A 97,123-nucleotide genomic window follows, 5' to 3' on the forward strand; every position below is an offset into this window, starting at 1 on the left:
ATTACTGGGCATGGCCAGATCAAGGCCGAGCGCAGGAGATTCAGCACCTGCGTCGGGAGGTGGCTAAGCTCAAGGCGGAGCGCGATATTGTAAAAAGCCGCCGCCTACTTTGCGAAGACTCGATATGCAGATGAACGACCTCGCATCGCGCGACGAAGTTCAGTTCGGCAAGCGCCAGGATGCGGGCCTTGTCGAGCGAAGGTTGGAACGAGAAGTCGTAGCCGGTGAGTGTTTTGATGGTGTTCAGCCGGCCCATCCGCAAAGCGGTGCGGATGCGTCGTTCCTCGCGGAACGTAAGTTCTTCGAGGAGAAGCTGCTCGATCATTTCGAGCGCGGTAATTTCGCCGCGGTCGAGACGGGATACGCAGGTATCGACCACTTCGATGGCGCGCGGCATTTTGAGGCCAACCATGCTGATTTTGATGCGATCAAGCAGCGATGCAGTCGGATCGGGAAGCAGCGAGTTCATGCGCCAGCGCTGCTGTTCGAGACGTACGGACAGCACCAGCCACTCAACCGCCAGGCCGAACGTTTCGCGCGCAAAGGCGTCCCGCTGAGCACCTCGACGTTTGCCGACCAGGTCGGTGCCGCTGCCTTTGCGCTGATGCCGCTCTATCGCCTCATCGAGACGCACGTCCTGACCGGCGAGCGATTGCATGGCGACGATACTACCGTGCCCGTCATGGCCAGGTGAAGACCGATACGGCTCGATAGTGGGTCTACGTGCGCAATGATCGCCCGTTCGCCGGCGCCGATCCGCCCGCGGCTCTGTTCCACAACTCCCGCGGTTGGCGAGGCGAACATCCACGAGCGCATCTATCGTCTTGGTCGGGGATCCTGCAGGCCGATGCCTATGGCGGTTACGGCAAGCTCTATGCTTCCGGACGCATGCCTGCGCCCGTGCTCGAGGCCGGCTGCTTCGCCCACGCGCGGCGCAAGTTTTTCGAACTGGCCGACGTCGCCAGCGCAGCCCGCAAGAAGAGCCGCGGAGATCCTGCCGGCATGATCTATCCAATCGCGCTCGAGGCAGTGCAGCGGATCGATACCCTGTTCGATGTCGAGCCCGGCATCAACGGTAAGGACGCGGCCGAGCGGCTCGCTGTGCGCAAGGAACTGAGTGTGCCGCTCATGGCCGAGCTTCACGCCTGGCTCACCGCCCAGCTCGTCAGGCTGTCGCGCAACCACGATCTCGCCAAGGCTATCAATTACATGCTCCGCCGCTGGGACGCCTTCACCCGCTTCCTCGACGACGGCAGGGTATGCTTGACGAACAACGCGGCAGAACGCGCTCTGCGCTGCGTGCCACTCGGGCGGAAGGTCTGGCTGTTCTGCGGATTCGATCGCGCAAGCGGCAGGTGTCTGGAAAACTAAGGGCTACTCACTATGCTGTCATCGTTGGATCCGTTGGTGACGGTAATGGCGATCATATCAAAGTAGTTTCTAATCAGCAGCGCTCATTTGATGGCTTGGAGAATGCGACATATAAGATGCGCAGAGCAGTCGATATGATGTAATCTGTTCGGCAACTGCTCTAGGGCGTAAACTCCGGGCGTCGCAGGTCGGAGTTATGGATATCTTTGGGAGTGGCCGGCATCACGCGGTGCTCGTGCTCACGTCGTAATCCTCGCAGTATTCGGCGAAGCGCTCGCGGATTTCTCCGGCGGTGAGGCCGTAATCGGCCAGGTCGTAGGTGTGCCTGCCGAAACGATCCTTGGGCTTGGCGTCCAGGTAGTGGCGCATGTTGGTAAACGCATCGGCGCTCAATTCTTCTCCGAAATGATCGTATAGCCGGCGAATGGTGCCCACTGGGTCGCGAAGCTGTTCGTTATAGAGAACGTCGTGGATCGCATTGCGGCCATGGCGTCGGCGAAACATGTTCTGCCGTGCGATCATGAGTTCGAAGGTTTCCACCATGTCGCGGCCTATGGCTTTTCGGTCCACCGTGTCGCTGAACATGCGGCGCACGTTCCAGATCAAGCTGCATGCCGACCCGACGACTTCGACGGGGTCGCGGTGGGTCATCACCAGGCGGGCATCTGGATAGATTTCGTGCAGCGCGTCCAGATAGAGCGGATGCCAGGGGTTTTTCAACGTCCAGCGCCCCTGTGTCTGGGACTGGAGCAGTTGCAGCAGGCGCTTCTGGTAGCGGAAGGCAGGCCGATAATCCGCCTTGTCCAGGAACCAGCGATGATAGCTTGGTACGTGATACTGGGAATCGAAAACTTGCGAGATGAAGCTGGGCGCCATCGAGAACTGGCACTCGCATGGGCTGTCGCCATCTTCGTGATGGATCGCGGAAATATGCGGCATGGTCTTCAGAGAACGATCGACCTGCGCTTGCGCGGCCTCGTAGCGGGGGCCGGCGTGAAGTTCTTCCGGCTTCGGCGGCGGCACCGAGGCGAAGGCCTCCCAGCGCAGGAAGCAGCGGCGGGCCGGGTCTTCGTTCAGCAGGTTGATCGTCAGCGTCGTGCCTGTGCGGGGCAGGCCGAAGACGAAAGTCGGCTTCTCAACAGGCTGGGTCAGGATTTCGGGATGACGGGCCAGCCAGTTTTCCACCTGCATGCGGTTGGCGAGGTACCCCGTCACCGAGCGCGTGAAGATCGCCAGACCTGTGTCGGTCAGACCCGCCTCGGCCTCCACGGCTTCGGTGAGGATCCGTAACGGCTCGCGGACTTCCGTATCATCCCACGTGGCGTTGCCGGATTGCGCGCGCGCGCCGGCGAGGATGGTTTCGGCCAGTGTCATCGATCTTCTCCCGTTCCCTCGGGCGCTGCCGTGGTCCCATGGCGCGCTGGTTCTTGCCGCAATTCTGTTGCCCGCTGCGCAGCGCTGCAATCGCGCCCGGAATTGCCATCCAGACGCATTTTGGAAATCGGGCCATATAGCGGCGCCGAGAGAACACTCTCAGCGCGTGGCCGTCATCCCCGTGTGGTAATCGGGCTGCGCGGGATCTCCGAAGGCGGCCAGGATGCGCTCGTGCCGCGCGCGCAGCCCTTCGCGATAGTCGGGATGGGTGATGATATAGGGTTCGTCATGCTCCACCGCGCGCACTACGGCGCGGCCGAGCCAGACGGGCTCCATCATGTTCGCCTCGATCACCGCCCGGCGTGCGGGATCGCCGGCGCTTATCTTGCCGAGGTCCGCTTGGGACATGCGGCTGCGGGTGAGCCCGGGGAAGAGCGTCGATACGCCGACGCCCTGCGGCGCCAGTTCGTCCCGCAAGGCATCCGATAGGGCGAGAACCGCGAACTTGCTGGCGGAATAGGCGGCAAAGCTGGCGAACGGCGTCAGTCCGTTCATCGACGAGGTGTTGACGATATGTCCTTCCCGTCGCGCCGCCATGAGAGGGCCGAACGTCTGGATACCGTTATAGACCCCGGTGACGTTGATCGCCATGACCCGCTCGAATTCCTCCGGCGGAATGTCGAAGAGCGGTCTGAACCCGGTGGAAATTCCCGCATTGTTGCACAGCACGTCGACCGCGCCGAACCGTGCTTCCGCCTCGACCCGCGCAGCCTTCCAGCTTTCGGGGGACCGGACGTCGAGCGGGAGCGTCATGACCTCTACCGATCGAGGCAATCTGGAGGCTTCCTCCTGCGCGAAACCCTGGTCGATATCGGCCAGCACGATCCTGGTCCCGCGCTCTGCGAAAGCCTGCGCGATGCCGCCACCGATCCCGCCGCCTCCGCCGGTGATGAATACGGTTTTGCCCTCAAGGTCTTTCATGCTGCTTCTCTCCTGTCGGTTGCGGACCGGGTAATGCGCAGCCGGTCACGCCACGGCGCGCTTACGATTTCGTCCGGACCCTGAATTTCGACGGCCAGGGCGACATGGGCCAACGCGAACATCAGGTCCATCAGCCGACGTTCCTGCGGTGCAAGCTCTGCCAGCGGCTGTCCCTTCAGTGCAGTCAGCGCCGCGTCCAGGAGCGGTGCTGCGGCTGCAAAAAACGCGGCGCGCGCCTCCGCGCTGGAGGCGGAGCGCTGCGCCGCGCGATCGGCGGTGGTGGCCAGCGCCCATGTATCGACGAAGGGCTCCAGTGCGGCGAATCCCTCTGGAAGCAGCCCGCTCATATCCGCTCTCCGATTTCGCTGGCATAGGCGCGGACTCGCCCGTCCACCTCGTTGAACAGATGGCGGCACAGCGCTTCCATGTGCTGGAAGTGGATGTGGCTGAGCGCGCCGCTTTCCAGCCCACGCTGGCCGCGTTCGATCATGTCGATATCTTCGGCATGGATGTCGCGGATCTGGCCGAGCGAATATTCTCGCGCGAAGCTTTCCGCCGCATCGGCATCGTCTCCCGACCAGTAGACCCGCACCACCCCGCGCGAACGGTTGGCGGCGATCGGATAGACGGTGTGCGAAAACGGCTGCGTCGGCGTGCCGATTACGAAGAGATTGGGAAAGAACGCCAGATAATCGCGGCCATGCGGCAGATCGAGAAGGCCCCGGCGTTTCAGCGCGGGAATGCCCTGCATTGCCGCATGGCGCTGGAACGGCTTGAGATCGGGGGCCGGGTTGGACCAGATCTGCTGCGTGCGATGCGGTCCGCAGAAGCCGACGCTGGCGGGGTAGCCGAACCGGTTGTCATCCCCGATCGCGGCCTGGCCCGAACGCGGGTGGATGAAGCGCAAGTGGTAGTTTTCCTGGAAGTTGTCGTAAGTCAGCTTCCAGTTCGCGCCAATCTCGTAAGTGTATTCGCTGAAAGTCGTGGCCCGGGCGACGGGCATGGCCTCAAGCCGCGCGGCATAATCGCCCAGCCATTCGCGCAAGGGCATAGCGTCCAAGGCGAAATTCACGAACAACATGCCGCCGCATTCGTCGATCCGGACCTGCGGCAAGGCGCAGTCGCTCTTGTTCATGTGAAACGCGTCGAAATCGGGCGCGGAAAGCAGCGCGCCGTCGGTGCCGAAAGTCCACATGTGATAGGGGCAACTGAACCGGGTCTGCTGGCCGGCGGCCTCCGCCACCAATTGGGTGCCGCGATGGGTGCAGACATTGTGGAAGGCCCGGATCGCCCCGTCCCGTCCCCGCACGATCAACAGCGATGCCTTGGCGAATTCCAGATCCCGCCGCACGAAACTGCCCGGTTCCGGCACTTCGCAGACATGGCCGACATGGACCCAGTTGCGCAGGAACACGGCCTTGCGTTCCAGCTCGAACCAGGCGGGGTCGTAATAGGGGAGGGCGGAAACGGGGGCCGTTCCCAACCAGGAGACGTCATCTGCCGGGATCGGCTGATAGGCCGGTGCCGCCACCGTCATGGGCATTTCCTCTCGCGTTCTGTTTCCCCGGTTCTAACGCAAGATTGAAATGATTCTCAACAGTGTTGTCGAAAGTTTTACTCGTGCGGCAGACCGTCGCGCCGGAGCATCCGTTGGTGTTCCTTGCGAAAGCGCTCGATTATCGTGTCGTTATCGAGGTCCGGCCGCACGCTGCCCTTGAATACGCGCGGGCCAATGATCGCCCCCACGAGCATCAAGGTGCAGTAGACTTCCACATCCACGTCGCCAGCGTTCGCAAGCGATGCCTCGTTTGCGGAGATGAAATCGTCCCACTTGAGGTAGTTCTGGCGAATGTCGCCGGGAGAGATGAACTTCTCGATCCAGAGCTTGATGAGATCCGGGTTCTCCAGCACGAAACGGCCGACGAAATCGATCCGCTCCGGCTGCGGGCGCGCGGCAGTGAAGCCCTGCACGATCTGCCCGGAAGACCAGGAACTGACGGCTTCCAGCAAGGCCTCGCGATCCGCAAAATGGTAATAGACGGTAGCGCGGTTCAGCCCCACGGCACGCGCCAGCGCCGTGATCGATAGCGCTTCCACGCCTTTGTCCGAGATCAGGCGCACCGATGCCTCGATCAGCGCCTGGTGGGTGGCATCGTAGCTCTTGTTGCGGCGGGTGCGGCCGGCGGGTGTAGTGGCTCGGGACATACCGACTGCATGCACCACCTTGTGCCAGCGGGAAAGGAGCGAAGCAGCTCGCGTCCGATGCTCAAGGCGCACCCAGGTACGACTAGGCCGGCCGCACAGGACATCGTGGTGATGCCGCAAACTGCTCAAAAAAGGGAATGCAGGCTGGCTCAGTTCCCGAGTTCGGCCAGAAAGCGGGTTTCGGGAATGCCCTCCACCAATCCCTGAAGCCCGAACTGGCTTAGCCCGATGGTCATCAGCGCCAGCGTTCCCCGCAGTTCGTCCGCGCTGGTGTTACGGGTGATGAAGACCAACCGGGTGCGACGATCTTCCGATGGCCAGGCGTCGAGAAGGATCGGCGGATGGAATATGTGCTGCACGCCGTGGATCACCACCGGGCGATCTTCCCCGACAAGGTTGACGATGCCTTTCACGCGCAGGATATCCGCGCCCTTGAAGGCGGAGAGGATATCCAGCCAGCGCTCGAAAGCGTTGGGCTTGAGCGGTTCGTCGAAGGTGAGGCAGGTCGCATGGATCGACCGGTCGTGGCGGTTGACGTCGTGCCCGTGATCATGTTCGGCCCGTTCATAAGCCTCGGCCCTGAGCCAGCGCTGAACGTCGTCGCTCTTCGTCTCGGGGTTGTACAGTCCGGCATCGAACAGCAGTCGCGGCTCGACGTTGCCGTTGGTGGCGATGACGATCGGCGCGGCCGGGTTCAGAGCGGCGAGGCGGGCGGCAACGCGGCTGCGCTGCCGGGGAGAGACCAGATCGCTCTTGGTCAGCAGGATGCGATCGGCAACGGCGGCCTGCTTGATCGCTTCCTCCTGCGTGTCGAGCGTGGCTTCGCCTGCTGCCGCATCGACCGTGGCGATCACTCCGTCGAGCCGGTAGAGCGTCAACAGCCGTTCGTCGGTCATCAGCGTGTGCAGGATCGGCGCGGGATCGGCGAGGCCGGTCGTCTCTATGACCACGCGGTCGAACCAGCAGGTACCATCGCGGCTGAACCGCCAGGGGGCATCGCGAAGGGTGGCGACAAGGTCGCCCCGGATCGTGCAGCACAGACAGCCGCCCATCATCTCGACGACGAGATCCTCGGTCGAACGCGCGACGAGATCGTGATCGAGGCCGACCGAGCCGAACTCGTTGATGATGACGAGCGCGCGGTTCATCCGCTCGGACTGGACGAGGTGGTTGAGCACGGTCGTCTTGCCGCTGCCCAAAAAGCCGGTGAGCACCGACACCGGGATCAGCGATTGCGGGCCGGTGAAAAGAGCGCTCAAGACGCTTCTCGCTGATCGGCGGCACGGCTAGGCATGTCGAGCACCAGCAGCAGTCGCGACAGGCCCGAGCCCGCTATCGGTGGCGAACGATGGAGAATGGCAGGCGTGTCTGCCCAGATCCGGCCCTTGAACAATCCGACTTCACCGGCATGGAGGTGGTTGATCGGCGTGTCGGGCCCGCCGTCCGCCTCGATCCACTGCGTGCCGGGTTCGGTAAGCGGCGTGATGAGGCGCGCGGTGACGTTGTCCATGTGGAACTTGCGGCAGGCATCGGTCTCGACCACCTCGAGGCGCAGACGGACCGTCTGCGTGTTCATGATCCGCGCGAACCGGCGCGCCAGTGCGGCGATCTCGGCAGCGAGCACGGCCGCGCGTACGCCTGGGGGATAGCCGGCATTCTCCAGCGCGGCGGCAAGGACGGCGGGGGGCTGCGCTACCGCCAGGCTTTCCTGCAAATCGTCGATCTCCTCGAAATCGAGCGTGTTCAGCCAGTCCAGACCCTGCGGACGAGATCGCTTCCACAAAACAAGATGGACGGCTTCCTCATGAATGCGTTCGAGAACGGCGGGCTCATCGGACGCGATCCATGCCGTGCGGACGGGTTGCGGCACGGTGAGGCTCACTGTGCCGCCTCCAGTGCCGGGGAACCCCAGAGCGGGAAGGGATCGTCCAGATGCTGCCACGCTTCGGGCGTGAAGGTCTCGGCAGGCAACAGGCAGGCATCCAGGCGGGCGCGGATACGGGATTCGTCCATGCCGATACCGATGAACACCAGTTCCTGCCGACGGTCGCCCCAGTCCCCGTCCCAGTGCTGCGCGACGAAGCGTTCGAAGCGATCGTCCTCGGGCCACTGGTTCTTGGGCCACTGATTCTTGGGAATGCTGGCCCACCACCGGCCCATCCGCGCGGTCTCGGTCTGCGCGCCGGCAACGGCCAGTTCGCCGACCCAGTCCGGCCGGGTGGCGAGCCAGAAATGCCCCTTGGCGCGGACCACGGCATCGAGACCGTCGCCGGTCAGGAAGGCATGGAAGCGCCGCGGGTCGAACGGGCGGCGAGCGCGATAGACGAAGCTCTCGATCCCGTATTCTTCCGTTTCAGGGGTATGGTTCGCATAGCCGTATAGCTCTTTTGCCCAAAGAGGGTGCTGCGCGGCCTTTTCCTCGTCGAACGACCCGGTATCCAGGATCGCGTCAAGCGGCACGAGGCTGCGATCGCTGGTCAGAATGCGCGCATCGGCGTTGAGGCTGGCGACAAGCTTCTTCACCACCGCAAGCTGGTCGGCGGAAACGGAAGAGGCCTTGTTGACGATGACGACATCGGCGAATTCGATCTGCTCGACCAGCAGGCCGACCAGGCTGCGCGTATCGTCCTCACCCAGCGCCTCTCCGCGATCGGTCAGGAAGTCCTGGCTGGAATAGTCTTTCAGCAGGTTGATCGCGTCGACGACGGTGACCATCGTGTCGAGCCGGGCGACATCGCCCAGGCTTTGCCCGCCCTCGTCGCGGAACGAGAAAGTGCTGGCGACCGGAAGCGGCTCGGAAATGCCGGTGCTCTCGATGACGAGATAATCGAACCGGCCTGCCTCGGCCAGCGCTCGCACTTCCTTCAGCAGATCGTCGCGAAGCGTGCAGCAGATGCATCCGTTGGTCATTTCGACCAGGGTTTCCTGCGCGCGAGCAAGCGCTGCATCGCCGCCCCGTACGAGGTCGGCATCGATGTTCACTTCCGACATGTCGTTAACGATCACCGCCACCCGGCGCCCCTCGCGGTTGGCGAGGATGTGGTTGAGCAGAGTGGTTTTCCCGGCGCCAAGGAAGCCGGACAGGACAGTGACTGGCAGCTTTTCGGTCTGCCTGACGGGCGTTGCGGGTGAGAGCGTCATGAGAACTTTCCTGTATGATATGAGATAACATATCATCAACCTTGAGGGGTTGGAAAGTCCCTATTCATCGCGAACAAGCTTTGGTGCTAGGCTGGCCTGCTTTGACGTTATCGATGATGTAGGGTGATCCGACGAGGCTCGGCAGGGTGATTTCAAGGCAGCGTCTGCAATACGCCGCCCTGAGCTGCGGAAATGCGCATGGCATCCATGATCTTCATGCACGCCAGGCCGTCGTGAAATGTCGGCGGGGTCACGCAGCCTTGCGCGGGGCGGCCTTCAATTCGATCCTTCATGGTTTCTGCGAGCCGCGTGAACGGCCCCAGCTCGAACTGGGCGAGACGTTTGGCCGTCGCGGGATCGTCGGTATGGGGCGGCTTGGGGAGTTCCAGTTCCGGCGGAACTTCCAGCTGGCGCGTGCCGGTGTCGTCAGCCAGGAAGACTTTGCCGCCATCGATCCACACGGAGCCTTTGGTGCCGGCGCATCGGCATAGACTTGCGGGTGGGCCCCAGGCGCCGGCGGACTGTTGCAGCGAGCCTTCCATGCCGTTCTTCATGACGAAACGCATCGAGTAGGAATCCTCGGCGCCTTCCGGGCGGTCGGACACGGTAAACAGATTGGCGCTCAGGGAATGAAAATCGCCGAACCAATCGCGAATCTGATCGATCAGATGCGATCCGCCCGCGCCCAGCCAGCCCCCTCCGGCGCCCTTTTCGAACCACCAGGACGGCAGTCGAGCGGATGGATCGGCGCAGAAGGGAATGAATTGATCCATCGCCAGGAAGCGTGGCTCGCCGATCAGACCTTCGTGAATGGCCCGGCCGAATAGCGCGCGCTCCGGCAACCAGCGGAATTCGTGCGCCACCATATGCACGATCCGTTCCCGTTCGGCAGCGGCAACGAGTGCCTCGCCTTCCGCGGCGTCGAAGGCGTAAGGCTTCTCGCAAAGGACGTGGCAGCCCCGATCGATTGCCTGGTGAGCGAGCGGCGCGTGGGTATCGGGCGTGGTGGCGATCGTAACCAGTTCGGCGCCAGTTGCGGAAATGGCTTCGCCAAGGTCCGTGAAATGAGCCGGTATGGCGTTGTCCGCGGCCTTGCGCGCGAGTTTTTCCTCGTTGCGCCCGACCAGCGCCACCACTTCGAAGCCTGCGGCACGCAGCGCCGGAACGTGAACGCGGCTGCCGAATCCGGTTCCGACGACGATAGCTGGTATGGTTTTCATAAAGGTCTTTCCGCCGTGCAGACCGCTGCGCGCGGCTGTTCCGAGGCGCGTCGAGTCCGTTCAGGCTCACCGTTTGCGAAAGCCGCCCGCGAATTGGTTCTCCGATCGGATCCGCGGAGGCTATCGCATCAAGGAAGGGGGCGCCCATCGGATCCGCCATTGCAATGCCTTGTGAGACGCGCGGGCCTATGCCCGCGCTTCGGCGTGCTCCTTGAACATGGTCATCACGTCGCCGGAAGTGACCGGGCGGGGTAGGCCGCCTTCGAATGGCCGCGCGCCGCCCGAAGACTTCGGGCTGACGTCCACAGCCTTGGCGGCGGCGCGGGCCCGGCAGGCGCCCACGGTCATGTCCTCCAACCGGTTGTGCTGGAGAAAGTCGTCGAAGCGGAACCAGCGAAGAGCATTGCCGTAAGTGACCTTGTCGATCTGCTCATCGGTCAGGTGCTTGACCGAATCCCAGAGATATTCGGGCACTTCGGGCCAGAGCGTATCCGAGTGGGGATAATCGCATTCGTAGGCGACGTTGTCTTCGCCGATCTCCTCGATATGGCGAAGGCCGAAGCGGTCATCGACGAAGCAGTTGAGGAAATGACGCCTGAACAGGTCGCTTGGCTTCAATTCCTGGAAGCGGGAATGCGTCCAGGCCTTGTGACGCCAGTTCGAGAAGTCGGCGCGTTCCATGAAATAGGGTACCCACCCGATGCTGCCTTCCGAGATGGCGATGCGCATATCGGGATAAGCATGAAGCTCTTCGAGTTGCAGCCAATCGGCAACGCCCTGGGCTACCGAGAGCGGCATCGTCGAGATCCATGCCTCGATCGGGGTTTCCATCGAGGCATGCGGCGCGGGATTGCCGCTGCCGATGTGCAGTGCGACGGTGGTGTCGGTATCGGCAATCGCCTTGAAGAACGGATCCCAGTAATCGTTGTGGATGCTGGGCAGCCCTTGCACCGTCGGGTTTTCGTTCATCTGGACGGCGCGGAATCCTTTCTTCGCAAGCCGATGGATTTCGGAAACGGTGGCATCCATGTCCCAAGTGGGCAAGACGCCGAGAGGTATGAACCGGCCCGGATAGGCCATGCACCATTCTTCGTAGTGCCAATCGTTCGCGGCCTGCATGTGTCGCAGGGCGAGGTTCTTGTCGGGCGCCTGGTGGAAGGTCTGCCCATCGAAGACGATGGAGTTGCCGAAGCACATCGAAGCGGCGATGCCGTTCACGTCCATGTCGTCGATACGGGCATGCACATCGTAGCAGCCGTCGCGAAGCTGATCCAGCGAGGTCGGTTCCATGCCGTATTCCTCGAAGGGCCTGCCGACCACCGCGTTAAGGCCCACGGAGCCTTTCAGGCGGCCCTGATACTCCCAGAAATTCTTGCCGTTCTTGTCGATGCGCAATTTCGGCGCGGAGGCCAGAAGATCGCCCGAAAGCTGATTGTCGAACATCGTGGGCGGCTCACAGATGTGATCGTCCACGCTGATGAGGACCATATCGTTCATATGCATTTTGCAGCATCCTGCTCTGGTTGCTGTCATGGCTTGCGCGGCGCGGCGGAACTCCGTCGGCGACGCTGGCAGCCTGACGCTTGGCATCGATAGTCCACAAGAAAGCGCGCACTGTCGAGCGCCGCTTGCAAGCCGGCGCCCTCATGCCGCGCTATTCGCCCTCGCGATATTATCGCTGAGGTCGGCGGATCGCTTTATCCCATTGGGGATCGCGGTCATTCGGTGTGCCTGACTAGGTAGTGAGTGCTATCATTTGATCGATCGCATCTGTCGTGAAAGGGACCGGCATGAGACCCATAAGCCTCGAATCCGCGAGCACTCTGGGATTACCGCCCCTTGAGTCGGTGCGCCTGGCGGCGCGGCTGGGCTATCAGCATGTCACCACCGTCCTGGAGCCGTTCCGCAAAAGCGTGGAAGGACATCCGCATTTTTCGCTGCGAAGCGATGCCGCGTTGCGCCGCGATCTACTCTCCGTCCTGGACGATACCGGCATAAGCATCGCTTCGGGAGAGGGCATCGCGATCGTTCCGGGGCGCGACGTGCGAGAGGCGCATCTGCGCGATATCGAGATCATGGGCGAACTGGCAATTCCCAGACTTACTGTCGTGAGCTTGGATCCCGACCTACCAAGTACGTTCGACCAACTGGCGCTTCTGGCGGAGCTGGCAGGCTCCTTCGGCATCGAAACCCTGATCGAGTTCGTGCCGATCTTTCCGATCCGCAATATCGATATCGCCTTGCAGGCCATCGAGCATGTGGGCCGCAGCGATTGCCGGATGATGTTCGATACCATGCATTTCTGCCGCGCGGGCGGCCGGCCGGAAGAGATCGTCCATGTCGATCCGAATGCGATCGGCTATATCCAGATTTCCGATGCTCCCTGCGAGGCGGTCATTCCCGACTACATGAACGAGGCGGTGTGCGAGAGGATGGTTCCGGGCGAAGGAGAGCTTCCTCTGGCGGAAATACTGGCGGAACTACCGGGCGATCTGGTCGTCGGGATTGAAGTTCCGCAGCGGTCGGCGGCGCTGGCGGGCGTTTCGCTAGAGACCCGAATGGCGCGCTGCCTTTCGGCGACCCGTCGGCTTTTGGGCCAAGATCTCACCGGGTAATCGACTAAGCGACTCAGAACGCGACGTGGACCTTGGTTTCCTCGTTAGGCGCGCGCAGCATGGCCATGGTTTCCGGCAGGCGGTCCAGCGAAATCGTGCTGGAGATGATCGCCTTCGGATCGACATGGCCCTTGTCCATCTGGTCGGCGATGTAGTGAAATTCCCTCATCGAATAGCCGACGGAGAAGTGCATCGAGGCGCACTTGTAGGAAGCGATCGCCGGTATCACGGCATCCGGCGATGTGCAGAAACCAAGGCTGACGATCCGGCCGAACGGCGCGACATGATGGAGGGCCTTCATCAGCATGCCTTCGGCTCCGACGCATTCCAGCACGATGCCGGGCGCTTCGCCCAGGGCTTCGACGACTTCGCCGATTTCGCCCTCTCCATAAGGGATGAAGCTGTTCGCTCCCATCTGACGTACCAGCGCTTCGCGCCTGGGCGAACGTGACATCACCGTAATTCTTCCGGCACCCAGCCGGCGCGCCCAGTAGATCGCGTAAAGCGCGACGGTGCCGGCGCCCAGCACGAGCACGCTGTCGCCGGGTCGGATCGCGGCGAGTTGCACGCCATAGAGGCTGATGGCCAGGGGTTCGATAAGTGCCCCGTCCGCCATCGAGAGCACCGAGGGCAGCGGCGTCGCCACGCTTTGCGGAATGGCCGCGAACTCAGAGAAACCGAACATGGCGGAGCCGGCCTTGTCCTCGCACAGCACGTTGTTGCCATGCGACCGGCACGTCCGGCATGCCCCGCAAGCGACCGAGGGGATGACGGAAATCCTGTCTCCCACCCGCAAGGTGTCCACGCCGGAGCCCAGTTCCACGATCTCGCCTGCGTACTCGTGACCGAACTGCACGTTCGCCCCGTAATCCCACATGTCGCCCCGCGTCATCGAAAGGTCGGTTCCGCAGATTCCGCAACGGGAGACGCGTATGAGCACCTCGCCGGCGGCAGGGCGCGGTTCGGGAACGGTCTCGATGGTCACGGGTTGCCCGTGACCGGGATAGATCGCTGCTTTCACCGGCTTTTCTCCAGAAGGTCGTAACGGTCGATATAGGCCCGGAACGGTTCGCGCGCCTGGTCTGCCGTCATGCCGAAATCGGCGATGTCGTATCGGTGGGCACCGCGCGAGAGTTCCGGCTTCTCGGCGATGCGTTGCTCGAAGCCCGGTATGAGCGCATCGGGAATGTCCATGTCGATGAAGGCGTAGATGCGTTCGAGGACCGCCATGGGATCGGCATGGAAATCGGCATGGACGACATCGAGAACCTGTCCCGGGTGGCGTGCGCGCACCCGCTCGGCCTTTTCCACCGCCTCCGACCACTTGGCCACTTCGCGGATGAGCATGTTTTCGGATCGTTCCTGAAGCCGGCCTTCCTCGAACAGGGGATGGAGGTTCTTCATCAGCGACACGAGCGAGGGGATCGCCTTGCCGGGATCGCGGTGGGTCTGGATGACCTTGGCGTCGGGGAACACGGCGAAGAGCAGGTCGAGGTTTTCGATGTGCCCCGGGTTCTTGAGAAGCCATCGCTTGTCCGGCTCGTTGCTGCCGATCAGTTGAACGCAGGCGCGGAAGTGATCGTAGGAAGCGGCTTCCGACTGGCTTCGCCACCAGGCGTCGTAAGTCTGGGCGGAAGGCCCCGAGCAGGCGAGGATGTTCGAGGTGAACCCGTGCCAGAGCACCATGCAGCACTCGTGAACTTCCTCAGCCGCGCGAAAATGGGCGGCCTGGTGGCCGGGAACGGCGGCATGCTGCGCCTCGATGCCGGCCATCGTCTTGCGAAACTGCGGGTAGTCGGTCCAGGTATCGATCGGCGGCCGCGGCATCGGCGCATCCAGAAGCCAGGTCTGGAGCCCCTGAAAACGCTGATCCAGCGCCATGAGGCGATGCAGGGCTGTGGTCCCCGTGCGCGGAACGCCGGTGATCACGACGGGGCTGACGACGGGGTGGCGATCGAAGCCGGGGTTTCGCTTCATGGAGAGATAGGCATGCGCTCGTCCGCGCAATACGCCTATGATCTGGCCCCAGGCCGCGCGTCGGCCCTGCTCGTGAAAGCGGGGGTCGTAATCCATTGCATGAAGATAGGCGTCGAGCCCCGGCAGGTAGTCGTCAGGTCCGAAATCGCTGCTTCCGATCTCCGCCGCGACAAGCTCGTGCAAGGCGTCCCCGGCATGACGAAAGGCACTGGGGGGATCGTAGCTTGTATCCATCTTGATGGTATCCTTGCCCGGAAACGCGACGCAGGCGGTGGCCGGACGGGCAACCGATGCATGCAAACACTGGACGATACCTTTAGACAGTCAAGGCTATCTAGAGTCGATCCGCTGCATATCCTCTCGGCGATGCAAGGACGCGATTGAAGAGAGGCCTTGCGGCATCGAATAAAGATAGTGCATGCTGTCAATTCATGTAGCCGCCCTATCGCGGTTTTCGATGGCACCGGACAACCGGCCCCCCGTCCAATAGCATGCATATGGCGCCGCTTTCCATGCGGGCAGAACAAGTGAGAGGTAGCCATGGGTCCGTCGATAGAACCGCTTGCAAGCTATCTCGCGCCTCTGGAGGAGGCGGCGCGGGAACTGGCGAATACGTGGCGGCCGGAGGATCCTGCCTATAGGGCGGAAGTCTATCGGCAGATCCTGATGAACCTGTCCTATGGCTACTTCGTTCATTTCAATGCCGATGCGGAGCACCCGGACTGGAGCCCGCTCTACAATCCCGTATTCATGTGTCAGCCCAATCCGGACGATATCTACATTTTCAGCCCGCTGCGCGACGATCTGACCTACCGGGTCAGCGGCGATCGTGGGACCGTCAGCAAGCTGATCTTCGTCACGCAGCGGGGAATTCCCGGCACGCTGGCATCCGTCGGCGAATATGGTGCCGCAAGCAGTATCGACGATCAGGACTTCACGGTCGGACCGGACAACCAGTTGGAGATAATCTTCAGCGCCGTTCGTCCTGCTGGCTATGAGGGTAACTGGTCGCAGCTCAAGGCCGGCGCGGATTGTCTGCTGGTGCGCTATCGCATGATCGACTGGGAATGCGAGATCGACCCTCAATTGACGATCGAATGTCTGGACGAAGTTCCGCTCAAGCGAAGGCTCGCTCCCGAGGATGTTGTCGAACGGCTCGCACAGCAATCGACCATCCCCCGCAACCAGAACCGTCTGTTCTACAAGATGCAGAACGATATTCTCGACGCGGTGGGACAGAACGCCATTCATCCCGTCCGCCTTCCGGGACTAGACAAGCAGTTGTACTGGCCTGCGGTCTATTCCTTCGATGAGGATGAAGCCCTGATCATCGAAACGGAGATGCCCGCGATAGCGCGCTATTGGAACGTCCAGCTCAACGATCCGCTGTTCAATGCCGTCGAGTATGTCTACCGCCACAGCAGCATCAACGGATCGACCGCAGTCATCGGCAGCGACGGGAAGCTGCGCGTGGTGATCGCGCTGAACGATCCGGGCCTGCACAATTGGCTCGATCCGGCCGGCCTCACGGAAGGAACGCTTTACGGGCGCTGGTACGATTGCTCCAGCCTGCCGATCCCCACCATTACGAAGGTGAAGCTGGCGGACCTCGAAGCGCATCTTCCCGCCGATACCGCAAAGGTTTCGCCGCAGGAGCGTGAACTGGCCTTGCGCAAACGCGTGGCGGCCGCCCAGCGCCGACGTCGCTGGTAGATCCGATCCGCCTGAGAACCTGAACATCGATTGGAGACGAACTGTGGCGACGAAGACCGATTCGATCCTGGACCGTCTTGAGGCCCTCGATCTCGCCGTGGACAATCTGGCCAGGAGTTGGCGGCCGGAGGATCCCGCCTATCGCGCCGATGTCTATCGCCAGACGATGACGAGCCTCTCTTACGCCTATTTCATGTATTTTCACGCCGACGCCGAGCATCCGGACTGGGCGCCCCTGTGGAATCCGGTTTTCACCCTCCAGCCCAATCCCGATGATATCTACGTGCAGTCGCCCATCCGCGGCGATCTCAGCTATCGTGTTTTCGGCAATCGGGGGACGTGCAGGATCCTGTCTTTCACGACGCAGAAGGCGCTTTCGGGCACGGTGGACGAAATGCCGCGGCCGAACGGGCACAACGAGGTGGACTGCGACGATCTCGGCATCGGCCTGGGGGAGGATTTCGAGATCCTTTTCAGCGCGGTGCGGCCGGAGGGACATGTCGGGCATTGGGCGCCGATCGATCCCGAGGCGCGCGGAATGTACTTGCGCTACCGGATGTACGACTGGGAAAACGAAACCGATCCGCAACTTTCGATCGAATGCCTCGATCGCGTTCCACTCAAGCCCAGGCTTTCTCCGGAAGATATTCTCGCCAGGATTGCCGAGATGGCGCGCTTTCCCGCGCGCAAGACCGACCTCTATTATCCGATGCAGAACGGTGTGAAGGACCGCGTTGGCTTCAATGTGTTCGAGCCGGTGCGCATGCCCGGTGCGCTGGTGAAGCAGGTCTACTGGCCCGCATGTTTCCAGTTCGGGGAAGACGAGGCCCTGATCATCGAAACCGAGATCCCGGAAAAGGCGCCGTACTGGAACATCCAGTTGAACGATCCTCTCTTCAACGCGCTGGAGTATGTCTACCGCCTGTCGAGTACCAATGGCGCCATGGCCCGGCTTTCCTCCGATGGGCGGTTTCGCGCGGTCATTTCGCTAGACGATCCCGGTGTTCCGAACTGGCTCGATCCCGCCGGCTATAGGGAAGGGGGAATCTACGGTCGCTGGTATGACTGCAGTTCCGAGCCCGTGCCGACCATCACGCGTGTCAAGCTGGCGGAACTGCGCGATCATCTGCCACCTGATACGCCTCAGGTCACGCCTGCCGAGCGGCGGGAGGAAATCGCCCGGCGGGTGCGGGCCTGCCAGCGACGCCGCCGCTGGTGAGCGTGGATCTGTGGCTTCGGTGAGTGGTAAATCGTTGCCGGAGTCGGTAGGACGGCCGGACGGACTTGAGCAGGTTATGCTGGCTTGCAAGGTCGGACCGCGTTCGGAGACGATATTGAGCGAGCAGAACAACAAACCGCGCTCCAGGCGCTCGACCGAGCAGGTTCGTGAGGAAATCCTGCGCGCGGCTGAAGCGGAATATTCGCGTTATGGGTTTTCCGGCGCCACCACTGCGGCCATTGCCGCCGGCGCCAAGACCACCGAAACCCAGATATTTCGCTATTTCAGCTCGAAGGCGGAACTGTTCCGCGAGGCCATCCAGCGGCCTCTCGATAATCATCTCAAGAACTTCATGTCGCAGGCTTTCGCGGATCAGCGCGACGAGGCTTCACTGGAGGGCCATGCCCGGTCCTATATCGAGGAACTTCAGGATTTCATCTCCGCGCACCAACGCATGTTTCTGTCGCTGATAATGGCGGAAACCGGAAAGCGGGGTGAAGTGCAGGGCATGGCGGGGATAGACGCCCTTCACGATTATTTCTCGCGCGGCGCGGAGGTCGTGCGCGAGCGCACCGGGGGGGCAGATAAGCTGCCGCCGGAACTCATGGTTCGTATCAGCTTCGCCTCCCTGCTCGGCTGCGTGCTGTTCAAGGACTGGCTCTACCCGGAAGGCATGGCCGACGAGGAAGTTCTGCGGCAGGCAACCACGAGGTTCGTGATGGATGGGATCTATTCCGATCCCGTTTGATGACGAATGAGGCATGATACCGCGATACGGGTCGCGGCATCCTTCCTCATGCGAGCGCGTGGCTCACCTCGCCGTTTCCGGTGCTGCCTTTCCGCCCATCATGAACGAGGGATCGATCGCGCCCGTATGTACGCCGCTTGCAAAGCCCTGGTCCGTGTAGAGGAACGATCCTGTGATGACCCGGTTGAGCGGCGAATTCAGCAGGATAAGCGGCCATGCCTGCTCTTCCGCGGTCGCCATGCGGCCAAGCGACGGATATGGCCAGGCGTCGAGGAAACCTTCAGGAAGCTTGTCGGATTGAAAATCGATGAAGGCGGTTTGGGTCGGGCAGGGGCCGATCGCGTTCAAGCGAATGCGACGCTCGTTTCCGAACGCCACCGCTGCATGTTGCACCCAGACAGCAAGCATTTCCTTGGAACTGGTATAGCCGTCGCGCAATCGCTTTGACGGATCCTGCTCGACCCAGGCGATAGCCTCATCGGGATCGGATATGGCCAGCATTTCCAGAGATTGCGCGATGTTCTTCTGCCAGCCAAGCGCGGCATCCGACGATATCAGGGCAATTCCGGCGCCATCCTGCAGAGCAGGCGCCAACTGCTCGATGAAATGGCGCGTGCCTACGTAGTTCACTTTCATGCAGTAAAGCGCTCCCTTTACCTGAGGGGGCAATCCGGCGCATGGAAACAGAAAATCGATCGGCGGAACCTCCGCAGCGATGGCTGCGGCACTATCGCGCACGGCCTGAAAATCGGAAAGATCGCACGGATAATAGCCTGCGTGGGCAATTTTCGGTTGCGCGATATCGACAATGAACACCTTCGCTCCCAGTTCCCCAAGAATCCGAGCGACTTGCTCTCCCATCCCGGATGCGCCCCCGGTAACGACAGCGGTCCTGCCGCGATATCCCAGTCCATCAAGATCCAGCATCGTTCTCTCCCTTGTCTCAGATGCCCTGATTGCGAGGCAATCGCTTGCGGTGGCTCCATCTATTTACTCAAGATCTGGCTTCAGCTTGCTGCTTCACTCGCGGCCATGAACTTCTGGATCGCGGGAACGAGCTGAGTCTGAACGGGGCGAACATCGAAATACTCGACCACGCGGCTGATCAGTTCACCTTCGAACTCAAAAAGAAACAGATATGTATTGGTATAATGCTCGCCGCTTCGGAAGACGCCGGTCGATCGCATTTCCACCACTGTACGGTTATCCTGGCAGGTCGTGCCGAGGCGCTCGAACTTTAGCCCCTCTACGAATACGGCCGGCAGTATTTTTGCCGCTCCCAGGTAGCGCTCGATCGTCATCGCTCCGGAAGTAGCGGTGGAAGCCTCGGCTTCGGAAGAAAAGAGATCTCGGGACAGGCTGCCTGACGACAGACCTTCGAAGAAGGCGTCGATCGTCTTCGTATGCTTTTCCATGGTCTGGTCTCTCCTCGTTTGCTGCAGGTTGGATCCTGCCCGACAGGCAGCTTGACTCTCGATAGGTGACAGTATTCACTCTCTAATGGCGGGGCAAGCACGACCCCTTCGCGAGAGTGATATCCTGACGGCAGCCCAGGCGGTCAGAACGGACGATCGGCCGGAAGGTGGTCGGCCAGAAAGTGGTCGGGGATGAGGGCAGGCCGGATGATTACGGACCAATTTGACTTTTCGGGGAAGGCTGCTGTGGTGACCGGTGGCGGCACGGGCATCGGCTATGAAACCGCGTTACAGTTTGCGCAGCTTGGAGCATCGGTCGTCATCGCGAGCCGAGGGCAGGAGGAGCTTGAACGATCGGCCGCCCAAATCCGGGAATTGACCGGAAGCGCCTGCCTGGCAGTACCTACCGATGTCAAGGACGAGGCGGCCTGCATGGCGCTGATAGCCCGTGCAGTGGACGCTTTCGGCAGGATCGACGTGCTCGTGAACAATGCCGGGGGCACGCGCATGGGGCCGCTGGAGGGAATTCCCACGCGAGGTTGGGATTCGGTCTTCGACCTTAACGCCAGGTCCGCCTATATCTGCACGCGCGAAGCGGGGCCGCATATGATGGCGAAGCGGGACGGCGTGATCATAAATGTCTCCTCGAATGCGGGCACCACTGGGGCAAAGGGCGGCGCGCATTATTCTTCCGCAAAGGCCGCGTTGCAGATGTTCACCATGGTGACGGCAGCCGAATGGGGAAGGTATGGTATCCGCGCGAACTGCGTGGCGGCGGGCATGATCGCCTCGGCGCGAGCAGCTGCGGCCTGGGCGGCCGCGGGGATCGAGGATACGGACCTTTCCGCGACGATACCGCTTGGCCGCACCGGCACTCCGCGAGAGGTCGCCAATGCGATCGTATTTCTCGCAAGCGATGCCGCCAGTTATATTTCGGGGCAAGTGATAGCGGTGAATGGTGGCCCGTCGATGGGGGGAATGACCTTTTCGTGATCAGACGCGGCGGCGGTGATCATCACGCCAGCGCCCGCTTACTCGGCTGGGAGTTCGCCATGGCTTCTTCTGCGCGGGTTGAGTTCGCTGACGATCACACCGGCGATGATGAAGACGCCGCCGAGAATCGCCAGCGGGGGAAGCCTGTCGCCTGCGATCCGGCCGATGATGCCGGCCCAGACAGGTTCACTGGCATAGATGATCGTGGCTCTTGTGGGCGATACGGATTTCTGAGCCCAGTTCATCGTCAGCTGGATCAAAGCACTTGCAATGCCCAAGCCAAGTCCGGCGAGCAGCCAAACCCAGGAGAAGGCCGGAATGCTTTCGCCGGCGATGGGCATCATGGCGAAAGATAGCAGGCCGCCTACCAGAAGCTGCACGACGGTGATCCTGGAACTGTCCACTTCCGATGCGAACCGGCCGATCAGGATGATTTCGGCAGCGATGGCTGCGGCGCTGAGCAGCGTGGCGACTTCTCCGTGTCCGAGGCCGACCTGCCATGCATCAGGGCCGGCAAGGAACAGCAGACCGACGAAAGCGAGAGCGATACCGGCCCAAGTCAGCGCACGCGGCGGTCGGCGCATGACCAGCCATTGGATGAGCGGTACCATCGGCACATAGAGCGCCGTCAGAAAAGCCGATGTGCTGCTGCTGATCGATTGCAGGCCATAGGTCTGCAAGGCGTACCCCAGGAAGATGGTCACGCCTATCGCCGATCCGGCCACCAGTTCCGTCTTCGTAAGGCCACGGAGCGCCCCGCGAAACACGACCATCGTAAGCAGGCCCGCCGCGACGAAGCGAAGGCCTACGAAAAACAACGGGCCGGAGTGTCCAACGGCCAGATGTACGATCAGGAACGTGAAACCCCAGATCAGGGTGATCCCGATCAAGGCAGCTTCCTGGCGGCTGAAAAAGGTTTTGCGTGGAGCGTCGTTGTGCAACATAATGCGCATCTATGAGCAATATAGTGCGCAGTCAATCCACACGAACCGATGTACTTTCGCACGTCTCCGACAATCTGAAGCGACTGCGGCATCTGGCAGGCCTCAGCCAGGCGGCGCTCGCGGAGGCTTCCGGCGTCAGCCGCCGGATGATCGTCAATCTGGAGGGAGGCGACACCAATGTCAGCCTATCCAGCCTGGACAAGCTGGCCTGGGCGCTCGGCGTCGACTTCGTGGCGATGGTTGCCGATCCGCAGGTCAGTCCCGAGCGAATTGAAGCGCTCACCTGGAGGGGAAGCGACGATGCCAGCAAGGCTGTGCTCCTCGGCAGCGTTCCTGCGGCTGCATCGGCTCAGCTCTGGTCCTGGTCGCTCGGGGTTGGCGATCGCTATGTCGCCGAACCGGATCCGGCAGGCTGGCACGAGATGATCTTCGTATCCGCAGGGCGGCTGCGGATCGACAAGGCCGATGGGGCCGTTACCGTCGATGCGCAGGACTTCGCAATCTACAGCAGCGCACAGGCGTTTTCCTACACGAACGTGGGCGATGAGATCGTCAGGTTCACGCGCGTCGTCGTCTGTTGAACTGAATATATGAGCCGATGCGGATGGTCAGTCGTCTGCGATGGCCTGGGCGCGGATGGCATCGGCGTATCGCGTCCGATAACGGCGGTACAGGAACGTCCAGAGCATCAAGCCTCCGATCATGGCATAGCCGATGATCGGCCCGACCACGAGATATTGCTCGATCGAGAGCATGTAGATCATCGCCGCCGATAGGGCGAAATCCAATAGCAGACCGATACCCCAGACCAGCGTCATCACCATCACGGTGTGCCGCACGAGCGCATCGTTGCCCTTGGCGTCGAAATCGGCGAGCGCCCGTTGCGATTGACGCGCCATCGTCGCCCGGGCCAGCGGATAGATCAGCGGCTTGCCGATCGCCGCCGATCCCAGGAAGGCAAGGCCGATGATCAGCGTCACCAGCTTCTCGCGCAATTGCAGCATCTGCGCCGATCCGCCTCCGATAAAGGCCAGTGTCGACAGGCCGATGCCGACGACGGCAAGCACCGAAAGCGCGTCGATGCGCCGGGTGCGCAGAAAGCTGCCGATACCCCACAGAAGCGGCGGTATCGAGGAAGCCAGCAAGGCGTTGAGTTCTCCCCAGTGCCCTTGCGTCTGATGGTAGATCGCCAGCGGAGCCGCGATATTGACGGCGCAATCCAGCGCGAAGGAAGGCCCGCGGCGCCGGATCCAGTCGAGAGGGCGGGTGGTGTTCATCGTGCTCTGGCCAGTCGAGTCAAGGGGAGGGGCGGCCGTCACTGCGGGCCGCCGTTGGCGATCCAGTTGCCGTGAAAGCCCGGTGGGATCCGATGCGGAAGATGGATCGTGGCGACCGGTTCCTCGGCGAAGCGGCGGGCGTCGAGGATCACGAGATCGGTCGCCTCGTTGGGAAGATCGACCACGAGACCGATCAGCCAGCCGTGCCCTTCAGGCGCGTCGTGGCTCTCTGGGACGAAGACGAATTCGCCTGGAAAGCGTCCCGGTCCGAAATCGTGACCGGTGCGGGTGCCGGTTGCCGTATCGTGCGCGAAGATCGCGGTTGCGCCGATGAACTGCTCGCTCGGCACCTCGGGCGTGGCGATGCTCCACACGAAGCGATGAGGCTGGCCAAAGAAGCGCTCGTCGATGCGAGGAAACTCCTGCGCGGCGCTATCGCGTGTCTCGATCTCCACCGATCGGCGCACCGGATCGATGGTCCAGCGCTCCAAGCCGCGGCACCGCGAATTCGGGCCGGCTGCGGCATCGTCGAACATCGTGTGATAGACGCAGAGGTCGAGGACGACCCGGCCGTCCGGCGCGTCATGGGCGTTGGCGACATGGAACGCGTAGCACGGCGGCACCGCACACCACAGGATGTCGTCTTCGGTGCCGTGCCGGGGCAATAGTCCGACGCGGGCGGGGTGCTCTGGATTCCAGCGATAGGGAAAGCCGTGCCCTTCGATCAGCGTCTTCATCGAAAAGGTCACCGGCATGTCGAGGATCACCACGAAGCGGTCGGTGATCGCGCAGTCATGGATCATCGGTCCATGACGCACCGAAACAGGCTCCTCGCGGATGACCTGGCCATCGGCATCGATCACGACGTGGCGGATGGTGCCGGGATCGCGGCCATCGTAGCAGATCGCGTGGTTCTCTCCCGTTCGGGGATCGAGATGTGGATGCGCGGTGAAGCTGCCCTGCAACGATCCGTCGAAGGGATTGTAGGCCTGATCGGCCAGATCCTCGCCCAGTTCGACGGGATAGCTGCCGCCTTCGACCAGCGCGAAAGTGCGCCCGGCGATGCCGACCACATTGGTGTTCACGGTATCGAACCGATGGCGAGGGCCGGGTGCAGGTTCCTTGCCCAGCGCCTTGGCAACGGCGTTGGAGCGGATCCAGCGATTGCGATACCACAGTGCCTTGCCGTCCTCGATGGCCAGGCCATGGACCATGCCGTCGCCGATGAACCAGTGATAGGAGGCGGGATCGGCGCTCACCGGGTTGGGCCCGATGCGCAGGTATCGTCCGTCCAGTCCGGCAGGGATGGTGCCGGTTACGGAAAGCTCGAACAGCGTCAGTTCCTCGTCCATCGGCGAATGAATGCCGGTGAGGAAAGGGTTCCCGCCGACCGGCGCAGGCAGCCGTTTCCGGTTGAATCCCGCCAGCGCTTCCACACCTTTGCCAACGGTGTCCCGGATCATGTTTTCGACAAGGCTTCCCATATGCGCCTCCAATGTTTACGCTGTTACTATGAATGCAAAAGATAACAGTGTCAACATAGAGAAAAAGCCCTATCATCATGGAGATCTGCGCCAGAGCCTGATCTCCGAAGGTCTGCGGATGCTGGGCGAGCGAGAGGCCGATTCGTTGTCGCTGCGCGAGATCGCACGGTCGGTCGGCGTCAGCGCCACGTCGGTCTATCGCCACTTTCCGGACAAGGAGGCGCTGATGACGGCACTCGCCCTCGAAGGGCTGGCGCAGCTCGGCGCGGCGCAACGGGCGGCTTCAGAAGCCGTAGGCGGCGGAACAGCGGGCTTCAAGGAAACGGGCCGGGCCTATGTCCGTTTCGCACTGGCCAACCCGGCGCTGTTTCGCCTCATCTTCGCATCGCCGGCGTTGTCTCAAGGCAAAGTGCAGGGCGATATCAACTCGGAGGCGCATAGTCTTCTGCAGGCCAATGCGGCGGCGGCCGCCGCGCGGGGAGGCGGTGAGCAGGCCGTTCACGCGGTTCAGGCCTGGGCGCTCGTCCACGGCCTCGCGATGCTCCTGCTCGATGGCCAGGTGCCGGCCGATGACGACCTCATAGACCGAGCCATCTGCTGACGACGGCAGGCCGAGATCGACCCGACGCGCGCAGGCGGGCTCCGATGCAGCTGGAACGGGGCAGCGGCGTTGGTTTCCCGAGGGTTTACGCCGCTCGCTTCGGCAGTTAGTCATTCCGCCGAATGGATTGGGGCTGATGGTGGACACGAAACCAGTATCTGAGCGGCGCATGGGGCCGGTGGGGTCGGAAAACTGGCTAGCCATGCTGGACGGTGCGGAAGCCATCTTGCGCGAGGAAGGTCACGCCGCCCTGAGTTCTCGCCGCGTCGCCGAGCACATCGGCGTGAAGCAGCGCCTCGTATACTACTATTTCCGCACGATGGACGACCTGATCGTCGCGACATTCCGTCGCTTGTCCGAACGGGAATTGAAAAGGCTGGCGGCCGCGCGGTCGTCGGATCTCCCGCTGCGTGAGATATGGGACGTGTGCATCCACACGACCGATGCCCGGCTGATCTCGGAATTCATGGCGCTTGCCGGGCGGATCGACGGGCTGGGCAAGGAAGTGATCCACTTCATCGAGGAAGCACGGCGGATCCAGACGGAAGCCATCTCCGAAGCTCTGGTGGCGCGATCGGCCAGACTGCCAATGGACGCCGACGCCCTGGCACTCTTGGCGACCAGCCTTGCCCTGTCGCTGACGCGCGAGGCTGATCTGGGCGTCAGCATGGGGCATGAGGGGGCCATTGCGGTGGTTACCCGAATACTCGATTCCCTGGAGCCTGTCTGAAAGCCTCTCCTCGCGCGATGCCGCGAAACTCTCAATGTTGTTGGGAGAGGCGAACGCCGAGGCGATGAATGCCACAGTCGTTTCCAGGCGGCGGTGTTCGCTTCTTCTCAGGGTGCCGATATTCGTCACTATTTTAGCAACGAGCCTCGCTCGACTATATGTCGGCATAGCCATGCGAAATTGACCCGCGAGAACGGCTTGGGCTAAACACCTGTTCAACGAATTCAGGGACAGGATGGTGGCTCATGCGCGATCGTCATACAGCATCCGGCATCGAGGAGACTGTGCAATGGTGATCGGCAACCGGCCAAGGGTCGCTCCTCTCGCGAAGGAAGCGTGGACCGACGAGGCGCGCGACGTCTTCGCTTACTGGGAGGGCGAGTCAGCGCGTAGCGAAGGTTCGCGGTCCAATACGATGATGACCTTGGCCAACCATCCCCAGCTGGCAATAGCCTCGCTGGATCTTGGGCGCTATTTCATGCTCGAATCCGGGCTGGGCGCGCGCGAGCTTAAACTGCTGATCCTGCGCGTGGCTCATCGCTATGAATCCCATTATCAGTGGGCCCACAACTCGTTGGGGGCCAAGCAACTGGGTGTCAGCGACGCGGAGATCGAGGCTATTCGCGTCGGCCCAGGCGACCCGATCTGGAACGCGCGGGATCGTCTGCTGATCACCGCCATCGACGAGATCGGCAACGGCGGCAAAGTCAGCGACGAGACTTGGGCCGGGTTGACCGCCGCGATGGACCTTCGCACGGTGATGGATCTGGTACACGCGGTTGGTTATTTCACCATGGTTGCCTGGGGGCTGGTGGCGATGGGCGTCGAGGTGGAGCCCGATTTCGCGCAGTTCTCGCAGAATCGGGCTAAAGCGGGGTGACGAACGGTTTTGACGCGGGATTGCCGGAACAATGCCGGCAATCGATGTCGAACAGGAACTCGCCGCTTCCGGCGCGCGCCGGTAGTTCCGATCAGCGGATCACGAGGGGGTAATAGCCACGGGGAGCCACCTTGTGGCTGTCGCGGTATGACGGGGGCTGGCGGCCGCCTTCATCGGTCACGCCATATTTCACCGCCATCTCCGCCCCGATCACGGTTTCGCCGCTGAGACTTGCCAGTTCGGGATCGGAATGGAGCGCCCAGATCACGTGGCCGGTGAATTCCGGCGTCTCGATCTGGTCGCGCAGATAGCTGAACTTATCAGGGTCGGCTTCGATCATCCCCAGCAGGCGGTCGGTGGCGAGCGCCCCCATCCAGATCGACAGGACCGAGACGTTGGTGCCGGCGGCCTTGAAGTCCACCGCCATGTCGAACGCCATCTTGTCGAGCCCGGCCTTGTGCGCACCATAGGCCGGACCCATGGAGTAATGCGCGGCGCCGGAAGCGGACGTGAAGACGATGAGGCCGCGGTCATGCGCAACCATGCCCGGGGCCGCCAGCCAGCTGGCCACGTAGCCGCTGCGTATCCCGACGTCGATCATGTCGGCAAGCTTGCGCGGCTTTTCCCAGAACTGGCCGGGCATCGACAGTTCGTCGTAGACGGCGGCGGCATTGTTGACGAGGATGTCGATCCGGCCTTCGTCGGACAGGACCTGATCGAACAGGGCTTCGACTTGCGCGTCGTCGCCATGATCGCAGCGCACTGCGATACCTTTGCCGCCGGCACGGGTTACCGCCTCGGCCGTTTCGTAAATGGTGCCGGGCAGGGCATGATCGCCCCGCTTTTCCGATCGCCCGGTTACATAGACGGTGCAGCCATGGCTGCCGAGCGCGATGGCGATGCCCCGTCCGGCGCCCCGGCTGGCTCCGGTGACGATGGCGATGGTTTTCTCAGGCACGTGCCGATCTCCTTCAGGACGCTTCTGCGGAAGGCGAAGCCTCCCGGGCGATCGATTCGTAGCCGCGATAGGAAAACCGCCACGCGCCGCGCTCGTACACGAACCTGTCGGTATAGAGGCCCGTCATCTTCGCCGTGCCGCCTGCCTTGAGCGCGATGACCTCGAAAACATTGGACAGCGTGCTCGCGCCTTCGCCCGAAAAGGAGATGGCTCCTACTTCGTTGAATACCGTCACGCTCTCGAAATCGTTCCAGGTCGCGCCCCACATCTGCTCAAGCGCGGTGCGGCCGGTCACTTCGAAATGAGGTGTCTTCCAGGTGGCGTCCGAGCCCCAGCACTCCAGCCATTCGGTCCCGTCCCTGCGAGCCACCGCCATCGCATAGCGCCCATAGAGTTCCCGGATGAGAAATCGGTCTTCGAACCCCTGTCCAGACATGCCTTGAGATCTCCCATGCCGCGATCGGCGCGGTATCCCGCCGATTTCGTCGTCGTCGTCGCGCCATAAACGGCGCGCTGTTCGTCAATTTGCTAGCGGGCGGTCCGGGGTTGTCAATGCGCCGCCGACCCCGTCAGGCCAAGTGCCGTAGGGGCGATGATCCAAGGCTAGATGAAGCCGGCGTTGAGGGCAGGATGCTGCCATGCTAGCAAAATGACCTGCCAGTGCGCCCAGTCTCGCAGGCAATTTCGCAACGATGCAGTTGAACGAAACGGCGGCCGAGTTTGGCGGCAAAGTAAATCTGACGATCAGCCAAGGGCGAAACGCGGCGGCGCGAACTTCATGCCGGGGGTTTCCGAGCGTCCCTTGAACAGGAAGGAATCGCGCGTGGTCATTTCTCCACCTTCCTTCAGCGTGTCGCCGCCGTCGGAGGGGACCGAGTTGACATAGACGTCGCGCATGTCCGCCCCACCAAAGCGAAGCTGCGTGACGGAACCGGCCGGCGTCGAGAAATCCGCCAGCCGCGTCCCTTCCGGCGCCAGGCGGGTGACATGGCTCGAGCGAAATCCCGTGACCCAAAGATTGCCGTTCGCATCGAGCGCCATGCCGTCGACGTCGGCTTTTTCGAGAAGGCAGCGCTGGTTGGCCAGGCGAAGATCGGCATCGACGTCGAAGGCCCAGGTGCACCGAAAGGTATCGTTGCAGTAGAGCCTGGCGCGATCCTGATCGAACATGATGCCGTTCGAAAAGCCAATGCCGTCTGCCAGGCGGACCAGTTCGAGCTCTGCGGTCAGACGGTAGATCTCGGTGGGTCGCGGCTCGCCGGCTGCGATCACCATCTCTATATCGTTGGTGCCAAAGAAGATGCCGCCCCGGCCGTCGGGCACCATCTCGTTGATGCCGTTGATGGGGTGGCCGTCTATCTTCTCGATCAGCCATCCCGACCGGCCGGTCTCGGGATCGTTCCATAGGATGCCACCCTGGCCGCTGGAAAGCAGTTTGCCATCGGTGTTGACCAAGACTCCGCCGGTCCACATGCGATCGGGATTGAAGCTGGCCAGCGGAGTGCCATCGGGCTTCACTCCATGGATTCCTCCAGCGATGACGTCGCTGTACCACACGATGTCCCGGTCGTGATCGACGGCCAGGCCTTCCAGATAGACGCCGGAAGCCAACTTCTGGAATGCATCGATGGTTGCATCTGACATGCTTTTTCCCCTCTACCAGCCTCGCCGCCGTGATCCGGCCATTCACCAGTTTTCCATGATCGTTCGTCAGACTGTTAGCATCGCATGAGGCTGTCAAGGGCTCCTCGTCACACATTGCCGGCTTCCCGATGACGTGCTAACAACATGACGAACGCGCATGGAGTGACTAGGGAGGCCATCATCGACACCGAGCCCAACTTCTATCAGGATCCGGCGATCATCGACGATCCGAAGGCCTATTTCGAGTTCAAGAGATCGCAGGCGCCGGCCGCCTGGGAACCGCATTACGGCACGCTTGTCGTCACCGGCTACGAAGAGGCTCTGGCTGTCCTGACGGATCGCAACGGCGTTTTCTCCAATGCGAGTTCGATCGTCGGACCCATTCCCGGCCTGCCGTTCACGCCCGAGGGCGCCGACATCCGCGCGCAGCTTGACGAGCACCGCGCGCAGATGCCTTGGTCCGAGCACCTCGTGGCTTTCGACGGAAACAAGCATGGCGAGTATCGCGCGCTGCTTGGCAGCTTGCTGACATTCAAGCGGTTGAAGCAGAACGAGGCCTATCTTGAGGATCTCGTCGATCGCCTGATCGGAGGGCTCGAAAGCGGCCGCCCGGTCAACATCGTCACCGACTTTGCGCATGCCGTGACGGTCTATGCGATTTCCGATCTAATGGGCATTCCCATAGAGCATCGCGGCATCCTGCTGGAGCAGATCGGCGCCCCGCCGAGCCAGCTTGACGGTGACGTCGGCAAGGTGGGGCCGGATCCGCTGGCGCCAATGAAGCCGCTGTTCGATAGCTATCTCAAGGATCGCCAGGATAACGATCGAGGCGACCTGATGTCGGACCTTGTCCGCAGCCGGATGAAGGACGGTTCGCCGCCCGACTTCGAGGTGCTTTCCGGACTCGCTCGCTTCCTGTTCGGAGCCGGGCAGGACACGACCTCCCGGCTTATCGCCATGGCGGTGCTCATCCTGGCCGAGGATCCGAAGCTACAGGCCCGCTTGCGAAACGATCCAGGCCGGATCAAGGACTTCATCGAGGAATGCCTGAGGTTCGATGCGCCGGTGAAGATGTCCTACCGGCTTGCCCTGGAGGATACATCGATAGGCGAGGTCGCCGTGCCGGCAGGCACGATCGTGGCGGTATCGCTGACGGCGGCGAGCTGGGATCCCGCCAAGTTTGCGGACCCTGGAGAATTCGATCTCGACCGGCCGTTCGTGCGCGATCACATGGGCTTCAGCCGTGGGGCGCATGGGTGCCTGGGCGCTCCGCTGGGCCGGATGGAGGCGCGGATCGCCATCGAGCGGCTGCTTGCGTGCACGGCGGCTTTCCGCATTGCGGATGATCATCACGGAGGGCCGGGAGACCGGCGCTTTAACTTCGAGCCAACTTATTCGTTTCGCAGCCTGAGCGACCTCTTCGTCGAGATCGAGCCCGCGTGATGCGGGCAAGGCGATCGGTTAACCCGTCTGCCAATGGCTTCAGGCCGTCTCTCCGGCGTCGACCAGCAATGTGCTGCCGGTCATGAACAGTGACATGTCGGAAGCGCAGAAGAGAACCGCCCGCGCAATATCGTCGGGAACGCCGACGCGCCCTAGCGCGGAGGTGAGCGTTGCCGCGATTTCGCTGCGCACCCGGTCGGGCAGGGCGGCGAGGGCGGCCATGTTGCCTTCCGTCTCGCAAAACGTCGGTGCGACGCCGAGCACGCGAATATCATGCGGCGCCAGTTCGATGGCGAGTTGACGAGTGAGCCCGCGCACGCCGTGTTTGGAAGCCACGTAAGCGGCCATGCCCGGCGCCACGCCCCTGAACCCGGCAGTCGATACGACATTGATGAGAACGCCGCCCGTCCCGGCTTCGATCATCCGCTGGGCGGCTTCCCGGCAGCTTACGAAGACGCCCCGCAAGTTGACCGCCATGGTCTGGTCCCAGACGGGATCGGTCATCTCGTTTAGCAGGACGTTGGGATAAAGCCCGGCATTGTTGACCCATATGTCGATGCCTCCGAGTTTCTCTGTCGCAAGCGCCGCGGTGGCCTGTATGGAGGCGCTGTCGGTGACGTCGAGCCTTGTTGCGATCACCCTGGTACCGAACTGCGCCGACAGTTCCTCTGCGGCGGTGCGGGCATCGGCGTCCTTGAGGTCGCCGATGAGAACGTTTGCGCCCGCTTCAGCGAGCCGGCGCACCATCGCCTTGCCCAGTCCCTGCGCGCCGCCAGTGACGACGGCGCAGCGGCCTTGCAGTGAGATTAGCTCGCCAAGGGAACGGGCAGTAACGTCAGCAATCGCCATGCTTCAGGCCTTTTCCATAGTACGGGTCTCGACGAACGGGATCAGCTCACCCGCGAAGTCGATGTCGCCCAGTTTGCAGCATCGGATGGCGGTTCGCTTCAGACGGCGGCGCCTCCGTTCACGCCCAGCACTTGTGCGGTGACATAGCCGGCATCCTCGCTGGCGAAGAAGCAGCAAGCCGCTGCAATCTCCTCGGGAAGGCCAAGCCGGGGGATCGGATAGTTTGCGACGATCTGCTCATAGGGCACCGGGAACAGGTCGCCGTCGATCGCCCGCCGCGCCATCGGCGTATCGATGAAGCCGGGCGACACCGAGTTGACGGTTATGCCCTTGCGGCCAAGCTCGACGGCCAGGGAGCGGGTCATTGCAATGATGCCGCCCTTGCTCGCCGTGTAGAGCGCCATGTCGGGTGCGCCGGTCTGGGCGCCGATCGCCGAGAGATTGACCACGCGGCCCCATGTGGCCGCTTCCATGTCCGGCAGCACTTCCTGCGTCACGATGTAGAAGCCCTTGAGATTGACGGCCATCAGCCGGTCCCAGGTCTCGTCGTCGAGTTCGCCGAGCGGGCAGAAGTTCTCGATCGCGGCATTGTTGACGAGGATCGTCACCGGGCCCAGCGCGCCGCGGATTTCGGCAAGCGCGGCCCTGACCTGCTCGCGACGGGAAATGTCCGCCGCAACGGCAAGTGCCGTGCCTCCGGCAGCGGCGATCTCCTCGGCCACCGCGCGGGCCGCCGCCGCGTTGATATCGAGCACCGCCACCGCGCGGCCCTCGCCAGCGAGACGCAGGCTGGTAGCGCGGCCCATGCCCGATCCGCCGCCGGTCACGAGCGCCACTTTCCGTTCTGTCATGTTGCCTCTCTCCCGCAATGAGCGTCAGAGCATCGTTGCACCGCCTTCGACGCCGATCGTCTGACCTGTCACGAACTCGGAGGCGTCGCTCGCGAGGAAGATGGCCGTGGGCGCGATATCCTCGGGCGCACCGAAGCGGCGCATCGCGACTTTCGACAGTTCGAGGTCGTAGGTCCTGCTCTCTTCCAGATACCGGATCGCCTTGGGCGAGAGCGCGGAAGGCAAGATCGTATTTACGCGAATCTTGTCCTGCCCCCATTCACGCGCGGCGGTCTTGGTGAGTGCGCGGATCGCTTCCTTGCAGGCCGCATAGGCAAGGAAGCCCGGCTCACAGCGGATGCCAAAGCTCGATCCCATGTTGATGATCGAGCCGCCGCCCTGTGCGACCATGTGGGGATGGCAGAGCTGCATGAGCTGGAGCGAGCCGAAGAAGGCCGACTGGAAGTCCACCTTGCAGTTATCTTCCATCTTGGGGTCGGATAGCGGAAGATAGTCGGTGAACGAGTGCGCATTGTTGACGAGGATGTCTACGCGTCCCCACTCGGCGATGACCTTGTCGATCGTCGCCTTCGATTGCGCTGCCTCGCCCGCCACCGCGTCCAGCGCGAGAGCCGCGCCCCCGACCGCCGCGATCTTCGCCACCACCTCATCGAGCTTGGAGAGCGTGCGGCCGGTCACCAGCACCTTGGCGCCTTCCTGCGCGTAGCCAAGCGCTATGGCCTCCCCGATGCCCTGGCCGGCTCCCGTCACGATCGCAACTTTGCCTTCCAGCTTTCCGGTCCCGCCCACCAGCCTTCTCCCATGCGTTTGTTCGTCATATTGTTAGCGGAGGCGGTGCGGCTGTCAATTGCCGGAGCGATATGTCGAAGGGGAATGCCTTCAAGGCTATGCGGCGAAACGCCTTTTCCCAGCGCTGGCATGACCGAGACAGTTCTCGGAACGACTGCTAACGTTCTACTATCGTTATATCTTCCGACGGTCATGGGCGCGGGGTCCGGGCGCGAGACCGTCAGGGCTGGGGGCAGAATTGTTGAAGCATTTCCTTTCCATTGGCCTTTGCGCCAACCTGCTTGCCGCCTGCGCCGATGCGTCCACGGGGCAGGCCCGAGCGGAAGAAAAGCCCGGCGTAGCGGTTCAGCGAGGGGAAGGGCTGCCCTATGAGGTCACCGACAGTGAAGTGTGGGACGTACCCGATCCGGCATCGCGACGAGATTATCAGATCTTCGTCGCCCTGCCGCCCTCCTATCGCACGCAGCCTGAGCGGCGATATCCAGTGATCTATGTGACGGATGCCGATTACGCATTTCCGCTGCTCAAGCAGATCGGGCGGCGCCTCAATGTCGAAGGGCCGACTGTCGAAGAGTTCATCCTCGTCGGGCTTTCCTATGCAAAGGGAGAAGGCGGAATGGAAAGCCGCCGCCGCGATTATACGCCGACGGCCAATGGCCCTACGGGATCGCCGAAGGGGGCGGTGCACGGTCAGGCGAAGGCTTATCAAACCTATGTCCGGGACCAAGTGCTGCCCTTCGTGGCTCAACATTATCGGACGGACGAGAAGCGGCGGATTTTTCTGGGCCATTCATACGGCTCACTGCTCGGCATGCAGATCCTGCTGAGCGAACCTGCGCTGTTCGATGGCTACGTTCTGGGGAGCCCCTCGTTCTGGTATGACCACCACTACATGATCGATCAGGCGCGCGCTTACACAGCCAGGCATGGCGACTTGCCCGCGCGGGTCTACATGTACATCGGCGAATACGAAGAGACGCGGCCGGGAGATGCGCGCTTTTCCAGATCCGCCAACATGGTGACTGACACCAAGGACATGGATCGAATCCTGCGATCCCGCGGATATCCTTCCCTGCATTTGCAGACGGAAGTTCTCAATGACGAAGATCACGTCAGCGTCGCGCCGCGTGGCTTCACTCACGGACTGAAGTACCTGCTGCCAGATCCTGGATGAGCCGTTTCCGAGCCATCGTCATCATCTCGTGTCGGCCCAGGGAGGAGCGGCATCAATCAGTCGTTATAGGCGGCTCACCTTTTTCGATAGCTTGGTTCTCGACGCGTCTTGCGACATGGCTCTTCAACCGGGCGATGGCTGCTGGCGTCCAACCCCGGGGTTGCGTTACCGCGATCCACGCATCGACATAATGTTCGGGCGCATAGACATGGCCATGGCCCATAGGCGTTGTCGTTGCGATCACCATGTCCAGCCCGTGCTGAAGAAAAGTCACCAGCGGATACCAGCGTAATTCCGGTGAGACGTCAGGGCCGCGCGGGCCTTTCATCCAGGCCGGTGGCCGAAACGCCGACTGCGTCTCGAAGAAAGTGATCGGGTCGCTGGCATACTGCAGATAGACGATCCGCATGGGCCCCCAAGGCGCATCGGCCTGAGCCAGCGCATTGCGTTGACCAGTGAAACGGATGACCGATCCGTCACGAAACCGGGGGAGCCATGCCGGCGATCGGGGGGAGCGCTCGTGCGTCGCCTGCAACCAGGTCCGGCTCTGGAAAGGCGGACCGCTCCACAAGGCGCCCTGATGCGGATCGCCGATTACATCGAACAGATCGGCCGAGAGATCGGAATTGAGCGCGCCGAGGCTCAGACCATGGAGATAAAGGCGGGGCCGACGGTCGCGGGGAAGCTTGTGCCAGTGGTCGTAGACCTTGCGGAACAGCGCCCGCGCGGTATCGGCACCATAGTCTGGCTCGACCATCAGTGCCAGCCAACTGGGCAGGTAGGAATACTGAACTGCCACGGTGGCAACGTCGCCGCGATGAAGATATTCAAGCGGCATCTGACTGGCCGGGTCCAGCCATCCCGTGCCCGTCGGCGTGGCTATGACCAGGACGGAACGATCGAACGCACCGACTCTCTGCATTTCCGCCAGCGCCAGGGCGGCGCGTTCTTCAATCGAACCGGCAGATCTCAGGCCGGCATAAATGCGAAGAGGCTCCATGGCCGGTTGGCCGGTGAACCGTTCGATCTCGGCGCGTGTCGGCCCGAATGCGATGGCGGACCTTCCCATCAGGCCCAAATCCGCCCATTTGAGCAGCGACGCCTCACTCCCTGTTTTGAGCGGATCGGCAGGTTGTCGCATCCCACTGTCCATACTGCTGTCGAGTTCACGATAGGACGCGTCGAGCGCGCGAATGCCCGCGCGCAACAGCAGGCCGTTGCCGATTGACCAGAACAGAGCGGCCGCCAATATCGTTCCTGCAATCGCCGATACCCGGCGCGGCGCAACGCGGTCGAGCAGGTGGGTGATGCCCCGCGCCATCGCCTTGAACAGCCGTGCCAGCAGGATCCCCAGGATCGCTATCACCAGGGACAGCGCGCCCACCAGCACCGGCCGGGCGCTGTCCACCGGGGCCATACCCATCGGCAGCCGGACGGAATTCTGCCATTCGGATGCGCGCCATAGGAACAGCCCGGCGATGAGAATGCAGGTGGCCGCCGCCCCGACTTTCAGGCTGCGTCCGATCAGGCTCTCGTCCCATGGCGGCAGACGCAGGAAGCGCCATAACCCGCGGAATCCGGCCCCGACGCCATACCCCAGCGCAAAGGCGACACCAGACAACACACCCTGAATCAACCCGCTGCGCGGCACGAGGCTGGGCGTAAGCGAGGCGGCGAAGAACAGCGTCCCCAACCAGACGCCGGTGCCGCACAAGGACAACAAAAAGCGCCCGGGAAGCCGCTGAAGAAAAGAAGAGGGACCCGGCGCAGGAAGCTGCCTGATGGCTTTGGCAAGGGCATTCATGATAGCGTCCTACCAGCACGTAGGTAGATATGGCGAGGCCTGGATTTACTGCTGGGCTATCTGCCGGAATTTAACTTCGATGATAAATGAAATCGCGACCACGGCCTTTATCCGTTTCAGGGATTCGCGCGGCTATGACCGATTCTCTGGCTTGCGTACTCGAAATGGCCCGAGTTGCAGGGTAGTTGCCTGGTGGGCAGATTATGCCGGCCAGGAGACGCAGCCATGATCCCATGGCGGGGCTCCATTGCCGCGATAAATGCCGCCTGGATGCTATACATCGATCGGACCGCATAACTTAGTCGCCAAATGGTCGCTACGCTGCTATCGCCTTTCATCCCTGTATCCTGAAAACGGATTCTGCGGCCTTACGTGCTACGTTCACTCGTGAGGATTAAGTTTCTTCGAGCGTAGCTTTTGGGTGTTTTGAATATGACATACGACAGAGGAAATCGCGGCAATGGTCGCGACCGGTTCGGCGGTGACGATCGCTGGGGTGGCGGCAACGATCGCTTCGGCGGTGGCGGCGATCGCTTCGGTGGCGGGGATCGCTTTGGCGGCGGTGGCGATCGCTTCGGCGGCGGCCAGCGCGGCGGCTTTGGCGGCGGCCAGCGTGGCGGCGGCTTTGGCGGCGGCGGTTCGCGTGGCGGCCCGGGCCAGGCTATCGGCCAGGGACGTGGAACCGTAAAGTTCTTCAATCCGGACAAGGGCTTCGGCTTCATCCAGCTTGAAGAAGGTGGCGATGACGCATTCGTCCACATCAGCGCCGTGCAGTCTGCCGGTCTCGAAACGCTGGCTGAAGGCCAGCAGCTGGAATTCCAGCTGGTGGAGCGCAACGGCAAGGTTTCCGCCTCCGAACTGAGCATCGTGGGCGAGGTGATCGTCGCCGAACGTCGCGAGCGTGCGCCGGCTGCTCCGCGTCAGTCGACGGGCGAGAAGGCCACCGGCACGGTCAAGTTCTTCAACGGAACCAAGGGCTTTGGCTTCATCGTGCGCGATGACGGCCAGCCTGATGCGTTCGTGCATATCAGCGCCGTCGAGCGTTCTGGTCTGCATGGACTGTCCGAAGGCGATCAGCTCGAATTCGAGATCGAGATCGATCGTCGCGGCAAAGCGTCCGCTGTGAATCTGATCCAGCGTTGAGAATGTCCGGCCATGGCTGCCCCAGGCAGCCATGGCTTCGGCGCGGGCGTTCCGGGCGCAGAAAAAGTATTCCCGATGCGTCGAGAAATTTTTCTCCTCTGCGTTGGGTCTATGCGCATCGGCTCCGTTGCGCCGACTTGATATCCATCAAGTCAACAGGTTGCTTGATTGCGTCGGCTTGAATTCCTCCGCATCGATCGCCCTGCGCGGCTGATTGCAGCCGGTCTGATTGAGAACTATATCTTCCCCCGGCGGTTTAGCTGTTCAGGGGCTTAAGAAAATTACGGATCACATGACAAACGACGATCTTGGCAGCGACAATGATTCCCCTCTTCTCGATCTGGACAAAGGCTCTGTCCAGCGGTTCATTGCGCGCGCCAAAAGCAAAGGTGTCATTTCGGTCAAGGAACTGAATGCCGCTTTGCCGCAGGACCAGATGACCACCGACCAGATCGAGGACATCATGGCCGCGATCTCGGACATGGGCGTCAAGATCATCGAGAACGACGATGACGACGACGATGAGGATGAGGGCGAGCAGGATGGCGTAGACGCCATCGATGGCCGCGACGAAGACGGCGATTCGGATTCTGAATCGGAAGCGGGCAATTCCCGGCGCCGCGTCGGTGAAGGCCGGAAGGCGGACACTGCCGGGCGGTCCGATGACCCGGTACGCATGTACCTGCAGGAAATGGGCGCCGCCGAGATGCTCAGCCGCGAAGGCGAGGCCGCCATCGCCAAGCGCATCGAAGCCGGTCGCGACATGATGATCATGGGCCTCTGCGAGAGCCCGATGACCTTCCACGCCATCATTCAGTGGTCCGAAGCCCTGAACAGGGGCGAAATGCAGCTTCGCGAGATTCTCGATCTCGATGCCATGCTGTCGAAAGACCCGCAGCCGGAGAACCTCGACGAGGACGGCGAGGGCAACGACGAGATTTCCGCCGCCACCGCAGGTCCGACCTTCAAGGACGAGGACGACGTCGAGGACAACTCCGAGGAGGTCGACGAGGACGGCAACCCGATCGTCAAGCAACGGGTGGAGGACGACGAAGAGGATAACACTCTTTCGCTCGCCCAGATGGAAGCCACGCTGACGCCGGAAGCGCTCGAGAAGTTCGCGCTCATCACCGACCTGTTCCGCACGTTCGAGGCGCTGCAGAGCGAGCGCCTGAATGCTCTGGCGCTGGGCATCGGCTTCCCCGCCGTCAAGGAAGACCAGTACCAGCAGCTTCGTGAAGACCTCACGGCGCAGGTCGAATCGGTGCAGTTCCACGCCGCCAAGATCGAATACCTCGTCGACAACCTTTACGCCTTCAACCGTCGCTTGACGGCGCTGGGCGGCCAGATGCTGCGTCTGGCGGAGCGTCACAAGGTCAAGCGCGCCGACTTCCTCGATGCCTATACGGGCCATGAACTGGATGACACCTGGCTTGCCGAAGTGGGCAAGAAGGACAAGAAGTGGGCCGCCTTCGCCGAGGCCGAGGTCAATCCGGCGGAGCGCATTCGCCTGGAAGTCTCGGACATCGCCGCCGCCACCGGCATGGCGCTTCCCGAGTTCCGCCGCATCGTGAACATGGTCCAGAAAGCGGAGCGCGAGGCGCGCATCGCCAAGAAGGAAATGGTCGAGGCGAACCTGCGTCTCGTGATCTCGATCGCCAAGAAATACACGAACCGCGGGTTGCAGTTCCTGGACCTCATCCAGGAAGGCAACATCGGCCTGATGAAGGCCGTCGACAAGTTCCAGTACCGCCGCGGTTACAAGTTCTCGACGTATGCCACCTGGTGGATCAGGCAGGCGATCACGCGCTCGATCGCGGATCAGGCCCGCACGATCCGTATCCCGGTCCACATGATCGAGACGATCAACAAGCTGGTTCGCACCAGCCGCCAATTCCTTCACGAGCAGGGCCGCGAGCCCACGCCCGAGGAAATGGCCGAGCGCCTGTCGATGCCGCTCGAAAAGGTGAAGCGCGTTCTGAAGATCGCGAAGGAGCCGGTCTCGCTCGAAACCCCCGTGGGCGACGAGGAAGACAGCCATCTCGGCGATTTCATCCGGGACGAGAACGCCATCATCCCGGTGGACGCCGCGATCCAGGCGAACCTCAAGGAAATGATCACCCGTACTCTGGCTTCGCTCACCCCGCGTGAGGAACGCGTGCTGCGCATGCGTTTCGGCATCGGCATGAACACCGATCACACGCTTGAGGAAGTCGGCCAGCAGTTCTCGGTGACCCGCGAACGCATCCGCCAGATCGAGGCAAAGGCGCTGCGCAAGCTCAAGCACCCGAGCCGTTCACGCATCATGCGCGCGTTCCTCGACTAAGGTGTTTGTGGATTTAGGCCAGGTGGGCCTGCGAATGGCGGCCTTTCGCGCTTCCGGTGCTCACGTACATAAGTACGTCGCGCTCCGGGGCGCAAAAGCCCGCCATTCTCGGCTCCACCTGAACTGAATCCCCCCACACACTAGGCAAAGGTCGCAACACCTGCCCGGATTGCGGGCGGTCCGGTGCTGAAGTCGAAGTTGGCGGCTCGGTATTTGGAGGCCTTCGGTCTCTGTTGACCTGACGCTCCTCCTCGCACTTGCCGGGGCGCGAGAATTTCGCCCCGGCAAAGGGCTTCAATCGATATACCGATCGCGTAGTTCCTCGGCACGCGAGGTTAGCGGCTGCTCCTGTCCGTCGATGATGACCTGCAAGGCCTCGCTCAGCGGTTCGAGCGGATCGCCGCTCCAGATCACCAGGTCGCCCCGCTTGCCGGGAGCGATGGAGCCGATCTGACCCTCCAGCCCGAAAATCCGCGCGGGCGCCAGCGTCACTGCCTCGATCCCCTTTGCATAGGGCAGCCCGCGCGACACCGCGATGCCTGCATTGTAGCGCAAGTCGCGAACGCGGGGACCGCCGTCGTTGCCCTCCACCGCGATCTCCACGCCGGCCTCCGACAATCGCCTGGCGTTCTCCAGCGTTGCCCCCAGCAGTTCGAAGCTCTGGGGGATATTGGCGGTGGGATTGAGGAGGACCGGGACGTGCGCGGCCGCGATCTCGGACGCCACCATCCAGCCTTCCTCGGCACCGCTCAGGATCACGCGCAGGCGGTATTCCTTCGCGAGGCGCAGAACCTCGGAAATGTCGGAAGCCCGGTGGACGTCGACAATCAGCGGTACGGTGCCGTCGAGGACCGGCAGCAGGGCTTCGAGGTCCGGGCGCGATAGACCAAGGTCGCGCAAGTTCCCGCTGTCATAGGCGGCCTTGTGCGCGCGATAGAACTTCACGTTGTCGAGCAGGCTGCGCAGTTCCACGAATTCCGCCGCGCGCGATCCGCCCGCGCGGGTGGCGCCGTCCTCGCCGAATTCCAGCACCATGCCGACCCGCGCCTTGAGCAGCAGGCGCGCACCCTGGCCGAGGGATATTGCCGCCGCTTGTCCGCCGAAGGGAAGCAGGCGGTCTTCGTCCCGGTCGTCGTAGCCCGGAACGACGATGGCGCTGGTGACGCCGCCGAGCCGTGCGACCGGGATCAGGGTGGAATTGCCGTTGAGCCCGTATTGGACATCGAAGGCGGCGCTGATCTGCCTGTTGCGGTTGCGATCGTCCCGCGTACCGCTGACCGAGCTTACCTCGGTGAGGCCGAGCGCGGTGTTGACCGCTACGAAGCCGGGCGTGACGATATGGCCCCTGGCATCGATGATGCGCGCGCCCGAAGGCTTGGGCACGTCCTTGCCGGCGGCAGTGATAACGCCGTCGCGGATGACGATCGTGCCGTTGTCCACTTCGCCCACCGGGCCGGGAGTCAGGATATGGGCATTGACGATGGCCAAGGTTTCGGCCTGGACCGGGAACGCGGCAAGCGAGGAGGTGAGGGCAAGGCTGCCGATGAAGCTGCGAAGCATGTCAAAGCCCTCCGTTCGGTTGGCCGAGTTCGAAGTCGGATCGGTGGTTGTTCCGGGGCGCATCGGCGTCGTGGACAAGCGCGCCGTCGATGAAAACCTTCTGAGCGATGGCGTAGACGCTGAACGGGTCGCGGGTCCACAGCACCACATCGGCGTTCTTGCCGGGTTCGAGAGTTCCGGTCCTGTCCGCAATCCCCATGATCCGGGCCGGGTTGGCTGTGAACCATTTCACCGCCTCGGCTTCGGGGATGTCGATCCCGGCGCGGCGACCGGCGGCCAGCGCGACGGCGCTCTCCACGTTGAGGCGCTGGGTCAGGCGTTGCTCGTCGGAATGGATCGCCACGCAGACGCCGTTCTTGGTCAGGATCGCCGCGTTTTCCTCGATGCCGTCATAGGCTTCCATCTTGAAGCCCCAGCGTGTCGCCCAGATGGCCACGCAGATGTCGTTTTCCTTGAGGAGATCGGCGATCTTGTAGGCTTCGACCGCGTGGTGGAAGGCGCGTGTCTTGTAGCCGAACTCCTTCGAGACATCGATCATCACCGCCATCTCGTCGGCACGGTAGCAGTGGTTCTGGACGAGAATCTCGCCCTTGAGCACGCCGGCCATGGTTTCCAGCGCGAGATCACGCTTGGGGGCTTCGGCGGCTTCGCCGCGTTCGCGTTTGCGCTCGTAGCCGTCCCACTTGCGCGCGTATTCGGCGGCGTCGATCCAGGCCTTCCGGAACCCGGCGACTTCGCCCATGCGGGTCGCCGGCGCGCGGCCACGGCTGCCGTAGCGGCCCTTGGGGTTCTCGCCGCAGGCGATCTTGAGCGCGTAAGGCGCGCCGGGGAACTTCATAGCCTGCTCGGTCACGGCGGGCACGTTCTTGACGGTGACGCCTCGCCCGCCGAACAGATTGGCCGAACCCGGCAGGATGAGCAGGGATGTGACGCCGCCGGCGCGGGCCTTGTTGAACACGGGATCCTGCGGCCAGATCGAATGCTCGGCCCAGACTTGCGCGGTGTTGGGGTCTATGTTCTCGTTGCCGTCGGCATGGCCCTGGACGCCGGGCGCGGGGAACACGCCGAGGTGCGAGTGGGCATCGATGACGCCCGGAGTTACCCACTTGCCGGTGCCGTCGATGACCGTCGCGCCTGCAGGCGGCGCCACGTCGGCGCCGACCGCGAGAATCCTGCCGCCATCCATGACCACCGTACCGTGCTCGATCTGGAGGCCGGTCGCCGTGAGGATCGTTGCATTGACGATCGCGGTCGGTACCGAGGGGCGCGGCCGGTAGGTGCTGGGATAGGGATCAGCGGCACCGGCGGCAGGCGCCGTGCCGGCGATCGGCGCGCTTTCGGTGGCGGGGTTGGCTTGCTTGGCGGTGGTGGCACAGGCGGAAAGCGAAAGTGTCAGCGCCAGCGCGGGGGCAGCAAGCCCGATCGTCGAACGGCGATGTGTCAGCGGCTGGGGGTTGCGGATGCGCACGAGCGCTTCTCCTTATGAAGGCAAGAGTGAGAGTGCCCGGCCTCTCTCGCATCGCTGCAAAGAGGCCGGGCGAAAGGCGTCAGAACGACTTGCGCACGCTGGCGTACCAGTAGCGGCCGTAAGGCTGGTAAAGGGCGCCGTTGTAGCCGTAGGAGCCCGAATCCAGCGGCGGCTTCTCGTTGGTCACGTTGCGCGCGCCGATCCGGAAGCTCGTTCCCTCCAGAGCGCCGTCGCGGAAAGCGTACTGGAGATAGAGGTTGGCTGTTACCTGGCCCTTCACGATCCAGTTGTTGCCATCGGCATCGGTAAGCCCGGTGTCTTCCACGCTGCTGATGTATTGGGTGAAGGCGCCGACCGTCAGGCCGCCCAGGCTCCAGGTCAGCGAGCCGGAAAGGCGCCATTTGGGCAGTCCGTCCTGGCGGATCAGGTCGCCCCCGCCGGTGATCGCGGTTCCGGCATTGATCTGTCCCGCGTCCCGCGCTTCCAGCAGTGCGGCGATGTCCGGCGAGGGCGCGCGGTAGTACTTGAGCAGCCGTGCGGCATTGACGTTGAGGGCGAAGCTACCGACGCTCGTGTCGCGCAGCTGCCAGGCGAAGGTCATGTCCAGCCCGCGTACGGTCTGCGGTTGCAGGTTGACGTACTGGTCCTTGACGTATTGCACGACGCCGACCGGGGCGAGGTCCGTCCCCGCAACCAGGGCCGCGTCGTCTGCCGTTGGTGCGAGGCGGACGACGTTGGGGTTCGACGAGCCCTGCTGACGCAGCAGATAATCGAGGATCAGCGCATTGCCCTCGCCGAATAGGCCGACGATGCCCTTCTGCTTGATCTGCCAGTAATCGACGGTGAACGTGAAGTCGCCGAAGCGCGAGGGAATGAAGCGGGGCTCCAGTACCGCGCCCAGCGACCAGTTTGTCGAGGTTTCCGGCTTCAGGTCGGGATTACCCGAGCGCTGCGCGGTAGCGACGTAGGATTGCGAGCAGTTCGCGAACGAGGCGATGCGTCCGGCCTGCAGGTCGGCCTCGCAGCGCACGTAGTCGGTGCGGGTATTGCCGCGGGTCACCAGCGAGGCGTTCATCTGCTCCAGGTTCGGGGCGCGGAAGCCCTGTGCCCAGGAGCCGCGCAGTCGGATGCCGTCGACCACGTCCCAGGCTGCGGCCACCTTGGGCTTGGCGATGCTGCCGAAGTCGCTGTAATGTTCGTAGCGGCCGGCCACCTGCACTTCCAGCTTGCGCACCAGCGGCACGTTCATTTCCGGCGAGACCAGCGGGATGGCAAGTTCCGCATAGGCCGAGCCGACCGTGCGCGCGCCGAAGGTGTCGGGCGTGGGGCTTACGCCGAACAGGTCGCTCGGCTGCACGGTGCCGGTCACTGTGTCTGTCCAGGTGATCGTGCCGTCTGCGCGAGAATCGCGGTCATCGAGCTGGGTGTCACGGCGCAGTTCGACGCCGGCGGCAAAGCCCACGTCGCCGCCCGGAAGCGTCACCAGGTCCGGGGTCGATATCTTGAGATCGCCAAGAGCGAGGGTCGTCTTGCCACGTCGCTTGGCAACGACCGAGATGGCATCCAGCGCGGCCTGGTTGCTCAGAGTCGTATCCACGCCCGAGGGATTGGCGAGGTTGCCGCCATTGAAGGGATTGTAGGCATCGAGCGTCGAAAGCGCGAGATTGGCCTGGAGCGCCGTTGCGCTGACACCGGTCTGGCGGTCGACGACGGTCGCCTCGGAGTAGAGACCGGCGGTTTCCCAGTTGAACTTGCCGAACGTGCCGCGCAGACCCAGCAGGAACCGGGTCTGCTGGTTTTCGACTTTCACTCGTGTGGGGCCAAGGTCGCCGAAGCGATAGTTGCTGATCGTGACCGGAAGGCCTGCCGCCGGGATGTTAAGACCGGCGATCCGGTTGGGGTTGGCCGTACCGTCGGGCAGGGTGGCGGCGCCGAAGGGGTTCCAGTAGTTTGACGCCGGGATCGTCATCTTGATCGACCCAATCGAGAACACGCTGTCCTGCACGCTTTCGGTCTGCGCCAGGTAGTAGCCGGCTTCCCCGAACAGCGTCAGATCGTCGGTCAGATCGTAGTGCGCGGTGGTGAACAGGTTGATCCGCTTGAGCGAGGGAATGACCGAGAGCGGATAGTTCGCCTGACCGTCGGAGCGGAGATTGCGGTCGGCCGCACCCGTCGCGCGGTTGCCGTCATCCACGCAGATGCCGTTGCCCAGGCCGATCTGGCAACCGCTGTTGGTGGAAGGCTGGATGTGGAACTGGCCCGAGGCGTTCGTCAGCGCCGTGCCGTTCGCCCGGACCGTGCCGAAGCTTGCGGGAGTCTGGAAATCGCCCCAGGGAGACAGCGTGCTGCGGCGGTCCAGCGAGGTGGCGCCTTCGAACCGGGTTCCCTCGAATAGCGGACGCTTGTCTGCCGATGCGGTGAAGTCCTGATCGGTGGAATCGAGCGCGCTGCGGTCGGTGTAGCTGAACGATAGCGTGAAGTTGCCGCGATTTTCCGCAAAGTTGTGGCCGGCAAGTCCGCTGACCTGAAGTTCGCGCAGCCCGGTCCCCTCGGCGCCGCCGTACTGGACCTCGACGTGGCCACCCTCGATGTCGTTCCGCAGCACCGTGTTGACCACGCCCGCCACGGCATCGGTGCCGTAGATCGCCGCCGCGCCGTCGCGCAGCACTTCGAGGCGCTCCAGCCCGGCGACGGGAATGGCGTTGCTGTTGTAGGTGATGACCGGCACGAGATTGCCGTCGGCCTGGCTGCCCGGATGCTGGACGACACGGCGACCGTTCAGCAGGACCAGCGTATTGCCGACGCCGAGATTGCGCAAGTTGACCGAGCCGACGTCGCCACGCGCGAAGTTGCTGCTGGTGCCGCCATTGGTGCTGTTGAACGAGACGTCGCCCATCTGCGGGATCGAGCGGAACAGCTCATCCCCCGAGACCGCGCCGACAGCGTCGATCTGCGCGCGGTCCACCACGGTCACGGGGAGTGCCTCGTTGACTTTGGCACCCTTGATCTGGCTGCCGACGACGACGATCTCGCTGGCCTTGGCGCTGTCCGATGCCTCGGTCTCATCCTGGGCGTAGGCGGTTTGGGCGAGGCTCAGGCCGAGTACGGAAGACGCAAGAAGAACCTGCCTGAAACAGGCGCGACGATTACGCATGTGAAACTGTCCCTGTTGATTTGCGCGCGCATGACCAGCGCGCGGTTTATGGTGTCCGCGAGTTTGGTGCGGCTGCGGTCAGTAGAAACGGATGTCGTCGAACTCGAACGCGATGCGCTCGCCCGGTGCCCGCTGGGCGCCGAGTTCTACTTGGACGATGCCGTCGCTGGTCCAGGCAGGGCCGGCGCCTTTGCGGGTGGCAACGGCCTTGAGTTCGCTGAAGGGCACTTCGATCGTGGTCCAGCTTTCACCGGCCTGGAAGTCCGTGGTCCATCGGCCATCGAGACCGTTGAACTGGAGGCTGTAGGAGCCGGTGCCCTTCACTTCCAACCGGATTCCCTTGTATCGATGGAGGTCAACCGGACGGACGGAACCGCGCGTCAGGGGAATGGCGACGCCGGCGTAGGCCTCCGCTTTTTGAGCCATGCGGGCCGAGAGCAGCAGGGCGTGGCCGCCGCCGTCGCGGGGAACGACTTGTGAAATCTCCACCGTACGGTCGAGCCCGCCGTCGCCCGTTTCCAGGCGCAGCGTATCGAGGCTTGAGCGGCCGTCCGCGCGTTCGAAATCATCCACCAGCGCAGCGACTTGCCCGGAAGGCAGCCGATCGCTGCGGTTTCCGATGGGCAGGGCGGGGGCGCCGGAACCAATCACGAGCTTGCCGTCGATGAACACCCGATCGATCTTGTGAATATCGGCGATGTTGTCCCATGGCTTGCCGTTGACCAGGATGAGGTCTGCGCGCTTGCCGGGCGCGATCGTGCCACGATCCTGGTCCAGATGAAGGATACGGGCGCTGACCGAAGTGGCGGCGGTCAGCACTTGTGCGGGCGACAGGCCTGCCCGCACCAGCAGTTCCAGTTCGCGGATGGTCGAGGCGCCGTGCGGTGTGTCTGGCATCCCTGCATCGGTGCCGACGCCGATCGGCACGCCTGCGTCGAACAGGGCCTTGGTATTGTAGAGCGCATTGTCGAACTTGGCGAAGGACTGCGCGACTTTGGGATCGCTGCGGTCGCGCGGCACGCTGCCGGGCTTTTGCGGCTCGTAGACGGCCAGAGTAGGGATCACCGCCATGCCGGACTGGCGGATCGAGGTAATGGTTTCCGCGTCGAGCCGGCGATCCTGCATCGAGTGCGCCAGCGAATCCACACCCGCCCGCGCGGCGGCCACGCCGCGATCGACGGTGACGGTATGCGTCAGCACTTCGAGACCCTCTGCGTGCGCTGCCGAGGAAAGCGCCGTCAGGGTGGCTTCGTCCATGCTGGTGTTGTCGGCGGCGGTGCCATAGCGCCAGCCGTCCGCAAAAGCCTTGATGAAGTCAGGCTTGTAGGGAAGCAGGCTCTTCACCGCGGCTCGAGCGGCTTCCGGCGTATTGATCCAGATGGTCGTCGCCTGATCGCCCCAGTCGGCGCCATGGCCGCCCGGCGTGCTGATGCGGGCGGCGAAAGCGACGTGGGGCGAGGCGAGTTGGGCCAGCCATTCCCGGCGCGGCAGATAGGATTCAGGCTGCTCGTGGAAATCGCTGACCGAAGTTACGCCGCTCTTCAGATAGGCGGTCGCGATCTGCGGTGTCGTGGCCGGAACGCCGGAAGGCGTCCAGTGTGAATGGAGGTCGAAAAGGCCTGGCAAGAGGGCGGTGCCATCGGCGGCGATCTTCCGAGTTTCCGCAGGCAGGCGCAGGTTCGGGCCGACTTGGGAAATCCGGCCATGTTCTATCAGGACATCGGCCTTGCGGGGCTGCGCACCCGTGCCGTCGAAAACCATAGCGCCGACTATGGCAACGGGGCCATCGGAGCGCGATTCGGCTGTCGCATAAGTGGTGAAGGCTACTGCCGACAGAACGGCAGAGCGCAGAAAAGCGCGTTGCAAAAACGACCCCCTGGATGTGCTTTCAAGCTGAAAAAGTAGGGAGGGCCTGGCGTTGTCGCCTCGGAAAGGAACCCGGCATTAGCCTTTGAGGAACCGCCTCATGTGTCAGTGCCGGGTATTCTCAACCAAATTGGTTGTCAATGCATCGGAGCCAAAAACGTTTGCGGTTGTGAACTAATTACGCTCCTGATGACCACGAGCGCCGCTCTTTTCGACATCGAGCCGTCCTCCTCGACGATCTGCGTTGCGCCATCCGGTAGTCGTTCCTTGAAAATCGATGGGTGGTTCAGGCGCGCAGACCTGCTAGGCGTTCGTCATGACTAACAAGACAGCCGGTATCGTCGAGGTGGATGGTGTCCACTACGAATGGGAGCTTCGGAGTGAACCGCAGTGGGGGGACGCTGAAGGCTGGAGGGGCATGACCGTTGGATTGCTCCGTAAACATACCCAGCGCGAAGCCTTGCTGGAGTTTCCCCCTCCCAAGCGGCTGGTGAAAGGCCTGCCGCGAGGGCGCCTCCAGATCAGCGACGCGCTCGTGTCACGCGGCATCCGGGCTGCGTTGCAGGCGGGATGGGAGCCGGCCTCTCGTGGCAAGCCCATGGTCTTTTCCGTCGATGCGGACGGCAACTGAGCCATGACGATTTGCCGGGTCGGAGGGAGAGATCGATGAGCGTTCCGTCAAAACCGTGGGATAACGAGTTGGTCGCACGGTGGCTGGAAGGTCGCATCGAGGCGGCGGCGCGCGATCAAGCGACCGCCGACAGGCAAGGGTACGGGGCCGAGGACGACTACGACAAGGCGGCCGCCGAAGAGTGGGTATGCCGAAGCTTGAGAGCCACCGCTCGCGAGAGCGAACAGGCCGCGTTTACGCTGCGAATCAAGCAATTGCTCGATCAGGAGGACTATCGGATCACCGGCATCCACGATGATCGCCGGGTCGAACGGCATGTCCGCGCAACTCTCAGAAAGATTGCCAAGATGAGCAAAGCCAATGAAGGGTTCGAGAACAAGCTGCGCTATCAGTGATTGCGACGGGCTGGAAAGGCGCGTTCGCGCAAAGCAGGAACTGCCCGTTCATCCCGTGCAGCGAGAACGCGCATGTTGCTTCACGCACCAGTTACCCTATGGCGATGATAGCAACCCAACAGGCGGATAATATGACGGCATCTTCCACCCACGAGCAACGCGAGCACTTCGCTTATTGCGTCCAGCTTTTTGGCGGCACCACAGCATTCTCGCGGCGCATGGGCATCGACGAAAGGGCTATTCGCCGTTTCATCAATGGCGAGCGGCCGCTGGGCGCTACCCTTCTCGAAGACACGGCGAAGGAATTGCGTCAACTCATCGTCGAAGCGACCGCCGCCGAACAGGAAATTGCAGCTTTGCTGAATTCCGGACCAAGCACAGCGCCGTAAAAGCGTGGACGGCTCGGGGCGTTGACCATCAATTTCAAAGAAGGGACGCGCCTCGCATTAATTTGCGAAAGGGCGGAAGGGACCGTGCGCCGCGCACATTAGGCATGGGCAAGTTCTTGCATCACCGCTTCAAGGTTGCCCTTTACGACGACGTAATTCCCTTTTTCGAAATTGATGGCGCTGGCTTGATCTGTTCCTCGGTACCGTCGAACAAAACTGACGCGATCCGCATTGATGGCGAGAACATCGCCATCAAGCGTTTCGAAACTGACGTATCCGTTCACGGCGTTTTTGCACCGGAGCCAGACGGATCCGATGCGCCACCCTTCTTGGCTTTATGCTGTGCCAGCAGTTCGTCCAATTCCGCAATTCTGACGCGCGCCGGGGTGCCTTTCGCCAGGCCTTTCAGCCTGCATTCGGCCCACAGGCTTCTGCGTTCCGACTCCAGTGCTTTTTGATACAGGTCGGCCATGATGTCTCCAGAATTCAAGTGTATTCTCAGGTGTCGACCAGCCTGGGCCGACTCGCTGATTTCCACTACTTCTTTCGAGCTTTGCGCGCAGCGTAGCGTGCATCCCGTGCAGCCTTCATCTCGGCGGCGCCGGCAGGTGTCAGCCTGGCCGCTTTGAGTGCTGCTGCGGCTTCGGCGGCGGCTTTGCGCTCTGCCTTTTCCGCTTTGGCCAAGGCAATAGCCTCAGCCCGGGCAGCTCGCTTGATTGCTGCCGCCTGATCCCGAGCTTCCTGCGCCCGGCGTCGCTCTTCGATCACTGCCGAGTCGACAGGCGGCTTGGCTTTAAGTGCATCCAGAGCCTTCTGTCTGGCCGATCCGGCTGCGGCAATACGGTCTTGAAAAGAGGGCGCTTTGTAGGAAGACAATGTAGATCCTTGGATATTCAATATCGGTGGCGCGCCGCGTAGCCAAAGGCAGCGCGGTGCTTTGCGTTGAGACGGGTGCCAATAGCAAAGAAGCTTCCAGTTCTCAATGTTGCCCGGATTGCGTGGCGAGAATAGGGTTCTATAAACCTGAACCGCCTGCCGGATTGCACGCAGCGAAGGAAATTTTTGCCGCTGAACGAACGGCGCCAATCCCTACCGATCGAAGGCTGGGTTGGTTCCACGTCGGAGCGGTGTAAGAGCTGGAAAATGGGCAAAGTCGGGCACGGCAGCCCTGAAAAACCTGACAATTGGAGTCTATATATGGTGCCGAGCGATCCCAGTCCGGAGCAAGAGCGAAACGCGGCGATCTATGTTGCCGTGATGGATGGGGCGACTTTCGCGCAACTCGCCGAGAAGTACGGCATCAGCAGGGTTCGCGTGCAAAAGGCTTACGCGCGTGAGCGAGAAAACGCATGGGAAGCGCGGAAGCGTGGTGAAAGCAGCTACCGAGATCGACCATTTCCTTCGGACGTTTGAGTCCGACACTTCCACTCGAACATGAGGGATCGGTATGTGCGGGGATCCCAGACAAAAGCCGATTCCCCGGCCACTACGATAGGCGGTCGATCTCGCGCAGGACTGATCGCGGATCGAACGGCTTGGACACGAACATTGCCCGTTCCGGCAGTTCCGAGGCCCTCGGCTTTACGGCGCCTGACGCGACGATAAGAATCGTCGGCGGATAACGGTCCCTTACAAAATGTGCCAGTCGGATACCGTCCATCGACCCCGGCATCTGGATATCCGTCAAAACGGCCTCGATCGCGGGATTGGCGGCCAGTATTTCGATGGCCTCGTCGGCTCCCGACGCTTCGAAGACCCGGAACCCATGGTCTTCGAAGAAATCCATCAGGTCATGCCGGATGATGGGCTCGTCCTCGACGATGAGGATGGCTCTGGGTGGAACTGCCTGTCCCATGATCACTTCGTTCCTTCGACATTATCGGGCAGCGGGGCATCGATCGTAAATACGACACCGGCAGGTGGAAAACCCAGGTTGGCTTCTCCTCGAAAATAAGAACGTAGCGATCGTTCGATCAGGCGAGAGCCAAATCCACGCGACGTCGGGGTTGCCACCTCAGGTCCATCCCGCTCTTCCCAGCGCAGGCAGAAACGCTGGGCATCCTGCGGACCGGTGATCCTCCATTCCAGGACCACCGTGCCGGCGTCATTGCTCAAGGCGCCATACTTGATCGCGTTGGTCGCAAGCTCATGCAGGGCGAGCGTCATCGCGAGTGCGGCCTGGGCGTTGAGGTGAAGCGGCGGACCGCTCACGAAGATCCGGTCGCGATGCCCATCGATGCCAGCCAGTCCCGCATTGACCACCGTGCGCAGATCCGCTCCGTGCCAGGAGGACGACGTGAGGAGATCGGCGGCGTGTCCGAGCGACACGAGCCGCGACGCCAGAGCGGGAGCCGCCTCATCGAGCGACTTTGCATCGCGGAATGTCTGACTGACGATCGACTGAACCATCGCCAGGATATTCTTGAGCCTGTGATTCAGCTCCTGATTGAGCAATCGTTGCTGGGCACGTGATTGTTCGAGCGCCGTGTGATCTCGGGAAACGGACAAGATCCTCTCGACCGTTCCTGCTTCCGAAAAGATCGGCGAAACCGATACCGACCAGTGTTTCGGTGTTCCCAGATAGGTATCTGCGGGAGACTCGAAGTGCGTGGAGCGTCCTTGCCTTGCCGCTTCGAGAGCCCCCAGTGCGAGTTCCGTGCCGCCGTCTTTCAGCATGTCCGCCCAGATACAGCCATTCACGTCATTGAAGTCGCTGATCTCCATGGCCTTCATGCCGCCTTCGCTCATGAATGACAGGCTGCCGTCCAGCTCGACGACCTTGATGCAGTCCGTCGAAGCAGCCAGCACGTTGCGCATGAAGGCCTCGCTATCGCGTAGTTTGGCCTCGGCCTCATCACGTTCCCGTTCAGCGAGAACGCGGGCCGAACTGTCCGACGCGACGTCGAGAAGACCCGCGACGGCACCGTCATCGTCGAAGACGGGAGAATAAGAGAAGGTCCACCAGGTCTCCTCGGCGAATCCTTTGCGCGTCATGACGAGGGGCATGTCGGTAACCGTGGTGGTTTCTCCGGCATAGGTCCGCTCCACGAGCGGTCCAATGTCATCCCAAATCTCCGCCCATACCTCTTGGAACGACTGGCCAAGTGCTCCCGGATGTCGCGCACCAAGAAAATCGGCGTAGCCATCGTTGTAGATGAGCGTCAGACCGGGCCCCCAGAGGAGGCACATCGCGTGGCCTGAGGCGAGCATCAGATCCACCGTTGTGCGCAGGCTTTGCGGCCAGCCGTCTCTCGACCCAAGCGGGCTGAGGGACCAGTCATGAACCCTTACCGCCTCGGCCATGCTGGAGCTATCGGCCTTACCAGTAATGGATGGAGGGCTAGAAGACATATTAAGCGGTGTTCCTGCATCCTGCGCTGCCGAATGCGGAGAGCTGGGTTTTCGAGGATAACTCCCGTAACGTCGATTGGGTTCGGGGCCAGGCCAGATTTCGTTCCGGACTTCAGATTCATAAACCTCGAGCAGCCCGGCGAGCTCACATCGGCGCTAAGTTGAAGCGCCTAAGGATCCGTTTGGAAATTCGCGAGAGATGCTCAGTCGAGTTTTAAGCGACTTGCATCCTATTCGTCTCGAAGCAAGGCTACCCCGCCCGAGCCCTCACAATGGTACGCAGAGCGCCTTGTTTCACGTCGAGGACGTATACCTCGGCAATCGAGGATCGGCTCGATCCTGCCAAGTTCCAGGGCAGCGAGTTCCCGTCCGAGATGCGGATTCTCAAGGTGCGGGCTGGGCCCGCCGAGTGTTCGATCTCGAACTCGCATCGGTCGAGCCGAGGGCTGACCCGGATCGGCGTTTCAGAGGCGAAGCGGCCGTCGTCCAGAAGCTGGATGTCGAGGACGTGTTCCCCGAGGCGCGCATGAAAACGTCGGCGGACACCGTCGCGCGGATGGACCAGGAGTTGGTTGTCGCGTTCTTCCAGCGCACCGGAAAGGGCGATGCGGCCGAATAGTTCGTCATCCACCAGCGTGGTCGCTGCTGCGCGCAGGGCCCCGCAGAAGCCCAGGTCGATTTCGCAGGAATAGTACCACGACCCGTGCCGATGGGGCTGGTCCAGCCATGTCTCACCAAGAGCGGCGGGCTCGAAGCCGCCACCCGCGCCGCCGTCGTTGGCCTTGCCGGGGTACCAGTAACCGTAATCGCTTTCCGGCGTGCCGCTGTTCAGCAAGGCCCAACTGCTCAAGGCCGAGGCATGGGCAAGCCGCAGCAGCGGACGGTAATCGGAGGTATCGTTCAGGGCATGATCGAGGATGGCCCAACCGCCCATCTGCGCCATGTAGCTTAGCGTATAGGAATCACCCGCCTGCGCACGGTAATCGCTGCCGAGAGTGTAGTAGGACGGTTGCAACCACCCCCGGCAGAACAGGTTGGCATCCATCTGACGCCTGGCGAAAGCGCGAGCACGTTCGGGCGGGAAGCGCTCCGGTCGGTCGAGCGCGTAGCGGGCGATCGCCTGCGTGGATTCGAAGCCGGTGGAATCGAAAGCGTATTCCGAGGCGAAGAGATCGTCGACCTCGTTCACGAAGTGGGCGACCTTGTGCTCCCAGTGCCCGGCCAGTTCGTCGGCCTGCGCGATCCGGCCTTCGCGGCGCAAGGCCTCGATCAGGTCGGGAATAACCAGTTCGTTGTAGAAGCCGGTGGAATCGGCCTCCCAGCCGATGATTTCCTTGGGGATCACGAACATGGCGCGTGCTGTGCCGAAGGCGCGTTCGAGGTAGTCGGCTGCGGCGAGCCGCGTGCGGAAACCGTGCCGGTCCCGCGCGATGCGATAGAGCGCGAAATACATCAGCGCGATGTGTGGGTAGTCGTAAGGCCGCCAGAAGTGTTTGCGGCCTTTTTCGCCCGGATCCGCGCTGTCGCGGTTCCGTTTCCAGTCTGGAATGCCGTAGAGCGCGTAAGGCCACTCCTCGTCGGTCGTCCGCTGGAGCCCGCCCCAGACGAAGTGCTCGACATAATCGTCCAGCGCGTCGATTTCGGCCTGCACCGGGTATTCCGCGTTCTTGGCGGCAAGGAATGCGGGCTTGGAGAGGCCTGGATCGTCGCAGGTCACTTCGTAGATACGCCAACCCTTGATCCGGTCGTAGTTATCGGGGCCGAGGAGGGTTTCGCTCTCCATGTTCCATTCGGCCAGCAGGCCGTCGTACCATTTCGCGGGATCGCGATGACGGCGTGCGGCGATGAAGGCCCCGCGCTTGGCGATCATCGTCTCGACCGGTTCGGTCACGAAGAATTCCAACGTGGTCCGCCCGCCGTCTGCCTGATGCAGCGTGACGTGGTTCTCACCGAGGCGGGCGAAGCGCAGGCGAAAAAGCTTGCGACCGGCTCGTTCTCCAAGCGGCGTCCATTCGGTTTGCGTAGGGTGCTCGGGATCCAACCGGACGACCGGTACGCTGGAACCCAGCGAAAGCGTTACGTCCAGATCGGTGGGCACGGTCATGCCCGGCACGACTTCGACGTCGATCAGCCCGTGCGCGGCAATCGTCTGGCGCATCGCGGCGTAACCGTCCACGAGCAGGAAACGGACGCCTCTCCGGGCTGTTTCCCCCGCCGTGAGCGTGAGGCTGGTCGCGGGCAGGCGCCAGCGCGAACCTGCCGCCTGCACGGCGGCGACTTCGGCGGCGGCGTGGAAAAAGACCCTGTAGAGGTCCGGCGATTTCTTGGGCGCATCCCAGTATTCCAGCGCTGCCCCGTTCTCCGGCAGCATGGTAAGCCAAGGGGTGCGACTGTCCTTGCGCTGCCAGAAAATGTGCGAGCTGCGACCGGAAATAAAGCTGTGCTTGAGGAGAGCATCGGGATCGCCTTTTGCCGCGTGGATCATGTTGATCGGCAGCGGAAGGGCAAGATCGCCGAACTCGATCGGCCTGGCCGTCTCGTTGGAAAGCGTCAGTGTCAGGTACAGTCCATCGTCTTCAAGGGCGAGACTGCTGGTAACGGAGATGCCGGCAGCGAGAAGGTAGCGCGTCTCCATCCCGCTCGCGGTCTGCCTGATGCGTTCCGGCTCCTGCATGCGCGTTTCGAAACGCTGCCATGGCCCTTCTGCGATGCGATAGGTTCCGGCGGCATTTCCAAGCCCGGCGCCCGCATGGATGAAATCGCCTGGTACGGTGTCCGAGGCGGCCGACAGGCTGGTTGCGCGGCCACCGTCGAAGCCCAGTTTGAAAGGCTTTCCGCGGCCCGCGAGTACGGAACTGACTTTTCGCGGCAGGGACGAAGGCGAGGCTGCGGCCTGTAGCGTCGTTTCGAACGCGGGCAGGAGTGCGCCCGCCAGCCCGGCGCGGATCAGTCCACGTCGGTCGAGCGAGACGAGGGGCGTGGAGCGGTGCTTGCGCTTAGGGATGCGGCGACTGCCGAGCGATCGGGCGGGTGCATCGTCGTCAGCGCTATCCAAGGCTCAATCTCCGGCAAAATAACGATGTATATCGTATAATATGCTCGGAGCGATGTCAAAATCTGCTGGGGTGCCTGGGACACGCCATTGCAGTGAGACCATTCTCTCCGCGATTGAAAGGGGCCATCCCCCTCTACCGGCGCGTCGAGATTTGGTGGGCGACGACGCCAGCCCCAATCTCGATCGCTATTTAGGTGCCGGCTGCAAGTTACTGGGCAGCTTTCCGCTCGGCATCGAGCCGCTCGACGAGTTTCGCGATCTCGTCGGGATTGAGAATCCAGGTGCGGGTCCTGCGGCCTTCGCGGAACACAGGCCGCGTCAACAGGATGCGCGCCTGCTCCTTGGCGAAAGGCTTGAAGAGCGAGAAATGCATCACGCATTCGAGCATCGATCCGATCACCGGCGTCTTGCCATCCAGATCGATCAGCGTTGCGGGCTGGTCCCAGGGAATGTTCATCATGGCGCGGGCCTATCGTGGGTTCCGAAGAATGCAAAGGCCGAATGCTCTGGCCCGCTACACGCTCGACCGACCGGAGCGCCTGACTCCGGCGCCGGATGATGCCATGAAGCCGATCCGATAGAAGCCGGTTAGGCGGCAGATATGTTTTATATCTTCGGAAGTTTCATTGTTGCCATTACCGATTCCTGCAACATTTCAGGAAAAATATCACTTTCCAGCACAAATGGTCCGGGGCGATTGCTCAAGGTATTGTTGAGCACGCCGTACATGACTTGGAAGGCGAAGCGGATTCGATCGACACTTACACGGTCCCGATCCACTCCATCGACGTCGAGTACGCGCTGGATATACGCCGTGGCCAGATTGTGGGCGTTGCGCCGAAACGGCTCCCATGCCTCTTCGCATTCGAGACTGACCTTGAACGCGGAGCGGAAGAAGGTCTTCTGGCGCAGATAACGATCGACCTGCGCGCGCATGAGTTTCGGCAGAATGTCCTCGAACTTCTCTTCGCGGACTATTCGTTCGAGTAGTGGTCCGGATTCGGCGGCGGCGAAGACCATCACTGCCTTGAAGAGCGTAATCTTGTCGGGAAACCTGGAATAGAACGCCCCGGTGGAGCACTGCGCCGAGGCGCAGATGTCGATGATGCTGACATCGTCGAACGGCACTTTCCGCGATATCGCCAACGACTCTTGGATCAGCCGATCGCGCAACGTGCGGCTGCGGGATTGCAGCGCGGGGATCACGCCTACCCGGAGGAGATCGTCTTCGATGTCGATGGTCAGGCTTGCGTCCGTCATGAATGCGGCATCGCGCATGGGGAGGTTCTTGTCCATGGGCGCGAAAAACAGAATGCTATTCGCATTCGTGTTGACCTGACGAGGTCGGTGGTGTTAGGCGGATGCCAACAAGCCCGGCCAGGGCTGGATTTGAGAGGATTTCATGATTTCTGCGCCATCCATTTCCATGCTCAATCGCCGTAAGGTGCTGCAAGCGGGCGTGACGACCGTTGCTGGAGGGCTTCTCGCAGGCTCCGCTTCCTCCTTGCTTGCCCAGGCGACAGGCGTGAAGTCGGCAGGCGTGAAGTCTACAGGCGTGAAGTCTGGCCCGGCCAAGGGCGCGAAGCTGGTTCTGCTCGGTACCAAGGGCGGCCCTCGCGTTGGTGGAACGCGCTCGAACCCGGCCAACGCCCTGGTGGTGGACGGCAAGGTCTACGTTATCGACACCGGCATGGGCGTGACGGCGCAGATCGTGAAAGCCGGGCTCCCGCTTGCCGATATCCGCGCGATCTTCATTTCGCACATGCATTCGGATCATCAGCTCGAATTCGGCAATCTCGTCTACAACATGTGGGCGGCGGGAGCACTCCGTCGTCCGGTCGATGCTTACGGGCCGGTCGGGATCGAGGCGATGGCAGCCGATTTCTGGCGGCTCAACCGCATGGACATCGCCACCCGCATGTCCGACGAAGGCCGCGTCGATCCTGCCACTTTGCTGCGCGCGCATGATTTCGCGTCGAAGCAGGGGGTGGTCATGTCGGACGGCGGCGTGAAGGTATCTGCTTTCACCACGCCGCATCCCCCGCTCGACAACCTGGCCTATCGCTTCGAGACGCCTTACGGCAGCGTCGTCTACTCGGGCGACACCGCCTACAATCCGGCCCTGGCCGACTTTGCCAAGGGCGCCGACGTGCTGGTTCACGAGGTTCTCTATGTGCCCGGCGTGGACGAACTGGTGAAGCGGGCCAACGGCACCCCCACTTTCCGCAACCACCTGATCGAGAGCCACACCACTGCCGAACAGGTGGGCCGGATCGCCGCCCGCGCGGGCGTGAAGAAGCTGGTGCTCAGCCATTTCGTGCCCGGCGACATGGAATGGATCACCGACGACATGTGGCGCGGCGAAGTGGCCAAACACTTCAAAGGCGAGATCGTGGTCGGCCGCGATCTCATGGAAATCCCGCTCGGATAAGCCGCGAGAGGAAGATCATGCGCAACCGGACCATTCCGCTGCGCGATCGGGGCCTCGCCGGATGCGTGACAATCGGATTGCTCTTGCCGGGCTGCGCTTTCGCAGCCGCGGGCGATGACGCGCAGCCGGTTCCCGCGCAAACGGTGGTTGCCGCGACGCCGCAGCCCGTCATTCCCGCCGGCGCCCCGGCACGCGATCCGCTGAAGTCGCCTTATCCGGCCGAAGCGGACGGGCAGGGGCCGCGTACCGGACCCAACTACATGATGCTCCGGGGAGCGGAGGACTGGCGCTTTCTGCGAAACCCCAAGGCGAAGCGGGCCCCTAAGGCTAAGCAGGAATGGGCCTCTCCGCTCAAGTTCATTCCGCTGGCGGGGGACGGCGACGTCTCGCTGACGCTGAACGGCGACCAGCGCGACAGCGTCAGCCTTTCCACCCGCCCCCTGCTTTCCGATACGACCAACCGCGTGGAGGTGCTCTCGCGCACGACCTTGGGCGCCGATCTCAGGATCGGCCCTTCGGTGCGCTTCTACGGTGAACTGGCATCGGGCCGCATCTTCGGGAAGAACGAGAACCGCCATATCGCGATCCAGCAGAACGACCTGATCGTCCAGCAGCTCTTCGCGGAAGTGCGCGCGCCGGTGGGATCGGGCACGGCGCGGGTGACGGTGGGGCGGCAGGAGTTCTTCGACGGCCCGCGCTTCATCATCAGCCCGCGTGAAAATCCCAACATTCGCGTCTCGATGAACGGCGCGCGCCTGTCTATGGACTGGCGGCGGTTCCGCTTCAGCGCCTTCCATTTCGTGCCGACCGAGCAAGGCACCGGTCTGCTGGACGACAAGATCGGCAACGGCGAAACCCTGAGCGGCGTCTATTCCAGCTTCGTCGTTGCGGGCGGCGCTGCCAAGGGCCGGACGGCGGTTTATCTCGATCCCTTCTATTATCATTTCGAGGACGACGACCGCACGCTCGGTCGCCTCTCGGGCAAGGACCGGCGCGAGACGTACGGTGCGCGGCTCTGGGGCCGCCTCGGCCCGGTCGCGTTCGACTGGACGGCAATGAAGCAAGACGGCCGTTTCGGTGTCCGCGCGGTCGATGCCTGGGCCGTGAGCACCAACCAGTCTGTCGCTCTCGGCAAGGGCGCTTCGTCGCCCAGACTCGGTTTCCATGCCGACTACGCTTCGGGCGGCGGCACTTTCGACAGTTCCGGCAAGGTCGGCTCGTTCAATTTCCTTTACAACGCCACGATCATCTTTAGTGACGACAACTACCTGGGCGCCACCAACCTGATGGGCGTGGCACCCACGCTGGTCGTGCCGGTGACGCGGAAGTTCTCCGTGACGGGAGAGACCGGCTTCTACTGGCGGCCCAACCAGAGCGATGCGGTCTATCGCGGGAATTCCCAGGTCTATGCCGGCACCCAGAACGCGGCGGGCAAGCATGTCGCCAACATCGCCCGGTTCAAGGCCAACTGGGCGCTGAACCCCCACGTCGCGCTGACCTTTTTCGCAAACTACGTGGATGCCGGAAAGGTCTTACGCCGCGCGGGTTATGGCGATAACCTGTTCGTCCAGACGATGATGACCCTGCGGTTCTGACGTGGTGGCCGCTTCCGCTTTCCCGATCGCCGCTCCGGTCTGGAAGGGGAGCAGCCTCCCGTCCAGGCCGCAGGCGGTGGGAGAGAATGTGCGGGTTGTACGGACCAAGCTGGGCGAAGGGCAGGTCATCCTGTGCTGCGCCATGGCCCTGTTCGTCAGCGGTTATGCGTTTCAGGCGTTGAGTTTCTCGATGCCGGGACTGATCCGGGACTGGAACCTGGACACCGCGCTGGTGGGTCCACTGCTGTCTTCCGCGATCTTCGGTCTCTTGCTGGGTTACATCTTCGTCGCGCCCTTGGCCGATCGCGTTGGCGAGCGCCCGGTAATCTGCGGCGCGATGGTTTCGCTGGCGCTGGCGACGACGGTCTGCATGACCGCTTCGACCATCGCGGTTCTCGTCCTGGGCAGGGTCTTCACCGGGGTGTCGATCGGTACGGCGCTCCCAAGCGCGGTTTCGATCGCCAGCCGACATGGGACCATGCGCTGGCGCGGCGCGCAAGTCGTGGGCATCTACGTCGCGTTCTCGATAGGATTCCTGGCGGCAGGGCTGGTGAGCGGCTGGATCGTCCCGCGCTGGGGGTGGAGGGCGCCCTGGGCGGCGGCGGTGCCGCTCGCCTTGGTGTCGGCCCTGCTCGGCATGGCCTTGCCCGCCCGGGGCGGGGAAGCGGCAGGCGTACCAGTCGGCCGTCCGCTGGCCGTGCTTTTCGCTCCACACCTCAAGGCGGGAACCGTGTCGTTCTGGATCATGTTCTCGATCGGCCTGGGCCTGTTCTACGCGCTCCAGTCGTGGCTGCCCTTGCTCAGCGCGCGCGAAGGATTGCCCTATTCCAGCGCCGTGGCCGCCACGAGCATGTTCACGCTCGGCACGGCGCTGGGCGCATTGCCGATGATCTGGTGGGCGGACCGGATGGGGCCATTCCGCGCGCTCGCGGCGATGGCGGCAGTGGGGCTGACCGGCATCGTGCTGCTCGGCACTTTCGCCCAAAAGGGTGGCCCGTCGTTCCACGCGGCCGCGATGATCGCGGGGGTAGGCATCGGCGGCGGCCAGAAAGGCATGATTGCCGCTGCCTCGCTGTTCTATCCGCCTGCCGTGCGGTCTACCGGGCTGGGCTGGGCTCTCGGCCTGGGACGGTTGGGCGCTGCCTGTGGTCCGCTGCTGATCGGCTACCTCACGATGCACGATGTCGAGAGCGGCACCGCGCTGCTCTGCCTTGCCCTGCCAGTACCGGTGGTCGTGATGGCCGCTGGCTTCCTGGATCGAACCTACGGCCGGATCGACCGCGCCGCCCATCATCCGCCGTCGCTTTCGACGGACCATAAGCGGACACCATGATGACCAGAGACCCCCAGACCATCCTGTCGCATGGTGCGATGAAACCGTTGCAGATCGCGGCGGTGACGCTTTGCGTCCTGCTCAACGCGCTCGACGGGTTCGACGTCCTGGCGATCAGCTTCGCCTCGCCGGGGATCGCCTCGGAATGGGGGATCGACCGTGCCGCCCTCGGGCTGGTGCTGTCGATGGAACTTATCGGCATGGCGGTGGGCTCGGTGGCGCTGGGCAATCTGGCAGACCGGATCGGACGGCGGCCGACGGTGCTGGCTTGCCTCGTCATCATGGCGGGCGGCATGGCCATGGCGACGACGGCCGGCTCCGTGGTGTACCTTTCGGTCATCCGGCTCGTCACCGGGCTGGGGATCGGTGGAATGCTGGCCTGCACCAACGCCCTGGTGGCGGAGTTCTCCAACGACCGCCATCGCAACCTGGCCGTGGCGATCATGGCCGCAGGCTACCCGATGGGCGCCATAGTCGGCGGATCGATCGCTACCAGCTTGCTCGCGACCGGCCATTGGCGCGACGTCTTCATGTTCGGGGCGGCGGCGACGGCCGTGTTCCTGCCGATCGCCTGGTTCCTCCTGCCGGAATCGATCGGCTTCCTCCTGCAGAAGCGCGGACCCGGCGCGCTGGAGCGGATCAACGCCAACCTGCACCGGCTGGGCCACGAAACCGTGCCCGCCCTTCCGCCCGCGCCGGTCATCGCCACGAAAGCCTCCATAACACAGCTTTTCGCCCCCGGCCTCGCGCGCAGCACCATCCTGCTGACGCTTGCCTACTTCTGCCACATCATGACCTTCTACTTCATCCTGAAGTGGATACCGAAGATCGTCGTGGATATGGGCTATGCCGCGTCCAAGGCGGGTGACGTGCTGGTCTGGGCCAATGTCGGCGGCCTGGCCGGCGCCACCCTGCTAAGCCTGCTGACCTACCGGATCGCGGTGCGCAAGCTGGTGATCGTTGCCATGCTGGCATCCACCGTGCTGGTTTCGCTGTTCGGCCAGGGGCAGGATACGCTTGCCGGGTTGGCGCTTATCGCCGGAGCGGCAGGCTTCTGCACCAATGCCGGTGTGGTTGGTCTCTATGCCCTCTTCGCGAAGGTCTTCCCCACATCGGTGCGCGCGAGCGGAACGGGTTTCGTCATCGGTCTCGGCCGGGGCGGTGCCGCACTCGGTCCGATCGTCGCGGGCTTCCTGTTCAACGCGGGGTTCGCGCTATCGAGCGTTGCCGTGCTCATGGGAGCGGGCTCATTGATCGCAGCCGCAGCGCTGGCCGCACTTAGAGAACGGGTTCCGGCGGCGGAATGAGCAGCAGTTGCCACAGGTCCGCCTGCTCGGCTAGACGTTCGGGATGAATGACCGTCCGATTGCCGCCCGCTGACAATGCTGCGTCCCTGGCAGATCAGCCTTAGCCAGCGCATCGACGCCGGAAGAACCGAACCCATTTACATGCAGATCATCCAGGCGGTGATCCGCGATATCGAAAGCGGTCGTCTTACGTCCGGCAGTTACCTGCCCAGCAGCCGCGAACTGGCTGTCAGCCTGGGTATCAACCGCAAGACGGTGGTCCTGGCCTACGAGGATCTGATCGCGCAGGGTTGGCTCTCTTCGGCCGGCACGCGCGGCACCATGGTATCGGCCGCGTTGCCCGATCCCGGTCCTTCCCCGGCTCCCGAGGGGCCCGGAGACGCCGCGCGCGCCGAGTATCGTTTTATCTCCGGCCCGGAACACCCGCTGGCCCTTCCGGAAGGGCCCGGTCTCAAGTTGGACGAAGGCGCTCCAGATGGCCGGCTGTTTCCGGTAGAACTGCTGTCCCGCGCCTATCGCGCCGCCGCCCAGCGCCTTGTGCGCGCGAACGGCCTGCAATACCGCGATCCGCGCGGCGCGCCGGTCCTGCGCGAAAGCGTGGCCGAAATGCTGAAGAGCCAGCGCGGCCTGCCGGTGACGGCGGACAACATCTGCATCACCCGCGGCAGCCAGAACAGCATCTTCCTCGCCGCCAGCTTGCTCATCCGTCCCGGCGACGCGGTGATCGTCGAGGAACTGACTTACGAGCCCGCCGTCGCTGCCTTCGCGGCGCGCGGTGCGAAGATCGTGCCGGTGGGCCTCGACCGTGACGGCATATGTCTCGAAGACGTGGAACTGGCCTGCCGCCGCAACCGCGTGGCGGCCGTTTTCGTGACGCCGCACCACCAGTTCCCGACAACGGTGGCCTTGCGACCCGAACGGCGCCTGCGCTTGCTGGACCTGGCCCGTCAGTTCGGTTTCGCCGTGATAGAGGACGACTACGACCACGAATTCCACTTCGCCTCGCAGCCGCTGTTGCCGATGGCGGCCTATGCGCCGGGGCGGGTTATCTACGCGGGGTCGTTGTCCAAGCTGCTGCTGCCCGCGCTGCGCATCGGCTACATAGCCGCGCCGGTGGAGGTGATCGAGGCGCTGGCCCATGTCGTCTCGCTGGTGGACGGCATGGGCAACACCCTTACCGAGACGGCCGCTGCCGAACTGATCGAAAGCGGCGAATTGAGCCGCCACGCGCGCAAGGTGCGGCAAATCTATGCCCAGCGCCGCACCACTTTCGCCGCCGCGCTGGACGCCACTCTGGGCGACCGGGTGAGCTATGAAATGCCTCCCGGTGGCCTGGCCTTCTGGCTTCGCTTTGCGTCGGAGGACATGCTGGACCGGATAGAGGCGGGCGCGGCGGCGGCCGGGCTGCGCTTCGCGTCGTCCCGCTCGTTCATGACGCGCGACAGTGCTCCGCGCGGCCTGCGCATCGGCTTCGCCAGCCTGGACCAGCACGAAGCGCGCGGGGCGCTAGAGGTACTGCGCTCGGTGGTGGACTGACGGCGCTGTCCCGGATCAGGTCCGGGACAGCGGCTGGTTCGCCTCCCGCATCGCTGCGGCCAGCCCCGCATCCGGGTGCCCGGCCAGTATCTGGGCAAGGCTTTCCGGACGTTCGTCCTGGCCCAGCTTGAAGGTCGCCTCGCAGGACAGCACCGTGGCCCGGAAGGCAATGATGTGGCGGCTCATCGGCTCGTAGCGCTCGCCCATCTTCGCTACCGTCCAGCGGTCCGGGCGATCGCCCTCCATATGGGCAATCAGGCGGTCGAGTGCCTCGCCGTTGTCCTGGGGTGAAAAGGCAACGTCCACTTCGAAGCGCGCCACCGCGTAATTCCACGTCGGCGCCCATTGCGGCTGCGTCACCAGTTCAGGCGAGATGTACCCCTGCGCGCCCTGGAACAGCAGCAGCGCGCGCGGTTGCTGCCGCAGCGCCTCGACCTGCGGATTGGCCAGCGCGAAGTGGCCGATCAGCGCGGCGATGCTCCCGTCCGCCGCCAGATCCGCTACCAGCGGCAGCGGCGTCGCATGGAACGAGGGCGTACCCGATACCACCCAGGCGAGGGGGTGGTGGGCGACCAGCGCCGCGATTTCGGCGGCATTGCGCGGGGACCACCGGCTCATGCGCCGGCTCCCGTGTAGCGTTCCCGTCCGCCGACAATGGTGCGCAATACCTCCACTTTGAGTAACCTTTCCGGATCGATGGTCGTGGGATCGCTGTCCAGCACGGTGATGTCGGCAAGGAAGCCCGGCGCAATCCGTCCGAGCCGATCCTCCTGAAAGCCGGCATAGGCATTGGCCACGGTATAGGCCGTAAGCGATTGTTCCACCGTGACCTTCTGGTCGGGCAGCCAGCCTTCCGGGTTGGCGCCGTCGATGGTCCGGCGCGTGACGGCGGCATGGATGCCCGCCATCGGGCTGAGCGGCGCGACCGGCCAGTCCGAACCGAAGGTCACCGTTGCCCCGCTCTTCATCAGCGAGGCGAAAGCGTATGTGCCGTTGAGGCGCTTTTCGCCGATGCGCTTGACCGCCCACCGACCGTCGTCGACGGCGTGATAGGGCTGGACCGAGGCGATCACCTTCTGCCGTGCGAAGCGCGGGATCGTGGCGGGTGCGATGTGCTGGGCATGTTCGACGCGAAAGCGGCGGTCACGCTTGCCGTTGAGGGCTTCGGCCTCGGCGTAGAGATCGAGGATGTCGTCGTTCGCCTCGTCGCCGATGGCGTGGACGGTGATATGCAGGCCCGCGCGATCGGCGGCGATCACCGCTTCGCGCAATTCGTCGAGCGGCATGACCCGCACGCCCCGCGTGTGCGGATCGTCGGTGTAGGGATCGTGGAACAGCGCGGTGCGGGCGCCGAGCGAACCGTCTACCAGGGCCTTGAGGCCGCCCCAGCGCAGCCAGTCGTCCCCCCGGCCTTCGGCCTTCACCAGGGCGGCCATCTTCTCCCAATCGCGCAGCGGCACGAAGTTGTAGAAGCGCATATCCGTCTCGCCCTTGGCGCGCAGGCGCCGGAGGGCGTCGAAGCAGTCCCAATCGAAGGGATCGGGGATATGTACCTGCGCGATGCCACACTTCAGGCTATGCGCGATGCCGCCCCGCAGCGAGGCTTCGAGCTGTCGGTGTGTCAGCGGCGGGATCACGCGTTTGACCAGAGCCTTGGCGTTGTCCTTGAGAACGCCGGTCGGTTCGCCTTTCGCGTCGCGCACGATCACGCCGCCTGCCGGATCGGGCGTGTCACGGGTGATGCCGGCGAGCTTGAGGGCAACCGAGTTGCAGAGAAAGCTGTGCAGGTCGGTGCGCGGTATCGCGATCGGGGTGTTCGGGCTGACCGCATCGATCCAGTCGCGCGTGGGCAGTTCGCCGCCGATCCGCTGTTCATCCCACGATCCGCCGAGCAGCCAGTCGCCGGGGTGTGCCTGCACCGCAGCAGCGATGCGGGCCACGAACTCGGCGCGGTTCCCTACATTGAGCAGGTCCGGTTGGGAGAGCGTGTCGGAGCCCATAAGGAAATGCGTGTGGTTGTCGGTAAAGGCCGGCATTGCGAAGGCGCCCGCCAGGTCGACCACTCGCGTGGATGCGCTGATGCGCGCTTTCACCGCATCGGCTCCCACGGCGACGATGCGGTCGCCGACGATGCCGATCGCGTCCGAGCGTACGCCGGTTCCGGTCCAGACCTTGCCGCCGACCAGCGCGCAATCCAGCGGTGTGTCTGCCGCGAAGGCACTTCGCGCGAACGGTATGCTCATCGCTGCGAGCGCAGTGCCGGATCCCAGAAACCGACGACGATCGAACATGGCTATCCCCTTGCCGTTCATAAGCGACAATCCCCTTCGCCTACCCGTTCGGTCCAGCCAACATCCAATATCGCGAGGGATCAAGGGTCCAATGCCGCGGAGGCGCGTAATGCATTGGACCCATCGACTTCCGGAAAGTGGATGTTCCGCCTGGGCCGCGGTTGCGCTTCATAATCGATCCTGCCGCGAGGCAAAGTCAGATCGCTCCCGAGGGCGACCGCAAGATCAGGGATTCAAATGATGGAACAGCTTCTCCGCGCACGCCGCCGGTCGATTCTGGCGGGCACGGCTCTCATCGCACTGAGCGCGTCGGCAACGCCGGTACTGGCGCAGGCCGAAACGCCGTCCCGCTCCGACGATGCCGCCTCTTCCACGCCGGGCGACATCGTCGTCACCGGATCGCGCATCGACCGTCCGGGCTATGAATCACCGACCCCGCTGCTGCACATGACGCAGGACGATCTCCAGATCGTCAGCCGCCCCAACATCGGCGCGGCGCTGGCCGATCTGCCACAGTTCAAGGCTTCGCAGTCGCCCCAGACCTCGGGAACCAACGCGCAGGCGGGCCGCTTCCCCGTGAACATCCGCGGCCTTGGCGAAACCCGCTCGCTGGTCCTCGTCGACGGTCGCCGCCTGGTCAGCGACAACGACCTCAACACCGTGCCCTCGATCATGGTCAAGAGCGTGGACATCGTCACCGGCGGTGCCTCGGCGGCCTGGGGGTCGGACGCGGTCGCGGGCGTGGTCAACATGATCGTGGACGGCGATTACGAAGGCGTGCGCCTTGGCGCGGAAGGCGGGATTTCGTCGCGCGGCGACGCCGGGCAGGTCCGGATCGAAGGCAAGTACGGCACCAGCTTCGCCGAAGGTCGCGGCCACTTCGTTATCGGCGGAGAGTTCGTCGACAACAAGGGCATCCTGAAGAAGACCGACCGCGAGAACACGGGGCGCTTCGCCACGGTCAACAATGCCCTGACCCCGAACGTCGGCCACGCCACCCGCCTGATCGGCGGTTACATCACTTCGGGGCCGGCAGGGCTGCGCGGCATGGGCTTCAATCCCGATGGAACCCTTCGCGTACCGGACATCGGCACGGTCGTGGGCACCAACATGATCGGCGGCGAGGGACCGTCCGACGACGAGCGCAGCCCGCTCATAACGCCGCAGAAGCGCTATGCCGCGCTTGCCAAGGCTTCCTACGAACTGACCGACACGTTGAAGCTCAGCGCCGACTTTCGCTATTCGCGATACTGGAACAGCTATACCTGGTTCGGCGATCACACCAACAGCGTCACCATCCGGTCGGACAACGCCTTCCTGAACGACGACGTGCGCCAGATCCTGGCCGACTCCGGGCAGAGCAGCTTCACGATGGCCCGCTACAACGCGGATCTTTCGTACAGCACGATCAACCTCGACCGCCGCAGCATCCAGGGCACCCTGGCGCTTGATGGCAGCTTCGGCGACGGACGCTGGCGCTATTCGGCCTATTACAGCCACGGAGAGTATCGCAACAAGATCGACACGCCGGGCTTCCTGATTTCCCAAAACTTTGCCAACGCGGTCGATGCGGTGATCGACCCGGCGACGGGCCAGGCCGTGTGCCGTTCGGGCGCGGCGGGCTGCGTGCCGCTGAACCTGTTCGGAGAAGGTGCGCCGTCTCAGGCGGCGATCGACTACGTCACCGGTACCCCGCGCTCCAACAGCCTCAACAAGCTCGATACTTACGGCGTTTCGCTGCGCGGCGAGCCTTTCGAACTGCCCGCAGGCCCGGTTTCGATCGCGATCGGCGCGGAAGGGCGCAATCTTTCGACCAATGCCAAAGTGGGCGAACTGGATGCCGCCAAGGCCTTTTCCACGTTCTACTTCACCTCGCTGCGCGGCAAGTACGATGTGAAGGAAGCCTTCGGCGAGATCGTCGTGCCGGTCGTCAAGGACCTGCCGGTCTTGCGCAAGCTGGAGCTGAACGGCGCGGTCCGCGTCTCGGACTACAGCACCAGCGGCACCGTATGGTCGTGGAAGCTGGGCGCCACCAACGAGTTCCTGCCCGGCGTGATCGGCCGCGTCACGCGTTCGCGCGATATCCGTGCGCCCAATATCAGCGAACTCTATTCGAACCAGACCGTCAGCTACGTGGGCGTCGTCGATCCGCAGTTCAGCGGCGAAGGCAGCCGCAGCGTGTTGATCTACGGCGGCGGCAATGCCGCGCTCAAGCCCGAGAAGTCCGACACCTGGACCGCCGGCATCACCACCGCCCCGCTGCGCGGCCTGACCGCCTCGATCGATTACTTCAACATCGCGATCAAGGACGTCATCACCAGCATCGGCGCGCAGGTTCTGGTCGACCGCTGCAATGGCGGCAACGCCAGCCTGTGCAACTACATCACCCGCGATTCCACCGGCCGGATCGCCAGCATCGCCTCCTCGCAGGTCAACCTGTCGGAATTCAAGACGGACGGCGTGGATGCGGAACTGGCCTATAGCCTGCCGGTTGAGAACGAGGCCAACGGTCGCGTGATCTTCCGCCTCGTCGGCACTTGGGTAAACCACTTCACGACCGACGACGGCACCGCCAAGATCGAATACGTGAAGTCGCAAGGCTATGCCTTCGTCAACGGCGTGCCGCGCATCCGCGCCAATGCCTCGGTCGGCTATTCCAGCGACGGCTTCAGCGGACTGGTGCGGGCGCGCTACACTTCGTCCGGTTACTGGAACCGCACGAGCGCCACGCCGATCACCAACAACCGCATTCCCGCCTATACCTACATCGACGTCCAGCTGAGCCAGAAGGTTCCGTTCGGCCAGGACGGCAAGTATTTCGAGATCTATGGCAACGTGTCGAACCTGTTCGACAAGGATCCGCCGCTCTACTCGAACTTCTCGCCCTACTACGATGTGATCGGTCGCTACATGACCCTGGGCGTGCGCCTGGAGTTCTGACGCGGACACTGCAAGGCAAACGGAAGGTGGCGGGTGCAGAACCCGCCGCCTTTTTCGTGGGCCTTAATGCCCGTTTGGAAATTCGCTGAAAGCGAATTTTGCGGCACCGGCCCCCTTATTCCTAAGGCGCCCCACCCTACCACCCAACGGTAGTATCCTGCGGGTGGTAGGGTGGGGGCGCCAGAATCCAACTGGGGCTGGTGCCGCAACGAAAATGCCCTCTTGGGCATTTTCTAAACAATCTCTTATCAGTATTCGAACGAGGCCGCGTTGCCCTGCTTTTCCTCGAAGGCTGCGGCGGTGCGGATTGCCAGCGCGACGTCCTCTTGCGACATGTCTTCGAACCATTGGGCTTCGCGCTTGCGGATGCGCGGCCACTGCTCGTCCAGCGTGGCGGCCTCGTAAAGGCGGCCGTTCCGCATCACCAGCGACAGCGAAAGGGTGTTGCGGATGTCGACCGTGGGATCGCGGTCCAGCACCAGCAGGTCGGCCAGCTTGCCCGGCTCGATGGAGCCGAGGTCCAGTGCCCGCCCGATAACTTCGGCAGAGCCGATCGTCGCCGCATGCAGGATCTGCGAGGGGCTCGCGCCGCCGGACGCCATGGCTTCCAGTTCCCAGTGATAGGACAGCCCCTGAACGACGCTGTGCGAGCCGACGCCGAGCAGTCCTCCGGCGCTCCCGATATCGCTTGCCTGTTTCGCGAACAGGCTGAAACCTTGCCCATCGGCGCGGTTCCAAGTCACGGAGTCCCGCTTGGCGGCGAAGGCGTATTCGGGGACGAAGCGGCCCAGCTTGGCGTCGAAATCCTGCTGGTGCCCTGCCGCCATCGCGCCCATCGCGCTCGGCGCGCCATAGAGCACCAGCATCGTCGGCACCGTGGATATGCGTGATCGCACCAGCATCTGCACGATGTCGTCATGGAGCGGCGCGATTGGCAGGCTGTGCTCGTTGCCCGCATAGCCGTCGAGCATCTGGGTCAGGTCGAGGCGGTAGTCGCTGGCGCCTTCCGTGGTGGGCATCAGGCCCAAGGCCTGCGCGCCTTCGATCAGGTGGCGACGCTCGGCCCGGTCACCGACCATGTACTGCTTGATGTTGGGGGTGCGGTAATGGTCGGAATAGCGGCGCAGCGTGGCGATCGCTTCCTCGCGGCTGCCCATCGGACTGTTGCGGAACACGCCCTCACCGGTGGAGAAGGCGCGCAGGCCCGGCATCAGCCCGGCGTCGATCATGTCGGCATAGCCGAAAACGTCGGGATCGAAGGTCTGGACGTCCAGCCCCGCAGTCACGCCGTAGGCCAGGTTCGCGGCGAAATCCCAGTGGCCGATGTCGAGGATGCGGCGGCGGGTTTCGAACCAGTGGGCATGGGCATCGATGAAGCCGGGCACGATGAACTTGCCGGTCATGTCGCGCACCTCGGTGCCCGGCGGCACCTTCATCGTTCCGCGCGGGCCGACGCCGGCGATGCGGTTGTCGACGATCAGGACGTCGGCATCGTCGATGACTTCGTCGGCCTTCATCGTGATGACGCGCGCCCCTCGCAGCAGCAGCTTGCCGCTGGGCACATCGCGCGGCAGTACCACGTCCATGCGCTTGCCGCCGGCGCGCTTCTCGATGGCGGCTGGCGCGCCGCCTTGGGCGGCATCCAGCGGCAACTGCCGAACCGTGGAGCCGACCGACCAGACGAGCGAACGCATGTCCGGTGCCCAGTCCATGTAGTCGGCGCCGATCGCGGTGATCCGCCGCGCGTGCGAGGCGGGATCGCTGACGTTTACGGTGGGCGCCGTGCCGTCCTTCGCCGATGGCACCGGAACGAGATAAAGCTGCGAGGCGAGGCGCACCAGCGCGGTGCGGCCATCGGCGCTCAGCTGTGCGTTCCTGAGCGGTGCGGGCGCATCGAAATACTGGCTGTCGGGCCGGGCGACCAGCTTCGCGAGACGCCTTGCCCCACCATCTCCGGCGATTGCATGGGAGGAGATCCAGCCGTCCGAATAATAGCGCACCCGCGCCGGATCGGGATCGCGGCGCAGGTCCATCGCCGTGCCGACTTCGCCCAGCCTGGTCGCTTCGCCGCCCTCCACAGACAGGCGCATCAGCGTCGAGGGCATGGGGCCGAGGCTTTCGGCGGTGCGGTAGAGCCGGTCATGTTGGCTGGCGGAGAAAGCGACCACGTCCTTGCCGCCCGCCAGGAACAGCGGTTCGGAATAGAACGCCGCCTGCGTCGTGATCCGGCGCGGCGCGGTCCTGCCGTCCGCGGCGGCGACCCAGACGTGGCCGCCTTCCTTAGCGGTCCAGGTGACGTAAGTGACGAAGCGCCCGTCGTCGGACCAGCTGGGCTGCCAGGCTGCTCCCGGCACGTCGAGGCGGCGGGGCTTTGCGCCACTGCGGTTGGCGGCGATATAGATGCGGCCAATGGCGCCGAAGACGACCTGCCTGCCATCGGGCGAAAGTCGCGGGGTCTGGATCACGCGGACATGTACGGGGCCGGTCTCGACCCGATGCTGGCGGCGCAGCGGCAAGGGCATCTCGTGGCGCACATGCGCCTCGAACGGAATGTCGGCGAGCGTGCCGGACGCGACGTCGAGCCGCTTCAATCCGCCGCCGAGGCCAAGGTAGATGCCGGTGTCGTCGGGGGAGAACACCATGCGCGGCATCAGGTCGACGTAATAGCCGCCGGACTGTCCATCCGGATCGAGCGGGCCATGCAGCCGCCGGTCGGTTCCGGTTTCGAGATCGTGCAGGCGCAGCACGGTCTGCTCTTTTTCCCGCGTGACGTAGGCGAGCAAGCGGCCATCGTGCGACAGCACCGGGCGCATCCCGCCGCCGGGCGTCGTCAGCACCGTGTGCTGCGTGCGGGTGGCCAGGTCGAAGCGCGCGATCGTCCAGTGGGGCAGGGCGCCGCTGCTCCAGGTCGTCCCGGCCTTCGTGGCATAATAGAGGCTCCTGCCATCGGGGGAAGCGACCACGCCCATCGCATTTCGGCGCTGGGGATGGGGATCGTCACCGTTCGGCTGCGCCTTCACCAGCACTTCGTGCCTGCCGCTCTCGACATCGAACGACCACAGTTCGAACGCCAGCACGCCCCAGATCATGCGCGATACATAGAGAGTCCTGCCATCCGGCGACCACGCGGGCGATCCGTAGTGCGGGGCGCCCTTGTCTTCCTGCGAGACGCGGCGGGCATGGCTGCCGTCCGCATCGGCGATCCAGAGGTTGTCGCGCCCGTCCCGGTCGCTGACGAATGCGATGCGGCGGCCATCGGGAGAGAATACCGGCTGCGTATCGAACGCATCCCCGGTCATCACCGGACGGGCCTGTCCGCCTTCTGCGGCAAGTGCGTAGACGTCTCCCAGCAGGTCGAAAAGGATGGTGCGACCGTCGGGCGAAACGTCCAGCGCCGGCCATGTCACCTGCCGGGTGTCATACTCGATCACGCGCCCGGTCAACGGCGGCAGCGTGCCGGCATGCGCCGCCCCGCCTGCAGATAGTGCCATGCTCGCCAGAAGCGCCGTACCTGCCAGCCATGTCTTCACTGCATCACCTTTTCGTGCATCATCATCAGGCCCTTCCTTCGCCGGGCCGCCTCGCCCGCGAAACATCCAGTTCGGGGGAGGGCGAGGGGTCCAGTCAGACCGTGCTCAGCAAAAGGCTGGTTTCGCTGTTCAGCACCCCCTCGATCATCCGCACCTGCCGCAAGACCCGGTCGAATTCGGACAGGCTGGACGTGCGGATATCCGCCACCAGATCCCAGTTGCCGTTGGTTGTGTGCAGGGTCTGGATCTCCACCATTCCCCGCAGCTTCTGGATGACCTGGGTGGTCGACTTCCCGGTGATCTCGATCATCATCACCGCGCGTACGGACAGGTCTTCGTAATCGTCGCGCACGCGGATGGTGAAGCCCAGCAGCGTCCCGGTGTCTACCAGGCGGTCGAGGCGGTTCTGCACGGTACCGCGCGCCACGCCCAGGGCATCGGCCAGCTTCGACAGCGAGGCGCGGCCATCCGCCCGCAGGTGAGCGATGATCCGGCGATCGAGGTCGTCAGGAATGAATTTGGCTGGGGAGGACAAGGCGAGGCGCTTTCGGCTGTGCAATTTGCACAATTACTATGGAATATTTGTTCAAGAACAGACGATTTGCAAGCCGGTTCTGCGATTTTTTACAGCGATGCGTCAGGCTAGCATGGTCCTGCCCGAGCAAAAGCCAGAAAAGGACAGACCATGGCTCCGCCGCCTTCTCCCCTTGCCTACATACCTTTCGTCAGCGTCGAGAACATGATGCGCCTCGTCCATCGTTTCGGGATCGAGGACGTGCTGCGCGAACTCACCGATGCGATCGAGGCGGATTATCTCCGCTGGTCGCTGTTCGAGAAGGCGCCGCGGCTGGCCTCTCATTCGCAGGAAGGTGTCATCGAACTGATGCCGACTTCCGACGGCGATGCCTACGCCTTCAAGTACGTCAACGGCCATCCCAGCAACACCGCCAAGGGCCTTCAGACGGTCGCCGCGTTCGGTCTGCTGGCGCGGGTGGACACCGGTTATCCGCTGCTGCTGACCGAAATGACGCTGCTGACGGCGCTGCGGACGGCTGCCACCTCGGCCATGGTGGCGCGCCGTCTCGCTCCGGCAGGATCGCGCGTGATGGCCATGATCGGCAACGGCGCGCAGGCCGAATTCCAGGCCATCGCCATGAAGGCCATCGTCGGCATCGAGGAAGTGCGCCTTTACGATATCGATCCCGAGGCCACCCGCAAGGCCGCCCGCAACCTGGCCGGTTCGGGGCTGAAGGTGGTCGCCTGCGCAACCTCGCAGGAGGCGATCGAAGGCGCGCAGATCATCACCACCTGCACCGCCGACAAGGCCTATGCCACGATCCTGTCGGACAACATGGTCGGCGCGGGCATCCACATCAACGCGATCGGCGGCGACTGTCCGGGCAAGACCGAGTTGCACAAGGACATCCTGGGCCGTGCATCCACTTTCGTGGAGTTTGAGCCGCAGACCCGCATCGAGGGCGAGATCCAGCAGATGGAAGCCGATTATCCGGTCACCGAGTTCTGGCAGGTGCTGTCCGGCGAGGCGCAGGGCCGGACCGATGAGCGCCAGATCACCCTGTTCGACAGCGTCGGCTTCGCGATCGAGGACTTCTCTGCCTTGCGCTACCTGCTGGGCAAGCTGGAGGGCACGGACTTCTTCCAGCAACTGGACATCATCGCCGATCCCGATGACCCGCGCGACCTGTTCGGCATGTTGCAGCGCGCGGCCTGAGCCGGATCACGGGGCTTGGCCTGCAAACGACCGACGGCGCGGGCATGGTCCCGCGCCGCAGGGATAACTTGGACCTTTACCCGCTGCCTGCCGCAGTGAAGAAGCGGTCCGGCCGACACTGGAGAAGACTACGATGGGCGAAACGATCCTTGACCGCGTGACCGCGAACCGCCGCACGGTTCTGGCTGCCGCGCCCATTGCGCTGACCGCCGTCGCGCCCGCCTTTGCAAAGACCGCTTCCAAGGGCGAGGCAAACGAGATCGTCATGATGAACGCGACGGACCTGTCCGCCGCGATCCACCGCAAGGAGCTGTCCAGTCGCGAGGTGATGGGCGCGCATCTGGCGCAGATCGACAGGCTGAACCCGCGCTTCAACGCCGTGGTTTCGCGCGTGGACGGCGATGCCCTGTTGCGCCAGGCAGCGGCCATGGACGAGGATGCGGCCGCCGGTCGCTTCCATGGGCCGCTGCACGGCTTTCCCCATGCGGTGAAGGATACCGCGCCGGTCAAGGGCATCGCCAGTACGCAGGGATCGCCGATCCTGAAGGGGAACATTCCCGCAGCGGACAGCCTTGTCGTGTCGCGGATGCGCAAGGCAGGCGCCGTCTTCATCGGCAAGACCAACGTGCCCGAATTCGCGCTCGGCTCGCACAGCTACAACCCGGTCTTCGGCACCACGCACAACGCCTATGCCTATGGCAAGGCTGCGGGCGGCAGCACCGGGGGAGGCGCGGTGGCGCTGGCGCTGCGCATGGTGCCGGTGGCGGACGGCAGCGACTTCGGGGGATCGCTGCGCAACCCGCCGGGCTGGAACAACGTCTTCGGCCTGCGTCCTTCGTTCGGCAGGGTTCCCTCGGTGCCGAACAGCGACCTGTTCTGGCAGAACTTCGCGACATCCGGACCGCTGGGCCGCACTGTGGCGGACCTTGCCATGCTGCTGTCCGTCCAGGCAGGCGGCGACGCCCGCTCGCCGTTCTCGCTTGGCGATGATCCCGCGATGTTCGCCGGTTCGCTCGACCGCGACTGGAAGGGCGGCAGGATCGGATGGCTGGGCGATCTCGGCGGCGCGCTGCCGATGGAGGCGGGCGTCATGGACACCTGCACGAAGGCGCTCAGGGCGTTCGAGGCCATAGGCATGCGGGTGGAAGCTGCCCGGCTGGACGAGCCCGCCTCGGACATGTGGCAGACCGCGAAGACACTGCGCCACTGGTCCGTTGGCGCCGATCTCCAGGCATTCTACAACGATCCGGTCAAGCGCGCCCTGATGAAGCCGGAGGCGATCTGGGAAGTGGAAGGCGGCATGAAGCTCACCGGCCCGCAACTGGCCGCGGCCTCCGAAGGGCGCACGCGCATCTACAAGGCGTTCGAGGCCGCTTTCGAGCATTTCGATTTCCTGGTGCTGCCCACGGCGCAAGTCTTCCCCTTCGACGTCAGCGAGCACTGGCCGACCGAAATCGCGGGCAAGGCAATGGACAGCTATCACCGCTGGATGGAGGTGACTCTTCCCGCGACGATGGCCGGGCTTCCCGCACTGGCGGTGCCGGCCGGTTTCGGCGGCGCGCTGAAGCTGCCCATCGGCCTCCAGATCATCGGCAGGCGTCACGCCGATCTGGCGGTCCTGCAAGTGGGCCACGCTTATGAGAAGGCGTCGCCATGGATCGCCTCCAGCTTGCCCGGAGCGTTAAGAGGCAGTTCCAGCGCGGCTTCCCGAACAGGAGCCAGATAGGCGATCGGAGATCGGGTGTTCAATCACCCGTCTCGCATGGAGGTACCGTTCTTGCCAATGGGCAGTGCTGCAAGGATAGCGATAGCGGCCAGCATCGGAACTGCCAGAGCAATGCAATATGCCGCGCGGCTCCAGCCTGCTGCGATCAGCATGCCCGCGAGATAGGGACCGGCCACGGCGCCTATCCGCCCGCCACCCAGGCCGATGCCCGTTCCGGTGGCACGCATTTCGGGCGGGAACACTTGCGGCAGGATCGTATAAAGACAGGTAATTGCGGTATTGAGGAAAAAGCCGGTAATGAACGCAGCGGCAATCAGCGCAACGGCGCGTGGCGGCGCCAGTCCGTAGGCGGTGAGGGCCAGTCCCATGCCCACGAATACCGCCGCCGACAGGTTGCGAAGACCGAAGCGGTTCGCGAGCAATCCGAACAGAAGGCATCCGATGGCGCCTGCCACGTTCATCATCATCGAGGCGTAAATGCCGATACTGTCGCTGAAGCCCAGCTCGGACAGGATCTTCGGCGTCCAGCTGATCGCGAAGTAGACCGTCGCCATCACGCACATGTTGAGCAGCATGACAAGGATTGTCGGGGCGAGCATCGGGCCGCCGAACAGATCGGCAAAGCCGGAGCGGCTCTGGGCGGCATTGGCGGTGACCGGCGGCAGGCTTTCGAGCGGCGCGCGGCCGAGTTTCCGCTGGACCCGGTTGATCTTCTCCAGCGCGCCTGCGGGGCGGCGTGCGCTCAGGAACTGAATGGATTCCGGCAACAGCCATAGCACCAGCGGGACGAGCAGGGCGGCTGCCGCAGCGCCGAGCACATAGATCGACCGCCAACCGAATGCTTCAATCAGCGGGACGGCGGCCAGTGCGCCGATCGTTGCCCCGACGGGATAGCCGAGCGCCATGCATGAGATGGCAAGGCTTCTGCGGCGCGGCGAAGCATATTCCGCCACGACCGTATTGATGCTGGCCAAGATGCCTCCGATGCCCAGGCCGGTTATGACGCGGGTCACCGCCAACTGTCCCAGGTCGCCCGAAAACGCGGACGCGAGCATTCCGACTGCGAGCAGTGCCAGGCACAACAGGATCGCGGGGCGCCGACCCAGCTTGTCTCCCAACGGGGAAATCGTGAAGGCGCCAATTCCCATTCCCGCAAGTCCGGCGCTGAACAGTCCCCCGACCTGGGTCGGTGCCAGGCCCCATTCGCGGGATATGGCCGGCGCGGTGAAGGCGACGGCCAAGACGTCGAAACCGTCGAGCGCATTGATCAACACGCAGACGCCGATAGCGGCGATCTGGAAGACGGACATCTTCTCGTCGTCACCGATTCCAATGCTTGGCGGTGCTGCCGCCGTGACACTTGCCATGGTCATCCTCCAGTCAGCACCCGCTGAAGCGGTGCTTTGAGAAGGATGCTAGGCATGCGGGGCGCGAATGCCCGTATCGCATTGTCGCTGGGAGCTATGCCGCTCCCGTTATAGCGGCGCTACCGCCGCAGCGTTTCGCCCATTGCCATGCTGCTTTCCTGCGTCGTCGCGTGTTCGCGGAACAGCATTTCCACCCGCAGGGTGTCGCCAGCCCGCAGTGCATTGACGATCGCGTGATGCTGGCGCTGGGCATGGCGCATGAGGTCCATGATCTCGGCGTCTTCCAGCTCTTCGAATGCAATGACGGCAGGCGACGTGAACGGCACGACGTTGCAGCGGGCGATGAGGTCTCGCAGCAGGGGATCGTCTGCGCCTTCCACGACTGCGGTGTGAAATCGTTCGTTGAGCTCGCCGTAGCGCTCCTCAAGAACTTCCGACAATGTGCCCGCCCGCAGCAGTTCGTCCACTTCCGCGATCAGCGGCGCGAGGGCGTCGGCAACCGCCTTGCCTCGGCCAGCCAGCACGATGCTTCGTGCCGCATAGCCTTCCAGCACGGCGCGGAGGTGAAGCGCCTGGAGGCTTTCGGCGCGGGTGAACGAGCGAACCGCATAGCCGCGCACTCCCGCCTGGACGAGTAACCCTTCCAGCGCCAGCGCGGGTAGTGCCTGACGGATGGGCGTGCGGGACATGGCAAGCCGCTCCGCCAGCTCGACTTCCCGCAGCCGTTCACCGGGCTTCAGCGTGCCGCGCAGGATCATTTCGCGCAGTCGCGTCAGTGCCGAAGATTTGGCGCGCAGGGTGGTTGCGTCGTCCGGAAGAGAGCTCGTCATGCCCGCGAACCTACACATCCGGCGTGGACACGCCAAGTTTTCTGGATCCAAAAATGGGATCCAAACTCGGCAAAATCGGACAAAAATAGAAAGTTATTGACGTACTTTGGATCCAAAGTGATTATCGAAGCATCGAATCGCGGCTGAGATCGCGATCGTTTCCGCAAGAACGGGTAGACAAGGAGAGGCCGGTGCACGGGCAATTGATCGACATGGTGGTGGCGGGCGTACGCCAGCTCACCCCGCGCATCCGGGAATACGTCCTGGCTTCGGCGGACGGCTCTCCGCTGCCTCGCGGGGCGCCGGGTGCGCATGTCGAACTTCATACGCATTCCGATCTCAGCGGGCCCATCGTGCGGCACTATTCGCTTGTCGGCGGGCAGGGGCTCGCGGACGACCGGGCCGATCATTACCGGATCGCGGTCCAGCGCGAGGATCGCCGGCGTGGGTCAGCCCATATCCATGATACTTTTGCGCCAGGAACGAAGCTCAAGGTCTCGCGTCCCAGGAACAATTTCCCGCTCGACTTGCGCGACCGGCGCAGTCTCCTGATCGCCGGCGGCATCGGCATCACGCCGATTTACGCAATGCTGCGGAGCTTGGTGCGGCGAGGGCGGCCTTTCGAATTCGTCTATGCCGGTCGCTCGCTGGACCAGCTTGCCTACGCTGCCGAGGCGATGGAACTGGCGGGCGCGGCGGGCAGGCTGCACTTCAGCGGCGGTCCTGCGGCCGAGCACCTTGATCTGGCCGCGCTGCTCGCCGCCCAGAGCGATGACACCACGGTCTATGTCTGCGGGCCCGTGCCGATGATCGAGGCCGTGCACGGCGCTGCGCGGACGCTGGGCTGGCCCGATGCGCGGGTGCGTTCGGAGCGTTTCACCGCCGGTCCCGCTCCCGACGATGCGTCTTTCGCCGTCGAACTGCGGCGAACCGGCCGCACTGTCGAAGTCGGCCGAGACACGAGCATCCTCGACGCCCTGACCGCCTCCGGCATCGATGTCCTGTCGGATTGCCGCCGCGGGGAGTGCGGATTGTGCCCGCTCCCCGTCCTGGAAGGGGGAGAGCGGATCAGCCACCGCGACAGCTATCTTTCCGACGAGGAACGCGCCGCCGGGGACACGCTGTGCATCTGCGTGTCGCGCCTGCCCGGCGGCACCCTCGTACTCGACGCCTGACCGGAGACACGACATGAACCAGATGACCGCCATCCCCGCCGCCGCCTCTCCGCTGGAAATGGGTCGCTTTGCCGACCAGAACACGCCCCTGGTGCGCAACTGCTGGTACGTCGCCGGCTTCGCGGACGAAATCAGCCGCGACATCATCAGCCGCCGGCTGCTGGGCGTGGACGTCGCGCTCTATCGGACACTGGCGGGAGAGCCCGTGGCCGTGCGCAACCGCTGCCCGCACCGCTCGTTCCCGCTCGCCAAGGGCCGCCTGGAAGGCGACGTGCTCGTCTGCGGCTATCACGGCATGCAGTTCGATCCCTCGGGGCGCTGCGTGAACATGCCCTCGATGCCGATCGTGCCCACCAACGCCAATGTCGCCGCTTTCCCCACCGCGGAGCGCGGCCCGCTGGTGTGGATCTGGATGGGCGACCCCGATCATGCCGACGAAGCGCTGATCCCGGATACCTCCTGGCTTGCAAGCCCCGAGTGGAAGAGCGTGCGCGGGGCCTACCACATCAGGTCCGACTACGTGGCGATGCACGAAAACCTGCTCGACCAGACGCATTTTCCGTTCCTCCATCCCGGCACGGTGGGCACGCCGGAATTCGCGCGGTCCAAGCTGGACGTGCGGCTGGAGGACGATGTCGTCGTCATCTACCGCGCGCTTCGGAACGCGCCGCCGCCCGGCATCTATGGCGTGCCGATGGGGCTGATGGACAAGCGCGTCGATCGCTTCTCGGAAGCCCGATACGTCTCCCCGGCGCTCCACACCGCCTATGCCAGCGTCACGGACAACGAAGACCCCTCGGGCACGCCGAAGAAGTACCGCTTCAATATCACCCATCTCATCACGCCGGAGACGCAGACTTCGCTCCACTACTGGTGGTTCAATTCGCGCGACCGCAAGCTGGACGATGCGGAGGCGGACGAGTTCCTGCGCACGGCGTCGGAGAAGGCGTACCTGGAAGACGTGGATGCGCTGGAATGGATCGCGCAGACCGTCGCGCAGGATGCCGAACCGCAGTTCGACCTGAATTTCGCCCCCGACAAGCCCGGCCTGCTGATGCGCCGCTCGATCTTCGAGCGTGCCGAGGCCGAGCAGGCCCGCGGGCTCTGAGGAGACAGACATGGCCAGAATAATCGGCGGTATCGGCACGTCGCACGTACCCACCATCGGCGTCGCCTACGATAAGGGGCGACAGGAAGATCCGGTCTGGGCTCCGCTGTTCGAGGGCTACAAGCCCGTCGCGAAATGGCTGGCCGAGAAGCAGCCCGACGTGCTGCTGTTCTTCTACAACGACCACGCGACCACGCTGTTCTTCGACCTCTACCCGACGTTCGCATTGGGCGTGGGCGAGCGTTTCCCGATTGCCGATGAAGGCGCGGGCCTTCGGGGCCTTCCGGATATCCGGGGGGACGTGGACTTCCAGGCGCATATCGGGGAGGCGCTGGTGAACGAGGAATTCGACCTGGCGTTCTTCCAGAACAAGCCGATCGACCACGGTATCGCCTCGCCCCTGCCGCTGCTCTGGCCGCATGAGCCGGACTGGCCCGGCACCGTCGTGCCGATCGCCATCAACGTTCTGCAATATCCCTTGCCCACGGCCCGGCGCTGCTACCGGCTGGGACAGGCCGTGCGCCGCGCGGTGGAAAGCTATCCTGAGGACCTCAAGGTCGTCGTCGTCGGCACCGGCGGCCTTTCGCACCAGATCCACGGCGAGCGTACGGGCTTCAACAATACCGAGTGGGATCTCGATTTCCTCGAAACCTTGCGTGACGATCCCGAGCGGCTGACTCAGCTTACTCATGCGGACTACGTGCGGCTGGGCGGCGCGGAAAGCGTCGAACAGATCATGTGGCTGGCGATGCGCGGCGCGCTCGGCGCTTCGCTGGAGGAGATGCATCGCAACTATTACCTCATGACCACCACGGCGATGACCGTCGTCACTTACGAGGAGCGCGAAAATGCTGCTTCGGAGCAGCAGCGCGAGCAGGAGGTCGCCTGATGTTCACGCAGAACCCGCAGACCGTGGGAATGCCCGAGGGCACTTACGTCTTCGACTTGCGCACCTGCAATCGCCGCCTCGCGTTCAATCGTTTCTTCTGGAACATGATCCGGCCCGAGGGGCGCCAGGCCTTCTGGGACGACGAGGAAGCGGCGATGCGCGCGGCGGGTCTCGACGACGAGGAGATGGCGCTGGTGCGCGCGCGCGACTGGCTGGGCATCGTGCAGGCCGGCGTCAACTTCTTCGTCCTCGAAAAGTGGGCCCGCGTCGTCAAGAAAACCAATCTGGAAGTCTACGCGATCATGCGCGGCGAGAGCTTCGAGGAATTCATGCAGACCCGTGCCGTGCCGCAGGCACGGTGAAACGGGGCTTGGGAGAATAACCATGACGACACAGACATTTCCGATGAACGCCTGGTATGTCGCCGCGTGGGACGCGGAAGTTGGGCGCAGCCTGCTGTCGCGCACGATCTGCAACCGCAAGATGGTGCTCTATCGCCGGCAGGACGGCACGCCGGTGGCGCTGGAGGATGCATGCTGGCACCGCCTGGTGCCTCTCTCGATCGGCACGCTCCAGGGTGACGATGTCCGCTGCGGCTATCATGGGCTGGTGTTCGGCCCCAACGGGCGCTGCACGCACATGCCCTCGCAGGAGACGATCAACCCCTCGGCCTGCGTGCGCGCCTTTCCGGTGGCGCAGCGCCACCGCTTCGTCTGGGTCTGGCCGGGCGATGCCGCATTGGCCGACCCGGCGCTCATCCCCGACCTGCCGTGGCCGGACCACCCGGATTGGGCGGGCGACGGCAGCATGACCGAGGTGAAGGCCGACTACCGCTTGGTGATCGACAACCTCATGGACCTGACCCACGAGACGTTCGTCCATTCTTCCAGCATCGGCAACGAGGCGCTCGCCGAGGCGCCGTTCGATGCCTACCACGGCGAACGCACCGCGCGCGTCGAGCGCTGGGTGCTGGACGAGGAAGCGCCGCCGTTCTGGGCGGGGCAGCTCGGCAAGCCCGGCAAGACCGATCGCTGGCAGGTCATCAACTTCCTGGCGCCTTCGGTGATCTATCTGGAAGTGGGCGTCGCACCCGCCGGAACCGGCGCGCCGGAGGGCGATCGCTCGCAAGGCGTGGACATGCGGGTGCTGCATCTGCCCACACCCTCGACCGACAAGACCTGCTATTATTTCTGGGCGCATCTGCGGAACTACAATATAGGCGATCAGGGCCATACGCGCCGCGTCCTCAATGCAGGCGGCGGCATCATGCTGGAAGACGAGACGGTGATCGAAGCGCAGCAGCGCGCCATCGACGAGCATCCGGATCACGTATTCTACAACCTCAACATCGATGCCGGTTCGATGTGGGCGCGCCGCGCGATCGATCGCATGATAACAGCGGAAAACGGGCCGGTCCTGGCGGAGGCTGCGGAATGAGCGGCGAGTTTCCCGCCGGCTGGCAATCGGGCCGGGTGACCTCCATCCGCGATGTCACGCCGACCATTCGAGAGTTCGGCATCGTCCTCGATCGCGCCGCCGCCTGCCCGCCCGGCAGTCACGTCAAGGTGCAGGTCGATGTCGGCGGCAGGATCGACCAGCGGTCCTATTCGGTCGTCGGCCAGGAGGGTTCCACTTTGCGCATCGCCGTGAAACGTCAGCCGGAGAGCCGGGGCGGCTCGGCCTATATGTGGCGCCTCCAGCCCGGCGACGCCTTGGCCGTCGCGCCGCCGCGTTGCGATTTTCCGCTCATGCACGGCGCTCCGCATTACCTGCTGGTGGCCGGAGGCGTCGGCATTACGCCCATGGTGGCGATGGCCGCGCAACTTGCGGCGCGCGGTGCGGACGTCCGCATGGTCTACGCGGCCCGCTCCGCCGACGAGTTCGCCTATGGCGAGGAACTGACAGGCTTCCTGGGCGATCGGCTGGCCCTCTTCGCATCCGACCGAGGGGAGCAGATCGACATCGCGGACGAGATCCGCCGCATGCCCGCGGACGGCGAACTCTACATGTGCGGTCCGCTGGGATTGATGGAGGCGGTGCGCGGCCTCTGGGAGGAAGCAGGGCGTCCGCGCTCCAAGCTGCGGTATGAAACGTTCGGCTCGAGCGGCAGCCATGCGGCCAAGGCGTTCACCGTGAAGGTCCCGCGCCTTGGCGCAGAAGTGCTGGTGCGCGAGAACGAATCCATGCTGGATGCGCTTGAAGCGGCAGGCGTCGAGGTCGTTTTCGAATGCAGGCGCGGAGAATGCGGCCTTTGCGCGGTCGATATCGTCGAGGCGGAGGGCGAGATGGATCATCGAGACGTCTTCTTCTCTTCGCGCCAGCACCGTGAAAATCGCCAGATGTGCGCCTGTGTCTCGCGCGTGGCGGGGGGCAGCGTGACGATCGAACCGGCCTGGCGGGGCGACGATGCCTTCGCTTTCGCCGGACCTGAACTTTCCATGGGAGAACCTGCATGAGCAGCAATCGCGGCGTCGTCTATCTGGAGCCCGGCAAAGTCGAGGTTCGGGACATTCCCGACCCCAAGTTCGAGGATCCGCGCGGCCGGAAAATCGATCACGCGGTCATCCTCAAGATCGTGACCACCAACATCTGCGGATCCGACCAGCACATGGTCCGTGGCCGCACCACCGCTCCGGCGGGTCTGGTGCTGGGCCACGAGATCACCGGGGAAGTCATCGAGAAGGGCGCCGATGTCGAGATGCTCGACGTGGGCGATCTGGTCTCGGTGCCGTTCAACGTCGCCTGCGGTCGCTGCCGCACCTGCCGCCACGGCGACACCGGGGTATGCCTGACCGTGAACGACGGGCGTGCGGGCGGGGCCTATGGCTATGTCGATATGGGCGACTGGATCGGCGGACAGGCGCGCTATGTCATGGTGCCCTATGCCGATTTCAACTTGCTCAAGTTTCCCGACCGCGACCGGGCCATGGCGAAAATCCGTGACCTGACGATGCTGACGGACATCCTGCCCACTGGCTTCCACGGCGCTGTCAATGCGGGCGTGGGCGTCGGCTCGACCGTCTATGTGGCGGGGGCGGGGCCGGTGGGTCTGGCGGCAGCGGCCTCCGCCCGCCTGCTCGGCGCGGCGGTGGTGATGATCGGCGATTTCAACCCGGATCGCCTGGCCCATGCCCGGAAGGTCGGTTTCGAGCCGATCGATCTCTCCAGCCACGATCGGCTGGGCGACCTGGTGGAGCAGGTTGTCGGCGTGCCCGAAGTGGACAGCGCCATCGACGCGGTCGGCTTCGAGGCGGTCGGCCACGGCGGCAAGGAGCAGCCTGCCATCGTGCTCAACCAGATGATGGAAGTGACCCGCGCGGCGGGCTCCATCGGCATTCCCGGGCTTTACGTCACCGAAGACCCCGGCGCGCACGAGGCACAGGCGAAGACCGGCAATCTCAGCCTGCGATTGGGGCTGGGCTGGGCGAAGTCGCACAGCTTCCACACCGGTCAGACGCCGGTGCTGAAATACAACCGGCAGTTGATGATGGCGCTGCTGCATGATCGGCTGCCGATCGCGGACATCGTCAACGCACAGGTGATCTCGCTGGAGGATGCGCCCATGGGCTACGAAACCTTCGACAAGGGCGCCGCTGCCAAGTTCGTCATCGATCCCCATGGCATGGTGGCTTCCTGACTTGGCGCATTATCTCGAACAAAGACTGAAAATCCGCCACTTGCGGGTGATCGACGCGCTGGAGCAGCACAAGAGCCTGCTCCGCGCGTCGCGTGCGTTGCGGGTCAGTCAGCCGGCCCTCTCGCGCACCTTGCAGGAGGTCGAGGAGATCATCGGGGCCGAAATATTCGAGCGCCATCCTCGCGGCGTGCGCCCCAATGCCACGGGCGCGGTCCTGACCGCAGGCGCGCGCAAGCTGCTGACCACCATTCGCGAACTGGAGGCGCAACTGGACCGCCTATCCGACGGTCAGAGGCGAACGATCCGGGTCGGCGCGCTTCCCGTGGCAGCGCACGGCCTGCTGCCCGCCGTCCTGGCCAATGCCGGGGAGCAGGCCGCGAGCCTGACGATCTCGGTCATCGAGGGCAAGACGGACCAGATGATCCCGGCGCTGCTGTCGGGCGAGATCGATGTCATCGTCGGCCGTCTCTACCCGCCGTCGCAACAGGGTGATCTGGCCGACGATCTGGTTCGCCGGGTGCTGTATGACGAGCCGATCTCGCTGGTGGCCCGCAGCGACCATCCGCTTTTCGATCTTCCGTCCATCAGCGCGGCCGATGTGCAGCGCTACACGCTCGTGCTGCCTTCGGTCAGCACGCTGATGGAACGCGATGTGCGCGAGATACTGGAGCAGCTCGGGCTGGTTACGGATGCCGCCGTGCAATCGACCTCCGTCGGTTTCATGCGAGAACTGTTGCTCTCGGGTACTTTCGTCAGCGCCGTGCCTCGTGTCCTGGTCGCGGGCGATCTGGCACGCGACACCATGCGTATCCTGCCGGTGGCGATCCCGGGTACGCCGCGGCCCGCCGGTATCATCCACCGAGGACCGCTGGGCGAGGCCGGAAAATTGCTGCTGGCGGAGCTGCAACGGGAGATCGCCCGGCTTGAAGAGAGCGATATCGTCGAAAGCGTGGCCTGACACGACATCAGAACCGGAAATCGGCCCAGAAGCCGAAGTAGTCCGAGCTTCGACCGCCGCCGGACTTCAGGGAATCGCTGGCGATGAAGTGCGTGAAGTAGGCATGGAAACTGAGGTTCCTGGTTGCCAGATAGTCCGCCTGGAGGTTCAGCCCGGTGCCTATGAAACGGCCGCCGTCCGTCGGGCGTAGCAGCGGAAAGTTGGTCGGCCCGGCATAGACCGCGTCGGCCGCCGTGGCCCGCCAGAACAGCTCGGGGCCGCCGACCAGCGTAAGCTTCTTGCTCGGCTTGAGCGTCAAGGTGGGCGTCACGTCGATGAGGTTGGACATGTTGAGCCATCCCGCATCGCTGTAGAGCGGCGTGCGCGGGAAGGGGGGCGCGAACGTACCGATCTTGCCGTCGTTCGGATCGTCGTCGCCGCTGAACCAGTTGAACCGGCCGCCGAGGCGCGGTTTCATCGGAAGATCGGCAAAAGTGTAGCCGCCCTCCAGCAGCATGCCCCAGGCCTGGATCTTCTGCCCGGCGAAGCTGCCGGTCTGGTAGGCTCCTTCGGCGTCCCAGTCGAAGCCGTTGGCGCGTCCGGACAGGCGCAGGCCCCAGCTTCGGCGGCTTTCGGTTCCGGTCAGCGTGGTGTAGCGGGCATTCTCGCGGTGGAGATCGTACCAGTAGACATCGACCGCGAGGTTCGGCACCACCAGCCCCGGCGCGCTGGCCGCGTAGATGCCGTTGAAGTGACGGCCATTCTCCGGGCCGTCGTCGAACGTGCCGGGTTCGAACGTGACCGGCTTGACCGCGAAGGCATCGACCCGGAACTTTCCTTCCTCGATCAGCGTCCCGCGAATGCCCTGATAGACGTAGCGCACGTTCACGCCGTCTCGCAGGCCGACGAGTTTGCCATTGCCGATCGGCATTTCGAAACGGCCCGGACGCAGGGTCACCTTTGTGGTGTCGCCAAGCGGCAGCGTCACGTCGATGAAGGCCTGGTTGATGTCCAGCTTGTCGCGGTTGGGCGGCGTGGCGAATGTCTCGAAGAATTCGCGGTTGTCGCCCAGTTCCACGAAGGCGCGCAAGTTGCGTCCCAGATGCAGGTCGGCCACCAGGCGGAGGCGCTGCTGCAACGCGGAGAGCTTGTCCTTGCCCTTGGCGCCCAGGTTCAGCGCACTCCAGTAGGTGAAGTTATAACGGGCTTCCCCGCCGATCGAGAGATAGACATTCGGGTCGTCGCCCAGCGGCAGATAGCGCAGCGCCTCCAGCGGAGACGTCCGCTTGGCGGGATTGGCAAGGCAGCTCCAGTCCTCGGTCCAGCGCAGGCTCTGCGGTGTGCAGGGTGGTGCGGGCCGCCCGCCCGGAACCGGCTCGGGGATCGGCGGCGAAGCCGGCGGCGGCACCGGCGGCGGGGCCCCGATTTCCACCGGCGGAAGGGGGCGCATCGCGCGTTCCTGCGCCGCTGCGGCCCGCACGACCAGAGGGGCGTCGATCGCCGGATCCTCGGCATTCGTCTGCTCCGCGAAGGCAGGAGTTGCCAGCGTCAGCAGGGCGCAGGCAGCCGTCATCTGTGGGAAAAGCCCAAGGGCCATTCGCTATTCCTCGTCATTCAGGGGAAGGTGCGTGATTGCGGCACATGCCGGACCGCCATTCACCGGAAAGGTGGGCAGGCGCGGGTGCGCAACGGCTTGGTCAGGGCTCGGCGTCAGTCATGGTACATCCTCTTCCGCCTGCTTTGCAGGTCGATCCGTATCGACAGTTCCCCCAGGGACCCGATCCGAAAGACGTTACGCACCAAGCATGCAAACGCGCGTATGCTTTCCGCCGAAGCCGCTATCAGCAATTGCGATAGCGGCGCCATGCCGGAACGGCATAACGCGGCGCCGCAATTGAATAGGACGATCTCGACGCGTGATGCTCTATCCGGCCGGACCTTTCCCGCAACGAGAGAGCGCCAATGCGAGAAACCATTATCCTGCTGCCCGGCCTGTTGTGCGATGCCAGCGTGTGGGAACATCAGGTGCGGCACCTGGGCCGGGAATACGATGTCCACGTTCCCGACTTGCGGCATTTCGACACTATCGCGGCGATGGCTCGCCACGTTCTGGAAGAAGCGCCTGAGCGGTTCTCCCTTGCCGGTCATTCGATGGGCGCGCGCGTGGCGCTGGAAATGGTGCGGATGGCAGCGGACAGGATCGATCGTCTGGCTCTGCTGGACACCGGTATCCATCCGGTACGCGATGGCGAGGCCGATCGGCGGCAGGCGCTGATCGAGCTGGGTGAGCGAGAAGGCATGGAAGCTTTGGCCCGGGTCTGGCTTCCCCCCATGGTGAGCAAGGGCCGGCTCGACATCGATGCGGCGCTGCGCGAGCGCCTTCATGCGATGGTCCAGCGGATGGATGCCCGGGTCCATCGCAACCACATAAATGCGCTACTGGGGCGGCCTGACGCCAACGCGGCGCTGGCGGCAGTGCGCTGTCCCGTCCTCGTCGGCGTCGGCAGCGAGGACGCGTGGAGCCCGCCCGCCCAGCACGAGGAAATCGTCGCGGCACTTCCGGGCGCCGTTTACCAGGTATTCGAAGGCAGCGGCCACATGGCGCCGATGGAATCGCCAGAAGCCGTCACTGAAGCATTGAAGCAATGGATGGCATTGCCTCTCGGCCGTGGAGTGGAAAACCACATGACACGCGAAGTGCAAGCTGATGCAAGTCCTTCCATGACGGCGAGCCCCTCCGAGTTCTGGGCGATCGAGCGAGCTATAGTGAGCCAGATCCATCGATTTGCCCAAGCGAACGATGCGCATGATCATGATGCCCTGGCAGAGATGTTTACGCCTGACGGCTCGTTCGCGCGGCCCACGGCGCCCGAAGCGCCGGTGTCCGGGCGCGAGGCGATACGCGCCTTCTTCCGTGACAGACCGGCTCGGCGCACGCGCCATGTCATGGCGAACATCGTTGTGGACCTGCTGTCTCCCGTCAGGGCGAGCGCGCGTAGCTACGTCGTGCTCTATAGCGGGGAACGCGGTGAAAACGTGTTGGTAGGCGACTTCGAAGACGAACTGCGTCTGGAGCCCGACGGCATATGGCGTTTCTCCAGGAGATCCGGTTCGCTCGCGTTCGACTACTGAGAGACCGGTCAGTGCCATCCCTCCGGGAAGCCGGGTTTCTCCCGATGGTTCGGCCGGGATAAACGCAACAACCTGCGGCTCCCCTACCTCGGAGCTTGCCCATGCCGCTCATCGTACCTCCCGTCAGTCGCAATTTCCCCAGCCCGCCGGTTTCCGGCACGCGCCTCCCGAAGGCTTATGTCGAGACGATCGGCAGATTCGCGTTCGTCTGGGGGTGGCCGCTGGTCAACATGCACAACCGCAGGGTGGTCTTTTCCAAAGTGCCGGAATCCGGCTTGGGGGACGGTGTGCTCCCGATCGCGCCGCTCAACCGGCTGACGATGCTCACCCATTATATCGATCCTGACGAGCGCGCCGTGGCGACGCCCAACCAGGATGTGGCCTACGGCTTCGGGATCTTCTCGCTGGAGAAGGAACCCACGGTGTTCCAGGTGCCCGATTTCGGAGACCGCTTCTGGCTTTACCAGCTAGGCGACCACCGCACGGACACGCTGGGCGGCTGCGGCAAGATGTACGGCACGCGGCCGGGCTTCTACCTCGTGGCCGGGCCCGACTGGCAGGGCGTCGTGCCCAAGGGTATTGCCGGCGTGTACCGCTCGCCCACGAACCTTGCCTACGTCTGCCCGCGTTGCTTCCTTGACGATACCGACGCGGATCGCGCCGCGATCGTGCCGGTGGTGGGGCAGGTCATGGCCTATCCGCTCAGCGAGTATGACGGCAGTATCAAGTCCAAGGACTGGACCGATCTTCCCACCATAGGCGACCCCGCAGGCGGCAGCCAGGGCAGCGGCGGCGAAACGCAATGGGTGAAACCGGAGGGCTTCTTTACCGAACTGCCGGCGATCCTCGACGAAGTTCCGCCGATGCCCGGGGAAGAGGCGCTCTACGCCCAGTTCCGGGCGCTGCTCGATGCCGCTGCGGCGGATCAGAAGATTGCCGACACGCTCCGGCAAGTCGCGATCGATACCGATCGCGATATCGTTCAAGTCATCCACGACTACAACTACGCCGGCGTGCCGGTGGCCAATGGCTGGGTTGCCCCTGTCAACGGCGCCGAATTCGGCTGCGACTATTTCAGCCGGGCCGCTGCGGCCAAGGCGAACATCTTCGTCAATCCTCGCCGCGAGGCGGCCTATTTCTCGCAGGAAGCGGACGCCAACGGAGAGCGGCTGCACGGTGCCAATTCCTATTCGCTGACTTTCGCGGAAAATGGTCTTCCGCCCGTCGACGGCTTCTGGTCGCTGACGCTCTACGACGAAGCGCATTTCTTCGCGCCCAACGAACTCAAGCGCTTCTCGCTCGGGACCAAGAACAAGGATCTCAAGTTCGGGGCGGACCGATCGCTGACGATCTACGTCCAGCACGCGAGGCCCGACGAGGACAAAGTGAGCAACTGGCTCCCCGCCCCGGAGGCAGCCTTCGAGCTGTTCCTGCGCGCCTATTGGCCCGGCGCTGCAATCCTCGACGATAGCTGGGCCGCTCCGCCGGTGGTGAAGCACGGCTAAAGCGCAGCGCGCTTGAGGGGGCCGCAGCACCGATCGCGTGCTGCGGCCCCTTCTTGCTAGCAGGGATTACTTTGCCGGTTCGGCAGCTTCCGTCTCGGCGCCTGCCGCTGACGGCTTCGCAGCCGGGGCATCGATCTCCACCGTCACCTTTTCGATCCGCCCGGTGAACTTGAACGGCAACTGGTAGGTGAAGTCGATCGGTGAGCCGACGTCCATGCCGATATCCAGGCCCTCACCGAGCGAGAACTGGATCGGCACCGTCCGTTCAAGTCGTCCGCTGGCAAGCGTGCCGCCTCCGGCGGACACCGTGATCGTCGCGCCCTTGCCCATTCCGCCGCCGTCATAGTCGTGACGGACCACCAACTGGTGCCGGCCTGCACCGAGCGGGGCCTCGGCCGCGAAAGTCGTCCGCTCGACCGAGAGGAAGTTGTAGACGAACACCGGCTTGCCCGCGCGCAGGTAGAGGCCGTAGCCGCCCTCCAGACCGCCGTGGGTGACGATCATCCCCTCGGCCTTGCCGTCGGTGAGTTCGATATCGGCGGTGATCGTCCAGCTCTTGTTGAGCATCGGCAGGCACGCCGCGTCGGGCAGACCGATCATGCCTTCGTAATAAGTCGCGCTGGTCCGGTCGCCGACCATGCTGGGGCGGCCCATGGCTTCCGCATTCATCCGGATCGTGGCGCGCCAGTCCAGCGGCAGTACGTTGTACTTGGCTGCCTCCACCCACCACATGTCCTGCAATTCCCGCAGCTTTTCCGGGTGCTGGTCCGCCAGGTCGTGTGCCTGCGAGAAGTCGCCGTCGAGCTTGTAGAGTTCCCAAACCTGCTGGTCCGGATCCCAATCTTCAGGACGAACCGGCTGCCACGGCACGAAGCTGGGCGCAGAGGCCATCCAGCCTTCGTGATAGAGCCCGCGATTGACGCCGAGTTCGAAATATTGCGTCCGGCGCTTGCTTGCCGCGCCGCCATCGTCGAACGTCGCTGCGAAGCTGACGCCCTCGATCGGCTTTTGCTGGATGCCGTTCAACTCGCTCGGCGCGGTGACGCCGCAGACTTCGTAGAGCGTCGGCACGATGTCGATCGTGTGGATGAACTGGTCGCGCAGTCCGCCTGCGTCCTTGATCCGGTCGGGCCAGGAGATGATCATGGGATTGCGGGTGCCGCCGAAATGGCTGGCGACCTGCTTGGTCCACTGGAAGGGCGTGTTCATGGCGTGCGCCCAGGCCGAGGGGAAGTGATTGAAATGCTTCGGCCCACCCAGTTCGTCGATCGCCTTGAGGTTGTCTTCCCATTTCTCGGGGAAGCCGTTGAAGAACATGTTCTCGCACAGCGATCCTTCCAGCCCGCCCTCGGCGCTGGAGCCGTTGTCGCCGGCGATGTAGATGATGATCGTGTTGTCGGCGTCGGGCAGCGCCTTCACGGCGTCTATCACCCGGCCCATCGCCGCATCGACTTGCGCGCCATAGGCCGCGAATACTTCCATCATCCTTGCATAGAGCCGCTTCTGGTCGTCGTTTAGGGTATCCCATGCCGGCAGACCCTTGGAACGTACCGTCAGCTCGGTATCGTCGGGGACCACGCCGCGCGCCTTCTGCCGTTCGATGGTGGCCTCGCGATAGGCGTCCCAGCCCGTGTCGAACTTGCCCTTGAACTGGTCTATCCACTTTTGCGGAGCCTGGTGCGGAGCATGGGTGGCGCCGGGCGCGACATAAAGGAAATAGGGCTTGTCGGGCGCAATGCTCTTGACCTTGCGCACCCAGGTGATCGCGCGCTCGGCGAGATCCTCGGTCAGGTGGTATTCGGGATCCTCGGATGCCGGGACCAGATCCCGGTTCTCGAACAGGATCGGGTTCCAGTGGTTCATGTCGCCCGCATTGAACCCGTAGAAGTAGTCGAAGCCCAGTCCATTGGCCCACCGGTCGAACGGGCCTGCCGCGCTCGTCTCCCAGGTGGGCGTGTTATGGTTCTTGCCGATCCATGCCGTCATGTAGCCGTTTTGGCGCAAGACCTCGCCGATCGTCCCGCAGCCGCGAGGCAGGATACAGCAATAGCCGTCGTAGCCCGTGGCCAGTTCGGTGATCCCGGCGAACGACGCCGAATGGTGGTTGCGCCCGGTAATGAGCGCGGCGCGCGTCGGGCTGCACAAGGCCGTCGTATGGAAATAATTGTAGCGCAGGCCTTCCTTTGCCAGGCGCTCCATCGTGGGCGAGGGCACGCCGCCGCCAAAGGTTTCGAACTGGCCGAAGCCGACGTCATCCAGCAGAATGAGCACGATATTGGGAGCGCCTTTCGGCGGCTGCACCGGCTGGGGAAAGGTAGCCGGATCCGAATCCTGATAGGTCCGCCCGATCTCGCCTTTGAAGTGAAAATCGGGGCGGGGCAGTATCTCTGGGGTCTGGCATACCGAATCGATCGACATATCTCGTCTCCTGTTGAGAGCCGAGCCGGAAGATCGAAGAGCGCATCCACGATCTCTATCGGGGTGAACCCGCGCTGCCGATGAGGATTACCCGAGTGGGATTACGGGTCACGCCATCGAGCTGATCGTCGAGCGGAACCGGGCGAGCGCGATTGCAAAGAACACGATACCGATGGCGATGGTCGCGGCGAATTGCGGCCAGACCACGGCAAGGCCCGCGCCCCGGAACAGGATGGCCTGGCCCAGTTCCACGAAGTGCGTCGTGGGCGCGAAGAGCATCACGTCCTGTACCAGTTGTGGCATGGATTCCCGCGGCGTGCTGCCGCCGGAAAGCATCTGCAAAGGCAGAAGCACCAGGATCATCAGCATGCCGAACTGAGGCATGTTGCGGGCGATGGTGGCCAGGAAGATGCCCATCGAGGTGGTGGAGAACAGCACCAGCGCGGCGCCGGCAAAGAACAGCGGCAGCGATCCCGCTATCGGCACCTGCATCAGCGCCCGCACCACGAGGTTCACCGAAAGGGCGGAGGCCAGCAATACCACCAGCGCCATCGACCAGACTTTCGACATCATGATCTCGAACGGCGTCACCGGCATGACCAGCAGGTGCTCCACCGTGCCATGTTCCCGCTCGCGGATCAGCGCGGCACCGGTCAGGATGATCGAGAGCATGGCGATCTGGTTGATGATCTGCGCAAGCGCGCCGAACCATGACTTGTTGAGCGCGGGGTTGAACCGTGCACGAATGGCAAGGTCCACTTGCGGCACGCTGTTCACGCGGTGGCGATTGAGAAATTCGTTCACCTCGCCATTGACGATCTGCTGGATGTAGCCGCTGCCGCTGAAGGCCTGGCTCATGCGCGTGGCGTCGGTGTTGAGCTGGATTTCGGCCCCTCTGCCGCCCAGCACGTCGCGTTGGAAACCGTGCGGGATATGCAGCACGAAAGTGAAGTCTCCCGCGTCCATGCCGGGATCGATCTGCTGCGGCACGATCATCTGCGGCACCACGAACTGCGGTGGATAGAACGAGGAGACGATGCGCTGGGACAGCGGGGATTCGTCCTCGTCGACGATGGCGATGGCGGCGTTGTGCAGCGTTTCCGGCGTCGAATTCGCGGAAGTGTAGATCGAAACCGTGAAAGTGAACACGATCAGCACGAGCATGATCGGATCGCGCCACAGGCCCCACAATTCCTTCACGCCGAGCCGATAGATGTTCGCTATCTTGGAAAACATCGCTCAGGCCTCCTGCTTCTTCAGGAGCAGGATGGCGACGCCCACGATCACCGGTGCCGATATCGCCAGCGGCAGGAACGATCCCGCAAGGTCGGAGAACCCCAGCGCCTTGGCGAAGACGCCCCGGCTGATCGTGAACATGTGGCTGGCCGGGTAGATCTCTCCCATGAACCGCGCGCCGCCTTCCATCGAGGAGACGGGATCGGTCATGCCGCCGAAGGTCGTTGCCGGGATCATCGTGCCGATCATCGCCAGGAACATCGCGGCGATCTGGCTGCGCGTCAGTGCCGAGGCGAGCAGCCCCATGCCGGTGGCCGAGATGCAATAGATCGTCGCCGCCAGCAGCAGCGTCGGGAAACTGCCCTTCACCGGCACATCGAAGATGAAGATCGCCATCAGCACCATCAGCAGGAAGTTGATGAGCGCCAGGCCCACATAGGGCGCCTGCTTGCCCAGCATGAATTCGCTGCGGGTGACGGGCGTGACGTAGAGGTTGATGATCGAGCCGATCTCCTTCTCGCGTACCACCGCCAGTGCGGTCAGCATCGCGGGAAGCATCAGCAGCAGCAGCGGGATCACCATCGGCACCATGGCCGGCAGGCTCTGCACGTCCGGATTGTAGCGAAAGCGATTTTCCAGGGAGAACACGCCGTTGGTCGATCCGGTGCGGCTTCGGACCTGCTCGGTCAGCCAGTGCTGATGCAGGCCCTGGATATAGCCCTGCACCGTCTCGGCCCGGCCGGGGTTGGCCCCGTCGAACCAGGTTCCGATCGTCACCTGCCGCCCGGCCGCGACATCGCGGCCGAAGCCGGGCGGAATCTCGATGCCCAACACCAGTTCGCCTTCCTGCAGGCGCCGGTCGAGATCGTCGTAGTCGCGGATCGGCGCATGTTCCTTGAAATAGTCCGACCCCGAGATGTCGAGTGCGTAGTTCTGGCTGAGCAGGCTGCCGTCGCGGTCCAGCACGGCGTAGGACAGTTCGTTGATGTCGGTTGTCATGCCGAAGCCGATCACCAGCATCAGGATCAGCGATCCGGCCAGTGCCAGCGTTGCCCGCACCGGATCGCGCTGAAGCTCCAACGTCTCGCGCCAGGCGTAAGTCAGGCAGCGTTGCAGGCTGAAGGCACCGCCGGTATCGGGGTGCGAAGGCTCTCCCGACAAGGCAGGTGCGCCCTCTTGCGGGCTGCGCGTATCGCCTCCCGCTTCCACGAGATAGCCGATGAAGGCCTCTTCCAGATCCTTCGCCCCGCGCTTGTCGATCAGGCGCTGCGGCGTGTCGCTGTCCAGCACTTTGCCTGCATGCATCATCGACATCCGATCGCAGCGCATCGCCTCGTTCATGAAGTGCGTGGAGATGAAGATCGTCACCTTGTCCCGCCGCGACAGTTCCACCAGCAGCCGCCAGAAGGCATCGCGCGCCACCGGATCGACGCCCGAAGTCGGCTCGTCCAGGATCAGCAGGTCCGGCTTGTGGACCATGGCGACGGCAAGGCTGAGGCGTTGGCGCATGCCCAGCGGCAGGCTTTCGGGCAGTTCGTCCAGCACATGGGCAAGGTCGAACCGCTCGACCATTTCGGTGACCCGCGCGGGGATTTCCGCCCGCGCGACATGGAACAGCCGGGCATGGAGTTCCAGGTTCTGCCGCACCGTCAATTCGCCGTAGAGCGAGAAAGCCTGGCTCATGTAGCCGACGCGGCGGCGGGTGGAGATATCGCTGGAATCGACTTCCTTGCCGAACAGCCAGGCCTTGCCCTCGCTGGCGGGGAGAAGGCCGGTCAGCATCTTCATCGTCGTGGACTTGCCGCAGCCGTTGGAGCCCAGAAAGCCGAAGATCTCGCCGCGCCGGATGCGGAAGCTGACGTGATCGACGGCGGTGAAATCACCGAAGCGCATCGTCAGGCCCTGGGCCTCGATGGCGATGTCGTTCTCCCCGGCTTCCAGCGGAGGGATCACCACCGCCGTATGCCCGCGCTTCTTCTCCTCGGGAAGCAGGGCGATGAAAGCGTCTTCCAGTGACGTGGTGCCGGTGCGATCGAACATTTCCTGCGGCGTGCCGGTGTCGAGCACATTGCCGTCGTCCATCGCCACCAGCCAGTCGAAGCGCTGCGCCTCGTCCATGTAGGCGGTGGCGACGATCACGCTCATCGTTCCTTGCGTCTTGCGGATATCGGCGATGAGATCCCAGAACTGCGCGCGGGCGAGCGGATCCACGCCGGTCGTCGGTTCGTCCAGGATCAGCAGGTCCGGGTCGTGGATCAGCGCGCAGCAGAGGCCGAGCTTCTGCTTCATCCCGCCCGATAGCTTGCCCGCCGGGCGCGACAGGAACGGATCGAGCCCGGTCGCCCGCGTCAGTTCGTCTATGCGGCGGCGGCGTTCGGGCCCGTCATGCCCGAACAGGCGGCCGAAGAACTGGAGGTTCTCCTCGACCGAAAGCGTGGGATAGAGGTTCTTGCCCAGGCCCTGCGGCATATAGGCGATGCGCGGGCAGACATCGAGCCGGTGCCGGCGATCGCGCATGTCTCCGCCCAGCACGCGCACCTCGCCCTGCTGCACTACCCGCGCGCCCGATACGAGCGAGAGCAGGCTGGACTTGCCGACGCCGTCCGGGCCGATCATGCCGATCATCAGCCCGGCTGGAATGTCCAGATCGATGCCGCGCAGAGCCTCGGTCTTGCCATAGCGCGTCCAGACGCCGCGGACGCGGACGACCGGTTCGGAGGGGGCCGGTTC

Annotated in this window: 81 protein-coding genes and 2 pseudogenes; 36 read left to right on the forward strand and 47 right to left on the reverse strand. The window is 63.6% G+C overall.

The window, feature by feature from the left end; all coding sequences use genetic code 11:
* Positions 1-145: 145 nt before the first annotated feature.
* Positions 146-469, reverse strand: a pseudogene (locus ACI3K3_RS09885) (ATP-binding protein); the annotation flags it as partial.
* A gap of 9 nt (positions 470-478) precedes the next feature.
* Between ACI3K3_RS09885 and tnpC the strand changes: the two are divergent.
* Positions 479-1,356: pseudogene (tnpC, locus tag ACI3K3_RS09890) on the forward strand (IS66 family transposase); the annotation flags it as partial.
* Between the two features lie 237 nt (positions 1,357-1,593).
* Here tnpC and ACI3K3_RS09895 read toward each other — a convergent pair.
* The 10 genes from ACI3K3_RS09895 to ACI3K3_RS09940 all read right to left on the reverse strand — a co-directional run bounded on the left by ACI3K3_RS09895 (position 1,594) and on the right by ACI3K3_RS09940 (position 11,789).
* Entirely contained in the window at positions 1,594-2,745 is a 1,152-nt protein-coding gene (locus ACI3K3_RS09895; RefSeq protein WP_404913416.1) for a sulfotransferase family protein, read from the reverse strand.
* 159 nt (positions 2,746-2,904) lie between these two features.
* The gene (locus ACI3K3_RS09900) at positions 2,905-3,726 is read right to left on the reverse strand and encodes an SDR family NAD(P)-dependent oxidoreductase (protein WP_404913417.1); all 822 of its coding nucleotides are present in this window, start codon (positions 3,724-3,726) and stop codon (positions 2,905-2,907) included.
* Positions 3,723-4,073 (reverse strand): hypothetical protein, encoded by a 351-nt coding sequence (locus tag ACI3K3_RS09905; protein ID WP_404913418.1) that lies wholly within the window; start codon positions 4,071-4,073, stop codon positions 3,723-3,725. Before ACI3K3_RS09905 ends, ACI3K3_RS09900 begins: the two co-directional genes overlap by 4 nt.
* A complete protein-coding gene (locus ACI3K3_RS09910) occupies positions 4,070-5,263 on the reverse strand; it encodes an aromatic ring-hydroxylating dioxygenase subunit alpha (RefSeq protein ID WP_404913419.1) in 1,194 nt (397 codons plus the stop codon). Before ACI3K3_RS09910 ends, ACI3K3_RS09905 begins: the two co-directional genes overlap by 4 nt.
* Positions 5,264-5,340: 77 nt before the next feature.
* Positions 5,341-5,931, reverse strand: coding sequence for a TetR/AcrR family transcriptional regulator (locus ACI3K3_RS09915; RefSeq protein ID WP_404913420.1), 591 nt, complete (start codon positions 5,929-5,931; stop codon positions 5,341-5,343).
* A gap of 149 nt (positions 5,932-6,080) precedes the next feature.
* Positions 6,081-7,190 carry a CobW family GTP-binding protein gene (locus ACI3K3_RS09920; protein WP_404913421.1) on the reverse strand — a complete coding sequence of 370 codons (1,110 nt, stop codon included), beginning with the start codon at positions 7,188-7,190 and terminating at the stop codon, positions 6,081-6,083.
* Positions 7,187-7,813, reverse strand: coding sequence for a DUF1826 domain-containing protein (locus ACI3K3_RS09925; protein WP_404913422.1), 627 nt, complete (start codon positions 7,811-7,813; stop codon positions 7,187-7,189). Before ACI3K3_RS09925 ends, ACI3K3_RS09920 begins: the two co-directional genes overlap by 4 nt.
* The gene (locus ACI3K3_RS09930) at positions 7,810-9,072 is read right to left on the reverse strand and encodes a GTP-binding protein (RefSeq protein ID WP_404913423.1); all 1,263 of its coding nucleotides are present in this window, start codon (positions 9,070-9,072) and stop codon (positions 7,810-7,812) included. Before ACI3K3_RS09930 ends, ACI3K3_RS09925 begins: the two co-directional genes overlap by 4 nt.
* A 152-nt stretch (positions 9,073-9,224) precedes the next feature.
* Positions 9,225-10,292: a Gfo/Idh/MocA family protein gene (locus ACI3K3_RS09935; protein ID WP_404913424.1), complete on the reverse strand. Its 1,068-nt coding sequence runs from the start codon at positions 10,290-10,292 to the stop codon at positions 9,225-9,227.
* Between the two features lie 186 nt (positions 10,293-10,478).
* The gene (locus ACI3K3_RS09940) at positions 10,479-11,789 is read right to left on the reverse strand and encodes an amidohydrolase family protein (RefSeq protein ID WP_404913425.1); all 1,311 of its coding nucleotides are present in this window, start codon (positions 11,787-11,789) and stop codon (positions 10,479-10,481) included.
* Between the two features lie 293 nt (positions 11,790-12,082).
* Here ACI3K3_RS09940 and ACI3K3_RS09945 point away from each other — a divergent pair, with 293 nt between their 5' ends.
* Positions 12,083-12,907 (forward strand): sugar phosphate isomerase/epimerase family protein, encoded by an 825-nt coding sequence (locus tag ACI3K3_RS09945; protein ID WP_404913426.1) that lies wholly within the window; start codon positions 12,083-12,085, stop codon positions 12,905-12,907.
* A 13-nt stretch (positions 12,908-12,920) separates the two neighbouring features.
* Here ACI3K3_RS09945 and ACI3K3_RS09950 read toward each other — a convergent pair whose 3' ends face one another.
* Positions 12,921-13,928: an alcohol dehydrogenase catalytic domain-containing protein gene (locus tag ACI3K3_RS09950; protein ID WP_404913427.1), complete on the reverse strand. Its 1,008-nt coding sequence runs from the start codon at positions 13,926-13,928 to the stop codon at positions 12,921-12,923.
* Positions 13,925-15,118 (reverse strand): sulfotransferase family protein, encoded by a 1,194-nt coding sequence (locus ACI3K3_RS09955; protein ID WP_404913428.1) that lies wholly within the window; start codon positions 15,116-15,118, stop codon positions 13,925-13,927. The genes ACI3K3_RS09950 and ACI3K3_RS09955 overlap by 4 nt, the downstream gene beginning before the upstream one ends.
* A gap of 306 nt (positions 15,119-15,424) precedes the next feature.
* On the opposite strand from ACI3K3_RS09955, the gene ACI3K3_RS09960 reads away from it, so the two are divergent.
* The 3 genes from ACI3K3_RS09960 (at position 15,425) to ACI3K3_RS09970 (ending at position 18,564) form a co-directional block, all read left to right on the forward strand.
* Positions 15,425-16,597, forward strand: a complete 1,173-nt coding sequence (locus ACI3K3_RS09960) for a DUF1214 domain-containing protein (protein ID WP_404913429.1) — start codon at positions 15,425-15,427, stop codon at positions 16,595-16,597.
* Positions 16,598-16,640: 43 nt separating this feature from the next.
* Positions 16,641-17,816 carry a hypothetical protein gene (locus ACI3K3_RS09965; RefSeq protein ID WP_404913430.1) on the forward strand — a complete coding sequence of 392 codons (1,176 nt, stop codon included), beginning with the start codon at positions 16,641-16,643 and terminating at the stop codon, positions 17,814-17,816.
* 115 nt (positions 17,817-17,931) lie between these two features.
* Complete coding sequence (locus tag ACI3K3_RS09970) at positions 17,932-18,564, forward strand: TetR/AcrR family transcriptional regulator (RefSeq protein ID WP_404913431.1); 633 nt, start codon at positions 17,932-17,934, stop codon at positions 18,562-18,564.
* A gap of 63 nt (positions 18,565-18,627) precedes the next feature.
* Here the strand turns inward: ACI3K3_RS09970 and ACI3K3_RS09975 are convergent, their stop codons facing one another.
* Both ACI3K3_RS09975 and ACI3K3_RS09980 read right to left on the reverse strand, forming a co-directional pair.
* Complete coding sequence (locus ACI3K3_RS09975; protein ID WP_404913432.1) at positions 18,628-19,491, reverse strand: SDR family oxidoreductase; 864 nt, start codon at positions 19,489-19,491, stop codon at positions 18,628-18,630.
* Between the two features lie 80 nt (positions 19,492-19,571).
* Entirely contained in the window at positions 19,572-19,979 is a 408-nt protein-coding gene (locus ACI3K3_RS09980; RefSeq protein WP_404913433.1) for a nuclear transport factor 2 family protein, read from the reverse strand.
* 207 nt (positions 19,980-20,186) lie between these two features.
* Between ACI3K3_RS09980 and ACI3K3_RS09985 the strand changes: the two genes are divergently transcribed.
* Positions 20,187-20,972: an SDR family NAD(P)-dependent oxidoreductase gene (locus ACI3K3_RS09985; protein WP_404913434.1), complete on the forward strand. Its 786-nt coding sequence runs from the start codon at positions 20,187-20,189 to the stop codon at positions 20,970-20,972.
* Between the two features lie 38 nt (positions 20,973-21,010).
* Here the strand turns inward: ACI3K3_RS09985 and ACI3K3_RS09990 are convergent, their stop codons facing one another.
* Positions 21,011-21,862, reverse strand: coding sequence for a DMT family transporter (locus ACI3K3_RS09990; RefSeq protein ID WP_404913435.1), 852 nt, complete (start codon positions 21,860-21,862; stop codon positions 21,011-21,013).
* 65 nt (positions 21,863-21,927) lie between these two features.
* Between ACI3K3_RS09990 and ACI3K3_RS09995 the strand changes: the two genes are divergently transcribed.
* Entirely contained in the window at positions 21,928-22,497 is a 570-nt protein-coding gene (locus tag ACI3K3_RS09995) for a helix-turn-helix domain-containing protein (protein ID WP_404913436.1), read from the forward strand.
* Between the two features lie 27 nt (positions 22,498-22,524).
* On the opposite strand, the gene ACI3K3_RS10000 is transcribed toward ACI3K3_RS09995, so the two are convergent.
* The gene (locus ACI3K3_RS10000) at positions 22,525-23,193 is read right to left on the reverse strand and encodes a VC0807 family protein (RefSeq protein WP_404913437.1); all 669 of its coding nucleotides are present in this window, start codon (positions 23,191-23,193) and stop codon (positions 22,525-22,527) included.
* Positions 23,194-23,231: 38 nt separating this feature from the next.
* Positions 23,232-24,656, reverse strand: coding sequence for a carotenoid oxygenase family protein (locus ACI3K3_RS10005; protein ID WP_404913438.1), 1,425 nt, complete (start codon positions 24,654-24,656; stop codon positions 23,232-23,234).
* On the opposite strand from ACI3K3_RS10005, the gene ACI3K3_RS10010 reads away from it, so the two are divergent.
* The 3 genes from ACI3K3_RS10010 (at position 24,655) to ACI3K3_RS10020 (ending at position 26,888) form a co-directional block, all read left to right on the forward strand.
* The gene (locus ACI3K3_RS10010) at positions 24,655-25,278 is read left to right on the forward strand and encodes a TetR/AcrR family transcriptional regulator (protein ID WP_404913439.1); all 624 of its coding nucleotides are present in this window, start codon (positions 24,655-24,657) and stop codon (positions 25,276-25,278) included. The two genes, ACI3K3_RS10005 and ACI3K3_RS10010, sit on opposite strands and share 2 nt — an antisense overlap.
* 136 nt (positions 25,279-25,414) lie before the next feature.
* Positions 25,415-26,008, forward strand: coding sequence for a TetR family transcriptional regulator (locus ACI3K3_RS10015; RefSeq protein WP_404913440.1), 594 nt, complete (start codon positions 25,415-25,417; stop codon positions 26,006-26,008).
* A gap of 289 nt (positions 26,009-26,297) precedes the next feature.
* Positions 26,298-26,888 carry a carboxymuconolactone decarboxylase family protein gene (locus tag ACI3K3_RS10020; RefSeq protein ID WP_404913441.1) on the forward strand — a complete coding sequence of 197 codons (591 nt, stop codon included), beginning with the start codon at positions 26,298-26,300 and terminating at the stop codon, positions 26,886-26,888.
* Between the two features lie 91 nt (positions 26,889-26,979).
* Here ACI3K3_RS10020 and ACI3K3_RS10025 read toward each other — a convergent pair whose 3' ends face one another.
* The 3 genes from ACI3K3_RS10025 to ACI3K3_RS10035 all read right to left on the reverse strand — a co-directional run bounded on the left by ACI3K3_RS10025 (position 26,980) and on the right by ACI3K3_RS10035 (position 29,490).
* Positions 26,980-27,846 carry an SDR family NAD(P)-dependent oxidoreductase gene (locus ACI3K3_RS10025; RefSeq protein WP_404913442.1) on the reverse strand — a complete coding sequence of 289 codons (867 nt, stop codon included), beginning with the start codon at positions 27,844-27,846 and terminating at the stop codon, positions 26,980-26,982.
* A 13-nt stretch (positions 27,847-27,859) separates the two neighbouring features.
* Positions 27,860-28,282 (reverse strand): nuclear transport factor 2 family protein, encoded by a 423-nt coding sequence (locus ACI3K3_RS10030; protein WP_404913443.1) that lies wholly within the window; start codon positions 28,280-28,282, stop codon positions 27,860-27,862.
* A 308-nt stretch (positions 28,283-28,590) separates the two neighbouring features.
* Positions 28,591-29,490, reverse strand: a complete 900-nt coding sequence (locus ACI3K3_RS10035) for an SMP-30/gluconolactonase/LRE family protein (RefSeq protein WP_404913444.1) — start codon at positions 29,488-29,490, stop codon at positions 28,591-28,593.
* Positions 29,491-29,634: 144 nt separating this feature from the next.
* On the opposite strand from ACI3K3_RS10035, the gene ACI3K3_RS10040 reads away from it, so the two are divergent.
* Positions 29,635-30,933 carry a cytochrome P450 gene (locus ACI3K3_RS10040; protein WP_404913445.1) on the forward strand — a complete coding sequence of 433 codons (1,299 nt, stop codon included), beginning with the start codon at positions 29,635-29,637 and terminating at the stop codon, positions 30,931-30,933.
* A gap of 39 nt (positions 30,934-30,972) precedes the next feature.
* Here ACI3K3_RS10040 and ACI3K3_RS10045 read toward each other — a convergent pair whose 3' ends face one another.
* From ACI3K3_RS10045 to ACI3K3_RS10055, 3 genes are all read right to left on the reverse strand, one after another.
* Positions 30,973-31,782: an SDR family NAD(P)-dependent oxidoreductase gene (locus ACI3K3_RS10045; RefSeq protein ID WP_404913446.1), complete on the reverse strand. Its 810-nt coding sequence runs from the start codon at positions 31,780-31,782 to the stop codon at positions 30,973-30,975.
* Between the two features lie 98 nt (positions 31,783-31,880).
* Entirely contained in the window at positions 31,881-32,633 is a 753-nt protein-coding gene (locus ACI3K3_RS10050; protein ID WP_404913447.1) for an SDR family NAD(P)-dependent oxidoreductase, read from the reverse strand.
* A gap of 24 nt (positions 32,634-32,657) precedes the next feature.
* Positions 32,658-33,422, reverse strand: a complete 765-nt coding sequence (locus tag ACI3K3_RS10055; RefSeq protein WP_404913448.1) for an SDR family NAD(P)-dependent oxidoreductase — start codon at positions 33,420-33,422, stop codon at positions 32,658-32,660.
* 241 nt (positions 33,423-33,663) lie between these two features.
* Here ACI3K3_RS10055 and ACI3K3_RS10060 point away from each other — a divergent pair, with 241 nt between their 5' ends.
* Complete coding sequence (locus ACI3K3_RS10060) at positions 33,664-34,596, forward strand: alpha/beta hydrolase (RefSeq protein ID WP_404913449.1); 933 nt, start codon at positions 33,664-33,666, stop codon at positions 34,594-34,596.
* Positions 34,597-34,648: 52 nt separating this feature from the next.
* On the opposite strand, the gene ACI3K3_RS10065 is transcribed toward ACI3K3_RS10060, so the two are convergent.
* On the reverse strand, positions 34,649-36,400 hold the full coding sequence (locus tag ACI3K3_RS10065) for an alpha/beta hydrolase (protein WP_404913450.1): 1,752 nt from the start codon (positions 36,398-36,400) through the stop codon (positions 34,649-34,651).
* Positions 36,401-36,832: 432 nt separating this feature from the next.
* On the opposite strand from ACI3K3_RS10065, the gene ACI3K3_RS10070 reads away from it, so the two are divergent.
* Both ACI3K3_RS10070 and rpoD read left to right on the forward strand, forming a co-directional pair.
* Positions 36,833-37,543 carry a cold-shock protein gene (locus ACI3K3_RS10070; RefSeq protein WP_404913451.1) on the forward strand — a complete coding sequence of 237 codons (711 nt, stop codon included), beginning with the start codon at positions 36,833-36,835 and terminating at the stop codon, positions 37,541-37,543.
* A 292-nt stretch (positions 37,544-37,835) separates the two neighbouring features.
* Complete coding sequence (gene rpoD, locus ACI3K3_RS10075; protein WP_404913452.1) at positions 37,836-39,869, forward strand: RNA polymerase sigma factor RpoD; 2,034 nt, start codon at positions 37,836-37,838, stop codon at positions 39,867-39,869.
* 294 nt (positions 39,870-40,163) lie between these two features.
* Here rpoD and ACI3K3_RS10080 read toward each other — a convergent pair whose 3' ends face one another.
* From ACI3K3_RS10080 to ACI3K3_RS10095, 4 genes are all read right to left on the reverse strand, one after another.
* Positions 40,164-41,429, reverse strand: coding sequence for an amidohydrolase family protein (locus tag ACI3K3_RS10080; RefSeq protein WP_404913453.1), 1,266 nt, complete (start codon positions 41,427-41,429; stop codon positions 40,164-40,166).
* A gap of 1 nt (position 41,430) precedes the next feature.
* Entirely contained in the window at positions 41,431-42,891 is a 1,461-nt protein-coding gene (locus tag ACI3K3_RS10085) for an amidohydrolase (protein ID WP_404913493.1), read from the reverse strand.
* Positions 42,892-42,976: 85 nt separating this feature from the next.
* Entirely contained in the window at positions 42,977-46,051 is a 3,075-nt protein-coding gene (locus tag ACI3K3_RS10090; protein ID WP_404913454.1) for a TonB-dependent receptor domain-containing protein, read from the reverse strand.
* 78 nt (positions 46,052-46,129) lie between these two features.
* Complete coding sequence (locus tag ACI3K3_RS10095) at positions 46,130-47,812, reverse strand: amidohydrolase family protein (RefSeq protein WP_404913455.1); 1,683 nt, start codon at positions 47,810-47,812, stop codon at positions 46,130-46,132.
* A gap of 421 nt (positions 47,813-48,233) precedes the next feature.
* Here ACI3K3_RS10095 and ACI3K3_RS10100 point away from each other — a divergent pair, with 421 nt between their 5' ends.
* The 3 genes from ACI3K3_RS10100 to ACI3K3_RS10110 all read left to right on the forward strand — a co-directional run bounded on the left by ACI3K3_RS10100 (position 48,234) and on the right by ACI3K3_RS10110 (position 49,332).
* Positions 48,234-48,548: a hypothetical protein gene (locus ACI3K3_RS10100; RefSeq protein WP_313441310.1), complete on the forward strand. Its 315-nt coding sequence runs from the start codon at positions 48,234-48,236 to the stop codon at positions 48,546-48,548.
* A 35-nt stretch (positions 48,549-48,583) separates the two neighbouring features.
* Positions 48,584-48,943: a hypothetical protein gene (locus ACI3K3_RS10105; RefSeq protein WP_404913456.1), complete on the forward strand. Its 360-nt coding sequence runs from the start codon at positions 48,584-48,586 to the stop codon at positions 48,941-48,943.
* Between the two features lie 131 nt (positions 48,944-49,074).
* Positions 49,075-49,332 carry a hypothetical protein gene (locus tag ACI3K3_RS10110; RefSeq protein WP_404913457.1) on the forward strand — a complete coding sequence of 86 codons (258 nt, stop codon included), beginning with the start codon at positions 49,075-49,077 and terminating at the stop codon, positions 49,330-49,332.
* 98 nt (positions 49,333-49,430) lie between these two features.
* On the opposite strand, the gene ACI3K3_RS10115 is transcribed toward ACI3K3_RS10110, so the two are convergent.
* The 3 genes from ACI3K3_RS10115 to ACI3K3_RS10125 all read right to left on the reverse strand — a co-directional run bounded on the left by ACI3K3_RS10115 (position 49,431) and on the right by ACI3K3_RS10125 (position 50,418).
* Positions 49,431-49,616, reverse strand: a complete 186-nt coding sequence (locus ACI3K3_RS10115) for a hypothetical protein (protein WP_404913458.1) — start codon at positions 49,614-49,616, stop codon at positions 49,431-49,433.
* Positions 49,613-49,804, reverse strand: coding sequence for a hypothetical protein (locus tag ACI3K3_RS10120; protein ID WP_404913459.1), 192 nt, complete (start codon positions 49,802-49,804; stop codon positions 49,613-49,615). Before ACI3K3_RS10120 ends, ACI3K3_RS10115 begins: the two co-directional genes overlap by 4 nt.
* Positions 49,805-49,869: 65 nt before the next feature.
* Positions 49,870-50,418 carry a DUF6481 family protein gene (locus ACI3K3_RS10125; protein ID WP_404913460.1) on the reverse strand — a complete coding sequence of 183 codons (549 nt, stop codon included), beginning with the start codon at positions 50,416-50,418 and terminating at the stop codon, positions 49,870-49,872.
* 57 nt (positions 50,419-50,475) lie between these two features.
* Between ACI3K3_RS10125 and ACI3K3_RS10130 the strand changes: the two genes are divergently transcribed.
* Positions 50,476-50,745 carry a hypothetical protein gene (locus ACI3K3_RS10130; protein WP_404913461.1) on the forward strand — a complete coding sequence of 90 codons (270 nt, stop codon included), beginning with the start codon at positions 50,476-50,478 and terminating at the stop codon, positions 50,743-50,745.
* A 73-nt stretch (positions 50,746-50,818) separates the two neighbouring features.
* On the opposite strand, the gene ACI3K3_RS10135 is transcribed toward ACI3K3_RS10130, so the two are convergent.
* The 5 genes from ACI3K3_RS10135 to ACI3K3_RS10155 form a co-directional block, all read right to left on the reverse strand.
* Complete coding sequence (locus tag ACI3K3_RS10135) at positions 50,819-51,187, reverse strand: response regulator (RefSeq protein ID WP_404913462.1); 369 nt, start codon at positions 51,185-51,187, stop codon at positions 50,819-50,821.
* A gap of 2 nt (positions 51,188-51,189) precedes the next feature.
* Entirely contained in the window at positions 51,190-52,635 is a 1,446-nt protein-coding gene (locus ACI3K3_RS10140; RefSeq protein ID WP_404913463.1) for a sensor histidine kinase, read from the reverse strand.
* 298 nt (positions 52,636-52,933) lie between these two features.
* The gene (locus ACI3K3_RS10145) at positions 52,934-55,738 is read right to left on the reverse strand and encodes a DUF5695 domain-containing protein (protein WP_404913464.1); all 2,805 of its coding nucleotides are present in this window, start codon (positions 55,736-55,738) and stop codon (positions 52,934-52,936) included.
* Between the two features lie 208 nt (positions 55,739-55,946).
* Positions 55,947-56,198: a hypothetical protein gene (locus tag ACI3K3_RS10150; protein ID WP_404913465.1), complete on the reverse strand. Its 252-nt coding sequence runs from the start codon at positions 56,196-56,198 to the stop codon at positions 55,947-55,949.
* A 146-nt stretch (positions 56,199-56,344) separates the two neighbouring features.
* A complete protein-coding gene (locus tag ACI3K3_RS10155) occupies positions 56,345-57,034 on the reverse strand; it encodes a TetR/AcrR family transcriptional regulator (protein WP_404913466.1) in 690 nt (229 codons plus the stop codon).
* 130 nt (positions 57,035-57,164) lie between these two features.
* Between ACI3K3_RS10155 and ACI3K3_RS10160 the strand changes: the two genes are divergently transcribed.
* The 5 genes from ACI3K3_RS10160 (at position 57,165) to ACI3K3_RS10180 (ending at position 63,940) form a co-directional block, all read left to right on the forward strand.
* A complete protein-coding gene (locus ACI3K3_RS10160) occupies positions 57,165-58,169 on the forward strand; it encodes an MBL fold metallo-hydrolase (RefSeq protein ID WP_404913467.1) in 1,005 nt (334 codons plus the stop codon).
* Positions 58,170-58,186: 17 nt separating this feature from the next.
* Positions 58,187-59,764: an alginate export family protein gene (locus ACI3K3_RS10165; protein ID WP_404913468.1), complete on the forward strand. Its 1,578-nt coding sequence runs from the start codon at positions 58,187-58,189 to the stop codon at positions 59,762-59,764.
* An 88-nt stretch (positions 59,765-59,852) separates the two neighbouring features.
* Positions 59,853-61,097 (forward strand): MFS transporter, encoded by a 1,245-nt coding sequence (locus ACI3K3_RS10170; RefSeq protein ID WP_404913469.1) that lies wholly within the window; start codon positions 59,853-59,855, stop codon positions 61,095-61,097.
* A gap of 113 nt (positions 61,098-61,210) precedes the next feature.
* Entirely contained in the window at positions 61,211-62,404 is a 1,194-nt protein-coding gene (locus ACI3K3_RS10175; protein WP_404913494.1) for an MFS transporter, read from the forward strand.
* Between the two features lie 75 nt (positions 62,405-62,479).
* A complete protein-coding gene (locus ACI3K3_RS10180) occupies positions 62,480-63,940 on the forward strand; it encodes a PLP-dependent aminotransferase family protein (protein ID WP_404913470.1) in 1,461 nt (486 codons plus the stop codon).
* A 15-nt stretch (positions 63,941-63,955) separates the two neighbouring features.
* On the opposite strand, the gene ACI3K3_RS10185 is transcribed toward ACI3K3_RS10180, so the two are convergent.
* Positions 63,956-64,558 (reverse strand): FMN-binding negative transcriptional regulator, encoded by a 603-nt coding sequence (locus tag ACI3K3_RS10185; RefSeq protein WP_404913471.1) that lies wholly within the window; start codon positions 64,556-64,558, stop codon positions 63,956-63,958.
* The gene (locus ACI3K3_RS10190) at positions 64,555-66,231 is read right to left on the reverse strand and encodes an amidohydrolase (protein ID WP_404913472.1); all 1,677 of its coding nucleotides are present in this window, start codon (positions 66,229-66,231) and stop codon (positions 64,555-64,557) included. Before ACI3K3_RS10190 ends, ACI3K3_RS10185 begins: the two co-directional genes overlap by 4 nt.
* Positions 66,232-66,471: 240 nt before the next feature.
* Here ACI3K3_RS10190 and ACI3K3_RS10195 point away from each other — a divergent pair, with 240 nt between their 5' ends.
* Positions 66,472-69,171: a TonB-dependent receptor domain-containing protein gene (locus ACI3K3_RS10195; protein ID WP_404913473.1), complete on the forward strand. Its 2,700-nt coding sequence runs from the start codon at positions 66,472-66,474 to the stop codon at positions 69,169-69,171.
* Positions 69,172-69,419: 248 nt separating this feature from the next.
* Here the strand turns inward: ACI3K3_RS10195 and ACI3K3_RS10200 are convergent, their stop codons facing one another.
* Both ACI3K3_RS10200 and ACI3K3_RS10205 read right to left on the reverse strand, forming a co-directional pair.
* Positions 69,420-72,662, reverse strand: coding sequence for an amidohydrolase family protein (locus tag ACI3K3_RS10200; RefSeq protein WP_404913474.1), 3,243 nt, complete (start codon positions 72,660-72,662; stop codon positions 69,420-69,422).
* 133 nt (positions 72,663-72,795) lie between these two features.
* Positions 72,796-73,236, reverse strand: a complete 441-nt coding sequence (locus ACI3K3_RS10205) for an Lrp/AsnC family transcriptional regulator (protein WP_404913475.1) — start codon at positions 73,234-73,236, stop codon at positions 72,796-72,798.
* A 150-nt stretch (positions 73,237-73,386) separates the two neighbouring features.
* Between ACI3K3_RS10205 and ACI3K3_RS10210 the strand changes: the two genes are divergently transcribed.
* Both ACI3K3_RS10210 and ACI3K3_RS10215 read left to right on the forward strand, forming a co-directional pair.
* Positions 73,387-74,433: an ornithine cyclodeaminase gene (locus ACI3K3_RS10210; protein WP_404913476.1), complete on the forward strand. Its 1,047-nt coding sequence runs from the start codon at positions 73,387-73,389 to the stop codon at positions 74,431-74,433.
* A 133-nt stretch (positions 74,434-74,566) separates the two neighbouring features.
* Entirely contained in the window at positions 74,567-76,159 is a 1,593-nt protein-coding gene (locus ACI3K3_RS10215) for an amidase (protein WP_404913477.1), read from the forward strand.
* Positions 76,160-76,182: 23 nt separating this feature from the next.
* On the opposite strand, the gene ACI3K3_RS10220 is transcribed toward ACI3K3_RS10215, so the two are convergent.
* Together ACI3K3_RS10220 and ACI3K3_RS10225 are read right to left on the reverse strand one after the other, a co-directional pair.
* On the reverse strand, positions 76,183-77,526 hold the full coding sequence (locus ACI3K3_RS10220) for an MFS transporter (RefSeq protein ID WP_404913478.1): 1,344 nt from the start codon (positions 77,524-77,526) through the stop codon (positions 76,183-76,185).
* 119 nt (positions 77,527-77,645) lie between these two features.
* Positions 77,646-78,356: a GntR family transcriptional regulator gene (locus ACI3K3_RS10225; RefSeq protein WP_404913479.1), complete on the reverse strand. Its 711-nt coding sequence runs from the start codon at positions 78,354-78,356 to the stop codon at positions 77,646-77,648.
* A gap of 191 nt (positions 78,357-78,547) precedes the next feature.
* Between ACI3K3_RS10225 and ACI3K3_RS10230 the strand changes: the two genes are divergently transcribed.
* The 8 genes from ACI3K3_RS10230 to ACI3K3_RS10265 are packed head-to-tail and all read left to right on the forward strand — an operon-like array spanning position 78,548 to position 86,123.
* Positions 78,548-79,531: a PDR/VanB family oxidoreductase gene (locus ACI3K3_RS10230; RefSeq protein ID WP_404913480.1), complete on the forward strand. Its 984-nt coding sequence runs from the start codon at positions 78,548-78,550 to the stop codon at positions 79,529-79,531.
* A 13-nt stretch (positions 79,532-79,544) separates the two neighbouring features.
* Positions 79,545-80,639 carry a Rieske 2Fe-2S domain-containing protein gene (locus ACI3K3_RS10235; RefSeq protein ID WP_404913481.1) on the forward strand — a complete coding sequence of 365 codons (1,095 nt, stop codon included), beginning with the start codon at positions 79,545-79,547 and terminating at the stop codon, positions 80,637-80,639.
* A 10-nt stretch (positions 80,640-80,649) separates the two neighbouring features.
* Entirely contained in the window at positions 80,650-81,528 is an 879-nt protein-coding gene (locus ACI3K3_RS10240) for a gallate dioxygenase (protein ID WP_134094271.1), read from the forward strand.
* The gene (locus ACI3K3_RS10245) at positions 81,528-81,890 is read left to right on the forward strand and encodes a hypothetical protein (RefSeq protein WP_404913482.1); all 363 of its coding nucleotides are present in this window, start codon (positions 81,528-81,530) and stop codon (positions 81,888-81,890) included. Before ACI3K3_RS10240 ends, ACI3K3_RS10245 begins: the two co-directional genes overlap by 1 nt.
* Before the next feature lie 22 nt (positions 81,891-81,912).
* Positions 81,913-82,965: a Rieske 2Fe-2S domain-containing protein gene (locus ACI3K3_RS10250; RefSeq protein ID WP_404913483.1), complete on the forward strand. Its 1,053-nt coding sequence runs from the start codon at positions 81,913-81,915 to the stop codon at positions 82,963-82,965.
* On the forward strand, positions 82,962-83,984 hold the full coding sequence (locus tag ACI3K3_RS10255) for a PDR/VanB family oxidoreductase (RefSeq protein ID WP_404913484.1): 1,023 nt from the start codon (positions 82,962-82,964) through the stop codon (positions 83,982-83,984). Before ACI3K3_RS10250 ends, ACI3K3_RS10255 begins: the two co-directional genes overlap by 4 nt.
* Positions 83,981-85,165 carry a formaldehyde dehydrogenase, glutathione-independent gene (gene fdhA / locus ACI3K3_RS10260; protein WP_404913485.1) on the forward strand — a complete coding sequence of 395 codons (1,185 nt, stop codon included), beginning with the start codon at positions 83,981-83,983 and terminating at the stop codon, positions 85,163-85,165. Before ACI3K3_RS10255 ends, fdhA begins: the two co-directional genes overlap by 4 nt.
* A 40-nt stretch (positions 85,166-85,205) precedes the next feature.
* Positions 85,206-86,123, forward strand: a complete 918-nt coding sequence (locus ACI3K3_RS10265; protein WP_404913486.1) for a LysR family transcriptional regulator — start codon at positions 85,206-85,208, stop codon at positions 86,121-86,123.
* A gap of 7 nt (positions 86,124-86,130) precedes the next feature.
* On the opposite strand, the gene ACI3K3_RS10270 is transcribed toward ACI3K3_RS10265, so the two are convergent.
* Positions 86,131-87,699: an alginate export family protein gene (locus tag ACI3K3_RS10270; protein WP_404913487.1), complete on the reverse strand. Its 1,569-nt coding sequence runs from the start codon at positions 87,697-87,699 to the stop codon at positions 86,131-86,133.
* Positions 87,700-88,064: 365 nt separating this feature from the next.
* Here ACI3K3_RS10270 and ACI3K3_RS10275 point away from each other — a divergent pair, with 365 nt between their 5' ends.
* Together ACI3K3_RS10275 and ACI3K3_RS10280 are read left to right on the forward strand one after the other, a co-directional pair.
* Positions 88,065-89,234, forward strand: coding sequence for an alpha/beta fold hydrolase (locus tag ACI3K3_RS10275; protein WP_404913488.1), 1,170 nt, complete (start codon positions 88,065-88,067; stop codon positions 89,232-89,234).
* A 101-nt stretch (positions 89,235-89,335) separates the two neighbouring features.
* Positions 89,336-90,739 carry a DUF1254 domain-containing protein gene (locus ACI3K3_RS10280; RefSeq protein WP_404913489.1) on the forward strand — a complete coding sequence of 468 codons (1,404 nt, stop codon included), beginning with the start codon at positions 89,336-89,338 and terminating at the stop codon, positions 90,737-90,739.
* Between the two features lie 66 nt (positions 90,740-90,805).
* Here the strand turns inward: ACI3K3_RS10280 and ACI3K3_RS10285 are convergent, their stop codons facing one another.
* The 3 genes from ACI3K3_RS10285 to rbbA all read right to left on the reverse strand — a co-directional run.
* Positions 90,806-93,157, reverse strand: a complete 2,352-nt coding sequence (locus ACI3K3_RS10285; RefSeq protein ID WP_404913490.1) for an arylsulfatase — start codon at positions 93,155-93,157, stop codon at positions 90,806-90,808.
* A 108-nt stretch (positions 93,158-93,265) separates the two neighbouring features.
* Entirely contained in the window at positions 93,266-94,393 is a 1,128-nt protein-coding gene (locus ACI3K3_RS10290) for an ABC transporter permease (protein WP_404913491.1), read from the reverse strand.
* 3 nt (positions 94,394-94,396) lie between these two features.
* Positions 94,397-97,123, reverse strand: a 2,727-nt coding sequence (rbbA, locus tag ACI3K3_RS10295; protein ID WP_404913492.1) for a ribosome-associated ATPase/putative transporter RbbA, incomplete at its 5' end; no start/stop codon positions are given.

Origin of the sequence: Novosphingobium sp. ZW T3_23 (assembly GCF_044987305.1) — a bacterium.
GTDB lineage: Bacteria > Pseudomonadota > Alphaproteobacteria > Sphingomonadales > Sphingomonadaceae > Novosphingobium.

Coding starts and splice junctions, on each gene's coding strand:
- ACI3K3_RS09895 (WP_404913416.1), bottom strand. CDS start 2,745: ATGACACTGGCCGAAACCATCCTCGCCGGCGCGCGCGCGCAATCCGGC.
- ACI3K3_RS09900 (WP_404913417.1), bottom strand. CDS start 3,726: ATGAAAGACCTTGAGGGCAAAACCGTATTCATCACCGGCGGAGGCGGC.
- ACI3K3_RS09905 (WP_404913418.1), bottom strand. CDS start 4,073: ATGAGCGGGCTGCTTCCAGAGGGATTCGCCGCACTGGAGCCCTTCGTC.
- ACI3K3_RS09910 (WP_404913419.1), bottom strand. CDS start 5,263: ATGACGGTGGCGGCACCGGCCTATCAGCCGATCCCGGCAGATGACGTC.
- ACI3K3_RS09915 (WP_404913420.1), bottom strand. CDS start 5,931: ATGTCCCGAGCCACTACACCCGCCGGCCGCACCCGCCGCAACAAGAGC.
- ACI3K3_RS09930 (WP_404913423.1), bottom strand. CDS start 9,072: ATGACGCTCTCACCCGCAACGCCCGTCAGGCAGACCGAAAAGCTGCCA.
- ACI3K3_RS09935 (WP_404913424.1), bottom strand. CDS start 10,292: ATGAAAACCATACCAGCTATCGTCGTCGGAACCGGATTCGGCAGCCGC.
- ACI3K3_RS09940 (WP_404913425.1), bottom strand. CDS start 11,789: ATGAACGATATGGTCCTCATCAGCGTGGACGATCACATCTGTGAGCCG.
- ACI3K3_RS09945 (WP_404913426.1), top strand. CDS start 12,083: ATGAGACCCATAAGCCTCGAATCCGCGAGCACTCTGGGATTACCGCCC.
- ACI3K3_RS09955 (WP_404913428.1), bottom strand. CDS start 15,118: ATGGATACAAGCTACGATCCCCCCAGTGCCTTTCGTCATGCCGGGGAC.
- ACI3K3_RS09960 (WP_404913429.1), top strand. CDS start 15,425: ATGGGTCCGTCGATAGAACCGCTTGCAAGCTATCTCGCGCCTCTGGAG.
- ACI3K3_RS09975 (WP_404913432.1), bottom strand. CDS start 19,491: ATGCTGGATCTTGATGGACTGGGATATCGCGGCAGGACCGCTGTCGTT.
- ACI3K3_RS09980 (WP_404913433.1), bottom strand. CDS start 19,979: ATGGAAAAGCATACGAAGACGATCGACGCCTTCTTCGAAGGTCTGTCG.
- ACI3K3_RS09985 (WP_404913434.1), top strand. CDS start 20,187: ATGATTACGGACCAATTTGACTTTTCGGGGAAGGCTGCTGTGGTGACC.
- ACI3K3_RS09995 (WP_404913436.1), top strand. CDS start 21,928: ATGAGCAATATAGTGCGCAGTCAATCCACACGAACCGATGTACTTTCG.
- ACI3K3_RS10000 (WP_404913437.1), bottom strand. CDS start 23,193: ATGAACACCACCCGCCCTCTCGACTGGATCCGGCGCCGCGGGCCTTCC.
- ACI3K3_RS10010 (WP_404913439.1), top strand. CDS start 24,655: ATGTTTTCGACAAGGCTTCCCATATGCGCCTCCAATGTTTACGCTGTT.
- ACI3K3_RS10005 (WP_404913438.1), bottom strand. CDS start 24,656: ATGATCCGGGACACCGTTGGCAAAGGTGTGGAAGCGCTGGCGGGATTC.
- ACI3K3_RS10015 (WP_404913440.1), top strand. CDS start 25,415: ATGGTGGACACGAAACCAGTATCTGAGCGGCGCATGGGGCCGGTGGGG.
- ACI3K3_RS10020 (WP_404913441.1), top strand. CDS start 26,298: ATGGTGATCGGCAACCGGCCAAGGGTCGCTCCTCTCGCGAAGGAAGCG.
- ACI3K3_RS10030 (WP_404913443.1), bottom strand. CDS start 28,282: ATGTCTGGACAGGGGTTCGAAGACCGATTTCTCATCCGGGAACTCTAT.
- ACI3K3_RS10035 (WP_404913444.1), bottom strand. CDS start 29,490: ATGTCAGATGCAACCATCGATGCATTCCAGAAGTTGGCTTCCGGCGTC.
- ACI3K3_RS10040 (WP_404913445.1), top strand. CDS start 29,635: ATGACGAACGCGCATGGAGTGACTAGGGAGGCCATCATCGACACCGAG.
- ACI3K3_RS10045 (WP_404913446.1), bottom strand. CDS start 31,782: ATGGCGATTGCTGACGTTACTGCCCGTTCCCTTGGCGAGCTAATCTCA.
- ACI3K3_RS10050 (WP_404913447.1), bottom strand. CDS start 32,633: ATGACAGAACGGAAAGTGGCGCTCGTGACCGGCGGCGGATCGGGCATG.
- ACI3K3_RS10065 (WP_404913450.1), bottom strand. CDS start 36,400: ATGAATGCCCTTGCCAAAGCCATCAGGCAGCTTCCTGCGCCGGGTCCC.
- ACI3K3_RS10070 (WP_404913451.1), top strand. CDS start 36,833: ATGACATACGACAGAGGAAATCGCGGCAATGGTCGCGACCGGTTCGGC.
- rpoD (WP_404913452.1), top strand. CDS start 37,836: ATGACAAACGACGATCTTGGCAGCGACAATGATTCCCCTCTTCTCGAT.
- ACI3K3_RS10080 (WP_404913453.1), bottom strand. CDS start 41,429: ATGCTTCGCAGCTTCATCGGCAGCCTTGCCCTCACCTCCTCGCTTGCC.
- ACI3K3_RS10090 (WP_404913454.1), bottom strand. CDS start 46,051: ATGCGTAATCGTCGCGCCTGTTTCAGGCAGGTTCTTCTTGCGTCTTCC.
- ACI3K3_RS10095 (WP_404913455.1), bottom strand. CDS start 47,812: ATGGTTTTCGACGGCACGGGTGCGCAGCCCCGCAAGGCCGATGTCCTG.
- ACI3K3_RS10100 (WP_313441310.1), top strand. CDS start 48,234: ATGACTAACAAGACAGCCGGTATCGTCGAGGTGGATGGTGTCCACTAC.
- ACI3K3_RS10105 (WP_404913456.1), top strand. CDS start 48,584: ATGAGCGTTCCGTCAAAACCGTGGGATAACGAGTTGGTCGCACGGTGG.
- ACI3K3_RS10110 (WP_404913457.1), top strand. CDS start 49,075: ATGACGGCATCTTCCACCCACGAGCAACGCGAGCACTTCGCTTATTGC.
- ACI3K3_RS10120 (WP_404913459.1), bottom strand. CDS start 49,804: ATGGCCGACCTGTATCAAAAAGCACTGGAGTCGGAACGCAGAAGCCTG.
- ACI3K3_RS10130 (WP_404913461.1), top strand. CDS start 50,476: ATGGGCAAAGTCGGGCACGGCAGCCCTGAAAAACCTGACAATTGGAGT.
- ACI3K3_RS10135 (WP_404913462.1), bottom strand. CDS start 51,187: ATGGGACAGGCAGTTCCACCCAGAGCCATCCTCATCGTCGAGGACGAG.
- ACI3K3_RS10140 (WP_404913463.1), bottom strand. CDS start 52,635: ATGGCCGAGGCGGTAAGGGTTCATGACTGGTCCCTCAGCCCGCTTGGG.
- ACI3K3_RS10150 (WP_404913465.1), bottom strand. CDS start 56,198: ATGATGAACATTCCCTGGGACCAGCCCGCAACGCTGATCGATCTGGAT.
- ACI3K3_RS10155 (WP_404913466.1), bottom strand. CDS start 57,034: ATGGACAAGAACCTCCCCATGCGCGATGCCGCATTCATGACGGACGCA.
- ACI3K3_RS10160 (WP_404913467.1), top strand. CDS start 57,165: ATGCTCAATCGCCGTAAGGTGCTGCAAGCGGGCGTGACGACCGTTGCT.
- ACI3K3_RS10165 (WP_404913468.1), top strand. CDS start 58,187: ATGCGCAACCGGACCATTCCGCTGCGCGATCGGGGCCTCGCCGGATGC.
- ACI3K3_RS10180 (WP_404913470.1), top strand. CDS start 62,480: ATGCTGCGTCCCTGGCAGATCAGCCTTAGCCAGCGCATCGACGCCGGA.
- ACI3K3_RS10185 (WP_404913471.1), bottom strand. CDS start 64,558: ATGAGCCGGTGGTCCCCGCGCAATGCCGCCGAAATCGCGGCGCTGGTC.
- ACI3K3_RS10190 (WP_404913472.1), bottom strand. CDS start 66,231: ATGTTCGATCGTCGTCGGTTTCTGGGATCCGGCACTGCGCTCGCAGCG.
- ACI3K3_RS10195 (WP_404913473.1), top strand. CDS start 66,472: ATGGAACAGCTTCTCCGCGCACGCCGCCGGTCGATTCTGGCGGGCACG.
- ACI3K3_RS10200 (WP_404913474.1), bottom strand. CDS start 72,662: ATGGCACTATCTGCAGGCGGGGCGGCGCATGCCGGCACGCTGCCGCCG.
- ACI3K3_RS10210 (WP_404913476.1), top strand. CDS start 73,387: ATGGCTCCGCCGCCTTCTCCCCTTGCCTACATACCTTTCGTCAGCGTC.
- ACI3K3_RS10215 (WP_404913477.1), top strand. CDS start 74,567: ATGGGCGAAACGATCCTTGACCGCGTGACCGCGAACCGCCGCACGGTT.
- ACI3K3_RS10220 (WP_404913478.1), bottom strand. CDS start 77,526: ATGGCAAGTGTCACGGCGGCAGCACCGCCAAGCATTGGAATCGGTGAC.
- ACI3K3_RS10225 (WP_404913479.1), bottom strand. CDS start 78,356: ATGACGAGCTCTCTTCCGGACGACGCAACCACCCTGCGCGCCAAATCT.
- ACI3K3_RS10235 (WP_404913481.1), top strand. CDS start 79,545: ATGAACCAGATGACCGCCATCCCCGCCGCCGCCTCTCCGCTGGAAATG.
- ACI3K3_RS10240 (WP_134094271.1), top strand. CDS start 80,650: ATGGCCAGAATAATCGGCGGTATCGGCACGTCGCACGTACCCACCATC.
- ACI3K3_RS10245 (WP_404913482.1), top strand. CDS start 81,528: ATGTTCACGCAGAACCCGCAGACCGTGGGAATGCCCGAGGGCACTTAC.
- ACI3K3_RS10250 (WP_404913483.1), top strand. CDS start 81,913: ATGACGACACAGACATTTCCGATGAACGCCTGGTATGTCGCCGCGTGG.
- ACI3K3_RS10255 (WP_404913484.1), top strand. CDS start 82,962: ATGAGCGGCGAGTTTCCCGCCGGCTGGCAATCGGGCCGGGTGACCTCC.
- fdhA (WP_404913485.1), top strand. CDS start 83,981: ATGAGCAGCAATCGCGGCGTCGTCTATCTGGAGCCCGGCAAAGTCGAG.
- ACI3K3_RS10270 (WP_404913487.1), bottom strand. CDS start 87,699: ATGGCCCTTGGGCTTTTCCCACAGATGACGGCTGCCTGCGCCCTGCTG.
- ACI3K3_RS10275 (WP_404913488.1), top strand. CDS start 88,065: ATGCGAGAAACCATTATCCTGCTGCCCGGCCTGTTGTGCGATGCCAGC.
- ACI3K3_RS10280 (WP_404913489.1), top strand. CDS start 89,336: ATGCCGCTCATCGTACCTCCCGTCAGTCGCAATTTCCCCAGCCCGCCG.
- ACI3K3_RS10285 (WP_404913490.1), bottom strand. CDS start 93,157: ATGTCGATCGATTCGGTATGCCAGACCCCAGAGATACTGCCCCGCCCC.
- ACI3K3_RS10290 (WP_404913491.1), bottom strand. CDS start 94,393: ATGTTTTCCAAGATAGCGAACATCTATCGGCTCGGCGTGAAGGAATTG.